This is a genomic window from Zoogloea sp. (assembly GCF_023150065.1).
Classification (GTDB): Bacteria; Pseudomonadota; Gammaproteobacteria; order Burkholderiales; family Rhodocyclaceae; genus Zoogloea.
In genome coordinates this window covers 1-109664 of the sequence record NZ_JAKLLN010000018.1, presented here as the reverse complement: position 1 = coordinate 109664, position 109664 = coordinate 1, and the positions used below count along the sequence as shown (strand labels likewise).

Sequence of the window (109664 nt, the reverse complement as noted above, 5' to 3'; positions counted from 1 at the left end):
GCCGTGACAACCGTGAAGGCCATCGGGTGGAACATCCTCCCTTCCACACCGGCGAGGGCGAAGATCGGCAGATAGACCACCATGATGATGAGCTGGCCGAAGAGCAGCGCACGGCGCGCCTCCTTCGACGCGGCGAAGACCTCGTGGAAGCGTTCGCTGCGGGTGAGTGGGCGGCCAAGCCGTTCCTGGGTGTGGGCGAGCCGGCGCACGCAGTTCTCGACGATCACCACGGCACCGTCGATGATGATGCCGAAGTCGAGTGCCCCCAGACTCATCAGGTTGGCGCTGACCCGGTAGCCGACCATCCCCGAGAAAGTGAACAGCATCGACAGCGGAATCACCATGGCGGTGATCACCGCCGCCCGGATGTTGCCGAGGAACAGGAACAGGATGACGATCACCAGGATCGCCCCTTCGAGCAGGTTCTTCTTCACCGTCCCGATGGCCTTGTCCACCAGCACCGTGCGGTCGTACACCGTCACCGCTTGCACGCCCTGGGGCAGGTTGCGGTTGATCTCCGCCATCTTCTTATCGACCGCCCGCGACACCGTCCGGCTGTTCTCGCCGATCAGCATGAACACCGTGCCGAGCACCACCTCGCGGCCGTTGTCGGTCGCCGCACCGGTGCGCAGTTCGCGGCCGATCCCCACCTCCGCCACATCGCGGATGCGGATCGGCACACCCTGCACGTTGCCGAGGATCACGTTGCGGATGTCGTCCTGGGTGTGCAGCTGACCCGGCGCACGGATCAGGAACTGCTCGCCGCGCTTCTCGATGTAGCCGGCCCCTACGTTGCCGTTGTTGCGGTCGATGGCGGTGACCACGTCATTGAGGGTCAGGCCATAGGACGCGAGCTTCTCGGGGCTGGGTGCAACCTGATACTCCTTGGCAAAACCGCCGATGGAGTTGATCTCGGTCACCCCCGTCACATTGCGCAGTTGCGGCTTGATGATCCAGTCCTGGATCTCCCGCAGGTCGGTCGGTGTGTAGGCGGAACCGTCCGGCTTGCGGGCGCCCTCCTCGGCTTCCACGGTCCACAGATAGATCTCGCCAAGGCCGGTGGAGATCGGCCCCATCGTCGGCGTGATGCCCGCGGGCAGTTTCTCCCTCGCCTCCTGGATGCGCTGGTTCACAAGCTGCCGCGCAAAGTAGATGTCGGTGCCGTCCTTGAAGATCACGGTGACCTGCGACAGGCCATAGCGCGACAGGGAGCGCGTCTGCTCCAGCTGCGGCAGGCCAGCCATCACCGTCTCCACCGGATAGGTGACCCGCTGCTCCACCTCGAGCGGCGAGTAGCCGGCGGCGGCGGTGTTGATCTGGACCTGGACGTTGGTGATGTCCGGTACGGCATCGATGGGCAGGCGCTGGTAGTTGTAGATCCCAAGCAGCGCCATCCCCATCACGGCCAGCATAACCAGCCAGCGTTGCTCGATGGCAAGGCGGATGATGCGTTCAAACATGATCGTTCCCTTCCATCAGTGGGCGTGCTCGGCGCTGCCCTTGCCGAGCTCCGCCTTCAGTACGAAGCTGCCCGACGCTGCGTAGGCCGTGCCGGCCGTGAGCCCGTCGATCACCTCCACCCGCTTGCCGTCGCTGCGGCCGAGCTTCACCGCCTGCGCGGTGAAGCCGTCCTTAATCCGCACGAACACCACCGGCCTGTCTTCCAGGGTCTGCACCGCATCGGCGAGCACGCTCACCGGAACCTCGGTCTCGCCCGACACCACGTCCACATTCACGAACAGGCCCGGGCGCCATGCCATCTTCGGATTGGCCAGCGTCACCCGCGCCTTGGCTGTGCGCGTGTCCTGCCCGAGCAGCGCTCCCACGTAGGAGATGCGGCCCTCGGCACGGGAATCGAACGCCGTCGCGCGGACCACGACCTTCTCGCCCACCCGCACCACGTCGAGATCCTTGGCTGGCACAACGATTTCAGCCCATACGGTGGAGAGGTCCGACAGGGTGAAGATGCTGGCGTCCTCCTTTACGGCTTCACCCAGGGCGATGTGCTTCTCCACCACGATCCCGTCGAAGGGGGCACGGATCTCGTAGCGGTTGAGGCTGCCAGTGCCCGCCGCGCTGGCCCCCAGCGCCACCAGCTTCTGCTGGGCGTTGGCCACGGCAATCTCCGCCTCGCGCAAAGTCTGTTGGGCGGCAAGGTAGTCCTGCTCGGCCGAGATCTTCTCCTGCCACAGCTGCTTCTCACGGGTATGGGTGGAGTTGGCGAGGGCCAGGCGCCGCTGCGCTGCCAGCAGTTCGCTGCGCAGCTCCGACAGCCCTGTGCTCGCGATCACTGCCAGTACCTGCCCGCGCTTCACCGGCTGGCCCAGGTTGGCGGACACGCTTTCCACCACGCCGGCCAGCCGCGGTACCACGTGGGCGGTGCGGTCCTCATTGAAGCGGATCTCGCCCGGCAGCTGGCTGCTGGTCTGGATGCGCGCCGGCGCCGCCCTGTCGATGCCGACACCAGCGGACTGGATCTGCGCATCGGTCAGCACGATCATCTCGTCGTGGGCTTCGCCCTCGGCCTCGCTCTTCCCGGCATGATGTTCGGCGTCACCGTGACCGCCGGCATCTGCATGCCCGTCACCGGCACGGCTGCCGTGATGTTCCTTGTCGTCATGACCATGCGCTTCGGCGTGGGTGGCTTCGCCGGCGGGGCTTGTCGGGCCGGTGCCGAGGATCCAGGCAGCGGTGGCGATCCCCCCGAGGACGATGACCGCGATGGCGGCGACCTGCTTGCGGTTGAGGCGGGAGGGGGTCGAATTGAGCGGATTCTTCATGGTGGGCTCCTACGGACGGTCGGCCATCACGGGCGACGGCGAGGTGATGGCACCCAGCACACGCTCCAGTTCGGCAGCAGTGCGATGGGCATCGGAGAGACTCTTGAGGTACTGGGCGCGGGCCTGGAAGAAGGTGCGCTGGGCATCGAGTACTTCGAGAAAGCTGAACTTTCCGAGCTCGAAGCCCTTGGTCGCCGCGTCATACGCGCTTCGGGATCCGGGCAGGATCTCCTGCTGGAGCGTCCTGACATCCGCCAGAAGGGCTTTCAGGCGCGCCTGGTTCTGGGTGGCGTCAGCGCCCAGGCGCAGCTCGGCGGCGCGCAGTTCGTCCCGTGCCTTGTCGGCACGCCGAAGCGCCTCGAGCACGTTGCCCTGGTTGCGGTCGAAGACAGGGAACGGAATCGAAAGGCCGACCACCGCCTGTGTCCGCCCGAGCTCCTCCACCTGCTTCGCCCCCCCGCTGACCGTCACGTTGGGAACGCGCTTCGCCTTCTCCAGCTCAGCCTGCGCAACCAGGCGATCGACCTCGTGGTGCCAACGACGCAGTGCCGGGGCGGTTTCGAGGCGGCGGGCTAGTACGTCGTCCTCAAGTAGCACTGGAAGCGCGTCGGTGCGCCCTTCCGCCTGCGTGAAGCGCGGCTGCGCGCTGCCCCAGGTGGCGGCCAGTCGTTTGCGGGCCGTGACGAGATCGGCGTGTGCCTGGTTCAGTTCGATCCTTGCCGCAGCTTCGGCGACCCGAGCCTTCGTCTCCTCCACCGGTGAGACCTTGCCGGCTGCCACCCGCCGGGCCGCCGCGAGGCTTGCCCGCTGGGCCAGCGCAACCAGGTCGTCGGTCTGCTGGAGGCGCTCCTGGGCCACCAGCACATCGAAGAACAGCCCGACCACCGCGGCCCTCACCTCAAGGCGCCGGGCAGCCAGATCGGCATCCGCCACGTCACGGCCCCGCTCGGCGGTGGCGACGCGTGCGGCACGCTTGCCACCGAGCTCCAGCATCTGTCCGATCTGGAAGGTGGTCGTACGGGTGGCACGGTTCTGGGTATCTTCTACCGAGGCCGAGATGTCGGGGTTGGGCCGCAGACCGGCCTGGATCAAGGCCCCCTCGACGGCACGCAACTCGTTCGTGGCCGCGGAAAGCTCGGGGTTGGCCGCACGGGCAAGGTCGAGCGCAGCCTCGAGGCTCAAGGGGCCTGCAGGCTCGGCGGGGTTGTTACGGACAGCGGGATTGACCGCCGTGTAGGTTTCAGCTCGCGCCGGCCCGACCAGCAGGGCCAGGGCACAGAACAGCGCAAGCGCAGTGCTTGATTTGGATTGCATCCGATTCTCCAGTGGTGAAAAACACGTGGGGGAATCGGCGGGCCGTCCTCCGGAAAGCCGGATGGACGTGCGGCGAACGCCGCAGAGGATACGAGGTAAGTAGGAATCCGCTCCCGCCGATCAGGCGGAGGCAATCCAGTTGGGACGTTCGGGCAGATCGCCCGGCGGCGAGGCGAGGAAATGCGGCGCCCAGGGCGGGCTCGAATCCGCCACGAGAGGGGGCATCACATCAAAGATGCCAGTCAGGGCTGACGCACAACCGGCATGGCAGAAGGCACAGTCCTCATCGATGCCCGAAGGCGCCTTCGTGGCATCCTTGGCACCAGCGTCGCTTGCGTGCTTGTGCTCGTGGTGACCGAAGTGCTGAACCTTGCCCGATTCGTGCTGGCAATAGGCGGCGGCTGCCGACCAGGTGAACTGGAGTGGCAGGAAGACCAGCAGGAAGATGGCAAGCCAGCGGCGCATGGGCACGGATGGTATCAGAGTTGCGGAAGTCTGCTGTCGACCTTGCTGCGGCGCACCACCCACTATCCGAAAATCGGTATAATTTGCGGCGTCATTGGGGAGTAGCCTCTCTTCGTCCAGAAGAGGCTTGCGTCAACATACTTGCCGGCCACGGCATGGCGCAAGCGGTTCCCATACTTGGCAAGACCATTGACCACCCAAGCTCCCAGGGCCGGAGAGCTTGCGTGGTCAATTGGAAACTCCGGCCAGTATCATGTGATGGAATCCTTCCTCGTCTCCACGGGCATCGTTGCCCTCGCTGAAATCGGCGACAAGACTCAGCTGCTCGCGTTCATCCTCGCGGCCAAATTCCGCAAACCTGTCCCCATCATCATCGGCATTCTGGTCGCCACCCTCGCCAACCACGGTTTCGCCGGGGCGCTGGGTGCCTGGATCACTTCCCTGGTCGCACCCGAGGCGATGCGCTGGGTGCTCGGACTGTCGTTCATCGGCATGGCCATCTGGACACTCATCCCCGACAAGTTCGACGAGGACGAAGCCAAGTTCGCCAGGTTCGGTGTATTCGGAACCACCCTGATCGCCTTCTTTCTGGCCGAGATGGGGGACAAGACCCAGGTGGCCACCGTTGCGCTGGCGGCCCAGTATCATGCCTTCGTCACCGTCGTCGCCGGCACCACGCTGGGGATGATGATCGCCAACGTGCCGGCGGTGCTGCTGGGCAACCGCATCGCCGACAAGATGCCGGTGCGTCTGGTCCATATGATTGCCGCGGCCATCTTTGCCATCCTTGGCGTGGCAACCCTGCTCGGCGCAGGCGAGTCGCTCGGGCTGTAAGCTCCGCGCAGGCCGGGGTCGGCCCCCCTTCAGCCCGCCTCGGGTTCCGGCCCGAGGCGCCCCATGATGGCGTCCGGGATCGCTTGCAGGGGCAGGACGCGGGAGACGGCACCCATCCTGACGGCTTCGCCGGGCATGTCGTAGCCCACGCAGCTGGCCTCGTCCTGAGCAATGGTGCCGGCGCCGGCATCGTGCATATCCTTCAGGCCGCGCACCCCATCACTGCCCATGCCGGTCATGATGATGCCCAGGGCGTCCTTGCCGGCAAAGCGTGCCACCGAACGAAACAACACATCCACCGACGGGCGGCGGCGGCTCACCGGAGGGCCGTCGATGATATCCACCACATACTGGGTTCCGCTGCGCTTGAGCAGCATGTGCGCACCTCCGGGGGCAAGCAACACCCGGCCGGGCACCACCCGGTCACCGTGGCGGGCTTCCCGCACCTCGACCTGGCACAGAGGGGTGAGCAGCCGGGCATAGGCCGCCGTGAAGCCCTCGGGCATGTGCACCACGGCCACCACACCCGGGCTGTCGGCCGGCAGGGCCCGCAGCACCGTCTCCAGAGCACGTGCCCCGCCTGCCGAGGCACCGATCGCCACCACCGGCGGATATCCGGTGCCGGGCGTGCCGACAGCAAGGTGCCGCGGAAGGATGGGCTCTCCTCCTGGCGGAACAACCTGGGCGTGGGATGCAGCACGGACCGCGTGCAGCAGATCATCCGAGAGGTCGGCGGGGGTTTCGCAGGGGACCCCGGTGGGCCGGGTCACAGCACACACGGCACCGGCACTCAGGGCGTCCAGCGCCAACTCGACGCCGGCCTCGGTCGGAGGCGCTGTCACGACGATGGGCGTGGGCCGTTCAGCGAGAATCTGCCTGAGCAGCGCCAAACCATCCAGTCCGGTCAGGCCCAGTTGGAGGACGATCACGTCCGGCCATTGGGCCTGCAGGGCGTCGCCCACCCGCGGCAGATCGGCCGCAACACCGGTAATCTCGATGCCACCGGCAGCCGGCTGCTCCGTCAGCACCTGGTGCAGCAGGGCCGAATCATCAACGATCATGACCTTGATTGAAGACACAGCTTGGCTCCTGATAATCAGGACTGCGCCGAGGGCGCGTCCTTGAAGAATTCGGTCAAATGGCAAAGGGCCAGCGCTTCGTGCACTCTCTCGCTCCCAGGGTTTGAAAGTTCATCGCTGGCCGGCTCTTACGGGCCTGGCCTCGGGGCACTGGCGCTGCCAGTTGCACAGAAAGGCCCGCACCAGGACGGCGATCTCATGCCCATCCACCGGCGTTCCCATCACCACGACTTCCTCGGGGAGACGCTGGCGAACCCCGGCCCTGTCCGCCTCCGACGCCACCAGCACCACCACGAGCATCAGCCGCTCCCGGGCGTGGGTCACCAGGGCCTGAATCATGCTGAAGAAGTCCAGGCCGGCAATGCCGAGGTCGGTAATCAGTACCTCGGGATGTGTTTCGCCGATCCGGATCAATGCCTCGAAGCCATTCCGGGCCGTCGCGACCTGACAGTCGGGCAGAACGTGCTCCAGCACACCCCGCAGGGCTTCGCCGCCTTCGGCCTCCTCACGCAGCACCAGCACTCCGAAGGGCGCCGGCGACGTCAGCGCGGCAAGCCTGTTCTCCTGCATCAGCCGCTCCACGGAATCGAGCAGGATGCGGCGATGTCCACCTGGGGTCTTCCACGCCTGCAGATGCCCCTCCTCCACCCACAGCTGCGTGGTACGCACGCTGATGCCGAGCAGGCGGGACGCCTCTCGGGTCGAACAGATGCGGATGGTGTCGGGTTGCGGGGTCATGGCTCTTCCAGATTTTTGGCGATATTATCATTTTTAACGTTTTAAATAGTTATTGATGTATTTGTTGTTTGAAGCGGTGCGGGAGTTTTTCACACCCAGCACATTTCTCGCCCCAGGAAAACACCGGAAAAGCCTCTTTAAGCACTGACCTTACTGGATATATTCGCCAAGGCAATACGCCTTCCCGCTCAGCGCCACATAGAAAACCAGGAAGAAAATCCAACAGGCCCGAAGGATGACAACGATAAAATCAACAATTTCATCCTCTCCAGATCCTTCCTGACAAAGCATGAAACAACGCCCCTGCTGGTGAACACCGGAAGGGGCGGCTGGGCGGGATGTCCGGGGGCGCGCCCCGGCCTGAAGCGGGCTAAGGCTGGCGTGTGTCGAGAAGGGAGCGGGCGAAACCGGCCAGTTCGTCATCCGCCCTCGCCCAGGCATCACCATCGAAGGTGGTGATGCGGTCGCCGTTGCGGCGCAGGATGCGTTTGCCGTCGGCGCTGAAGCGCGCATCGCGCACCCGGTCGGCTTCCCCCTCCAGGGTGCTCAGGGCCTGCCGGCTCCAGCTCCACACCCGGGCCGTACCGTCTGCGCCGGTGGAAACAATGCGCTCCCCGTCTGGGTGGATGTCCAGGCTGATCACTGGCCCGGCATGGGCTGCAACGCCGCTGCGGTCCTGCCGGGGGGCATCCAGATCGTAGAGACGCAGGTGACCATCCGAGCCACCGCTGGCCAGGCGCCGACCACGCCGGTCAAAGGCCAGCGCGTAGATGGGGCTGTCCAGGTCGTCCGCCTCGAAGACGGCCGCTCCACCCACCACCGGGAGGACCCGCAGATGGCCGCTGTTGAGGCCCAGGGCGATCAACGCCGTGTCGCCACTGAAAACTGCCGTACGCACCACCTCGCCCTTGTGGAGCAGACTACGGCCGGCGCCACTGCCACCGGTTTCAAAGAGCTCGCCGGTCGCCAGGCGGAAGCTGTACCGGCCGTTGGCGCTGAGGATCAGCCCGTTCCCCATGGGTGGCAGAAAATCGGCCGGCTGGAGGCGCCACAGCTTGACCGTGCCATCGGCGCCGGCACTCACCACCCGGGTGCTGTCGGGCGCAAACAGCGCGGCCCGGACTTCCTGGCCATGGCCGCGGAACTCCCGGGCGCGGAAGGCAAAGGGTTCATCCCATACCCGAACCGTGTCGTCCCGGCCGTAGGACAAGATGCGCTTTCCATCCGGGCTGAAGTAGGCCGCCAGCGCCCCCCCGGCGTGTACCCCGGGCAAGGCATGGGGTGCAGCCCCCTGGGGCTGAGCGTCGGGCTGCACATCCCATACGTAGACACCCCCATCGGAGCTGCTTGCCACCAGACGACGGCCGTCCGGCGCATAACGCACCGAGGTGGCGGATACCGGAGGCTGCTCCGCCTGAACCGGCAGCTCGAGGGGATGCCCGATGAGGCGGCCACGGGCTGTCCAGCGGTAGAGCGTGCCGTCAGCCACCGCCACCGCCACTTCAGTGCCATCGGGCGAGAAGCTGGCCCCGAAGACTTCATCGGGGTGGGTCAGGGTGATCACGCTGCCGTCGACCACGTCCCAGATGCGGGCCGTGTTGTCGTTGTTACCGTAGGACAGTACCCACTTGCCACTGTCGTCGAAGCTGGCCGAGCCCACGTTGCCGAAATGCCCGGACAGCCGGCCCAGCGCGCAGGCGCCACCGGCTTTGGTGAGCAGAAGATCCGGCGGCGTGCCGTCCTCCGATTCGCGGATCGCCACCACCCGCTTGCCGTCACGGCTGATATCCGCATCCAGCCACGGCGGGCCACCGGCATGGCCACACTCGGTCAGGAGCTTTCCACTCCGGTCCCAGACCCGCAACAGGCCATCCCGGCTGGCCGAAACCACCCGCGATCCGTCCTCCGACACGGCAATCGCCACCACCGGGCCGGCGTGGATGACGCGTGCCTGCACGGCGAGGCTCTGGCTGTGCAGCAGACGCGCCTCGCCGTCATCACCGGCGCTGACGATCCACGCCCCGTCGCGACTGAAAGCCACCCCGTTGGCGGCCCCCTTGTGGGGGGCCAGTGCCGGGTTGTGCAGGAAGCCGGAGATGGCCAGGCGCAGCGTGTTGCGCACGTTGCGGTCGCTGGAGTCGGCCGCCAGCGCCAGCGCCTCGACCAGCGCCCGACGGGTGTCCACCTCGATGCGGTCGGTCACTTCGGCAGCGATGCGACGGGCGTTGGCCTCCTGCCTGTCCTGCTGCAGCGTATAGAGATTGAGGCCGATGGCGGCCAGCAGCGCGAGGCCCGCCAGGCCACCCAGACACTGGTTGCGGCGGCGGAAACGCTGGTCGGCCCAGGGGCGCACGATCTCGATGAAGGCGTCGTGCTGCAACTCGTAGCTCACCCCACCTGCCCCATCGCGGGTGCGTACGATGCGGTGCTGGCGGAGTACATCGAGCACCCGTTCGGTGCGCTTCTCGGAAGTACCCGCCTGGGCGGCCAGCGCTTCGAGGGGATAGGCGATCTTGACGCCATTGCGTGGCGCCAGAGCCTTAAGGATCTGCGCGGCGTCGATGGACTGGAAGAGCCCGAAATGACGGGTCACATCATGGAGATAGGCCGCGATGATGCCGCGGCGCTCGCCGAGGGCCAGGTAGTCGGCCATGCGCAGGCCGGGCTTGCCGCCAGCCAGGGCCTTGTCCCACAGGCAGCGGCAGATCAGTTGCAGGAAAGGCAGCTCGATCCCGCCGCGGAACAGCCGCGCCGCGGACTTCTCGGGGTCGCCCGGCGCGAGATCATCCAGGAGCCGATCGACCAGCTCGTCGTCACACACGCCCCCAAAACGTCGGGCGGGCGCGGCAATGGCCTCCCGTGCCCGCTCCCGGTCGAGGTGCTCCAGGTGATAGGTGGAGGCAAACAGGGACAGCACATGCCCGCGCAGGCAGGCGTCCACGCTGGCCAGAAACTCCTCCCGGAAGGACAGCACCACCCGCAGGTCGAGGGGCGTGCGCAGCAGGGCGCCAAGGGCGGCCGGCAGATGGCCCAGGTCGCCGGCGTAGCGCTGCAGGTATTCCTCGAACTGGTCGAGGACCAGCACCAGGGTGCTGTCGTCCCGCGCCAGCACCAAGCGGGCCGCATCCACCAGCTGGCCGGCACCGGGCGCCGTGGGGCTGCCGGCAATGGCATGGGCCACCGCATCACAGGGATCCGGGGTGTTCCATTTGTCGAAATACACCACCTGGGCTTCCTCGGCCCGCAGCTCGGGGATCACCAGGGCCCGCAGCAAGGACGTCTTGCCCACTCCCGACGGGGCATAGAGCAGCGTCAGCGGGTGGGAGAAGAGCTTGTTGATGAGCAGCTGGGCATCCCGCTCCCGCCCGAAGAAGCGGTCCCGCTCGGCCTCGGTATAGGGTTTGAGACCGATGTAGGGCTCATGGACGTCGACCGGGAGCAGGGAGTGGGGGGCGTCGGACATGGGGAAACCTACTTGAACTGCCCGAGGGTCTGCACGAAGGCCTCACAGTCGGACTGGAGGCGATCCTCGGCGGCCACCAGCTGGGCCCAGAAACGCTCCTCGATGGGCGAAACCGCCGTACGCACCGCGTAGCGCCGGCGTGGGCGCACCTGCCCCTCGTTGCTGAAGATGTGCCCGACCAGGCGGTAATGCCACACATCCAGGTTGTAACCGAGAAACAGCAGGGCGCTCTTCTGCAGGCGCCGCGAGAAGGCGCTGGGTGGCTTGGTGTGTTCGTTTTCCAGGCGGCCAAGGAAGGTCATGTGGTCACTCTCGGTGATGACCACCGTGTCGATGCCGGAACGGCGGTCGGCCAGTTCGTTGGCGAAGGGGGAACCGACGATCTTGTAGATGATGCGGTCGCCGTGCTCTCCCAGGTCCGAGATCAGCCAGTTGTCGGCCAGCTTGACCTCCACCGAGGGCGTCTGCCCTCCCCTGCGGATCACCAGCAGGCGCCCATCCAGCTCGTCATCCTCGGCCGTGAGGATGTGGGTGACCACCGTGAAGGGCAGCCCGGCCTGCTCCAGCAGACTCTCGAAGACCCAGTCATAGCTGGCCGAGACGATGATCCACGGTGACTGCATGGCCGCCAGGAAGCGGTGGGTCTGGGTCTGGGCCTGAACGACGGCCTGGCTCTGTTCACGCAGCACCGTGGTGAGACGTTTGAGAAAGGCCCCCCGCTCACCGCCGAAGACCAGCAGCAGGTATTCCGCGGCGGTGGCCAGCGGGTAGCGTTCGTCCAGGCGCATGCCGGCCTCCAGGCCGGCGGTCTCGATCAGCGCACTCACCAGCCGGAAGGAGCTCAAGGGACCACTCCCGAAAACACCATCCCCCACCAGCGGCACGAGCCGCCCTTCGTCAAGGGCACCACGAATGGCCAGGAAGAACTCGCGATTGCCGCGCAGGGCGGTGGCCGTCGGCGCCGCGGCAGTGCGGCGCGCCACTTCCCCGCGACTCGAGTTGGTGTTGAAGCCCTTGCTCAGGGGATGGTTCTCGGGCGCCTCGGCCTCGATACGGGCCTGCACATAGCGGCAGATCTCATCGGCGGTGAGAATGCTGTCACCGTCGTCCGCCTCGAAGGTCTCGACCCCATGGACGAACCAGCGCACCAGGCGCGAGAGCGGCACGCCCCGTTCGGCCACGTCGCGGTCGAGCACCGTGCTCCCCGACAGCACGTACTTGCCCTGCCCCTGCCCCAGGTTGGAGACCAGGATGGACGGAATATCCACCTGCCCGACGGCGTCCTCGGTCAGGCTATAGATGCAGTCAAGCAGGATGACCAGCTGGGAGGCACTGCTCTCGTTCAGTGCCCGCTTGGCAATCCACTCCATGGAGATCGCCGTCGCATCCAGGTAGTCGAGTTCGGAATCATTGGGGCACAGGTAGAGATCACCCCGGGCGGACAGCTTGGCGTGCCCGCAGTAGTAGAGCAGCACCGTATCGTTGGGGAGGGCATCCTTGAAGACCTTCTGCAGGCTCTTCATCAGGGCCGTCTTTTCGGGGTTGATCAGGGTCTCGACCTGGAAGTGGGTGTCATCCCGATCAGCCAGCAGTTTGCGCAGGGCGTCCACACTGGTCGATGCGCAGCCGGGAGCCTGAAAGCCCGTGCCGTGGGCGTAGGCATCCACGCCCACCAGCAGGGCCGAGCGGCTGCCCCGCACGCGCTTTTCCAGAGGAGTGATGAGCACCTCGGCCAGCAAGGGGTCATCCGCCTCCCCGTTCCAGGCCCGCAGGTCTATCCACTGGGATTCGGTAAAGCCGAGAGGCACGTCCTCACCGTCGAGGCAGACCTGCAGCAAGGTGCGGCGCTGGGCGGCACGGCTGGCCTCCGAGCGCACGAAGTCCTTGTCCCGGGAGGTCTCGCTCCACAGCACCACCACGCAGCGTGCCCCGTCGATCTGCTCCTCGAGTTCCTTGCGCCAGGTACAGGCGGCGTCCAGATCCTTGTCCCACCAGACTGAGAAGCGCGCCGCCAGCGCCGTGGCGAGGACTTCCGCCTGGGCCCGGTCGGTGTGTCCGTAACTGAGGAAGATGTCGGCCATGGTGTGCGCCTACTGGGCCATTCCCGGCACCGCGCCCCACTGGGTGTAACAGGCGCAGGCCGCACCGACCGGCATGGCCACGGCCATCGGGCAGGGGCCGGCATTGGTCATGCAGAGGGTGGCGAAACGCGGGCGCGGCATCTGCTGCTGCGGAGCCATCGACGGCACGCGCTGCTGGGTCGTACCGCCGCAGAGGCGATCAATCTCCATCTGCGGCACGCCCTCGTTACGCAACTGGATGCGCTCGCGGGTCGTGCAGAAAGCCAGCGTATCCACCGCCGGCAAACAAGCGGCCGCCAATAGCCCTAGCAACACCAAGCGATGCGTCATGGAACTCTTCACCCCGCGACCGGAAGCCTCATTTCCTTTATACGGCGCGACTCTCCGAATGTCCATGCGAGATGGAACGAATCCCCATGCCGGCGGACTTGCCGGCCAGCCAGAGCATCACCCCTTGCGGCTGATCCGCCCAAGGATGGCAGAGGGAATGTCCTGGAGCGGCAGAATGCGGTCCACTGCGCCGAGCTTCACGGCCTCCTTGGGCATACCATAAACCACGCAGGTGGCCTCGTCCTGGGCCACGGTCCAGGCGCCGGCATCGTGCATTTCCTTCATGCCCCGGGCGCCGTCATCCCCCATGCCGGTCATGATGATGCCCACCGCGTTGCGGCCGGCAAAGCGGGCCACCGACCGGAACAGGACGTCCACCGACGGCCGGTGGCGGCTGACCGGCGGCCCGTCGACCACATCCACCACATACTGGGCGCCACTGCGCTTGAGAAGCATGTGGCGCCCTCCCGGTGCGATCAGGACGCGGCCCGGCACCACCCGGTCGCCCTGGCGGGCCTCACGCACCTCCACCTCGCACACAGTGTCGAGACGCTGGGCAAAGGCGCCGGTGAACTTCTCGGGCATGTGCTGGACGACCACAATCCCCGGGCATACCCGCGGCAGGGCACGCAGCACGGCCTCCAGGGCCTGGGTACCGCCCGTCGATGTACCGATCGCGATCACCGTCTCGGTGGTCTGGGCCATCGCCGTTCCGGCGGGAAGGATGGCGTCGGCCGACAACTTGGGCCCCGTCGGCACGGCCATGGTCTGGCTCGCGGCCATCAGGCGTCGCACCTTGGCCCGTGCCGCCACCTTGACTGCGCTGACAAGGTCATCCGAACTGTCTGTCAGAAACTGCTTGAGACCCATCCTGGGCTTGGTGACGACGCAGACCGCACCCGCCGACAAGGCCTGGAGCGCCGTCTCCGACCCCTTTTCGGTCAGGGTCGAGCAGATCACCACCGGCGTGGGGCGCTCGGCCATGATCTTGCGCAGGAAGGTGATTCCGTCCATGCGCGGCATTTCCACGTCGAGCACGATGACGTCCGGCCAGCAGGCCTTCATCTTCTCCAGGGCGAATACGGGATCGACGACCGCGCCGATGACTTCGATGGCGCGATCCTCGCCCAGTGTTGCCGACAGTACCTGGCGGACCACTGCCGAGTCGTCGACGATCATGACCTTGATGGGAGGCATGGCTTTCCTGTTCTTCCGAAATTGTTCAAGTGACTTCAGCCGGGCCTGCCGCATGCCTCATGGTGACGTGGCCGCTCCAGATGTCGAAGAGCAGATGGCGATGACCATGCCCTTCAACATGGGTACCCACACATTGCAGGCAGTGGGCGCGTACCAGTTCGTGGGCTAGCACCACGTTCTTCTTCCCGATCAAAGGGATGCAGCGTCCGCGGGCAAGGTCGGGAAACATGTTGCCACCGCCAAATAGGCGGACCCGATACTCTTCGGGCTGCGTCCGGGCGGATCGAATCTCCCTGAGCATGAGGTCGAAGGCCTCATCCCCGTAGCGCCCGTCCAGCCCGCGGGAGCGTGTGTGGCCGCGGCTGGGCAGCACGAAGTGGCACATGCCTCCGATCAGCCTGTCGGGGTGCCAGAACACCACGGACACGCAGGAACCCAGCACGGTGCGGATACGCGTGCGCCTGTCGCCGAAATACCACTCGCCGGGCTGCAGGAAGATCTCGACGACCCCGTCGGGCATGCGCATGGGTTCAGGCCGCCGGCTTGCGGTAGATCGACGGGCGGACGGTCTTCAGGGCATCGGAGACGCCGTTGAGGTTCTCCGAGTGGCTGACGATGAAATAGCCCCCCGGCCGCAGCAGCGGCAGGATGCGCCGGATCACCTGGCGCTTGGTTTCCAGGTCGAAATAGATCATCACATTGCGCAGGAAGATCACGTCGAACTGGCCGATCTCCGGCAGGGTGGCGTTCAGGTTGATCTGGCGGAAATTGATCCTTCCGCGTAGCTCGGGCTTCATCATGAAGGTGCCGTCCTGGCTGCCGATGCCCTTCAGGCAGTACTTCGCCAGCAGCGGCCGGGGAATTCCGGCCGAGTCGTCCATCGGGTAACGCCCCTCCCGCGCCTGGGCCAGCACGCGGGTGGACAGATCCGAGGCGACGATCTCCCACGGGCGCCCCCCCAGCACTTCGGCCATCACCATGGCGATGGTGTAGGGCTCCTCGCCGCTGGAGCAGGCACCGCTCCATACCCGCACGGTGCTCTGCCCCTTCAGTTCGGGCAGGGCCTGGCTGCGCAGGAAGTCGAAATGCTTGGGCTCGCGGAAGAAGTAGGTCTCGTTGGTGGTCAGCAGATCTACCGCAACCTGGCGCTCCGCCGCATCGGCCTGTACCCGCTGGAGGTAGCTGCCGTAGCCGTCCAGATCCAGCTGGCGCAACCGGCGGGCCAGCCGCCCGGCCACCAGCTGCTTCTTGGCGGCGGACAGGCTGATCCCGGCCAGGGAGTACATCAGCGCACGGAACTGGCCGAATTCCCGATCCGTGAGCTGACCCTGCAGCCCCGTGACGTGACGCTGGACGGTGGTCGTGATCACGGTCTCAGCCCGCCACGCTGCTGCCGAGGCGCGGCAAGGCACCGGCGTCCACCGGGGAACCCTGGCGGGACAATTCATCGAGCACCGACAGTTCATCCGTGGACAGCACCGCCTCCACGTTGAGCAGGATCACGAAACCGCCCCCCACCTTGCCCATGCCGCGGATGAAATCTGCCCGGATGCGCGCGCCGAAGGCCGGCGGCGCCTCGATCTCGCCGGGCGGAATTTCCAGCACCTCGCTCACCGTATCCACCAGAATCCCCACGACCTGGCACTCGTCGCTGCTCCCCATCTCGATGATGACGATGCAGGTACGCCGGGTGATCCCGGTGGGCTGGCCGCCGAAACGCGCCTTCAGATCAATCACCGGCACCACCGCGCCGCGCAGGTTGATGACCCCGCGGATGCTCGGCGGTACCATCGGCACGGTGGTCACCTGACCGTACTCGATGATCTCCTTCACGCTGAGGGTCTCGACTGCGTACATCTCGCCGCCCAGGGTGAAGGTCAGGTACTGGCAGGGCTCTACGGCGAGCCCCGGCGCGTCTTTCCTGGCAAGGGTGGCCATCGCTCAGCCCTCGAACTGGACGTATTCGGCTTCGAAGATCGGCGCCCGGGAGGACGCGCGACGGCTCTCGGCCCGGCTGGCGGTTTCGGCCCGGGCGGGACGCGCCCGGTTGCCGCTGGCCAGCTTGAAGTAGGCCATCGCCTTGCTCAGTTGTTCGGCCTGGGCGCTCATCTCCTCGGCAGTGGCGGCGAGCTCCTCGGAGGCCGAGGCGTTCTGCTGGGTGGTCTGGGAGAGCTGGGCCATCGCGGCGTTGATCTGGCCGACACCGGAGCTCTGCTCGTCCGATGCGGAGGCGATCTCCTGCACCAGATCGGACGTCTTGGTGATGCTCGGGATGATCCCCTCGAACAGCGTTCCGGCCCGTTCGGCCAGGGCCACGCTGCTCCGGGCAGTCTCGGAGATCTCCTGGGCCGCTACCTGGCTGCGCTCGGCCAGCTTGCGCACTTCGGCCGCCACCACCGCAAAGCCCTTGCCGTGCTCACCGGCCCGCGCCGCCTCGATGGCCGCGTTGAGGGCCAGCAGGTTGGTCTGGTAGGCGATGTCGTCGACGATGCCGATCTTGTCGGCGATGCTCTTCATGGCCTCCACGGTCGAGCGCACGGCTTCGCCCCCTTCGATCGCCTCCTTGGCCGCCTTGGCCGCCATGCTGTCGGTGAGGGTGGCATTCTCGCTGTTCTGGGTGACGGACGCCGACATCTGTTCCATCGACGCCGAGGTCTCCTCAACGCTCGCCGCCTGCTCGCTGGAAGACTGGGACAGGCTCTGGGCGGTGGCGCTCACCTCTTCCGATGCGCTGGAGAGTGAATCGGCCGAGCTACGTACTTCGGTGATGATGGACGTGAGCCGCTCGTTCATGGTCTTCAGGCTATAGAGCAGGCTGCTCGTGTCGCCGGCCTTGGTGTTGACGGTCAGCGTCATGTCGCCTTCGGCGATCTTCGACACCACCTCGGCCGCGTAGCCCGGTTCGCCGCCCAGCTGCTGCACCAGGCTGCGGGTGATCAGGATGCCAATGAGCGATACGGCGACCAGCGTGGCCGCGCCGATCCCCATCGCCACCCAACGGGCGCTGACCACGCTCTGGGCCGCCTCCTCGGCGGCCTTGCGGCCCAGCTCGGCGTTGTACTGGCGGTGATCCTCGAAGGCGTCCCACAGGCGGGCCATGACAGCCTGGTTGGCCATGATCAGATCCCTCGCCTCTTCCATCTTGTTCACCCGGGAGAGCACGTAGGCCCGGTCTCGGAGCTGGTCGAAGTCGGCCAGCGCGGCCCGGTCTGCGGCAAGCAGGCTCCGGTCCTTCTCGTCGCTGACGAGGTCTTCGTACTTTTTCAGGGCATCCTCGATCTTGCGGCGGTTGGCGGTGATCTTCTCTTCAAGCCCCGCCATCACGGCCGCGTCGGACGCGGCGATGTGCTGCCACAGCTGGGTACGGGCGGCGGCCATCGGTGAGAAGGCCGCATCCAGCGTGAGGATGCTGGGCACAACATTGATATTGGCGTAGTTGGTCGTGTCATAGACCCGACTCATCTGGGTCAGGCCCACGATGGCGAGGAGGACGATCCCGAAAGCGGCAGACAGGATCAAGGACAGCATCTTTTTGCTGACGGTCATGACGATTCTCCAAAGGAGGGCCGACGGCTCAAGCCGCCGACGGGGTGGAAGACAGGTAACGGGAAACGGGTTGGCGCTCGGTCACCTGCCGAACCAGCCCGGGAACATCAAGGATCAGGGCAACTTCTCCGCTGCCCAGAATGGTGGAACCGCCAATACAGCGGATATGACTGAAAACCTTGCCGAGGGGCTTGATGACGGTCTGGAACTCACCGAAGAGCTGATCCACCACCAGCCCGGCCCGCTCCCCGGCGTACTGCACCACCACCACGTTCTCGCGGCGGGGTGCCTCGCCCGGGATGTCGAACAGGTCGCGCAGGCGCACGAAGGGCAGCACCTCACCGCGCAGGTTGAGGTAGCTCGCGCCCGCCTCCGGCTTGTCCTTGTCGGGCAGCTCGATGCATTCGAGCACCTGCTCCAGCGGCACCACGTACGATGCGCTGCCGGCGCCGATGAGGAAGCCGTCGATGATGGCCAGCGTCAGCGGCAGACGCAGGCGCACGGTGGTGCCCTGCCCTTCCACGCTGTCCAGATCCACCGTGCCACGCAGCGCCTGGATGTTGCGCTTGACCACGTCCATCCCCACGCCGCGCCCGGACAGGTTGCTGACCTGGGCCGCGGTGGAAAAGCCCGGCTCGAAGACAAGCCCGAAGATCTCCTTGTCCGACAGCGTCTGCCCTTCGCTCACCAGGCCACGCTCGATGGCCTTCTGCAGGATGCGCTCTTTGCGCAGCCCGCCGCCGTCGTCGCTCACCTCGATGACGATGCTGCCCGACTCGTGATAGGCGTTGAGGCTGAGCCGGCCCTGGCGCGGCTTGCCCCGCGCGAGACGCACGTCGGCCGGCTCTATGCCGTGATCCAGGGCGTTGCGCACGATGTGGGTGAGTGGATCGCCGATCTTCTCCACCACGGTCTTGTCCAGCTCGGTCTCGCCGCCGCGGATGTCGAGCTGGATGTCCTTGTCCAGCTCGGCGGCCACGTCACGGACAACCCGACGAAAACGGTTGAAGGTGGCACCGATCTGCACCATCCGCAGCGTGAGGGCGGAGTCGCGCACATCCTCGACCAGCCGCGCCAGCACACTGGTGGTTTCCACCAGGTCGGGCACCTTGAGCCGCCGCGCCACCAGTTGGGCACCGGCGCCTGCGATGATCAATTCGCCCACCAGATTGATGAGCTGGTCGAGCTTGGCAGCATCGACACGGATCAGTGTGGCCTCCCCCGCCGTCATCGTCTTGAGCTGATGCTGACGCTCAAGCGCCGCATCCACCATCGGCTTGTCCACCAGTTGCTGGGCCACCAGAACGTCGCCGAGCAGGGACGCGGGCTTGCCTGCGGACTGACTGTCCAGCTCGATGCGTTCCTGGGTCTCCAGGGCCTGGGTGAGTTCGTCCTCGGTAAGGGAGCCGCAGCGCACCAGCATCCGGCCGAGCAAGAGGCTGTCCCCGGACATGTCGGCGAACAGCGCCCGGTAGTCGGCGAGCGGGCCATAAGGCGGAATCAGGCGAACAACGCTGTCCTCACGGACGAAATCGAAGGCGCCATCGATGGTGGCCTTATCGGTTTCGCTGGCAAAGCCCAACTCGTAGCCGATGTAGCAGCTCTCCGGATCGATCACCGACAAGGGGGGAATGTCGTTGAGAATCAGCTCCAGGTTGACGATCTGGCCGAAGGTGCCGAGGTAGTGCAGGATCGACAAGGGGTCCATGCCGTCGCGCAGCAGATTCGGCCCCGAACGCAGGGAGATGTGCCACATGCCGCTGCTGACGCTGTCGGCCCCGCGCACGGGTACCGACGGGCGTGGCGCGATGTCGTTGCCGTCGGGCCAGTCCACATCGCTGAGGTCCAGCTGCGGCGGCAAGGCGGAGGGCGTCTGATATTCCCGGAGCCGCGCAAGAATGGCTTCGCTGCGCCCGGAGAGGGCATCGTCCGGGGCCTGCCTCGCCGCGACCCCGTCAATGAGCCATCCGAGATGGTCACAGACCTCCAGCATCAGGCCGCCGAGGGCCGGGCTCATCGCCAGCCGATGGTCGCGCACCCGATCCAGCACACTCTCGGCCACGTGGGTGAAGGCCACGATATGGTCGAGGGAAAACAATCCTGCCGAGCCCTTGATGGTGTGGGCGGCGCGAAAGATGGCGTTGACCGCTTCGGCATCGTCGGGGGTCTGTTCGAGCGCCAGGAGGGCCTCCTCCATGTGCTGAAGCAGTTCACGGCTTTCGATGATCAGCGTTTGCAGCGCGTCGTCCATTTGGGCGCTCATCGTGACGATCTCCTGCGGCTCAGGCCTGCGCCAGAGGCGCAGTGCTGAAGAAGTCTGTCAGGCGGCAGAAGGTCAGTGCCTCACGGACCCGCGCACTCACGTCAAACAGACGCAGATTGCGATCGGCAGCTGCCGCCTCCACGCGCAGGGAAACCAGCAGCTGGATGCCCGCGGCATCGATGTCGCTGACACCGGACAGATCCAGCTCCACATCGCCGGGGGCGCTCATGGCCACCAGCAAGCGATCGCGCCAGTCCCTGGCGGTGTAGATCGTCATTTCACCGGCAATCACCACGCGGCTCGTGCCGAGATTGCATTGATCGGATGCATTCATGTTTGTCTCCTCGTTGGGGCGCAGACGTGATCAGGGCAGGATCAGCTTGGCTACCGCAGTGAGCATCTGCGGCGGTTGGAAGGGCTTGACCACCCACGCTTTGGCACCTGCGGCCTGGCCTTCCCGTTTCTTGTCGTCGCCGGCCTCGGTGGTCAGCATGATCACCGGGGTGAATTTGTAGGCCGGGATCTGCTTGAGCGCCTTCACGAAGCTGATGCCGTCCATGTTCGGCATGTTCACGTCGCTGATGATCAGGTGGATCTTGCGGCCGTCAAGCTTGGTCAGCGCGTCACGGCCGTCGCATCCTTCGATCACGTCGTAACCGGCCCCCTTCAGGGCAATGCCTACAACCTGGCGCAAGGAGGTGGAGTCATCCACGATCAGGATGGTCTTTCCCATGTCGTTTTCCTCAGAAGAAAGTGATGCCTGCGGAATCCGGAGCATTGCTGCCTCCGTTTCCCCGATGCAGGGAATGTTGTTCGGGGGTGGTGTAGGCCTGACTCATCTCGATCATCCAGGTCGAAGCGTCCAGCGCTTCCGGCTCGAACCCTGCCCGGACCTCACCCAGCGCGGACCCAAGCCGCGATTCGAGGCGCCCCATGTCGTCGGCAACATGGGTCAACACCTGGCTCACCCGATCCTGGAACTGCAGGGAGACCAGCACCTCCGCGATCTCCCCGGCCAGGGCGTGGCCCTCGTCGGTTATCAGGCGTGAAGCATCCACCAGCCCCCCCGCGGCACTGCGCAGGCGCCGAACCACCTCACTGATCCGCTGGCTCGAAGCAGACACCAGAGCCTGATCGTCGCGGGCATAGCGGTGCGACACGTCCAGGGTTTCACTGATCGCACCGGTGACCGACCTCACGGTGTCGCCGATGCGCCGGCCCATTTCACCGGACGCGGTGGACAACTTCCGGACCTCGTCGGCAACCACCGCAAAACCCCGCCCGGCCTCTCCGGCCCGGGCGGCCTCGATGGCTGCATTGAGAGCGAGCAGATTGGTCTGCTTGGCGACATCACCCACCTGCCCCGCCATGTCCTCCAGGGTGGCGGTGATGCTGCCCAGGTCCGCCACATGCGCCAGCAGCACCTCCTTGTGGGACAAGGCTTCGTGCAGGGCGCTGACAATCTCGTCGAGTTCCTTCTCGGTCGCATTGAGGAGACCGGCAAGGTCGTCGCCCGCCGCACCCCGCGACGCATCCAGGGCCGACCCGATACGCTGGGATATCGCGGCAAAGCGTGATGACAGCGCCGTGATGGCGTCTTCGGTCTGTGCGCGGGATACATGGATCTGCCTGCCCCAGACCGGCAGCACCTGTTCGCACAGACCGTCCAGCCCCGGTACATGCAGGCTCGCCAGGCTCGCCGCATGTGCCTGATCCGCCAGTTGCCGGCGCTGCTCGCGGAGCGCCCGCTGATGGCCGCGCTCGAAAGTCAGACCCAGACCCGCAGTCACTCCCCACTGGAGCAGTGCCAGACCAATGACCAGCGGCTGAAAGCCGCCCACGGCGAGCACCAGTGCCGCCGTCGCGCCCCCAAGGACGATCCAGGCCCAAGGCACCCCGCCGCCAGACAGATCATCCATCGGCGCGGCAGCCTGCCATTCCATGCCTTTACTCATCTCGCCCCCTCATGTCTGTCACTGCCCATTTCCTCGTGCCTGCGCCAGTTGCGCAGAAAAACCCTGACCAGCGCGGCCAGCTCAGTGCCATCCACCGGGGTGGCCACAATCACCACTTCATCAGGCAGGTGGCTCCTCAGTCCCAAGCGATCGGCGTCGGAGGCCACCAGCACCACGATCAACATCGCCCCGCCTCGCCCCGCCCCTCTCAAGGCGCGTACCAGCCGAACAAGATCCAGCCCGGTCACCACGAGATCGATGATCAGCACCTCGGGCGCCCGCTCGCCAATGCGGATCAGTCCTTCGAAGCCGTCTTCGGCCGCAGATACCTGGCAATCCGGCAGCAAGGCCGCCAGCGCTGCCTGCAAAGCCCGCCGATCCGGCTCGCTTTCGCGCACAACCAGAACCTGGAAAGGCTCTGCACCCACACCGCTGCTGGCACGCCGCTGCTCACCCAGCAGACGCGCCACCGACTCGACCAGGATCCGACGATGTCCGCCGGGCGTCTTCCAGGCGTTCAGGCGCCCTTCCTCGACCCACAGCTGGGCGGTACGCACACTCACCCCAAGCTGCTGCGCAGCTTCTCGGGTGGAGCAGGTTCGGGATGTCTTGGTCTCAGTCATGGTGCAGGATCAATTTTTAGCGATATTATCATTATTGATGATTTATTTATTATTTTTTATATTTAATGTTTTTATCTCCTCGAGTAAGGGCTTTTCTTACACCCAAAGGACATTTTTTACCTACACAAGGACTACCTTGCTCTTATCAAAATGAACTTAATACATTGTTTTTTATAACTTTATTTCTACAAAAAAATGTATTTTAAAGATCAAAACGAAAGACCGAAGCACAATCCGAGCAGAATCAATCGATGAAAGCGAAAGTTGTTTTTATCGTTTTTATCGTTTTTTTGCTCAGTGGTCGTCGCTTACCTGTTCTCAGGAATGCAGAGCAAAAAAAAGCCCCTGACCGGCTTCCGGTCAGGGGCTTTTTTTGGCGCGGCCGGATTTTCATCCAGCCGGAGCACGGCAGCGCTTACATTTCGACGGTATCCGCCACTTCAGTGAAGGCGGGGATCTGGTCGAAGTTCATGTAGCGGTAGATCTCGGCAGCCTTGGCATTCACCACCTTGATCTGCTCCATGTACTCCTCCTTGGTCACGATCCGGCCAGCCAGGGCGCACATGGCGGCCAGTTCGGCGGAGCCCAGGTAGACACGAGTGTCGATGCCCAGACGGTTCGGGAAGTTACGGGTGGAGGTGGAGATGGCGGTGGAGCCCTTGCGGATCTGGGCCTGGTTGCCCATGCACAGGGAGCAGCCGGGCATTTCCATGCGGGCGCCGGACTTGCCGAGGACGCCGTAGTAGCCTTCTTCGGTCAGGATCAGCGCATCCATCTTCGTCGGCGGGGCAATCCACAGACGGGTCGGGATGTCGGACTTGCCTTCCAGCACCTTGCCGGCAGCACGGAAGTGGCCGATGTTGGTCATGCAGGAGCCGATGAAGACTTCGTCGATCTTGTCGCCGGCGACTTCGGACAGCACCTTCACATCATCCGGGTCGTTCGGGCAGGCCAGGATCGGCTCGGTGACTTCAGCCAGGTCGATCTCGATCACGGCGGCGTACTGGGCGTTGGCGTCACCCTGCAGCAGGGTGCCGTTGGCGATCCAGTCTTCCATGGCCTTGATGCGGCGCTTGAGGGTGCGGGCATCCTCGTAGCCTTCGGCGATCATCCACTTCATCAGGGTGATGTTGGAGCGCATGTACTCGACGATCGGATCCTTGTTCAGGGCGATCGCGCAGGCGGCGGCAGAGCGCTCGGCGGCGGCATCGGAGAGTTCGAAGGCTTGTTCCACCTTCAGATCGGGCAGACCTTCGATTTCGAGGATGCGGCCGGAGAAGACGTTCTTCTTGCCCTTCTTCTCGACGGTCAGCAGGCCGGCCTTGATGGCGTACAGGGGGATGGCATTGACCAGGTCACGCAGGGTGATACCGGGTTGCATCTGGCCCTTGAAGCGCACCAGCACGGATTCCGGCATGTCCAGCGGCATCACGCCGGTGGCAGCGGCAAAAGCCACCAGGCCGGAGCCGGCCGGGAAGGAGATGCCGATCGGGAAGCGGGTGTGGGAGTCGCCGCCGGTGCCGACGGTGTCGGGCAGCAGCAGACGGTTCAGCCAGGAGTGGATCACGCCGTCGCCCGGGCGCAGGGACACGCCGCCACGGGTGGAGATGAAGGACGGCAGCTCGCGGTGCATCTTCACGTCCACCAGCTTCGGGTAGGCGGCAGTGTGGCAGAAGGACTGCATCACCAGGTCGGCGGAGAAGCCGAGGCAGGCCAGATCCTTCAGCTCGTCGCGGGTCATCGGGCCGGTGGTGTCCTGGGAGCCGACGGTGGTCATCTTGGGCTCGCAGTAGGTGCCGGGCAGCACGCCCTTGCCTTCGGGCAGGCCACAGGCGCGGCCGACCATCTTCTGGGCCAGGGAGTAGCCGGTGCCGGCGTCGGCCGGGTTCTGCGGCAGGCGGAACAGGGTGGACGGGGCCAGACCCAGGGCTTCACGGGCCTTGGTGGTCAGGCCACGGCCGATGATCAGGGGGATGCGGCCGCCAGCGCGGACTTCGTCGAGGATGACGAGGGTCTTGAGCTGGGATTCGGCGATCACGGCGCCGTTCTTGAGGGCGGTGACCTTGCCGGAGGCTTCGTCCACCTTCAGTTCGATCTCGTCGCCCATGTCCATCTGGCCGGCATCGATTTCGATCGGCAGGGCACCGGCATCTTCCATGGTGTTGAAGAAGATCGGGGCGATCTTGGAGCCCAGGCACACGCCGCCAAAGCGCTTGTTCGGGACGAAGGGGATGTCTTCGCCGGTGAACCACAGCACGGAGTTGGTGGCGGACTTGCGGGAGGAGCCGGTACCGACCACATCGCCGACGTAGGCGATCAGGTTGCCCTTGGCGGCCAGCGCTTCGAGTTGCTTCAGGGGGCCACGGGTGCCCGCCTCGTCAGGCTCGATGCCCGGACGGGGGTTCTTGAGCATGGCCAGCGCGTGCAGCGGGATGTCGGGGCGGGACCAGGCGTCCGGAGCGGGCGACAGGTCGTCGGTGTTGGTTTCGCCGGTGACCTTGAAGACGGTCAGCTTCTGGGAAGCCGGGACAGCCGGACGGGAAGTGAACCATTCGCCGTCGGCCCAGGACTGCAGCACGGCCTTGGCGTTGGCATTGCCCTTGTCGGCGAGTTCCTTGACGTCATGGAAGAAGTCGAACACCAGCAGGGTCTTCTTGAGGCCTTCGGCCGCAGCGGCACCGGCTTCGCCATCGGCGAGCAGGTCGATCAGGGGCTTGACGTTGTAGCCGCCGAGCATGGTGCCCAGCAGTTCGGTCGCCTTGACCTTGGACACCAGCCCACAGGCCACTTCACCCTTGGCAACCTTGGCCAGGAACTCGGCCTTCACCTTGGCTGCATCATCGACACCGGCGGGGACACGGTAGGTCAGCAGCTCAACCAGGAAGCCTTCTTCGCCGGCCGGCGGGTTCTGGAGCAGTTCGACCAGAGCTTGGGTTTGCTGCTTCGACAGGGGCAGCGGCGGGATACCGAGGGCTGCGCGCTCGGCAACATGCTGGCGGTAGGCTTCAAGCATGGGTAGATCCTTCCTAGACGGTGGTTACATGACAGGTTAGCTGACGTGCGCGACCGGCCGTTCCGGGCCCGGAGCGCCTCTCCCGAATGGACTGGCACCTTGTTCTGATGTGGCAGCGCCAAGTCTTATATATATTATATTTTATTTCTGTGCGGATTGTGCGCCTGCACAATCCATAAATCCCGCAAACCCGACGTCCCCCGCCCCTCAGGACTTGAGGTAGTCGGCCAGCACGCTTTCGACAGCCTTCAGATTGATCGGCTTGATCAGGAGATCGTCGAAGCCGGCCTCGACGAGGCTCTGCTTTTCTTCGGGAAGTGCATGGGCAGTATAGGCGATGACACGCAGGCCATTGAACTTGACGTCCGCCCGCAGCCGGGCGAGCACTTCCTCGCCGGACATGCCGGGCATGCTGATGTCGAGCAGGACGATGTCGAAACGCTCGGCGGACAGTCGGGCCAGGGCGGTCGGGCCGTCCTCGGCCTCTTCCGAGCTCATGCCCAGCCGGGTCACGAAGGCGACGGCCAGGCGACGGTTGATGGCGTTGTCGTCAACGACGAGCACCCGTTTTTTAACTGCAGAGGAGTCGCTCATGGAATGGAAGTCTGATGTTTCAACTAGGTTGCCCATCAACCGGGAGGAAAAGGGTGAAGGTTGAGCCTTCGCCCACGCGGGACTCGACGATCAGATCGCCAGACAGCATGTGAGCGAGTTCCCTGGCAAGGGCCAGACCAAGGCCGGTGCCTCCCTGCTCTCGGGTCACGAATTGGTCCAATTGACGGAATTTCTCGAAAATGTGCTCATGCGCCTCGGCGGGAATCCCCCGCCCGCTGTCTGACACGGCGAAAGCCAGCCGGTTGCCTTCCTGCCGGACATTTACGCCAATCCCACCATTGTCAGTGAACTTGATCGCGTTGTTCAAGAGATTGTTGAGAATCTGGCGCACCCGCTGCACATCCATGTCGATGCTGGCGGGAATCCCCTCCGCCATCGTCAGCTCCAGGGTCAATCCTTTGGCCAGGGCGTGGGCACGATGGGTATTGACGATCTCGGTTGCCAGGCTGGCCACATCCTGGGCCTGCCACTTCAGCTCGATCCGCCCGGCCTCGATCTTGGCCAGGTCGAGCAGGTCGTTGACGATGTCCAGCAGGTGCTGGCCCGAGCTGTGGATCGTGGCGGCAAACTCCTGCTGTTCGGGGTCGGCCAGATCGAGCTGGAGCAGTTCCGAATAGCCGAGGATGCCGTTGAGCGGTGTGCGCAGCTCATGGGACATGTTGGCCAGGAAGTCCGACTTGAGCTTGTTGGCCTCTTCGGCCCGGGCTCTCGCCTCCTCCGAGCGCTTGAACGACAGCTGAACCTCGTCGGCCATGCTGTTGAACGAGCGTGCCAGCTGCCCCATCTCATCATCCGACTTGACCTCCAGCCGGTGGGACAGGTCGCCCTCCTGGAAGCGGCCGAGGCCATGGATCATGTTGGTGATGCGGCGGGTGATGAACTGGGCCATCCAGATGGCCACGACGATCACCAGCACCACCATCAGGATGGTGGACAGGCTCAGGGCCGCAGCGGTCTGGGCCAGGTTGTGTTCAATGGCCTCGAGCAGGCCCGCGCGTTGCCCCTGGAAGGTCTTGTCCCGCTCGGCGATGGTCAGGCCGATGCGTTTTGCGGATTCGGTGGCGGCCCGGTGGAAGTCATCCACGTTGGCGCCGATCGTCACGAAGCCGAAGCCCCGGCGGGACTCACCGTACTGACCGGTGTAATAGGGTATGGCCGCCGCGGTGGTCAGCTTCCAGAGTCCGGAAAAAAAGATCACAAAGGAGCCGGAGCCGCCCTTCTCGGTAAGCTGGTTCCAGCCCGCGCACTGGGGCGAGAAGTTGAGGTAGCGGCAATCGAGGGCCACCGTACCGGCTTTCACCAGCGCGCCGGCGGGCTTTTTCTTGAGGGACTGGTTGTCGAAGGCGGGCGCCGTCTCGAGGAACTCCCGTGATGACTTGCCCGATGCCTGCCATGCCTCGTAAAGGGACTGATCCAGCCACGGGGTCACCGGATCGCCGGTGGCCGGGTCGTAGCCGGGAATGAAGTAGTCACGGGGATGGGAGATGGCCCGGCTGCGGTGATCCCACATGAAGGCGTAATTGCCGACGATGGCGTCGTTGATCGGGGTGTAGCGCGTGTCGGTGGGGCTGATGCGGTCGGTGAACTGGCGGATGTGATCATGATCCAGGGCCAGGGTCACGTAGCCCACCACGGCCCCGCCGCGCACTACCGGCGTGGCCCAGCGGACAATGGCGCGGAAGGGCCTGCCGACCGGGTTTTCCGTGCCCGCATAGGCCGACTCCTCCGGCTTGAACTCTATCCCTGCCTTCTCGGCACTGGCCGGCAGGTAGGGGCCGATCACCCGGCTGCCCACGTACGCCCCGATGACCTCCGAGACGTAGATCTCGCCGGGCTTCAGCTTGCGCAGGGCCGGCCAGTAGCGCTCGGCCTTGAGGAAGGTTTCCGCGGGGCGGCTCACGTCCCGCAGCTCGCGTGAGGTCAGATCACCCTGGGTGACCTTCACCTTCTCACGCCCCTGCAGATCGACAAAACTCATCTCGATAAACAGCGGCCGCTTTTCACCGTGGCCGACATACTCGGGCGGGCGGGCACTGAAGGCCTTGGCGTTGTCGGCCTGGGCCTGCGCGGGGTCGGCGGCCAGCGCCTCGTCCCAGGCCTCCGGTGCGGCGGGCTCCCAGCGCTTCTGGTCTTCCGAGAGCTTCCAGGCGCCGTGGCGGTAGAGCATGCGGGTGCGATGCAGCAGAAAGGCCTTGTAAGCCGCCTCCGCGGGCTCTACCTGGGCGGCCTGGAGCACATCCGAGTCACGATCATAAAGAAAGGAAGCGACCGCCCGGGCCGTATCAGTGGTCAGGCGCTCGATGCCCTCCCGGGCCCGGTCATCAAGAGCCTTGATGGCATCACCGGTCGCCTCGTCACCCACCTCCTTGATGGTCGCAAGCATGGACTCGGCCATCGCACCGGCCTGGCCACTTACGGTTTCGCCGAGCTTCTGGGCCATGCTCCAGGCCAGTATGGCCAGGAGGAGCAAGGGAACCACCTTGATGACCACGAAGATCCCGATCAGCTTGCCGCGAATGCCGCCCATCCAGTGCTTGAGTCCCATGGCTCCGTCCTTGGCCGGTCCGCACCTTCCGGGCATCGGACCGCAAATTGAGTGATTCGACGCGCATCCACAGCCAACAGGCCGGGGACTTGCCCGACACTTATCGGCCAGTCACCCGGATTCTCAAGGGGTATCGGCCTGCAGCTTGCCCGAACCGATCCGGAAGACCGAAAATGGGCGCCCCTCGCCTCGCCTGCCCCACGATGTCCTCCCCCAGCCCCTGCCCCTGCGGCGCTTCCGCCGACTACACCCGCTGCTGCGGCCGCTACCTTGACGAAGGACTGCCGGCCCCCACCGCCGAAGCCCTGATGCGCTCGCGTTACACCGCCTACACGCAGGGTCGTGAGGACTACCTCCAGGCCACCTGGCATCCGGCGCATCGACCGGAATCACTGAACCTTGACGAGGATGCGGCGACAAAGTGGCTGGGCCTTGCCATCAAGGCCTGCTGCAGCGTCGACGCCACCCACGCCACGGTCGAGTTTGTGGCACGCTACAAGATCGGCGGGCGGGCATACCGGCTGCATGAAACCAGTCGTTTCGCCCTGGAGGACGGACACTGGCTCTATACGGATGGCGACATCCACCCGAAGTAAACCCCAAGGAGGAAGAACAAGGATGAAACTCTATTTTTCGCCCGGTGCATGTTCCCTGTCCCCGCATATCGTGCTGCGGGAGGCCGGTTTTGATTTCACGCTCGAGAAGGTTAACCTGCGCAACCGGCAGACCGCATCGGGGGTCGACTACACCACCATCAACCCCAAGGGCTATGTGCCGGCCCTGGACCTCGGCAATGGCGAAGTGCTTACGGAGGGCCCGGCGATCGTCCAGTATCTGGCCGACCAGGCGCCGCAAAGCCATCTGGCTCCGCCCTGTGGAACCCTGGAGCGGGCACGGGTGCAGGAGTGGCTGAACTTCATCGGCACCGAGCTGCACAAGAACTTCAGCCCCCTCTTCAACCCCGCCGCATCTGACGACACGAAGGAAGCCGCCCGGGCCAACCTCACCCGCCGCCTGACGATTGCCGCCCAGGCGCTCGAAAGCCGGCCCTACCTCATCGGTGAGAATTTCTCGGTGGCGGATGCCTACTTGTTTACGGTGCTGTCCTGGGCCGGGCTGGTGGGCGTTGATCTGTCCCCGTGGCCCGCTCTGCGTACCTACCAGGAACGGGTGGGGGCGCGGCCCAGTGTGCAGGCTGCACTGGAAGCGGAAGGCCTGAAGCGCTGAGTGCTGCCGGGGTCAGCCTTCGGCCACAAGCTCGATGGTTTCCCCGGCAAAATCGACCCGCTGGCCCGGGCGCAGCTTGGCCCGCTTGCGGTTCTCGATCTCCCCATCCACCTGCACATCCCCGTCCGCCACACGCTGCTTGGCTTCACCCCCCGATCCGCACAGGCCTACGGCCTTCAGGAGCTGATCGAGCTGGATGAATTCGCCTTCAACGGGGAAACGGATGGTCATGGTGACGGGCTCCGGAATGTTGCAGTAATACTGCGGGAAGGGCGGATTGTGTCAGAGCCGACACCATCCGCCAATCCGGAAAGCGCCTACACCGATCAGGCAGGAATGCGCAGCTTCTGGCCCGGATAGATCTTGTCCGGGTGACCCAGCATGGGCTTGTTGGCCTCGAAGATCTTCATGTAGGAATTGGCGTTGCCGTAGTAGGTCTTGGCAATCGCCGACAGGGTGTCGCCACGCACGACGGTATGGAACTGGGCTTCGGGCTCGGGGTTGGTGACGGTGAGGCCGTCGTTCACATGCTCCACGCCATCCACGTTGCCGCAGCACAGGAGCACCTTCTCGCGGGTTGCCTGATCGGCCACCACGCCCGCCACCGACACCGTGCTGCTGGCGCCGTCAAAGGCCACCGACAGGCCGCTGGTATCGAAACCCTGGGCGGCGATGTAGGCGGTGATGGAGGCCGCGGCCTTCTGGTTCAGCTCCGCGAGCTTGTCCTGGGCACTGACGGCCTGGGCCTGTTCCACATCCTTGCGGCCGAAAAGCTTCTCTCCGGCTTCACGCACAAAACTCAGCAAACCCATGAAGTGCTCCTTGTGTTGGTTGGGGGAGGTACAGCCTAGCCCCTCGCACTGACAATGGCATCAAGATTTTGTGTCTAACTGTCGCGAAACGGAGCCAGCCGGAACTATGTCACTCCCCCAGCGGCATCAGGCCATGGCGACGACGGGCCCGGGCGCAGCCTTCATCGCCGATCCCCAGCGCTGCGAAGGGTGCAAAGTCCCGGCACGGGCCGGGACGATTCTCGTAGATCGAGCACGCCGCCTGCCGGCCGACCTCCCCGGCCAGGGCGATGCAGCGCGGCGGGCCGTCATCGGTGCCGCGCATGCGCACCAGGGTGGCGGTGACGGGTACGGTCAGGGCCACCGGCACGCAGCCCCCGGGCGTGGTTTCCAGGTCTGCGACGTGGAAGTCCACCCGGAAGCTGGCGCAGCAGGCGCCGCAACTCAGGCAGGGGTCAGCCACGGATCAGTTGGCCCCGCAGCACTTCTTGTACTTCTTGCCGCTGCCGCAGGGGCAAGGCTCGTTGCGCCCCGGGCCGCCCGTCGCTGCGGTGGCAGCCCCCACCGCGAGGGGTTCCGGCGCAGGCAGGCCAAGGGCACGCCAGGCCTGGAAGAGATGCTGCACAGCGATCCCCTTCTCCTCAAGGGCGGCCAGCTGGGCCTCAAGCTCGGCGGGGGCCGCCACCTCGTCCTCGGGGCCGAGAATGGTTTCCAGCAAGGCCTCGGCGATGGTGGTGTCACCCACCTTGTCCGGCCACTCGGACGGCCACATTTCAAAGCCCTGCTCGAAGCCGGTCCCCCACTCTTCGCCGATGGCCGGGTCCTCGTCACCGCCCTGGGCGTAGCAGAAGGGCTGCCAGCCTTCGGCCTCGCCGTCTTCGTCACCTTCCGCGTCGCCGATGGTGAGGACCAGCTCGTTGTAATAACGCAGCACCAGCTCGATGGCCTTCTGCAGGGTTGCGCCGGAACCGAAACCCACTTCGCCCTCGTCGGCGGTCCATACGGCGGGCAACCAGTTTTCCACGGGGATGGGCAGCGGCGAGGTGACGATGGCCGCCAGGTAGCCGTCGAGCATCTCCAGGTTCATGCAATCGGCGGGCACATCGTCGGAAACCAGCAGTTCTTCGAGCTGCTCCAGCTCTTCGTCGGAGAGCGGGACGTATTGGGGGGCGTTCATCAGGGGGTTTCCTCAAGGTTCGTTTGGGGGTCGAGCTCCACCACACACCGGTAAAGGGTCTGGCCGGAATCCCGGTATTTGCGTTCGAAAGGGGTGAGGGGCGACGGCGCCTCGAAACTGCCTGTCTCGACGGTGCGCCCCGTCAGCCAGCCCAAAGCCAGGGCAAACTCTTCCACGTAGATGTTCCAGTTGCTGCGGCACTCAAGGCGGCCGCCCAGCTGGGGCACATAGGGAAACACCGGATGCGCATGCCAGCGTCGCCCCAGGTGGCCGATCTTCGGCCACGGGTTGGGGTAGAGGATGTAATGACGGGCCAGGCGGATGCCGGCCTCGGCCATCAGGCGCCAGTAGTCCACCAGGTCGGCGCGCACGAAAACCATGTTGCGCGGCATGAGGGCGTCGGGATAGGGCTTCTTGCGGCTCAGGCGGTCTTCCGACTGATCGACACCGATGACCCAGTGGTCGGGGAACGCCCGGGCCAGCTGGATGGTGCTGTGCCCCACCCCGCAGCCGGCGTCGAGGATGAGGGGCGCATGGCCATCCCATCCGGCCAGGCTGGCCTCGAAGGCGGCCTTGTTGTAGTCGAGACAGGGTTTGCGGAACGTACAGCTGGCGTGCTTGGCCACCTGCGCCTTGAGCTGCTCATGAACGCCCGGCTGGGCGCTCTCGGGTATCTTGGAGTTGGCGTACATCCGGCAATTCTACGCGGCCGCCCGGAGCACCGGTATGCCGTGGGCGCCGAGCACCTGGCTGACCCGCTCCACCTCCCGCTCCGGCCGCACAGCCAGGTAGAGCTGCTCGGCGGCGACAAAATTGCGCCGCAGCAGGTTGAGCCATTGCTTCAGGCGGCCGGGTGCATGGCGCGCTTCCATCTTGAGCAGCACCCGCCGCCAGAATTCGCCGATGAGGGGCTGCAGCTCGGCCCACTCCGCGTCCCGCCGGGGGGGCTCGCCAGTGCCGGCACGGATGCGCCGCGCCAGGAAGGGATCGGCCACCGCGCCGCGGCCGAGCATCACGTCGCTTGCCCCGCTCACTGCGCGGCAGCGTCGCCAGTCATCCTCGTTCCACACCTCTCCGTTGGCCACCACCGGCACCGCCACCACATCGGCAATGCGCCCCACCCACTCCCAGTGGGCCGGAGGGCGATAGCCGTCGGTCTTGGTGCGGGCATGCACCACCAGGCCATCCACCCCGCCCTCGGCCAGGGCACGCCCGCAGTCCAGGGCACGCCCGGTATCGGTGACGCCCAGGCGCATCTTGGCCGTGAAGGGAAGATGCGCGGGCACGGCCTTGCGCACGGCGCAGGCGATGGCGTACAGCAGCTCCGGCTCATCGAGCAGGGCCGCTCCGCCCCGGTGCCGATTGACGGTGGGGGCCGGGCAGCCGAAGTTCAGATCCACGCCAGCAGGGGCCAGGCGCACCAGCTGGGCGGCGTTGTCGGCCATGCAGGCCGGGTCCGAGCCCAGCAGCTGCACCCGCACCCGCGTGCCGCTGGAGGTGGCGCTACCGTTGCGCAATTCGGGGGACAGGCGGGTGAAGGCCCGCAGGGGCAGCACCGTGCCGGAGACCCGCACGAACTCGGTCACTGCATGGTCGTATGCCTCGACGCGGGTCAGCACCTCGCGGAGCACGTCGTCCGCAAGGCCTTCCATCGGAGCGAGGATGAGGCGCGTCATGTGGGGAAAAACCTTTTCCATTCAAGGCCTGGCCGGGCGCGCAATGTAACGCAGTATGGCCCTGCAACAAAGGACTTTGCGCCGCAGCGGGATGCCCGGCGGTAATATCTGCCCCCTGCCCCCCAACCGCCCCGAATTCACCCTGGATCCGCCGGAGACTCCCGCGCCATGCGCCGTCCAACCCGCACTTCAAGCGACGCCCCGAACCGCCGCGACCTGCTGATCCTGGCCCTGCCGGCGCTGGTCCTGATCATTGTCGCCTTCGCCCTGGCTTGGCAGTTCGTGCGCCCGGCGGCCCCGAAAAAGATCGTCATGAGCACCGGCGCAGCGGGCGGGGCCTACCACTACTTCGGGGAACGTTACCGGGAGAAGCTGGCCCAGGACGGGATCGAGGTGGAGCTGCGCCCCTCCTCCGGTGCCGTCGAGAACCTCCGCCGCCTGAAGACCGACGACAGCGTGGACGTGGGCTTCATCCAGGGCGGCATCGCCAACGAACCGGAATCGGAGGATCTCGCCACCCTGGGCAGCATGTACCTGGAGCCCGTGTGGGTCTTTCACCGCGGCAATGCCGACCTGGACCGGGTCGCCCAGCTCCGGGGGCGGCGCATCGCCGTGGGCCTGCCCGGCAGCGGGGCGCAGCTCTTCGCCCTGCAGCTGCTCGCTGCCAACGGCTTCGTCACCAATGACCCCAATCTGCGCGCCATTGGCGGCATGGACGCCGTGGACGCCCTCAAGCGCGGGGAGGTGGACGCCTTCTTCGTGGTGGGCGCGCCCCAGGCGCCGGTGGTCAATGCCCTGCTCCATACCGAGGGCATCAAGCTGCTCAACTTTGCCCAGGCCGACGGTTACGGGCGCCACTTCCCGCATCTGGACAAGGTCACCCTGCCCCGCGGTGCCATCGACATCCGTACCGATCACCCCCCGCGTGACATCCAGCTGGTCTCGGCCACAGCCAATCTGGTGGTGAAGGCCGACATCCACCCCGCCATCGTCACCCTGCTGCTCAAGCACGCCCGGGAGATCCACAGTGCCCCGGGGCTGCTCCAGGCAGCCAACGCCTTTCCGAAACCCCTCGACCATGCCCTGCCCCTGCACCCCTCCGCCCAGCGTTTCTACGAGAGCGGCCCGCCTTTCCTGCAGCGCTACCTGCCCTTCTGGCTGGCCGTGCTGATCGACCGCCTGTTCGTGATGCTGCTGCCCCTGATCGCAGTGGTGATCCCCCTCTCCCGGGTGCTGCCGGCGCTCTACAACTGGCGCATGCGCTCCCGGGTGTATCGCTGGTATGGCGAGCTGAAGTTCCTGGAAGCCGAGATCGACCGCGACCCCACGCCCCCTTCTGCGGCCCAGGTGGCCGGTTTTCTCGCCCGACTCGACCGCATCGAAGAGCACGCCACCCACCGCAAGCTGCCCCTGGCCTTCAGCAACGAGCTCTATACGCTGCGCGAGCACATCGCCCTGGTGCGCGGCCGCCTGCGCACGCTCGCGGAAACTGCCACGGGCAGCTGAGCGTCCAATCGTTACAATCCGGTTTCGGGCCCTGTTCCGATCCGGCCCCCCAACAATCCTGAACCCCCATGAGCCCGCACCTCGATCTCACCGCCCCCTACGCCCCCCTGGTCCGCCGTATCGAGACCGAAGCCACCGTCGAGCGCGGCGAAATCCTGCGCATCGACCACTTTCTCAATCACCGCATCGAGCCCGGTTTCATTTTCGAGCTGGCCCACGAGCTGGCCCGGCGCCTGTCCTTCTTCCAGCCCAACATCATCCTCACGGCCGAGGCCAGCGGCATCGCCCCGGCGCTGATCGTCGCCAAGACCCTCAACGTGCCCCTGGTTTACGCCAAGAAATATTCTCCCCAGGTCGAAGCGCCGTCGATCTCGCGCATCATCCCCTCCCCGACCAAGGGCGGTGAAACCCGTCTGGTGCTGTCCACCCGCTACATCAAACCGGGCCAGCGCATCGTCATCGTCGATGACTTCCTCGCCAACGGCCGCACCGCCACCGCCCTGATCGAGATGGCCCGGGAGGCCGGGGCCGAGGTGATGGGGGCCGGCTTTGTGGTGGAGAAGCGCTTCAAGCAGGGGCGCGACCACATCGAGGCGCTGCAGGTCCCCGTCTCCACGCTGGCCCAGGTGGAACGCCTGGAGCACGACCGGGCCATCCTGACCCAGCCCCGCGAAACCTGAAGCGGGCACCTCACCCGGGAGCGCGCATGCGCCCGATATCGCACGTCAATGCTCAGCCAAGCTCATCTGTGTTATTTACCGCGCTTTACCCCGGAGTCGTGACATGAGTTTGGAGACTCGCAGTGCCCCCCGGCACCCATCACTTTCGGTGGACGACGCTCGTCGCTGCATTCTTGACAGAATTGACCCCATCGACGGTTCGGAACGTATCGCGATCCGATCTGCGCTGGGCCGCGTTCTCGCCGAAGCCGTCGTAGCCCCTATCAATGTCCCGGCCCACGACAACTCAGCCATGGACGGTTACGCCGTGCGTGCCGACGACCTCTCGCCCGACGCCGAGTCATCCCTGCAGGTGGTCGGCACGGCCTTCGCCGGCCGGGGTTTCTCGGGCATCGTCGGCAAGGGGCAGGCGGTGCGCATCATGACCGGCGGCGTCATGCCGATGGGCGCTGACACCATCGTGGTTCAGGAGGTGGTGCGCATCGAGGGTGATCGCGTGATCGCGCCCGGCGGCATCCGCCGCGGCCAGAATGTCCGCCGCGCCGGCGAGGATCTGGCCGAGGGCGCTGTCGCCCTCCCCCGTGGCAAGCTGATGGGCCCGGCCGAGCTGGGTCTGGTTGCCTCGCTCGGGCTTGCCGAGGTCAGCGTGGCCCGGCGCCTGCGGGTCGCCTTCTTTTCCACCGGTGATGAACTCGCCAGCATCGGCCGCCCCCTCGCGCCCGGCGAGGTCTACGACTCCAATCGCTACACCCTGCATGGCGCCCTGACCCGGCTGGGCTGCGAGCTGCTGGACATGGGGGTCATCCCAGACCGGCCCGAGGCGCTGGAAGCCGCCTTCCGCGACGCTGCCGCCGCGTCCGACGTGGTGCTCACCACCGGCGGCGTCTCGGTGGGCGAGGCGGACTTCATCCGCGAGCTGATGGGACGACTCGGCGAGGTGAGCTTCTGGAAGATCGACATCAAACCCGGCCGGCCCATGGCCTTCGGCCGCATTGGCAGCGCATGGATGTTCGGTCTGCCCGGCAATCCGGTGGCGGTGATGGTGACTTACTACCAGTTCGTGATGGACGCGCTGCTCAAGCTCTCCGGTCTCGACCCCCTGCCCCAGCGGCCCCTGGTGCCGGTACCGTGCACCACGCCGATCCGCAAGCTCGCCGGCCGCCGGGAATACCTGCGCGGGCGGATCTTCATTGAGGACGGCACCTGGAAGGTGCGTTCAGCAGCAAGCCAGGGGTCCGGCGTGCTGCGCTCCATGTCGGAGGCCAACTGCTTCATCGTTCTCAACGAAGACCGGGGCGACGTGGCCCCGGGCGATACGGTGGACGTTCAGTTGTTCGACGGGCTGGTCTGAGGCGCTAGATCGTCGACCGGCACACCTGCCCGGCACAGCCGGGGCAGCCTGTCGCCCCGCTTGCCGCAGGGGGTCTTTGCCAGCTCTGCCGGTGAGGGCAGGCCCTCCTCGTCGATGCGGGCCTCCACGGTATGCCACGCTGCCACGCCTTGCCGGTCCAGGCTCAGATTGAGCAGCCAGCCCACCCGGGCCGCGGGCAGCTCGAAACCGTCGAAGACAAAGTTGCCCAGGCTGTAGATGATCGGCCGCCCCTTGTAGATCTCGGCTCCCTGGGTGACATGGGGGTGGCCGCCGACCACCGCGGCGGCTCCCGCGTCGATCATGCGACGGGCCAACTGACGCTGCCGCGCCGATGGTGCGGGTTCCCGCTCCCAGCCCCAGTGCATGAAGGGGATCACCAGATCGGCGCCAGCCCTGCGGGCAGCGCGGATGTCGGACAACACCTGGCTGTCCTCGCTCCAGGCAATGCCCGGGCGGCTGGCGCCGGCCTCGAAGGAGCGGGGCTTGAACTCGTTGTAGCCCAGCACCGCGATACGCAGGCCCTTGCGCTCGATCCACAGGGGTTCATGGGCGGCCGCCAGGTTGTTTCCGCCGCCAAAGTAGCGGATGCCGGCGGTCTCCAGGTGGCGCATGGTCTCGACAAAGCCCTCCTGTCCGTAATCACCGGAGTGGTTGTTGGACAGGGCCATGGCATCGAAGCGCCCCTTCACGGCCGCCAGCACCCGGGGGTGGGCGCGAAAGCTGTAAATCTTGTTGGCCAGCGGTGCGCCGCTGGTGGCAACCGGACATTCGAGATTGCCGATGCGGTAGTCGGCCCGCGCCAGGATGGGGGCAAAGGCCGCCAGCGGATCGCGCCCCGCCGCCAGGGCCCGGCCCGGGCCATCGTCGAGCATGATGTCCCCCGCAAAGAGCAGCTCAAGACTGGCCGCCGACACCAGACCGGCGGTGGCCAGCAGCCCCACGCCCAGCAATACCTTGATCCGCTTCATCGCTGCCCCTCCGGGCGCTGCTCGCACCAAAACTCCAGCTCGCTGTCGCGCACCGGCTCATACACCCGCTGCAGGCCGGTAAAACCGTGCTCGCCGCGGGCACCCGGCCGGGGCACGGGATAACTGGCCTGATGGATGGGCACCGGGCCCTGCTCCCGATCCACATAGGTGTAGATCCGCACGCCGGCGATGTCTGCCGGCCGGGCCTGGAAAACCAGCTTGAAGAGAAAATAGCTGCCCACCGCAACGGCCTCCACGCCATAGGGGCTGTCCACGTGACGGGCACTATGGACCCGCGTCTCGCCACCATAGGTCACATGGCAGTCGATGCGCTGGGATGCCCCCGCCACGGCCGACAGGCTCAGGCCGGCCAGCATGCCGAGCACACGAAGGGGAAGGGATGACACGCTCATCGAATCTCTCCTGCACCGGGCAAGGCCGCGGGGAGCTCATCCAGCTGCGCGGCCTCGATACGCTGGAAGTGGGCGCTGATCTTGCGGGACGATGTCTGCACCTCGGCCACATCCTCCCCCGCCTGGCGGATGTGGGTGGCGAGCTTCTGCATGCGTTCGTCGAAACGGTTGAAATCCTTGGCCAGCTTGCCCAGGGCGTCCTTGATGACATGGATCTGCTTGCGCGTCTCCACGTCCTTGAGCACCGCCCGGGCGGTATTGAGCACCGCCATCAGGGTGGTGGGCGAGACGATCCACACCCGGCGCGTCATGGCATAGGCGACCACTTCGGGGTGGTAGGCGTGGATCTCGGCAAACACCGCCTCGGCGGGGATGAACATCACCGCGCCGTCTGAGGTCACTTCCGGGACGATGTATTTGCCGGCAATCGCATCCACGTGCTTTTTGACGTCGTTACGGAAGGCTGTCTGGGCGGCGCGGCGCTCCAGGTCGCCCACCTCACCCTCGAACATGCGGTGGTAGTTTTCGAGGGGGAACTTGGAATCGACCACCACCATGCCGGTGGGCTCGGGCAGGCGCAGCACACAGTCGGCCCGGGTGCCGTTGGGCAGGGAATACTGAAAATCGAAGGCCTCCGGCGGCAAGGCGTTGCGCACCAGGGCCTCCAGCTGGACCTCCCCAAAGGCACCCCGGGCGCGCTTGTCACCGAGCAGCTCCTGCAGGCTGACCACGTTGGTGGTCAGGTCGCCAATCTTCTTTTGCGCTTCGTCGATGGTGGCGAGCCGTGCCATGACGCTGGTGAAGGTCTCGTTGGTCTTGCGGAAACCTTCGTCGAGGCGCTGATTCACATGACCGGTGATGGCTTCCAGCCGCTCGCCAACGGTGCGGTTCATGGCTTCGATGCTGTGGGTGAGCTGCTCGGAGGCGCCCTTGAGCCCGTTCTGCAGCAGCTCCCGGTCGGCCCGGGCGTGTTCGGAAAGGGTCTTGAGGGTTTCGGCCATCATCTCGCTGCGCAGCTTTTCCTGCCCCGCGGCGATGGCCCCGGACAGCTCTGCCAGGCGCAGGGCGGTGCCCTCCTGGTGCTTGCCGAGCTGCCCGACAAAGGCCAGATGGAGCTGCTGGAGGGCATGCCGGGAGGCCGCCTCGCCGCCTTCAAGACGCTCGCGCAGGCGGTCGGTCTCGCCCGCCACCATGTCCATCACCCGATCGCTGGCCGTCGTGGAGGCGGCCTGCAGCTCACGCACGAAGTGCAGCTGCTGGTGCCCGAACAGGCTCTCGAGGCGGGCGCCCAGTTCATCGGCCAGCGCCTCACGCCCGTGCTCCAGCCGGCGCAGCCTGAAGATAAGGTAAACCAGGCCGGAGAAGACCAGCGCAAGGGCGGCAAACAGCCAGGGGACAAGGGCGGACAGGACAGGAGCGGACTCGGGATTCATCTGCCGGAGTATACCGCCCCTACCTGTAAATTAGTTCAGCGCCCGCAGGCTCACCAGAGGTGGCCGGAGGAGCAGATGGCGGGTGCCCAGCCAGCCGGCCAGGGTCACCACCAGCACGCCGGCCACGGCCCCGACGCCCAGGGGCAACAGGCTGGGCAGATAGGGCAGCTTGAACACGAAGTGGCCCAGGGCCCAGCCGATGCCGGTGGCCCCCACGCCGGCCAGCACGCCGGCCACCAGGCCGAGCATGGCAAACTCGGCCAGCAGGGCCGACCGCAGCTGGGCATTGCGTGCCCCCAGGGTGCGCAGGATGGCGAGCTCCTTCTCGCGCTCGTCGTGGGTCGCCTGCAGCGCCCCGAAGAGCACCACCACTCCTGCCACCACCGCAAAGCCGAAGACGAACTGCACGGCGGCGATGAGCTTTTCCACCATGCCGCGCACCTGCCCGAGCATGGCTGCCACGTCGATGACCGTGAAGTTGGGGAAGGCGGCGACGATGCGGTTGGCAAACTCCAGCTCTGACGGGGGCAGGAAGAAGCTGGTGATGTAGCTCGCCGGGAAGGATTCGAGCATGCCCTTGCCGGCGATGACGAAGAAGTTGACCCGCATGGAGTCCCAGTCGAGCTTGCGCAGGCTGGTGATGCGCGCCTCACTGCGGGTGCCGGCGATCTCGAAGGTCAGCAGGTCACCCATGGCCAGCCCGAGGGTCTGGGCCAGGCCCTGCTCCACCGAGAACTGAGGGGTGGCGTCGGAGGCATGCCAGCGCCCGGCAGAAACGCTGTTGCCGTCGGGCAGGCGGGTGTCGAAGGACAGGTTGAAGTCCCGGTCCACCAGGCGTCGGGCGCGATCCTCGGTGTAATCGTCGGGCCCCACCGGGCGACCATTCACCGCCACCAGGCGGCCGCGGATCATGGGCTGCAAGCTGGGCTCGGGGCGGCCCGCATCCCGGAAGAACTGGCGCACCGGGTCCACCTGGTCCGGCTGGATGTTGATCACGAAGCGGTTGGGCGCGTCGGCAGGTGTGGCCTGCTGCCAGTTGGTCAGCAGATCGCCCCGCACCAGGGTCAGCAGCAACAGCGCCGTCAGCCCCATGCCCAGGGCCAGCACCTGCACCAGGCTGGCCACCGGCCGGCGGCGCAGGGAGGCGATGCCATAACGCCAGCCGCTGCTGGCCACCCCACGCACCCGGCCCAGGGCAGCCAGCACCAGCCCGCCCACGGCCGCATAGAGGGCGAAGGCCAAAGCAAAGCCGCCCACCACCCAGGCCCCCAGCAGCCAATCCCGGGCGATACCCACCAGCAAGCCGGCCAGCAGCAGCGCACCGATGGCCCAGGCCACACCCTCCCGGGCGGCCATGCCGTCCCATTCGCGGCGCAGCACGCGCAGGGTGGGCACCCGACCGAGGCGGATCAGCGGCGGCAGGGCGAAGCCCAGCAACAGGAGCATGGACACCGCCAGCCCGTGCAAAATGGGCCAGAACCCCGGCGGCGGCAAGGGAAAGCCCACCAGATCGCCCAACAGCCCATTGAGCACGAACTGCACCGCAAAACCCAGGGCACACCCCGCCACCCCGGCCGCCAGGCCGAGCAGGGCAAATTCACCGATGAACATGGCCATCAACTGCGCCTGCCCGGCACCCAGGCAGCGCATCACGGCGCATCCGTCCAGATGGCGCTCGACAAAGCGCCGGGTGGCCAGGCCCACCGCCACCGCCGCCAACACCACGGCCAGCATCGCCGCAAAGCGCAGGAAGCGCTCGGTGCGATCGAGGATGGAGCGCACCTCCGGGCGTGCGTTATCAACGGTTTCCAGTGTCTCGCCACGTTTCAGGCGAGCCTTGGCCCAGGTCTCGAAGGCCGCCACGTCCCGCGTCTCACCGGCCAGGTGCAGACGATGGAAAGCCCGGCTGCCGGGCTGGATCAGCGCGGTGGCCGGCAGATCCGCAGCGTTGATGATCAGGCGCGGCAACAGACTGAAGAAGTTGGCGCCCCGGTCGGATTCGAAAGACAGCACCGCGGCCATGCGCAGGCGCGAAGCGCCCAGCCCGACCATGTCGCCGGGGCGTGCCCCCAGGGCACTGGCCAGGCGCTCGTCCAGCCACAGCTCGCCGGGCGCCGGAATGCCTGCGGCCGGGGCATCGGGCTGATTCAGGCCGGGAGCGATGCGGATGCTGCCGCGCAGGGGATGGCCATCCTCCACCACCTTGACGCCGGCCAGCTGGGCGCCCTCGGCAGTACTGGCCATGCTGGTGAAGGTGCTCGACTCCACCGCCTTCAGGCCGAGCCGGGTGGCCTCGGCCCGATAGGCAGGGTCGAGGGCATGGTCGGACACCAGCACCAGGTCACCACCGAGCAGCTGGTTGGCTTCTCGCCCCAGGGCCTGGGCCACCCGGTCGGTGAAGAAGCCGACGCTGGTCAGGCTGGCGACGGCAATGATCAGGGCGACCACCAGCAGGCTGAGCTCGCCGGCGCGCAGGTCGCGGCGCAGCATGCGGAAAGATTGGGAAAGTGCGGGCAGGAATTGGTTCATGGGGTCTCAGGCAGCGCTGCCGCAAAAAGATTCCGGCCCTGGCCGGAATCTCCCGTCACCCGATCAGGCCGTGGCTGCCAGCCAGCGCTGCACCAGACGCACCCAGTAGGCCACGCCGAAGGGAATGGCCGCGTCGTTGAAATCGTAGTGGGGATTGTGCAGGGTGCAGCCCCCCTCCCCCGGCCCGTTGCCCAGCCAGATGTAGCAACCGGGCTTCTCCTGCAGGAAGTAGGCAAAATCCTCCGCGCCCATGCTCGGTTTGGGATCGACGCTCACCTTGCCTTCGCCGCAGATCTCGGCGGCCACCCGGGCGCAGAACTCGGCCTCGGGCACGGTATTGATGGTCGGGGGGTAGCCGCGCCGGTACTCGAAGTTCACATTGGCACCGAAGGCAGCGCCCACCCCGGCACAGACGCGCTGCATGGTGTCCTCGACCATGGACTCGACCTCGGGCCGGAAGGCCCGCACGGTGCCGCAGATGCGGGCAATGTCGGGGATCACGTTGTAGGCGTCTCCGGCATGGAACTGGGTGACGGACAGCACCGCGGCGTCCTGGGGGTCGCGGTTGCGGCTGACCACCGACTGCAGGGCCTGCACCAGGGCCGCACCGGCAAGCACCGGGTCGATGCCCTGGTGCGGCATGGCGGCGTGGGCGCCGTGGCCCTTTATCTCGATGTCGAAGCGGTCGGCGCAGGCCATCACCGGGCCGCGATGCACGGCGATCTCGCCCAGGGGCAGGCCGGGCCAGTTGTGCAGGCCGAACACCGCCTCCATGGGAAAACGCTCGAAGAGCCCGTCGGCAATCATCGCCGGGGCCCCGCCCTCCCCCTCCTCCGCCGGCTGAAACAGGAAGACCACGGTGCCGTCGAAGTCCGGGTTCCTGGCCAGATGCGCCGCCGCCCCCAGGAGCATGGCCGTGTGGCCGTCGTGACCGCAGGCGTGCATCCGGCCGGGGTGCCGGGAGTGGTGGTTGAAGTCGTTCTTCTCCTGGATCGGCAGGGCATCCATGTCGGCGCGCAGGCCGATGCTGCGGCCACTGCTGCCGGCCCGCAGAACACCGACCACTCCGGTCTTGCCCACTCCTGTGTGGGTTTCAATGCCCAGGGCACGCAGACGCTCGGCCACAATGGCGGCGGTGCGGTGCTCTTCAAAGGCCAGCTCCGGATGGGCGTGAATGTCCCGGCGGATAGCGGTGATTTCGGCGTGATCGGCCCGCAGTTTTTCAAGAAGGTGCATGATGCGTCCCGATAGGCGGCCCCGGCGGCCGTGACGGGAAGATGATAGCAGCGGGCCATGCGCTCGCTCCACCGCAAGAAGCAGGCTCACCGAATGAAACTTTTCTACGCTGATCACTTTGTCCTGCCCCTCCCCGAGGGGCATCGTTTCCCGATGGAGAAATACGCCCGTCTGCGGGAACGCCTCCTCGGGTCTGGCCAGTTCGAGACCGACGACTTCCACGTGCCCGATGCAGCCAGTGACACCGAATTGCTCCGTGCCCACGATGCCGGCTACGTGCAACGGGTTGTCCGCGGCACCCTGGACAAGAACGATATCCGGCGCATCGGCTTCCCCTGGTCGGAAGCCATGGTGGAGCGCTCCCGCCGCTCCGCCGGCGCCACCCTGGCGGCCTGCCGGGCGGCCCTGGACGGCGGTTGCGCCGCCAACCTCGCCGGCGGCACCCACCACGCCTTCCGCGACCGGGGCGAGGGCTTCTGCGTGTTCAACGACGCCGCCATCGCCGCCCTGGCCATGCGCGCCGAAGGCCGTGTCGAACGGGTCGCCATCATCGACTGCGACGTGCACCAGGGCAACGGTACGGCGGCCATCCTGGCCAGCCGGCCGGAGTGCTTCACCTTCAGCATCCACGGGGCGCGCAACTACCCTTTCGACAAGGAGAGCAGCGACCTGGACGTGGAGCTGCCCGACGGCACCGGCGACGACACCTACCTCACCGCCCTGCAGGCCGCCCTCGGTACGGTATTTGCCCGGGGCAAGCCGGATCTGGTGATCTACCTGGCCGGCGCCGACCCCTACGAGGACGACCGCCTGGGCCGCCTCAAGCTCACCAAGGCCGGCCTGGCCGAGCGGGACCAGCTGGTCTTCGACAAGGTCCGCCAGCGCGGCCTGCCCATCGCCATCGCCATGGCCGGCGGCTACGCCCGCAACATCGATGACACGGTGGAAATCCACACCAACACGGTGAGCGCCGCCGCGCGCCACTTCCGTGCACGTAAAGTTCCGTCGCTATAATCGACGCACACCCCCAAGAGGACTCCCCGATGCGTTTCGAAGGCTCCGACAACTACGTCACCACCCCTGACCTGATGCTGGCCGTCAATGCCGCCATCCGCCTGCAGCGCCCCCTCCTCATCAAGGGCGAGCCCGGCACCGGCAAGACCATGCTGGCCGAGGAGGTGGCTGCCGCCCTGGGCATGCCCCTGCTGCAGTGGCACATCAAGTCCACCACCAAGGCCCAGCAGGGGCTGTACGAATACGACGCCGTGTCGCGTCTGCGCGACTCCCAGCTCGGCGACGACAAGGTCAAGGACATCTCCAACTACATCGTCAAGGGCACCCTGTGGCAGGCCTTCGACGCCGACGTGCCCACCGTGGTGCTGATCGACGAGATCGACAAGGCCGACATCGAGTTTCCCAACGACCTGCTGCGCGAGCTCGACCGCATGGAGTTCCATGTGTACGAGACCCGCGAGACCGTGAAGGCCCGCCACCGCCCCATCGTCTTCATCACCTCCAACAACGAAAAGGAGCTGCCCGACGCCTTTCTGCGTCGCTGCTTCTTCCACTACATCAAGTTTCCCGACCGGGACACCATGCAGCGCATCGTCGATGTGCACTTTCCGGGCATCAAGCAGGCCCTGCTCAAGGAAGCGCTGGAGGTGTTCTTCGGCCTGCGCGAGATCCCCGGCCTCAAGAAGAAGCCCTCCACCTCCGAACTGATCGACTGGCTCAAGCTGCTGGTGGCCGAGGAGATCCCCGTGGAAGCCCTGCGCTCGCCCGACCAGAAGGCCAGCATCCCGCCCCTGCACGGCGCGCTGCTGAAGAACGAGCAGGACATGCACCTCTTCGAGCGCCTGGTGTTCATGGCCCAGCGCAACCGCTGAGATGCCCGTGCCGACACCCGCGGGCGAGTGAGTTCGCCCCTATATCCATCCTCCCGGACAGGGTCATGCTGATCGACTTTTTTCTGCACCTCAAAGCGCGCAAGCTGCCGGTATCCACCAAGGAATTCCTGACCCTGCTGGAAGCCATCCAGGCCGGCCTGGCGGGGCACTGCATGGAGGACTTCTACTTCCTCGCCCGCAGCAGCCTGGTCAAGGACGAATCCCACTTCGACCGCTTCGACCAGGCCTTCGGCGAGTACTTCAAGGGTATCGAGGCCATCCCCGGGCTGGAGGTGGACCTGCCCGATGAATGGCTGAAAGCCATGATGCAGAAGCACCTGAGCCCCGAAGAGAAGGCAAAGCTGGAAAAGCTCGGCTGGGACAAGCTGATGGAGGAGTTCAGGAACCGCCTCAAGGAGCAGAAGGGCCGCCACCAGGGCGGCAGCAAGTGGGTCGGCACCGGCGGCACTTCGCCCTTCGGCAACAACGGCTACAACCCCGAAGGCATCCGCGTCGGCGGCGAATCGGCGGGCAACCGTACGGCCGTCAAGGTGTGGGACCAGCGGGAATACCGCAACCTGGATGACAACGTCGAGCTGGGCACCCGCAACATCAAGGTGGCCCTGCGCCGCCTGCGCCGCTTTGCCCGGCTGGGGGCACCGGACGAGCTGGACCTGGACGGCACCATCGCCGCCACCGCCCGCAATGCCGGCTACCTGGACCTACTGATGCGGCCGGAGCGCCACAACGCGGTGAAAGTGCTGATCTTCTTCGACGTGGGCGGCTCCATGGACGACCACGTCAAAGTGTGCGAAGAGCTGTTCTCGGCCTGCCGCACCGAGTTCAAGCACCTGGAGTACTTCTACTTCCACAACTGCGTGTATGACCACGTCTGGCGTGACAGCTTCCGCCGCCACTCGGAGCGCACCCCGACCCTCGACGTCATCCACAAGTACGGGCCCGAGTACAAACTGATCTTTGTCGGGGATGCCACCATGAGCCCCTACGAGATCCTGCAGCCCAACGGCTCCATCGAATACAGCAACACCGAAGCCGGCGCCGTGTGGCTGCGGCGGCTGGCCGACGCCTACCCTGCCACCGCCTGGCTCAACCCGGAAGCCGAGCGCACCTGGGATTACCGGCAGTCCATCGGGATCATCCGGCAGATCCTGGGGGAAAAGATGTTCCCCCTGACCCTCGACGGCCTGACCCGGGCCATCACCCAGCTTTCACGCAAACACTGAGATCAGGGCACCCGGTAGTTTTCCTGGGTCATGATGTCCACACCGCACTGGAGGTTCTCGATCCAGTCGAGGAAGCGATTGACCATCACCTTGCCCTCGAAACGGCAGCCGTGCTGGGGCACGATCATCTCCACATCCAGCTGACGGACCATGTTCACCCAGAAGCGGCAGATCTTGTTGGAGATCATGTAACGGCGGTGAAAGCCCGCCATGGTGATCACGTGATCGTCGAAGTCGGTGACCGGCTTGGCGGCCTGGTCGTGGTCGACCAGGGATGCGCCCATGTCACCCGAGAACAGGATCTTCGACACCGGGTCGTAGAACTGGAAATTGCCCTCGGAGTGCATGAAGTGCGCCGGCAGGGCCTTGATCTTGCTATCGCCCAGGGCGATGTTCATGCCTTCGTCAGGAATCCCGAGGATGCGGGAGGTGTAGTCCTTGCCCGTCGTGAAGTGGGGGATGAAGCGCGTCCACAGGCGGGAAATCATCACCTTGCAGTGGGTGGACACCATCCACTTGTTGAGGGAAGCGATGATGTCCGGATCGGCGTGGGTGGCAAAGATGAAATCCAGCCCACGGGAAGGGAAGAAACGCTGCATGGACATCAGCAGACCGTTGTAGGTCATGTTGCCGCCCGGATCGATCAGCGCCCCGTGATCACCATCGACAATCAGGAACTGATTGCACTGCACGGCATGGTCAGCCTCCTCATCCACCAGATCGTAGAAGGCCAGACAGGCATGCTTGCCATTGTTGAAGAGTTCGACAGCCATGGAGATCGTTACAGGGAGTGAAATCGGACCGCTACTTTATCCGACTCGCAAGATGTGGAAAACATCACACCGAGAGTCCTTGATCGTGGTCAACGTATTGCCTCGTCACACCGGGAGCTTTGGGGTATCTTGGGCCCGGTTCATGCATTCGATGGAGTCATTCTTGAGAACACCGGTATTACTGTTGTCCATCGCCACCAGCCTCGCCCTGCTCTCGTCCGGCGCCACCTGGGCGATCGGCGAGGCCACGCAAACCCGCGCAGGCCTGGGCGCCACACCGGGGTCGGCGACGCCCTTCGGCGGTGCCCGTGCTCCGGGCCAGGTGGGCGTCCGCCCCGAAGGCCTGCCCCGCCCTTCCTCATCCCTGTGTGCGTCCCAGGCGCAAGGTCGTGGCAGCATGGCCAGCACCCGGAGAGACCCTTCGGGACGGATCCAGGTGTTTGGCGACCCTGCTGCCGGCCCCCGCCCCAGTGGCAGCATCTATACCTGCGCCGGGGGCAGCAGCAAGATCCGCGCCAATGCCGGAGCCGGCAAGGCCAGATCGGCCTACAACGGGCGCACCAACACCCTCAATGCGGCAACCGACGGATACGTGAACCGCTCGGCCACCAGCTCGATGATGCCGCGCAAGACCCCCTCCATGTATGACCCTGCCACCGGGGCTCTCCGGCCGCCGCGCAGGGCCAGCGCCTACGACGTCTATCAGCGGTAAACGAAAGGCGGGGGCAGCCCGACCGGCCTGCCCCCGCCCCCGTTCACACCCCCGGCGCCCTGCGGCGCCGGAGTCTGCTCATCACTTGCCGTTCATGGCCAGCATCAGCTGGTTGATGCGCTTCACGAAGCTCGCCGGATCATCCAGCGTGCCGCCCTCGGCCAGCAGGGCCTGATCGAAGAGCACCGCCGCCCAGTCGTCGAACTGCGCATCCTCATACTTCAGACGCAGCACCACCGGGTGGCTGGGGTTGATCTCGAGGATGGGCTTGGAGATCGGCATGTTCTGACCGGCCGCCTTCATCAGGCGGGCCAGATTCATGCCCATGTCGTGCTCGTCGGCCACCAGGCAGGCCGGCGAATCGGTGAGGCGGTGGGTGACGCGGACTTCCTTCACCTTGCCTTCCAGGCTGGCCTTCATCTTGTCGAGCATGTCCTTCAGCTCGCCGGTTTCCTTCTCGACGGCGGCCTTCTCGGCTTCGTCTTCGAGGGAGCCCAGATCGAGACCACCCTTGGCCACGGAGGCCAGCTGCTTGCCTTCGAACTCGGTCAGGTTGCCCACCACCCACTCATCCACGCGGTTGGAGAGCAGCAGCACCTCGATGCCCTTCTTGCGGAAGATTTCCAGGTGCGGGCTGTTCTTTGCGGCGTTGAAGCTGTCGGCGGTGACGTAATAGATCTTGTCCTGGCCTTCCTTCATGCGGCCGATATAGTCGGCCAGCGACACAACTTCCTCGGCGGTATCCGCCTGGGTGGACGCAAAGCGCAGCAGGCCGGCGATCTTTTCCTTGTTGGCGTGATCCTCGCCGACGCCTTCCTTCAGCACCTGGCCGAACTCCTTCCAGAAGGTGACGTACTTGTCCTTCTGGTTCTCGGCCAGGTCTTCGAGCAGGCCCAGGACCTTCTTGGTGCAACCGGCACGCAGGGTGTCGATGTCCTTGGACTCCTGCAGGATCTCCCGGGACACGTTGAGCGGCAGGTCGTTGGAATCCACCACCCCGCGCACGAAGCGCAGGTACATGGGCATCAGCTTCTCGGCGTCGTCCATGATGAACACGCGGCGCACGTAGAGCTTGACCCCGTGGCGAGCCTGGCGGTCCCACATGTCGAAGGGGGCATGGCCCGGCACGTAGAGCAGCTGGGTGTATTCGTGACGGCCCTCCACCTTGCTGTGGGTCCAGGCCAGGGGCGGCTCGTAGTCATGGCCGACGTGCTTGTAGAACTCGGTGTATTCCTCGTCGCTCACCTCGGACTTGGCACGGGCCCACAGGGCGTTGGCCTTGTTGACGGTTTCGTCCTCGTCGGTGACCACCTGCTCCTTCTTCTCCTCGTCCCACTGCTCCTTCTTCATCACGATGGGCTGAAGGATGTGGTCAGAGTATTTCTGGATGATGGAGCGCAGCTTCCAGCTGGACAGCAGATCGTCCTGGTCTTCACGCAGATGCAGGGTGATCTCGGTGCCCCGGCCGGCCTTGTCGATGGGCTGTACGGTGTATTCACCGGCGCTGTCGCCGGTCATCGAGCATTCCCACTGCACGGCGTCGGTGCTGGCCAGGCCGGCCCGGCGGGTGCGCACCGTCACCTTGTCGGCAACGATGAAGGCGGAGTAGAAGCCGACCCCGAACTGGCCAATCAGGTGGGCGTCCTTCTTCTGGTCGCCGGTCAGCTTGCCAAAGAACTCCTTGGTACCCGACTTGGCGATGGTGCCCAGGTTGGTCACCACCTCGTCGCGGCTCATGCCGATGCCGTTGTCGGCGATGGTGAGGGTGCGGGCAGTCTTGTCGAGGGCCACGCGAATCTTCAGCTCGGCGTCGTTTTCGAACAGCCCGCCGTTCTCGAGGGCTTCGAAACGCAGCTTGTCACAGGCATCGGAGGCATTCGACACGAGCTCGCGGAGGAAGATCTCCCGGTTCGAGTACAGCGAATGGATCATCAGGTGCAGCAGTTGCTTCACCTCGGCCTGGAAGTTCAGGGTTTGCGCGGACGACATTTGCTCGACAGTCATAAAGCTTGCTCCATGGGGACCGTTAACACCGCCCATATGGGTCCGCCCTTCCGACTTTCAAGCCCCTCGCTTCCAACTTATGGAACGACTTCCCCTGTCTTCCTCAATTCTTCCCACCTCCAGAACGGGTGCCCCCGAGGCCGCCCAGGTTCCGCACAACAGTTCATCCCTGCGCCGCTTCCGCTTTGCCGTGTGGCTGGCCTTCGCGCTGCTCGCCTCGCTGATCGTCGGCGTGGCCCTGTCTCTCATCCGCTTTGACCGGGAACAAGCCCTGCAGCGGGCGGAATCCGAACTCCTGAGCCTTACCCGCGTGCTTGAAGAGCACGTGGCACGCAGCTTCGGCGAGACCGAATCCGCCATATCCGAAATCGCCGGCCAGATTGCCCAGCGTGGCAGTCTGGACGCATTTGGCGAGCGGGAGCTGCAGATCCTGCTGCGCCAGCGCACCAACACCCTGCCCGAAGCTGACTTTCTGTTTGTGGAGCGGGAGGACGGCAGCCTGGCCGCAGATTCGAGCAGGCCAGCAGAGGGCGCCCCACCCGCCGAAAATGGAACCGGCCGCAAACACGCGATGCCTCCCCAGTTGCGTGACGGCGTGGAGATCGGCAGCCCGACACGCAGCCCTGCCTCCGGCCAATGGGTGACGCCCCTCAGCCGGCAAATCTTCGACCCCCTCGGAAAATATCTGGGCACCGCGGGCGCTGCCATGAGCCACGGCTATTTTGAAGGGGTGTACCGGGAGCTGGGCCTTTCCCCCCAGGACACCATCCTGATCCTGCATGCCAGCCGCGCCATCACCCTGATCCGCTACCCCCAGGCCGACGGGCAGATCGGCACCAGCGTCGCCGACTCCCCGGCCATCGGCGCCGACCTGCAGCAACGCAGCATGATCGTCACGGCCTCCACCGCCGCAGACCCGATCGAGCGCATCACCGCCTACCGCCGCCTGGCCGACCTTCCGCTGATCGTTGCCACCAGTCGGCCGGTGGATAGCGCCCTGATCGATTACTACGAACACCGCGACCGCATCCTCGCTGCCGCCGGCGTCATGCTGGCCCTGCTCGGCGCCCTGGCCATTCTGCTGCACCGGGACACCGTTCGCCGGGATGGGGAGCGCGCCGCCCTGGCCGAGCTCAACGCCACCCTCGAACAACGGGTGCTGCAACGCACCGAGGAGCTCGAGCACTCCAATCGGGAGCTGCTGAGTTTCAGCTATTCAGTCTCCCATGACCTGCGGGCCCCCCTGCGGGCCATCAACGGCTTCTCCCACGCCCTGGCCGAAGACTACGGCGACCGTCTCGACGAAACCGGGCAGAGCTATCTGATCCGCCTGCGCCGGGCCAGCCTGCGCATGGGTGAGCTGATCGACGAGTTGCAGAAGCTGGCCAGCGTGTCCCGCCATACCTTGCGCATCGAACACACCGACGTGAGCGCCATCGCCCATGAGCTCCTCGACGAGCTGGCCGCCACCAGCCCCGGGCGGGTCGTGCAGAGCCACGTGGATACCGACCTGAGCGCCGATGCCGACCCCGTACTGATCCGCAACGCCCTGCAGAACCTGCTGGCCAATGCCTGGAAGTTCACCCGCGACAGCCAGCCGGCCCTGATCCATGTGGGCGGACGCCCCCATGGCGACGAAAAACTCTTTTATGTGACCGACAACGGCATCGGCTTTGACATGGCCCACGCCGCCAAGCTCTTCCAGCCCTTCCAGCAGCTGCACCGGCGGGATGGCTTTGAAGGCTCGGGGATCGGGCTGGCCAGCGTACGCCGGGTGATCGAGCGCCATGGCGGCGCGGTGTGGGCCGAGTCGTCACCGGGCACCGGTACGACCATGTACTTCACGCTCCCGCGCAGCCCGGCGATGGTCCGCCGGCCCCGGGAAAAGCTCAACACCTGAGGGGCCTGACCCTCACACGTAGCGGATCTCGACCACCTCGATCTCGCGCAGGCCGGCCGGGCTGGCAAAACGGATCACATCGCCCTCCCGCGCCTTGAGCAGCGCCCGCGACAGGGGCGCGATCCAGCTGATGCGCCCCTCCGAGGCATTCGCCTCATCCACGCCGACGATCTGGTAGGTCTGCTCCTCCGTCCCGTCGATATCACAGACGGTCACCGTCGCGCCGAAGAACACCTGCTCGGTGTTCTCCTGCTCGGAGGGCGTCACCACCGTCGCACTCTCCAGGCGCTTGATCAGGAAGCGGATGCGCCGGTCGATCTCGCGCAGGCGCTTCTTGCCGTAGATGTAATCGCCGTTCTCCGAGCGGTCGCCGTTGGAGGCGGCCCAGCGCACGGTTTCCACCAGCTGCGGGCGCTCGTCCCGGACCAGGTTGTCGAGCTCCAGGCGCAACACCTCATAGCCCCGGCGGGTCATGTAGTTGCGGGTACCGGGCGGCAGGCTCGGCACCCCTGGCAGAGACTCTTCGTCGTCCTGGTCGTTTTCCTTCACGAAGGCCTTATTCACCCTTGCGAACTCCGGAGATGCTGTTTGGGGGAGACGAATGTTAGGGGCCACCCGCCGGGCTGGCAAGTTGCCGCGGCAGGTGGCCCGCTGGGTGGGTCGAAGTCTCAGTGATAGACGGCCGGCTGGGTCATCAAGGTGTCGTAGTCGGCAATCCAGTTCTCGAAGTCATCCATCTCGGTCGCCGAGGCGCTGATCTCGCGCAACTCCTGGCGAAAGCGGCGGGCCGCCTCGTCACGAAACAGCGTCCCGACCCCTCGCCGCTTGTCGATCACCTCCACCGCGTCGACATTCGGGTAATCCACCACGTAAAGCACCGGATTGTTGAGCATGATGTTCATGGCCGTTCTCCTGATTGCTGGGTTTTGCCGCGTGGGTACTGTCGCTACTGCAGATGGGAACACGAGCGACGGCTTCAAGTTCCCCGGTGGCGTTGTATTTCGACGGCCCCGCGCCTAAGATTCACGGGATCCCGCTCCCAGCCTGCACCCCATCCGGCATGAATGACTGCACAGAACCCGACGCCGACGTAACCAGCCTGTCTTCGCGGCTGGCAGTCCTGTCCACCGAGCATCGGGACCTCGACGCCGTCATCGCCCAGATATCCCAGGCCCCGCCCCCCGACAGCGAGCTGCTGTTGCGGCGCCTCAAGAAACGCAAGCTCCTGCTCAAGGACAGAATCGCCATGATCCAGCGCATGCTCGATCCGGACGTTCCTGCCTGAGCCCTCCCTTCACCCGCCGCCTCCCGACAACGCATGCCCATTCACCGTAACGCCGGGGCCGACACGCTCGCCCTGCACGCCGGCCAGACCCCCGATCCGGTACACCGCTCCCGCGCCACCCCGATCCACTTCACCACCAGCTACGTCTTCGAAGACAGCGAGCAGGCCGCTGCCCTGTTCAACCAGGAGCGAGCCGGGCACGTCTATTCACGCATCTCCAACCCCACCAACGCCGTCCTCGAAGAGCGCATTGCCGCCCTCGACGGGGGTGTAGGCGCCATCGCCTGCGCCAGCGGTCAGGCCGCACTCATGCTGGCCATCACCACACTGATGGGCCAGGGCGGTCATATCGTCGCCTCGCGTTCGCTCTACGGTGGCTCCCACAACCTGCTGGGCTACACCCTGCCGCGCTTCGGCATCCACACCACCTTCGTACCTGCCGGCGACCACCAGGCCTGGCGCGACGCCATCCGCCCCGAAACCCGCCTGCTGTTCGGTGAGTCCATCGGCAACCCCGGCCTCGAGGTGCTCGACATCCCGGCCATCTCGGCCATCGCCCACGACGCCCGCGTGCCGCTGCTGGTGGATGCCACCCTGGTCACCCCGTCGCTGCAGTGCCCGATCGATCTGGGGGCCGATCTGGTCATGCACTCCGCCACCAAATACCTGGGCGGCCACGGTGTCGCCATCGGCGGCCTGCTGGTGGATGGGGGCAGCTTCGACTGGGAGGGCTCCGGCGGCAACTTTCCGACCCTTACCGAGCCCTACGACGGCTTCCACGGCATGGACTTCACCGAAGAGTCGTCCATCGCCGCCTTCCTGCTGCGGGCCCGCCGCGAGGGCCTGCGGGATTTCGGCGCCTGCCTGTCGCCGATGAACGCCTTCCAGATCCTGCAGGGCATGGAAACCCTGGGCCTGCGCATGGAGCGTCACGTGGCCAATGCCCGCCAGCTGGTGGCCCATCTGGTCAAGCACCCGCTGGTCGAGTCGGTATCCTGGCCCGAACTCGACAGCCACCCCGACCACCCATTGGCCGCCCGCCTGCTGCCCAAGGGCTGCGGCGGCGTGTTCAGCTTCAGCCTCAAGGGCGGACGCAAGGGCGGTACGGCCTTCATCGAGGGCCTGCGCCTGTTCTCCCACCTGGCCAACGTCGGCGATGCCAAATCCCTGGCCATCCACCCGGCCAGCACCACCCATTTCCGCATGTCCCCCGAGGCCCTGCTGGCAGCCGGCATCACCGAAGGCACGATCCGCCTGTCCACCGGGCTGGAGACCGCCGCCGACCTGATCGAAGACCTGGACCGCGGCCTCTACGCCGCCCAGAAAGCCACCGCCTGAACCCGCCGCCGATGAAACCCAGCCTCTCCCCCTACCACTACACCGGCGGCCGCAAGACCGAAGCGGGCCGCCCCACGATCCTCTTCATCCACGGCGCCGGGCACGATCACAGCGTGTGGACGCTGCAGAGCCGCCACTTCGCCTCCCATGGCTGGAACGTGATCGCCCCCGACCTCCCCGGCCACGGCCGCTCCGCCGGCCCGCAGCTGGGCAGCATCGAAGCGCTGGCGGACTGGATCATCGATTTCGCCTCCGGACTGAACCTGGGCCCGGTGGCCCTGGCCGGCCACAGCATGGGCTCGCTGATTGCCCTCGAGGCCGCCGCCCGTGCCCCTCAGATGGTCAGTTACCTGATGCTCATCGGCTCGGTCGCTCCGATGCCCGTGGCCGCCCCCCTGCTCGATGCGACCCTCTCGAACCGGGACAAGGCACATGCCATGATCAACCAGTGGTCCTATGCCCCGCGTGCCCAGCTCGGTGCCAGCAGCATCCCGGGCATGAACCTCACGGCCCTGAATGAACGCCTGATGCAGCGCCAGGCTGCCGGCGTACTGCACCAGGACATGGCGGCCTGCAACGCCTACACCGGCGGGTTCGACGCCGCAGCACGGGTGAGCTGCCCCAGCCTGCTGCTCAGCGCGGCCCTCGACCGGATGACCCCACCCAAGGCCACCACGCCGCTGGCGGCCGCGTTCCCGGCCACCACAAACCTCCGCAAGGTCGTCATTCCCGGTGCCGGCCACGCCATGATGTCCGAGGCCCCCGGCGCCGTACTGGACGCCCTGTGGAACTTTGTCGGCGCTTTCCCCTCTTCCGCTCAGGAGCCGTGATGATCTGATCCTGCCCTGCCGGCCATCCCCATCCAAAAAACGATAACGGAGACAAACCATGGCTCAGCACCCTACCCCCGCAGAAGAACAAGCCGGCGCCGGACTGCCCTTTCCCACCATCCGGAGCGTCGGCTTCGGCGCCCCCTTTCAATGGATCGCCCGCGGCTTTTCCGACCTGAAGGCCTGCCCGGTCGCCAGTCTGTTCTATGGCTTCTGCTTTACCGCCATGGGCCTGCTGGTCACCTTCGTGTTCGAACACGCCTACCAGTACACCTCCGCGGTCACCACCGGCTTCCTGCTCCTGGCGCCGTTCTTTGCCATGGGTCTGTATGAGCTGTCCCGCCGGAGGGAACTGGGCCAGGCCTGTGCGCTGGCCCCCACCCTCACGGTGTGGCGCCGCAACGCCGGCAACATCGCGGTCTTTGCCGCCGTCCTGACCGTCATCTTCCTGATCTGGGCGCGGGCCTCGCTGGTCGTCTTCGCCATCTTCTACACCCGCGAGATGCCCAATCTCAGCGGTTTCCTGAGCCAGGTCCTTAGCATGGAGAACCTGGAGTTCCTGCTGGTGTATTGCGGAGTCGGGTTTGTGTTTGCGCTGCTGGTCTTTGCGGTCAGCGTGGTGTCCATCCCCCTGATGCTCGACCGCAACCAGGACGCGGTCACCTCGATGCTCGCCAGCATCCGCGCCCTCGCCGAAAACCCCATGCCGCTGCTGGTGTGGGCTGCCCTGATCGTCGGCCTCACCCTGCTCGGCTTCATGAGCTTCCATCTCGGCCTGGCGGTGCTCATGCCGGTGGTCGGGCATGCCACCTGGCACGCCTACCGGGATCTCGTCGAGCCCCTCAAGCGCTAAGCACGGCTGCGGGCCAGCGCAATCACCGCAGTCAGCACGACGGCACCACCCACGACCTGGATGAGCGTCACCGACTCATCCAGGAAGACGGCGGCGAGCACAAAGGTCACCACCGGCTCCAGCGTCGACAGGGTTGCCGCATCGGAAGCCCCCAGGCGCTTCATTCCTGCAAAAAAGCCCACCATGGCCAGCACCGTGGACACCAGGGCGATGGCCAGCACGCTGCCCCACCCGGCAGCCGACGCTGGAAAACGCGGTGACTCCAGCGCCACCCCCAGGCCGAACACCACGGCCGCCGAGAGCATCACCACCGTCGCCGCCCCAAGGGGCTCCTCCTCCTGCAGCACCCGGCTGCCCACCAGGATATACACCGAATAGATCAGCGCTGCCGCCACGCCGAGGGCGATGCCCAGAGGGCTCCCTCCCAGGCCCGAACCGATGGTGAGGCCGGTGCCCAGCAGCGCCGCCAGCACGGCGGCCGCCCGCAGACGGGTCATGCGCTCCCCCAGGAACATCACCCCGATCACCGTGACGAGGAAGGGATAGAGATACAGCAACAAGGCCACCAGGCCGGCGGAAGCGTGGTTGAGGGCAAGAAAGAAACACAGGGACTGGCCCACATAGCCGACGCCCCCCATCAGCACCAACACCATCCGGTTACGCCCACGGGGCCAGGGGCGCCGGGTTGCCGTCATCACCACGGCCATCACCGCACCGGCAATCAGAAAGCGCAGGAAGAGCAGCGCCGACACCTCGATGCCATCCGCAAAGGCGAAGCGGGCAAAAATCGCCATGGCCCCAAAGGATGCCGCCGACAGCGTCACCAGGCCCGCCCCCCAAATGCGTGAATCCGCCATCACCATCCCCTGCGCTCAAGCCCTGCGCCAAAAAGGGGTCGATGCTGCCGTCCGGATCGCCAGGGGTCAACGCAAACCCGCCCGGGCCGCCCGCGAACACTTGCATCCCGGGCCGGATTGGCCAGAATGTCGGGGCAATGCCCCAAGCACCCCTTGCATCCCGAATGAGGCTTCCATGACTTTCCGCCTAACCCGCCCCCTGGCGCTGCTCGCCCTCGGCTTCGCCCTCCCCCATGCCTACGCTGCCGACACCCCCGCAGCGCCGGCGCTTCCCACCGCCGACATTTCCGTCGAAAGCAGCCGCAGCGCCCCCAACGACCTGTTCCGCGCCCAGGTCTATGCCGAGGCCACCGACGCCAATCCGGGCGATGTGGCCCGCAAGGTCAATGCCATCGTGACCCAGGCCATCAGCACCGCCAAGGGTGTCCCGGCCGTCAAGGTCCGCTCGGCAGGCAACTCGACCTACCCGGTCTACGGCAAGACCGGTCGCAGCATCGAAGCCTGGCGCATGCGCTCATCCCTGGCCCTGGAGAGCAGCGACGCCGCGGCCCTGTCCGAGCTCCTCGGCAAGCTGCAGCAGAGCATGGCGGTGGCCGGACTGAGCGCCGCCCCCTCGCCCGAGACCTGGAAGAAGATCGAGGATGAGGCCATCGCCGATGCCCTCGGCGCCTTCGAAGGGCGCGCCCGGCTGGTGGCCGGCAGCCTTAAGAAGAAGTGGAAGATCAAGCACCTGAGCATCAACACCGGGGGCATGCAGCCCAAGTACCCGGTGGCCTATGCCCGCGCCGCCATGATGGCCGACGCCGCCCCGGCACCTGCCCCCATCGAGGCCGGCGACAGCCCGGTGACAGTCAATGTCAGCGGTCAAATCGAGCTGATTGAATGATTGCCCTGATCCAGCGAGTCCTTGAAGCCCGGGTGACGGTGGCCGGGCAGACCGTGGGGGAGATCGGGCCGGGCCTGCTGGCCCTGGTCGCCGTCGAGAAAGGCGACCAGCCGGCCAACGCCACCCGCATGGTGGAGCGCCTGCTGGGCTACCGGGTGTTCTCCGACGACGAGGGGAAGATGAACCGCTCCCTTACCGATACGGGAGGCGGGCTCCTGCTGGTTTCCCAATTCACCCTGGCGGCCGACACCGCCAAGGGCACCCGGCCCAGCTTCACGCCGGCCGCCGCGCCTGCCGACGCAGAGCGCCTCTTCAATGAACTCGTCACCCTCGCCCGCCAACGCCACCCGGTGGTGGCCACCGGCGAGTTCGGTGCAGAGATGACGGTTTCCCTGGTGAATCATGGCCCGGTCACCCTTCGGCTTACGGCCTGAACGCTGGGCGGCCCTGCTGCTGACTGCGGTACTGGTCGGCTGCAGCCAGACACCGCCACGGCAGGCCGGAACCCCCGTTCCCCGCACGGCACCGCCGGCAGGCGGCTGGTTTGCCCTGCCGAGCCACGACCACGCCCAGGAGGTCGTGCTGTATGCTCTGGGCCTGCTCGACACGGGCTACCGCTTCGGCGGGAAGAACCCGGAAGCCGGACTCGATTGCAGTGGCATGGTGAGCTACATCGTCGAACAGGTCAGCGGGCGCAAGCTGCCCTACAACGCCGCCGGCATCGCCGAGCGCACCCGCCCCGTCGCCACCCAGGCGCTGCGTCCCGGCGACCTGGTGTTCTTCAACACCCTGGGCCGGGCCTATTCGCACATGGGCATCTACATGGGCGACGGCAAGTTCATCCACGCCCCCAGCAGCAAGGGCAAGGTGCGGGTGGACCGCCTGGACAGTCGCTATTTTTCCGAGCGCTTCGAGGGCGCCCGCACCCTGTTGCCGGAGGTTTGAACCCCTCCGGCAACGGGGATCAGGCCTCTTCCTTCAGCCAGCGGGCTGCATCCAGCGCGTAGTAGGTCAGGATGCCGTCAGCCCCGGCGCGCTTGAATGCCACCAGTGACTCGAGCACGCAGGCCTGCTCGTTCAGCCAGCCGTTGGCCGCAGCGGCCTTCAGCATCGCGTACTCGCCGCTCACCTGATACACATAGGTGGGCACCTGCAGCTCGCTCTTCACCCTGCGCACGATGTCCAGGTAAGGCATGCCGGGCTTGACCATGAACATGTCGGCCCCTTCCGAGATATCCAGGGCCACCTCGCGGATCGCCTCGTTGGAGTTGGCCGGGTCCATCTGGTAGGTGTACTTGTTGCTCTTGCCCAGGTTGCCGGCGGAGCCCACCGCGTCCCGGAACGGCCCGTAGAAGCTCGACGCATACTTGGCCGAGTAGGCGAGGATGCGGGTATGGATCTGCCGCGCCTGGTCGAGCTCGGCACGGATGCGCGCCACCCGGCCATCCATCATGTCGGAGGGCGCTACCACATCGGCACCGGCCTGGGCGTGGCACAGGGCCTGCCGGGCCAGCACCTCGAGGGTCTCGTCGTTGAGCACGTAGCCCGTCTCGTCGATGAGCCCGTCCTGCCCGTGGCTGGTGTAAGGGTCGAGAGCTACGTCGGTGATCACCCCCAGCTCCGGGAAGCGCGCCTTGAGGGCCTGCACCACGCGGGGCACCAGGCCATCGGGGTTGTAGGCCTCTTCGGCCCCCAGGGACTTCTTGTCCCCCTCCACCACCGGAAACAGGGCCAGCGCCGGCACGCCCAGGGCGACGGCCTCTTCGGCCACCTGCAGCAGGCGGTCCAGGGACATCCGACTCACCCCGGGCATCGACGGCACGGGCTGGACGATCTGCTCGCCCTCCAGCACGAACACCGGGTAGATCAGGTCATCCGTCGACAGGCGATGCTCGCGCATCAGACGACGGGAAAAATCATCGCGGCGCATGCGACGCATGCGGCTTGCAGGAAAGGCAGACTGGACTGGACTCATGAGGATCTCGCGTACTTACATCTGGAAACGAAATGGGGCAGGAACTTTCTTCCCGCATATATGCACAAAGCAGCAGATGGTGCTGAACCGTCTCCCGCTATACCTCCCTGAGCGGGGCCTTGAGCAAGCAAGGCGTTTTTGACCCCCGGCTCCCCTTGCCGGGGGTTTTTCTTTTCAGGCGTCCGGCTCCACGCCAGCGACACAGTACAACTCAAGACCGGATTCTATGCCCAAGCGCCCCTCCGGAACTTGATCCCTGAAAACACAAAACCACTCCGGAGAGTGGTTCTGAGGAATATTGCGGCCTCACCGCCGGGACTTTCAGCCCTCAGTGCGGGATACGCTGCGCGCTCTCCGTCGACTTCTGCCCGCCATCCATTGGCGTACGTACGAGCAGATGCACAGCACAGGTATCCATGACACCTGCCCAATACTCCAGCCACCACGCAAACGGGCCCATGATTGCCTTCCTCTCTGTCTCAAAAGCGGGTTGCAGGTCGGCGGGAGGGGGCTCCTCGTGCCGCCGGCAACTCTTCGGAATGATTTCGTGGAGACAGCTTGCACCCAGGCAGCGGCAGCAGACGAGAAGTAATGCGCAGGCTCCGTCAAACTTTCGTCACGCGGTCGACCAACCGTGATAAAGCACCGCAGCTGGAGTCGCCTGCTATCGGCGGCCTCCTGGCTCAGTCTGGGCTCAGGCGAGGCAGCGGCTCAACTGCCCCTTCGGAACGCTCTGGATCCTGCGCAGCAGCGCATGGGACACATCACGCACCTTGTAGCGGCCGCGCAACTCGTCCTCGAGCCTGAGCACCAGGCTGGCCGCCATCTCGGCGTCGGCCAGTGCCCGGTGATAGCGCCCCGCCACCGGCAGCCCGGCAAAATCGACCAGCACGCCGAGCTTGTGGCTGGGCGCCTGCGGAAAGACACGCCGCGCCACCAGCATCGAACAGGCAAACTCCTGGCTCCGGCGACGGCCGATCCGGGCCAGCTCCGCGTCCCAGAAGCGGCTATCGAAAGCCGCGTTGTGGGCAAGCAGCGGATAGTTGCCCACGAAGTCGGCAACCTGCCCCATCACCACGTCGGCGGCAGGTGCGCTACGCAGCATGGCGTTGGAAATGCCCGTGAGCGCCTCGATGTGTGGGGGAACGCGGACTCCGGCATTCATCAGACTCTGATAGCGATCCACCACCTTGCCGTCCTGCAGGATGACGGCCGCGATCTCGGTGGCCCTGTCGCCCTGGGCAGGCGACAGCCCGGTGGTTTCAAAGTCGATGACGGCGACGGGCTCCATGGCGTGTTCCTTCCCCACAACATCAGATGATCGACGGCCCCACGGCCACCTGGGCGGGCCGTACGCTGAACAAGCCGCGATGCCCGCTGCCGCGGTATGCGGCGGCTTTTGCTCAAGGCATTGGCCGTTCGGCCAACACAAAGCAAAAGGCCAACTCCGAAGAGTTGGCCTTTTGCTTGTTTCTTTGGTCGGGGCGGCGGGATTCGAACTCGCGACCCCTTGCACCCCATGCAAGTGCGCTACCAGGCTGCGCTACGCCCCGACAAGCTGCGCATTATAGACATCGTTTCTAGGTTTGCCAAGCTTATTTTGAATTTTTAGCTCGAGGTCGGAATCAGGAAGTCATCGGAGATCCGGCAACCCAGGTCAAAGATGCGATCGCGGAAGTCTTCCAGGTACTTTCTGAAGCCGCCTTCGAAGATGCGTTCGATGCGGCCGAAGCGCAGGTGCGACTCCAGTTCGCCGGCCAGACGCTCGGTCTCGGCCGACCGGGCGTTGGAGACGCGGGTCAGGTTGGAATGGACTTCCTTCATGCTGCGCGCCAGGGACCGGGGCATGTCGGCGCGCAGGACCAGCAGCTCGGCCACGCGTAGCGGGGTGATCTGGTCGCGGTAGACCTTGCGATACACCTCGAAGGCCGACACGGACTGCAGCAGCGCACTCCACTGATAGTAGTCGGTGGCGTGGGCCTGCTCCTCGTCGGCGCCCGGCAACAGGTTGAGATACTTCACCTCGAGGATGCGCGCCGTGTTGTCGGCCCGCTCCAGGAAAGTCCCCAGGCGGATGAAGCGCAGGGCTTCGTCCTGCAGCATGGTGCCAATGGTGACCCCCCGCGACAGGTGGGAGCGGTACTTGACCCACTCGAAGAATGCACCGGGGCCGGACTCGAGGAGCTTGGCCACGGTGAAGTCACGCATCTTCAGCCAGGTTTCGTTGGAGGTCTCCCACAGCTCCGAGGTCAGGGTGCCACGCACGGCGTGGGCGTTTTCGCGGGTGGCGCGCAGGCAGCGGTAGATGCTGCCCGGGTTGTCCCGGTCGAAGATCATGAATTCGAGGACAGCCTCGGTGGAATAGGCAGGGTGCTTGGCCAGATAGGCGTCCTGCAACTCCATGATCTTGAGCATCCCGGACCACATCGCCTCCACTTCCTCGCCATTCTGCGGCAGGAGGGAGAGACGATAGGTGACATCAAGAATGCGTGCCGTGTTCTCGGCCCGCTCCATGTAGCGGGCCATCCAGAAAAGGTGATCAGCAGTGCGGCTCAGCATGTTTTCAGGCCTCCAGTACCCAGGTGTCCTTGGTGCCCCCGCCCTGCGAGGAATTCACCACCAGCGATCCTTCGCGCAGGGCGACGCGGGTCAGGCCGCCCGGCACCATCTGCACTTCGGTCCCGGAAAGAACAAACGGGCGCAGATCCAGGTGACGCGGTGCGATGCCGCTTTCGACGAAGGTCGGACAATTCGAAAGGGCCAGCGTGGGCTGGGCGATGTATTTCTCGGGGTTGGCGATCAGGTACTTGCGGAAGGTCTCGATCTGCTCCTTGGTCGAAGCCGGCCCAACCAGCATGCCGTAGCCACCTGCACCATGCACTTCCTTGACCACCAGCTCGGGCAGATGGGCCAGGGTGTAGGCCAGGTCTTCCGGCTTACGGCACATGTAGGTGGGCACGTTGTTGAGGATGGGTTCCTCACCCAGGTAGAAGCGGATCATCTCCGGCACATAGGGGTAGATGGACTTGTCGTCCGCCACACCCGTACCGATGGCGTTCGAGACCGTGACACGGCCCGCCCGGTAGGCGTCCAGCAGCCCCGGCACGCCGAGCATGGAGTCCTTGCGGAAGTACTTCGGATCGAGGAAGTCGTCATCCACCCGGCGATAGATCACATCCACGCGGCGCGGCCCCTGGGTCGTGCGCATGAAGACCTGGTCTTCGCTGACGAAGAGATCCTGCCCTTCAACAAGCTCGACCCCCATCTGCTGGGCCAGGAAGGCATGCTCGAAATAGGCGGAGTTGTAAGCACCGGGGGTCAGCACGACCACGGTCGGGTCCGTCACGCCCACCGGCGCGAGGCTGCGCAGGGTGTGCAACAGCATGTCCGGGTAGTGCTCGACGGGCGCGACCCGGTGACGGGCGAACAGCTCGGGGAAGAGGCGCATCATCATGCGACGGTCTTCAAGCATGTAGGAGACCCCCGAGGGCACCCGCAGGTTGTCCTCCAGCACGTAGAACTCCCCTGCCCCGGCCCGCACCACGTCCACACCGGCGATGGCCGCGTAGATGTCGCAGGGCACATTGACGCCCTGCATTTCCGGGCGGTACTGGGCGTTGTTGAGCACCTGCTCGGCGGGGATGTGCCCGGCCTTGAGGATTTCCTGGTCATGGTAGATGTCGTGGATGAAGCTGTTCAGCGCCTTCACACGCTGACGCAAGCCGGCTTCCAGACTCTTCCACTCCTGGGCAGGAATGATGCGCGGGATGATGTCGAAGGGGATCAGACGCTCGGTGCCCGATTCCTCGCCGTACACTGCAAAGGTGATGCCGTAGCGATGGAACAGGGAATCTGCCTCTGCCCGCTTGCGGGCGATGCGGTCTGCCGGAGTCTCGCTCAGCCACGCGGCATAGCCCGCGTAATGCGCACGGACACTCCCATCGTCCGCAGTCATTTCATTGAAGAATTTTGTGATGGCCATTAGCGCTCGCCTGTTATGTTGTGAAGCGGAGATACCACTTTTGGCTTAGCTAAAAGCATGCCAATCAAAAAACCCTTATAAACAAACGACTTTTCGGCATGCCGGAGCGATGTCGCACCAACACAGTGCGAGCGCACCGAACTGGGGAAGCCCCCATGCCGCAACTCGGTGCGCCCCTGCTCCGGTACTTCCCCGAATCCCCTCCCCCGGCAAATCGAGAAAGTCGCCACCGAAATCCCGCGAGCACATCGGAATACGACACAAACCCGTGACGAATCTATTTCTTTAGATATAGACAAGGCCGATACAATCGCGCCCGGTCGCATGTGCGGCCCACAGGATTTCATCATGTCAAAGTCCCTCGCCAAGCCCCTGCTTCTCGCTGCCCTGGTCACCACCGCCCTGCCGGTGTCTGCCGACGACAGCCTGTACGCCCTCAAGCAGATGAGCCTCGACGAACTTGCCGACCTGCGCGTCAGCACGGCCACCCATCGCAGCGAGCGGCTCGAGGATACGGCGGCGGCGATCCACGTCCTGACCACCGAGGACATCCGGCGTTCCGGCGCCACCTCCCTGCCGGAACTGCTGCGTACCGTGCCCGGCCTCAATGTCGCGCGTATCAGCGCCACCGAGTGGGCCGTCAGCGCCCGGGGCTTCAACAACCAGTTTGCCAACAAGCTGCTTGTCATGGTCGATGGACGCAGTGTTTACACACCCTTCTTTTCAGGGGTGTTGTGGGACGAGCTGAACATCGTCATGCAGGACATCGAACGGGTCGAGATCGTCCGCGGGCCGGGGGGTTCCACCTGGGGCGCCAACGCGGTCAACGGTGTCATCAACATCATCACCCGCCATGCCGAGGACACCCAGGGCACCTTGCTGAGCGTCACTGCCGGCGATCTCCAGTCGGAGACGGTCCTGCGCAACGGCTTCAAGGCCGGCGAAAGCGGCCACGCCCGGGTGTGGGCCAAGCTGCATCAGAATGATCGCCTCGCCGGCACGCCGGATGACAGCAGGGACATCCACTGGCGCGGTGGACGGGCCGGCTTTCGCGGCGACTGGGAGATGGGTGGCGGCAGCCTGATGGTCGAGGGGGAGAGCTTTCGCGAGCTGAAGCGCCAGGAGCGCGCCTACTCCGGCGCCCACCTCCTCGGGCAATGGTCGCGGACCAACGGGGAGGCCCGGGACGAGCTGCGGGCCTATTTCAACCGCTTCACCCTCGATCACTGGATGGTGCTCAACAACGGCGCCCGGGCCGAGCTGGACACCTTCGACCTGGGCTATCGCCATCACTTCTCCCCCATTGGCGGGCACAACCTCATTGCCGGTGTGGGCTACCGCAACGTGGCCAGCGACGCCCAGATGACGCCACCGGCCGGTGTCAGCCGCAGCAGCCGCACCGACCAGCTGTTCAGCGCCTTCGCCGAAGACACCCTGGCCCTGGCGGAGCGTCTCCAGCTGACGGTCGGGGTCAAGGTGGAGCGCAACGAATTCACCGGCGTCGAATGGCAACCTTCCGCACGCATGCGCTGGACCCCGACCAAGGGCAGCACCCTGTGGGCGTCGGTGGCCCGCGCCGTGCGCACCCCCTCCATCATCGAGGACAGCGCACGCCTGACCTCGTACATCGAACCCCGCGCCTTCACCAACGGCCTGCCCCTGTTCGTCAACTCCGCCGGCAACCCCAATCTCAACGCCGAACGACTGATCGCCTACGAGCTGGGCTATCGGGCCCAGGTCAGCCCCCGGCTGAGCTTTGACGCCAGCGTCTTCCTCAACGACTACGACCGCCTGCTGACCGTCGACATGATCGGTTCCCCACGTCTGGTGCCCAGCCTGCCCAGCCCCTACCTCACCTGGAACGCCCTCGCCGGCAACGCCCTGAAAGGCAAGGCCCGCGGCTTCGAGCTGTCGATGGACTACCGCCCCGCCGATACCTGGCGCGTTCAGGCCAGCTACACCCACCTCGACATCAACATGGCCGCCCTGCCGGGCAACGCCGAGATCAACCCCCTGCGGGCGGCCGGCGAATCACCGACCCACCAGGCCATGCTGATCTCCCGCCACGATCTGCGCCACGACGTGGAGCTCGACCTGCAGGCCCGCTATGTCAGCGCCCTGCGCACCTACAGCATCCCGGACTATCTGACCGCAGACCTGCGCCTGGGCTGGCGCGCCACCAGCCGTCTCGACCTGGCCCTCAACGGGCGCAACCTCATTGGCCCGGCCCGCAAGGAGTTCGGCACCAACCTGGTCAATGCCAGTGACGCCTACCTGATCCCAAGGGAATACTACGTCACCGCCAACCTGCGCTTCTGACCCCCGCCTTGCTGCACACCGGCTTGCCGCCTCTTCTCGCCCGTCTGCGCCCCCGCGTCGCGGGCGCGTTGCTGCTGCTCGCCCTCGCGCTGCCGCTGCAGGCCGGGGACGCGAGCCCGACAGCCTTTGCCGAGAACGAGGTCAAGGCGGCTTTTGTCTATAATTTTGCCCATTTCGTGCGCTGGCCAGAAGGGCACAACCTTCGCCCCGGCGAGCCTTTCCGCTACTGCGTGCTCGACGATACCCTGGCCCCGCTTCTGGCCAAGGCCGTTAGTGGCGAGACCCTGGATGGACACCCCCTCGTCGTACAGCGCCAGCCCGAGTCACGCAATTTCCAGGAATGTCATTTGATCTATTTCGGCGACCAATCCGCCATCGGCCCCGCGTCCCAGACGGAACTGCTCCGGCGCCTCAGCGGCCCGATCCTCACCGTCAGTGACCAGCCCGGCTTTGCCGCCCGCGGGGGCATGATCACCCTGACCCACAAGCGCGGGCGCATCCACCCGGTCATCAACACCGACGCCATCGAGCGGACGGAGCTCCGGGTCAGCGCCAAGCTGCTCAACCTCGCCACCCTGACCCGCGACGGCAAGGGAAGCGCCCCATGAAGCGCCTCGGCGAATACCCGATCAAGCGCCAGGTGGTGCTGATCGCCCTGATCACCACCACCCTGGGCCTGGTCGTCGCCCTGATGCTGTTGGTTTACAGCGAACTGCAGACCGCCGCACGAGCCATGCAGGACAACGCCAACGTGCTGACCCGCCTGGTGGGCGTCAATAGCACGGCCGCCGTCAGCTTCCAGGATCCGGACGCCGCCCAGGAGATCATCAACGCCCTGGGCAGCGCGCCGGACGTCATCGCCGCCACCCTGCGCACCCCCGAGGGGAAGGTCTTTGCCGAGTACCACAGCGGATTCGCTGCTCACGCTGAAATACTGGCCACCGTCGAGGATCACCACAGCGACGAAACCCACCCCGACGCCCCTTTTGGCTCGCCGCGCCATCCCCTCAGCCTGCTCCTGGGCGCCCCCTTCCTGGAGATCGCCAATCCGGTGATCGTCGGCGGGCGTCAGGTGGGCACCATCGAGGCCTACTTCGACCTCACGCCCCTGCGCGACCTGGTGCACAAGCGCGTGCTCACCGCCTCCGGCGTCCTGCTGGCCGCCTCGCTGCTGGCCTGGTTGCTGGCATCACGCCTGCAGCGCCTGATTGCCAGCCCCATCGAAAACCTCGCCCGGCAGATGCAGCGGGTCTCGGAGACCCGCGACTACGCCCTGCGCGTCAGCCCCGAAAGCCGCAACGAAATCGGTACGCTGATGGACGGCTTCAACACCATGCTCGACCAGATCGAAGCCCGTGACGCACAACTGCGCGTCGCCAAGGAGGCCGCCGAGCACGCCAATCAGGCCAAGTCCCTGTTCCTGGCCACCATGAGCCACGAGATCCGCACTCCGATGAACGGCATCATCGGCATGGCCGAGCTCCTCGCCTACACCCGCCTGGACACCGAACAGGAGCGCTTCGTGGGGCATATCCGCAGCTCGGCCGACAGCCTGCTGCGGGTGATCAACGACATCCTCGACTTCTCCAAGCTCGAAGCCGGCCGCATGACCATCGAGCCCCTGCCCTGCTCGCCCCGGGCCATCGTCGAGGACATCACCGGCTTCTTCCTGCACAAGACCTTCGAGAAGAAGCTCAGCCTGCACAGCCATATCGACGACGATCTGCCCGCCCTGGTAAAGGCCGACCCCGATCGCCTGCGCCAGATCCTCATCAACCTGGTGGGTAACGCCATCAAATTCACCGTCGATGGCGACGTGCATCTCCGCCTCACGCACCAGCCCGTCACCGGCGGCGAGGGCCAGTCCGTCCGGCTCCATTTCAGTGTCGAGGATTCGGGCATCGGCATCGAGCCGGAGATCCTGCCCCAGCTGTTCACCCCCTTCACCCAGGCCGACAACTCCCATGCGCGCCGATACGGCGGCACCGGGCTGGGCCTGGCCATCAGCCATGAGCTCGTCCAGCTCATGGGGGGTGAGATCGGTGCCACCAGCAAGCCGGGTGAGGGCTCCACCTTCTGGTTCAGCGTGGTCGTCCCCGTGCTGGCCATCACACCCGCCAGCACCCCGGCCCCCGAGCCCGCTGCCTCCGGCATGGGCGCTCCCAGCCTGACGGGCCTGCACGTACTGGTCGCCGAAGACAACACCATCAACCAGCTGCTGGCAACCATGCAGCTCGAAGAGCTCCGGTGCACCTCCACAACCGTCTCCAACGGGCGGGAAGCCCTGCAGGCGCTTGGCCGGCAGCACTTCGACGTGATCCTCATGGATTGCCAGATGCCGCTGATGGACGGCTACGAAGCCACGCGACGCATCCGCGCCAGCGAAAAGGCGGGGCAGCACATCCCGATCATCGCCGTCACCGCCAACGCCATGGAGGACGAACGGGACGCCGCCCTCGCCTGCGGCATGGACGATTTTCTGACCAAACCCTACAGCCACCTCGCGCTGCAGGAAATCCTGCTGCGCCTGGCCCGCCCGTCGCCCGCCAACGCCACCTGACCCATTTCAGGGCAAGCAGAAAAAAACCTTGTGGGGCATCGACTTGCCCACGCCCCCCACAACTTGTCCACAGGCTTTCCCACCATCCCTGTGGGCAAACCCCGGGCCTGTGCAAGAATGCACGCCCCCGTCCCATGGCATCCTCATGAGCCCACCGGCAAGCAATCAACCCCTCCCGACCGCCCCGCCGCCCCTAGTCTATGCGCCGCCCGCGGGCATGCCACACATCCTCTTTGCCGATGAGGCCCTGCTGGTGATCGACAAACCCGCCGGCCTGCTGTCGGTACCCGGGCGTGGCCCCGGCCATGCCGACAGCCTGGCCGGCCGGATACAGGCCGAATACCCGGACGCCCGCATCGTCCACCGCCTCGACATGGCGACCTCGGGTCTGCTCGTGATGGCACGGGGGCCTGAAATGGAACGCCGGCTCAGCATTGCCTTCCAGCAACGGCAGGTCGACAAACGTTATGTGGCCGTAGTGGCCGGACGACCGCAGCCGGAGCAGGGAGAGATCAGCCTGCCCCTGATCACCGACTGGCCAAACCGGCCCAGGCAGAAAGTGGACCTGGAAAGCGGAAAACCATCCCTGACAGCTTATTGGGTTGTGGACCACGACGGCGCAACCCACACCAGCCGGGTTGAACTCCAGCCCCACACGGGGCGCTCACACCAGCTGCGGGTCCATATGATGTCCATCGGACATCCCATCCTGGGCGACGATCTTTATGCCGACCCGGCCAGCCGGGCCGTCGCTCCGCGCCTGCTGCTCCATGCGACGCTGCTGGGCCTGACCCACCCCGGCAAGGGCTGCCGGATGGAATTCACCAGCCCGGCCCCGTTCTGAACGGCCTGGCCGACACAGAGCAACAGAAAACCCCTCAGCCCTGGCGGAAAGCGATCACGTGGTCCGCCTCCAGGCGCACCCCGATCTTTTCGCCCAGGGCATGGTTGTGATGGGACGGGACCAGCGACAGCACCTCCGCACCACTGCCCAGCCTCAGGGTGTACATGATGTCGGCGCCGCGGAAGGCCTTGTGCAGCACCTCGGCCCGGGCCGGGCTGGCGTCGTCGTGCACCACGTCGTCCGGGCGCAGCAACACCTCCACCGAACAGCCCTTGGCGCAGGCCCGGCAACCCCGGCTGCACTCCACCGGCACACCCGAGTTGAGCATGCCGAGCTCGATCTGCACATGGCGCTCATCCAGCACCTCGCCCGGCAAGAAGACCCCCTTGCCGACAAAGTCCGCCACAAAGCGGTTGCCCGGCCGGTGATACAGGTTGTAAGGCGTGTCCCATTGCTGGATGCGCCCCTCCGACATCACGCCGATCTCGTCCGCCATCGCAAAGGCCTCGTGCTGGTCATGGGTCACCAGCACCGCCGTCATGCCTTCCTTCTTGAGGATCTCCCGCACCTCCACCGACAGGCGCTCACGCAGATCCACGTCCAGATTGGAGAAGGGTTCGTCCAGCAAGACCAGCTCCGGTCTCGGCGCCAGCGCCCGGGCCAGGGCCACGCGCTGCTGCTGCCCCCCAGACAGCTCATGGGGGTATTTCCGGCCCAGTCCGCCCAGGCCCACCGTGGCCAGCAGCTCGTCGACCCGCGCAGCGCGCCCAGCCGCCGACATGGCGCCCAGGCCAAAGCCCACGTTGCGCTCCACGCTGAGATGGGGAAACAGGGCGTAGTCCTGGAAGACCATGCCCACCTGCCGCTTCTCGGGGGGAACCCGGTGCCCCGGAGCGCTCACCACCGCGCCATTGATCCGGATCTCGCCGCCGACGACATCCTCGAAGCCGGCGATGCAGCGCAGCAGGGTGGTCTTGCCACAACCGGACGGCCCCAGCAGGCAGGCGATGCTGCCCTGCTCGAGCTGGAAGTTAACCCCATTCACGATGGTCTGGCGGCCATAACGCTGGACAACCGCCCTGAGTTCTAGTTTGGACATGGGATCGATTATAATTCGCAATAAGCCGAAAAATCTCATGACCGAACAACACTTTCGCCACCGCTCCGGACGCTTATCCCCGCTTGTCGTCTTCGCCTTTGCCGTGGCGCTGCTGGCCGGCCTCCCCGTCGCCAGTGTCGGTTTCAACCTGTTCCTCGGTGGCACCAGCGCCACCTGGTCCCACCTCGCTTCCACCGTCCTGTCCGAATACGTCCTCAACTCCCTGGCCCTGTGTGCGGGCGTGGGGCTGGGGGTCGCCATCGTCGGCATCGCCACCGCCTGGCTCACCGCCATGCACGACTTTCCTGGACGCCGGATCTTCGAATGGGCGCTGGTGCTGCCCCTGGCGGTCCCGGCCTACGTGATGGCCTATGTGTATACCGACTTCCTGCAGTTCGTCGGTCCGCTGCAGACCGCCCTGCGGGATTTCTTCGAGTGGCGGCGCGGTGACTACTACTTCCCCGACATCCGCACCCTGCCCGGGGCCATGCTGATGTTCGTGTTCGTGCTTTATCCCTACGTCTATCTTCTCGCCCGCACCGCCTTCCTGGAGCGGGCCGGGGGCGTGCTGGAAGCGTCCCGCACCCTCGGCATCGGCCCCTGGCGGGCTTTTTTCACCGTCTCCCTGCCCCTCGCCCGCCCGGCCATTGCCGCCGGCGTCGCCCTGGCGCTGATGGAAACCCTGGCGGATTACGGCACCGTCGCCTACTTCGCCGTCAACACCTTCACCACCGGCATCTACCGCGCCTGGTTCTCCCTCGGAGACCGGGTCGCCTCAGCCCAGCTGGCGGCCATGCTGCTCGGTTTCGTGCTGCTGCTGGTGGCCATGGAGCGCATCACCCGCGGCCGCGCCCGTTACCACAATACCTCCAACCGGCATCGCCCCCCTCCCGGGCGCCTCAAGGGCGGCGCCGGTCTGCTGGCCATGCTGACCTGCCTGCTGCCCCTGTGTCTCGGTTTCCTGCTGCCCGCAGCCCTGCTCCTGCGCATGGCCCTCGGCGAGGGCGACAGCCAGTTCGGTGAGCGCTTCCTGATGCTGGCCCGCAACAGCTTCACCCTGGCGGGCCTCACCGCCCTCATCGCCGTGGCCCTGGCCGTGCTGCTGGCCTACAGTGCCCGCCTCTCCAAGACCCTTCTGAGCAAAGGCCTCAACCGCCTGGTCGGCCTGGGTTACGCGGTGCCCGGCACGGTGATCGCCGTGGGCGTGCTGATCCCCGTCACCCGGCTCGACAACTGGCTGTCCGGCCAGTGGCAGGCCTGGTTCGGCAGCAACCCCGGGCTGCTCCTCACCGGCGGCATCGCGGCGCTGATCTATGCCTACCTCGTGCGCTTCCTCGCCGTGGCCCTGCAGACAGTGGAAGCCAGCCTCTCCAAGATCACCCCCAGCATGGACGATGCAGCCCGCAGCATGGGCCTGGGCCAGGGCGAGACCCTGCGCCGCGTGCATGTGCCCATCCTGCGGGGCAGCCTGTTCACCGCCAGCCTGCTGGTCTTCGTGGACGTGATGAAGGAGCTGCCCGCCACCCTGGTGATGCGCCCCTTCAACTTCGACACCCTGGCCACCCAGGCCTATGTGCTGGCGTCCGACGAACGCCTCACCGAAGCCTCCACCGCCGCCCTGGCCATCGTCGCCGTCGGGTTGCTGCCTCTCATCGCCCTGTCCCGACAGATCTCCCGCACCCGCAGATAAACAGGCTTGTCCGAGGGGCTACAGCGACAGCCCGCGGATGTAGCGATACTCCTGGGTCTCGCCCGAGTAGCCCCAGGCATCGGCGGGCAGATCGTGGATGGCGACATAGCTTGCCGGGTGCAAGTCCGCCAGGCGCGCCGCCAGCGCGCCGAAGGCTTCACGGATGAAGGCCGCCTTCTGTGCCTTGGTGTTGGTCCCCTCAGTGACACGGATCTCCAGCACGGCCCCGGACTGCCCCGGCGCCAGAGCCTGGCCGCCCACGAACCAGTGGTCCAGCGGCACCCGGTTGATGCTGACCACGGTCAATGATTCCTTCTTGCCGAGCAACTCCACGGTCAAGCGGGTCAGTGTGGCAGCCACTTCAGCCACCGGCAGTGCGTCGGCTGCGGCATAGGACAGGTTCAGGTAAGGCATGCGCATCTCCTCGAAAAATGAAATCAGGCAAGGCGTTCCCGGCGACGGGAAAGCTCCAGCAGAACGGCACTGCACAGCAGGGCCACCGATGCTGTCAGCACCGGCATAGCAAAGCCCCCGCCCGGCCCCCGCAGCGCCACCAGCAAGGGCCCGAACACCTGGCCGACGCCGTAGCAGGCGGTGATCAGGCCGATGCGGCGCGCCGTCGCCCGCGGGTCCGGCACCCGGGCCAGCCACTGGGACAGGCCCGCTATCCCCATGAAGGTCGCGCCCAGCAACGCCGCACCCGCCATCGCTGCGGCCACCCCATCCACCAGCACCGGCAGGGCCACCCCCACCGCCTGGACCAGGGTGGCGCAGATCAGGGCCGGATAGACCCCCCAGCGGAACGACAGGCGCACCCAGAACAGGGTTGCCGGCAAGGCCGCCAGGCCCACCACCAGCCAACCATCCAGCGCCGCGCTGGCAGTGCCGGCCTGACCGCGCAACATCAGCGGCAGGAAGGTGGCATTGACGATGTAGCCGAAGCCCGCCAGGCCATAGGCAGCGGCCAGCCAACCCATCGGCGGCCCGCTGGCACCCGCCCCGTCAGCCCTATCCACAGGCAACTCCGGGCGACCGAGGGGTGCCAGCACTGCGGCCACCACCATTGCCCCCAGGGCCGCCACCACACCCAGCCAGCGCCAGCCCTCGAGGGCGCTTCCGACCACGGTCATGTGCCGGGCCAGCAGCGCCGACACCACGATGCCGCTGCCCACACCCATGTAATGCAGCCCGCTCCAGCCAGCGGCCTGGCAAGCCGCCAGACTGCGCAGCACGATGCCCGTGGCGTACACGTACACCGCCGCGCTCGCCACTCCCGACAGAAAGCGCAGCCCGCACCACAGGGGGAAGCCCAACTCCAGCCCCATCGCCAGAGTAGTCACCACGCTGACCGCCAACCCCGCCAGCAGGCGGCGCGCGGCATTCGCCCGGCGACTGAAGGCAGCCCACAGGGCACCGGCCAGGTAGCCCAGGTAGTTCGATGCCGCCAGCAGGCCGCCGCTGGCTACGTCCAGCAGCCCTTCGTCCCGCATCTGGGGCAGCAGCGCCGTAAAGGCGAAGCGGCCAATGCCCATGGCCAGCAGCAGCGCCAGAAAGCCGGCTACCGCAATCGACAGCGGCCCGGGGAATCGCAGCAAACCGGCGAGTGATCGGGAGAGATGGCGCATGACGCTGCCCCTGTTGATGGATGGATGCAGCCTAACAAGGGCAGATCAGCAAGAAAAATGATTTAATGCAATGGTTTCAATCTCAAAAAGAGATGACCATGGATCTCTCCGATCTGCGCATGTTCCGCACCATCGTCGAAGAAGGCAGCGTCACCCGCGCTGCCGAACGTCTCCACACCGTACAGTCGAATGTCACCACCCGCCTGCGCCTGCTCGAGGAAGACCTGGGCACGGCGCTGTTCGACCGAATCAACCGGCGCCTGGTGATCACCCCCGCCGGCAACCTGCTGGCCGGCTACGCCGAGCGGCTGCTGAGCCTTGCCGACGAAGCCCGCGACGCGGTGCGCCGGGCCGACCTGCCAGAGGGCCTGCTGCGCCTCGGCTCCATGGAGACCACCGCTGCGGCCCGCCTGCCCGGGGTCATCGCCGCTTTCCGGCGGGCCCACCCGCGGGTGGAGCTGCGTCTGCAAACGGCCCCCACGGCCAGCCTGGTGCAGGACGTACTGGCCCATCAACTGGATGCTGCGCTGGTGTCCGGGCCGGTTATCCATCCGGAACTGGAAAGCCGGCCGGTGGTGGTGGAGGAAGTGGTGCTGATCAGCGCCGCCGACTGGGCGCCGATAGAGAGCGCGGCGGACCTGGCCCAGCGCGGGCCGGTGGAGCTGTTCACTTTCCGCGAGGGCTGCAGCTACCGGCAACGCATCTTTGACTGGCTGCGACGGGATGGCGTGCCGATTGCCCGCAGCAGCGAGTTCGGCACCTTCGAGGCCATTCTCGGCTGTGTCGCAGCCGGCATGGGCATCAGCCTGGTGCCAAGGTCCGTCATCGGCGCCCATCTGGACGACGACCCCAGCCGGGCCACCCTGCGCGTGCACCCGGTGCCACCCGATCTGGCCTTCTCCACCACGGTGATGATCTGGCACCGGGCCCGCAGCCATCAGCCTGCCCGGCAGGCCTTTGCCGACTGCCTGGCCGAACGGCTCGGCCCCCTTCAAGCGGAGATAACCCGGTGATGCAGATCTTCGACAAGCCCTACTCCCTCGCCTGCGACCGCAACAAGGACGCCATCCTTGACGCGCTGCGCAGCCACTTTGCCGACTGCCGCCAGGTGCTGGAGATCGGCTCCGGCACCGGTCAGCATGCGGTCCACTTCGCGGCCGCCCTGCCCCACCTGGTCTGGCAGACCAGCGATCGGGCCGACTACCTGCCCGGCATCCGCCAGTGGCTGGCCGAAGCCGGCCTGCCCAACACGCCACCGCCCCTTGTCCTCGACGTGGGCGGCCCGTGGCCCTCGGCGCGCTTCGACGCGGTGTTCAGCGCCAACACCCTGCACATCATGGGCTGGGATGAAGTGCAGACCCTGTTCGCAAAGCTCCCCGACATCCTGACTGCCGATGCACGCCTGAGCATCTACGGGCCCTTCCACTACGGTGGGCAGCCCACCAGTGCCAGCAACGCCGAGTTCGACGCGGCCCTGAAGGCCGACGACCCACGGCGCGGCATCCGGGACTTCGAGGCCGTGGATGCCCTCGCCCAGGAACAGGGCTTCCGCCTCGTCGAAGACCGCGCCATGCCCGCCAACAATCGCTGCCTGAACTGGCAGCGCCAGGCCTGAAAAGCAGCGTGGCGGCGATGCCGGAATCAACCGGCATCGCCGCCACGCGGGCAGCCAGAGGCAGCTTGAAGCTCAGGCGCGGTTGAGCCCGAGCAGCCCCATCGGACCATTCGAGGTGTTCAGCACCACGGAGCCGATACCACCCCCCTGTTGCTGCTGCACCCCGTAGATGCTCAGGTTGCCCGTATCGAAGGAAAACACGTCGCCGGACAGCTTGACCAACAGCTTGCCGGCGTTCGGGAACCAGGCGTAGGCCATGTCGTTCTGGCTGCCGGAGCTGGCCGGCGAGCCGAGCTCGGACGGCCACCAGGTGGACGACTGGGCAAAGCCCCAGTTGTTGCCCTGGGGGGCCATCGCTGGCTGCGGCTCGCGGTGCTGGGAAAGGTCGCTCAGCAGTGCACCGACACGCCACTTCAGGTTCTCGTTGAACATGTCACCGATCATCATCATGCCGCCGCTCATCCATTGCCCCATGCCACCGAACTCCGGGTGATTGAACTGGGCCTGGCTGAAACCGCCGGACTGGAGCGCAGCGTATGCCGAACGACCGGCATCGGCACTGAAGCCGTGGCGGGCAGCGATTTCTTCGATGGTACTCATGGGAATCTCCTGATGAAATGAAGGCGAAGACGCTGTGGGCGGGTCAGCAAAGGGGGGCAAGACGGGTGCCGATCAATACGGCGGAACCATCGTCGGTGGACAGGGCCTCGGGGCGATGGCGCGGCATCTCGATACCCGCCATGGGGTCGGCGACAGCCTCGATGACGATCCTGGGCGGCTCGGCACGAACTGCCCCGAAAATGGTGGCGAAGGATACATCGGCCGCATCCCGGCCGGTGCCGAAGCGCATCAGCCCCATGGGGATGGCCGTGGAAGAGGGATCGAACAGATACCAGCGATCCCCCAGAAAGACTTCGACGTAGGCGTGGAAATCACTCGGGCCCAGGGCCGGATCGGCGCCATAGTCGATCCCCGCCACAAAACGCGCCGGAATGTTGAGGGCCCGGCACAGGGCAATCATCAGGTGGGCGAAGTCACGGCACACACCCACCCGCTCGTGCAGCGTGTCGAGGGCCGAGGTGCTGGCATTGGTGGTGTTGGACTTGAACTCCACGTGCTTGGCGACCCATGCGCAAATGCGGCGGACGCGATCATAGCCCGGCGGCAGTGCAGCGAACTCGCGGCTGGCCACCTCGTAGAGGCGGTCCGACTGGCAGTAGCGGCTGGGATAAAGGTAGGTCAGCACATCGGACGGCAGACGGGACACCGGCACCTCGAGGATGCTCTCGGGCGCTGCCACGTGGTGCTGCAGTTCAACGGTGGCACTGTAACGCAGCCGCAGGGGGCCGGCCTCGGCCTTCAGGCGCATGTAGCGGTTGCCCGTGGCGGCATCGGTATGCACCTGGGGCAGCAGGAACTGCCCGAGCTCCATCATCTCGGTGACCACGCGCTGGTGACGGGTGTGGGCGGCGTGGATGTTGAAGATGAAGTCACAGCCCGGTGCTGCAACTGCGTAATTGAGTTCGACCGAGAACTTCAGTCTGACCATGGGCGTCCTTGATAACACTGCCTTGACGCGAAATTGCGGGTCATTCGGCGGAAAAGATGACCGTCGCAGCCCGGGCGCGGGTATCCCCTCGCGCGCGCCGTCTCCGACAAGGTCTCCATCCTACGCTGCGGCAGCGCAGCATGCCCGGCTTTCTGCGCAGCCGGGAGCGCCATTGACTGCTCAGGATCGATACAGATTGACCTCGTCACGGGTCGCCAGCGCCACGGCCCGGGCCTTGGTGGCAAAGTCCTCGCCGGAGCCGGCGTACAGGATGGCGCGGGACGAGGAGATCATCAGCCCGGCACCGGATGCCGTGCGGCCGGCCTTCACGGTCGCCTCCACATCGCCGCCCTGGGCGCCGATACCGGGCACCAGCAGGGGCAGATCACCGACGATGGCCCGTACCTGGGCCAGCTCTTCGGGGAAGGTGGCGCCGACCACCAGTGCATTCTGGCCGTGCACGTTCCACTTTCCGGCCACCAGCTCGGCCACATGCTGATACAGCTTGCGCCCCCCTTCCACGGTGAGGTTCTGCAGGTCTGAGCCGCCGGGGTTGGAAGTGCGGCACAGCACGATCAGCCCCCGGTCGGAAAACTCGAGGTAGGGCTCAACAGAGTCGAACCCCATGTAGGGATTCACCGTCAGCGCATCTGCCGCATAACGCTCGAAGGCCTCCCGGGCGTATTGCTGGGCCGTGGCGCCGATATCCCCACGCTTGGAATCCAGCACCACCGGCACCGCCGGATGGTTCTGATGGATATAGGCGATCAGGTCCTGCAGCTGGTCTTCGGCACGCGCCGAGGCGAAGTAGGCAATCTGGGGCTTGAAGGCACAGGCCAGGTCGGCGGTGGCATCGACGATACCCTTGCAGAAGGCCAGCACCGCATCGGGACGCCCCTTCAGATGGGCCGGAAAGCGCGAAGGGTCCGGATCGAGCCCGACGCACAGCAGGGAATCATGGCGCTGCCAGGCGGCAGCCAGCTTGGAACGGAAATCCATGGGAGTGCGGGCGCCAACAGCCCGGGCGTGTGAAATCTGGGCCAGGAGTTTACCAGCCCGGCCACCAAATCCGAATCGGCCGCCCGCGCCGGCAGGGCAATCGGCCGGCCACCCGCCCGAAGATCATGTTGCGCTACAGCATGCTCCATCCCCTGTCACGGATTGCACCACACCTTCCGTTACGTCACAGCAAACTGCTCAGTTACTGAACACCCGGGGGCAGATCACCCGGACACTGCCCTCGATGTCATGGAAAAAATTTATCCATTAATAAACAGTAGCTTGAAAATAATCCGTGAATATTTTCCGCCTTCCTGACACAGGCTGGCACAAGGCTCGCTGAAGGGAGTTCGCTCCGTAACGGCGTGTTTCGTGGGAAATGCGACCAAGGGAGGAACGAAGTAGCGGCGCTGGATAGCCCGCGCTTCGGTGGTGATATCAACGACAAAATTCCGGAGACAATCGTTATGAAGAAGACCCTTCTGGCCCAATCCGTTGCCCTCGCCTGCCTGGCTGCCGCGGCTGGTGGCGCCCAAGCCGTGAGCTTTACCAAAGACGACGTAACCCTTGACATCAACGGTACGATCAACGGCTTCTACGTCAATCGCGAGTCCAAGACCTCGATTGCCGGCGGCCCCGAGACCAAGACCCAGAACAGTGCCCTGACCAACGGCCTGCTGCCGGGCTGGATCAACTTCGTGATGACCACCAAGGTCGCCGACCAGGACATCAAGGCCCACTTCAGCTTCGCCCCCGGCATCAACGATTCCTCCAGCGTCATTGGCCTGCCCACCGATCCCGGCGCCGGCGCCACCGGTGGCAAGAACAGCCCGTTCAGCCAGGTGGATGTGCGTAACGTCTACTTCCAGTTCGGCAACAACGACTGGGGCACCCTGAAGTTCGGTCGCGACATCGGCCTCTTCGGTCAGAACATCATCCTGTCCGACATGACCCTGCTGGGCGTCGGCGGCACCTCCAACGCCGGCATCCCGTTCAACACCACCTTCGGCATGATCGGCCACGGCTACATGTACACCGGCTTCCAGGCCCAGATCACCTACACCACCCCGAACTTCAACGGTCTGCAGGCTTCCGGCGGCATCTTCCAGCCCAGCTCCTTCGCCGGCGACCAGACCAAGACCCCGGGCTTCCAGGCCAAGGTCGATTACGACTGGAAGGGCGCAGCCCCCGGCAAGGTGTGGGGCGGCCTGATCACCCAGAGCACCAGCTGCTCCAAGGGCGCCAACTGCAACGGCGTTGGCGCCAACCCGGACAAGAGCTTCACCGCCAGCGGCTACGAAATCGGTGCCAAGGCCGGCATGGGCGACTTCGGCGCCGTTGCCTACGCCTTCACCGGCAAGGGCCTGGGCCTGTCCACCGTGGGCGCCCAGTTCTACGGCGGCAGCGACGGCCTCGGCAACAAGACTGACTCCAAGGGCTACTTCCTGCAAGGCACCTACCAGCTCAACAAGACCAAGTTCGGCATCAACTTCGGTCAGAACAAGGACACCGACGGTGTTCTGGGCGCCGGCAACGAGCGCAAGAACAAGGCCTATACCCTGGGCGTCTATCACAGCCTGAACAAGTTCGTGACCCTGGTCGGCGAACTGAACCAAGAGAAGATCACCAGCACCGTGGACGACAGCGAGACCAAGAACCGCACCCTGTCCGCCGGCGCCATCCTGTTCTTCTAAGGTCATACGTCGCCCTCCGGGGCGACACCCTTCCCTGTAGTGTTTCTCCCTCCTTCTGGCGCCCTTCGGGGCGCCGTTTTTTTTGAAGGGTCGGGACTCCATACACATCCACTGGCCCACGGCACGCATCCATGGGAACATTTCCGGCCCCAATCCACCTCACGCCTCAGCCCTCCATGCCCCGTCTGGCTCGTTGCCTCGCCGCCACCCTTGCGGTGCTCGCCCTGCTGCCTGCCGCAGCCCCCGCCCGCGCCGAGGGGATCCGCCACCTGCGCATCGGCCCGGCGCTCTACGCAGACGCCCGGGAAGCCCTGGTGGATGCCATCGAAGCGGAGGGCCTGGTGCCTTCACCCCCCAGCCAGTTTGGCGACATGCTGGCCCGCACGGCGCCGGCCCTCGGCGAGACGACCCCGGTCTATCAGCAGGCCGAGGTCATGCATTTCTGCAGCGCCCGCATCGCCTGGCAGCTGGCCCGGGAGAACCCGGTCAACATCGCCCAGTGCCCCCTGTCCATGGCCATCTATACCCGGCCCGGCCAGAACGCCGCCGTGCACCTGGCCTGGCGCGAGGCCCATGGCGACTCCCAGGGTGCCCGTGCGGCCAATGCCCTGCTGGAAAGGATCGCCCGCCAGGTGGCCGACAACGCCGGGCGAGCGGCCATTGCGCGATGAAGCCCCTCGCCCACCGCCCCGGTGGCGCGGTATAGTCCGCACCGCTTCAGAATCCCAGCCGCAAACACCCCAGCATGACCCAGAAAACCTATAACGCCGACTCCATCACCGTCCTCAAGGGCCTCGAGCCGGTCAAGCAGCGTCCCGGCATGTACACCCGGACGGAGAACCCCCTCCACGTCATCCAGGAAGTCATCGACAACGCCGCCGACGAGGCCATGGCCGGCTTCTGTCGCAGGATCGGCGTGACCCTGCACCTGGACGGCTCGGTCAGCGTGGCCGACGACGGCCGCGGCATCCCGGTGGAGATCCATCCGGTGGAAGGCGTATCCACCGTCGAGGTGGTGTTCACCCGCCTGCACGCCGGCGGCAAGTTCAACAAGACCGACGACGACTCGGCCTATCGCTTCTCGGGCGGCCTGCACGGGGTCGGCGTGTCCGTCACCAACGCCCTGTCCCACCGCCTCGAAGTCGAGGTGGTCCGCGATGGCGGCCGGCATCGCCTGGTGTTTGCGGCCGGCGACGTGATCGAGCCCCTCGCCCGCATCGGCGATGCGCTCAAAAAGGCCAGCGGCACCACCGTGCGCGCCTGGCCCGACGCCAAGTACTTCGACGCGGCCGAACTGCCCCGGGGCGAACTGGAGCGCCTGCTGCGCTCGAAGGCCGTGCTGATGCCCGGGCTCGAGGTCAGCCTCAGCATCGAAGGCGGCGACACCCGCACCTGGCTGTTCGAGCAAGGCATGCGCGGCTACCTGTCCGAAGCCCTCACCGACGAGCCCCTGATCCCGCTGTTCAGCGGCGAGAAATACGCCCCCAAGGGCGACGAGACCTTCGCCTCCGGTGAAGGCGCCTCCTGGGCTGTAGCCTGGACCGCCGAAGGCGCCCCGGTGCGCGAGTCCTACGTCAACCTCATCCCCACTCCGGCCGGCGGCACCCACGAGGCCGGCCTGCGGGACGGAGTCTTCAACGCCATCAAGGCCTTCATCGACCACCACGCGCTGCTGCCCAAGGGCGTCAAGCTCACCGCCGACGACGCCTTCGGCCGCGCCTCCTTCCTGCTTTCCGCCCGGGTTCTCGACCCCAGCTTCCAGGGCCAGACCAAGGAGCGCCTGAACAGCCGCGACGCGGTGCAGCTGGTATCGCGGATGATCCGCGATCCCTTCGAGCTGTGGCTAAACGAACACGTGGATTACGGCAAGAAGCTCGCCGAGCTGGCCATCAAGGCCGCCCAGGCCCGCGCCCGCGCCGCGCAGAAAGTCGAAAAGCGCAAATCCTCCGGCGTGGCCGTGCTGCCCGGCAAGCTCTCCGACTGCGAATCCGAGGACATCGAGCGCAACGAACTCTTCCTGGTCGAGGGCGACTCCGCCGGCGGCAGCGCCAAGATGGCCCGGGACAAGGACACCCAGGCCATCCTGCCCCTGCGCGGCAAGGTACAGAACGCCTGGGAAGTGGATAAGGACCGGCTCTTCGCCAACGCCGAGATCCACGACATCGCCGTGGCCCTGGGGGTCGAGCCCCACGCCCCGGATTCCGAGCCCGATCTCTCCGAGCTGCGCTACGGCAAGCTCATCATCATGTCGGATGCGGACGTGGACGGCTCCCACATCCAGACCCTGCTGCTGACCCTGTTCTTCCGGCACTTCCCCAAGCTCATCGAGCGCGGCCACATCTACGTGGCCCAGCCGCCCCTGTACCGCCTCGACGTGCCCGCCCAAGGCAAGAAGCGCCCGCCGCGCCGGCTCTACGCCCTGGATGACCAGGAGCTCTCGACCCTGCGCGACCGCCTCGCCCACGAAGGCGTCAAGCCCGAGCACATCGAGGTCGGCCGATTCAAGGGCCTGGGCGAAATGAACCCCGACCAGCTGCGCGAAACCACCATGGACCCGGCCACCCGCCGGGTGCTGCCGGTGCATGTGCGCAGCGACGCCTTCGAGGAAACCCGGCGCATGTTCACCATGCTCATGGGCAAGGGCGAAGCCTCCGGGCGCCGTGCCTGGATGGAAGAAAAAGGCGACTCCGTCGAAGCCGACGTGTGAGCCCGCCCATGCAGGAACATAACCCCCTGGCCATTCCCCGGCCGCCGATCCGCGCCACCATCCTCACCGGCTTTCTGGGTGCCGGCAAGACGACCCTACTCAACCGCTTCCTGGCCTTGCGCACGGGGCTCCGGGTAGCCGTGCTCGAGAACGAGTTCGGCAGCGTGGGCATCGACGGCGGCCTGGTGGCCGAATCGTCGGCTGTCGAGGTGGTCGAGCTCACCGACGGCTGCATCTGCTGCAGCGTGCGGGGCGAGCTGTCCGACGCCCTCGCACGCCTGGCCGAGCGCCGCGAGCGGGGCGAGCTGGACTTCGATCACCTGGTCATCGAAACCACCGGCCTGGCCGACCCGGCGCCGGTGGCGCAGGCCATCTTCATCGACGAGGGCGTCGCCGGCCGCTACACCCTGGACGGTATCGTCACCGTGGTCGATGCCGTCCATGCCACCAGCCAGCTGGCCGCCAACAAGGTAGCCGCCGCCCAGATCGGTTTTGCCGACCGTATCCTGATCAGCAAGGGCGAGCAGGTAGACGCGGACGGACTGGCGGCCCTCGAAGAGCGCCTGACCCGCATCAATCTGCGGGCTCCCATCAGCCCTGTCCCCGATGACGCCCCGGCCCTCAAGGCCCTGTTCGCCCTCGACGCCTTCCGCCTCGACGACGTGCTGGAGCAGATCCCCGCCTTTCTCGATGCCGCGGTACCCAGCGGCCTGCGCCGCGGCGGTGGCAATCACCGCAGCTTTGTCCGCCACGACGACGAGATCCAGTCCCTGGCCCTGATCCACGACGGCCCGGTGGACTCCCGCCTGATGGCGAGCTTCATCGAAGAGCTGCTGGTACGCCAGGGCCCGGCCCTGCTCCGCTACAAGGGCGTGCTGGCCATACGCGACGAGGCACGCCGGGTGGTGCTGCAGGGCGTCCATCGTCTGAGCGGTTCTGATTACGGCCGCCCCTGGGCCCCGGGCGAGGCCCGCAACTGCACCCTGATCCTCATCGGGCGCAATCTGGACGAAGAAGGCATCCGCAACGCATTCCGGCTGGCCTGCCGCTAAAACGCGGGCCCGCTCGGGCCCGTCCGGATCGGCAGCACATCGGCCGCCTGAAAGATCGCCAAAAATATGCCATTTGCATTATTATCGATACCCGCTGACGCGGGATCGACGGGCATCTCATCGCTCCTTGCGCCGGTCTCGACGCTGTTTTCAGCAATCCTGTTCCCTGCCCGGCAGCCTTCCAGGCCTTCCCTATGAAAAAAGCCCTTCTTCTTCTGCTCCAGCTCGGCGTGGTGGCGAGCATCACCACCGGATGTGCCGTCAATCGGGCCACGGCCCACGTTGAACCGGGCACCCGGCTCTCCGAGATCAAGACCGTGCATGTCAAGAAATTCGCCAGTGACAATGCCGACACCGATCGTCTCATCGCCGACAAGCTCCGCAGCAAGGGCGTCAACGCCACCACCGGCGCCGACACTCCCGCCAACAAGGTCGATGCCGTCGTCACCTATGTCGAGAAATGGATGTGGGACATCACCATGTACATGCTTGAACTCACCGTGGTGATCCGCGACCCGAAGGACGACTACCCCCTCGCCACGGGCAATTCCTACCACACCTCCCTGACCCGCAAGTCCCCCAAGGAAATGGTCGATGAGGTGATCGACAACATCTACAAGGAGCAAGGCCAATGAACTCATCCCTGAGCGCACGTCCCCGCATGACCCGGACCTCCCTCATCGCTCTGGTCGCAACCCTGTGGCTGGTCGGCTGTGCATCCCCGGCGAGCCGCGAAGCCATGGTTCCGACTGACGTCAACTCGGCCAGGCCCCATCCCCACAGCGTCAGCGTGCTTGCCTCCGGAGGCGCCGACACGGGCGCGCTGGACAGCAGCAACATCGCCGATGAAGACCTCAAGGCAGCCATCGAGGAAGCCGTCACCCGGAACAAGGTGTTCACGAGCGTCGTTCAGGGCAAGAACGGTGATTACGAGCTGTCAGTGCGCGTGACCCGGCTCACCAAGCCGCTGTTCGGCATGACGTTCACCGTCGAGATGGAAGCCGCCTGGTCGCTGACCCGGGTGGCCGACCGGTCGGTGGTGCTGCGCAAATCCATCAACGCATCGGGCAGCGCCGGCGCCGGCGACTCCCTGGTCGGCGTCAAGCGGCTTCGCCTCGCGGTCGAGGCGGCCGCCCGCGCCAACATCGCCGAGGGCCTGAAGGCCATCTCCGCCCTCACCCTCTGAGCGCTCGCCCCTGCCGGGGCGAATCCATCGCGCTTACCCTGCCCAGGTCCCCGGACGGCACTGCCTGAGCCCGCCGGGGACTTTTCACGTCAGGCACATCCGGCAATTCCCCCGGCCTGTGGTATTTTTGCCGCCTTCGCCGCGCCCGACAGGCGCGCGCCACCCCGCCAACCCCGCCGGCCTGCAGCACGCAGCACAGAATGAACGACAGCATCGACCCCAACGACACCGGCGCAGACGGCATGCCGCCCGCGCCGCCCGCCTTGCCGCTGCTGGGCAGCGGCGACACCCTGCCCCTCGACCTCTACGCCGAACGCGCCTACCTGGCCTACGCCATGAGCGTGGTCAAGGCCCGCGCCCTGCCCCAGGTGGAGGACGGCCTCAAGCCGGTGCAGCGCCGCATCCTGTTTGCCATGAACGAGATGCGCCTGTCACCGGGCTCCAAGCACGTCAAGTCAGCCCGGGTGGTGGGCGACGTGATCGGTAAATACCACCCCCACGGCGACAGCAGCGTCTACGACGCCATGGTGCGGGTGGCCCAGGATTTCTCCCTGCGTTACCCCCTGGTGGATGGCCAGGGCAACTTCGGCTCCCGTGACGGCGACTCGGCGGCAGCCATGCGCTATACCGAATGCCGCCTCACCCCCATCGCCGAGCTGCTGCTCTCCGAGATCGACCGGGGCACGGTGGATTTTCGCCCCAATTACGACGGCGCCTTCGAAGAGCCCCAGCTGCTGCCCGCCCGCCTGCCCTTCGTGCTGCTCAACGGCGCCTCGGGCATCGCCGTGGGCATGGCCACCGAGATCCCCTCCCACAACCTGCGCGAGGTGGCCAGCGCTGCCATCCACGCCATCGAGAACCCGGAGGCCACGGTTGCCGACCTGCTGGGCCACATCGCCGGCCCCGATTTCCCCGGTGGTGGCCAGCTCATCTCCCCGGCGGCCGACATCCGCCAGGCCTACGAGACCGGCCGTGGCAGCCTCAAGCTGCGGGCGCGCTGGATCATCGAAGACCTGGCCCGGGGCCAGTGGCAGCTGGTGGTCAACGAGCTGCCGCCGGGCGTCTCGGCCCAGAAGGTGCTCTTCGAGATCGAGACCCTCACCAACCCCCAGCCCAAGGCCGGCAAGAAATCCATCGACGCCGACCAGGCCCAGCTCAAGGCTGTGATGCTCGCCGCCCTCGACCGGGTGCGCGACGAATCGGGTAAGGACGCACCGGTGCGCTTGGTCTTCGAGCCCAAGAGCCGCAACCAGGACGTCACCGAGTTTGCCAACCTGCTGCTGGCCCACACCAGCCTGGAAACCTCCTCGTCCATCAACCTGGTGATGATCGGCCTGGACGGCCGCCCTGGGCAGAAGAACCTGGCCGACATCCTCCACGAATGGGGCCGCTTCCGCGTCGTCACCGTGCGCCGGCGCACCACCCACCGCCTGGGCCAGGTGGATGACCGCATCCACATCCTCGAAGGCCGGCACATCGTCTTCCTCAACATCGACGAGGTGATCCGCATCATCCGCGAGTCGGACGAGCCCAAGCCGGCCCTGATTGCCCGCTTCGACCTCTCCGACCGCCAGGCCGAGGACATCCTGGAGATCCGCCTGCGTCAGCTGGCCCGCCTGGAAGGCATCAAGATCGAGCGCGAGCTGGCCGAGCTGCGCGGCGAGAAGACCGAGCTGGAAGCCCTGCTCGCCAACGACGGCAAGCTGCGCCGCCTGGTCATCAAGGAGATCCGCGCCGACGCCGACAAGTACGGCGACGCCCGCCGCACCCTGGTGGAAGAAGCCGCCCGCGCCGGCGTTACCCAGACCGTGGTGGACGAGCCCGTCACCGTGATCGTCTCCGAAAAGGGCTGGGTGCGCTGCCGCAGCGGCCATGGCGTGGACCTGGCCAACGTGGCCTTCAAAGATGGCGACCGCCTGGGCTCTGCCTTCGAGTGCCGCAGCGTGGACAACCTGATCGTGCTCAGTGACGGCGGCCGCGCCCTCACCGTGGCCGTATCGGCCCTGCCCGACGGCCGCGGCAACGGCGCCCCGCTGGCGTCCTTCGTCGAGCTGCCCAGCGGCAGCAAGGTGGCCCATGTGCTGGCCGGCCCGGCCGACAGGCGCGTACTGCTGGCCACCGCCGACGGTTACGGCTTCCTGTGTCGCCTGGGGGACATGAGCGCCACCAAGCGGGCGGGCAAGCAGTTCGTCACCCTGGATGACGGCAACCGCCTGCTGGCGCCGGTGCTCTTCGACGGCGACGACGAGGGTGCCCACCTGGCGGCCCTGTCCACCCGCGGACGCCTGCTGGTGTTCACCCTCGACCAGATGAAGGAGCTCTCGGGAGGCGGCAAGGGCGTGATCATCATGGGCCTGGATGAGGGCGAGCAGCTGGGCGCGGTGTGCGTCGCCCGCAGCGGCCTGACCCTGCTTGCCGCCACCCGGGGCGGCAAGCCCGTGGAGCTGGCGGTCAGCGCCCGGGACTGGGAAGCCTGGCTGGGCAAGCGCGCCCGCAAGGGCAAGCCGGCACCGGGCCGCTCGGAGGCCAGCGGCCTGCGGGGTGACTGATGGGCAATGGCGGCTGGCCCCCTGCGGGGCCGGTCCGCTCAGAGGGGCAGCCTGAGCGCCTCGAGCAGGCGTTGGCGATTGATGGGCTTGATGAGCACCTCGTCAAAGCCCGCCGCAAGCATCTCGACCCGCTGCTCGGGCAAGGCGTGGGCGGTGTAGGCGACGATGTACAGCCCGGCCAGCGCCGGATCGCCGCGCAGACGCTGGCACACCTCCGTACCACTGATGCCCGGCATGCTGATGTCGAGGAGGATCGCGTCCATGGACTGCCCCCGCAGGGCCACCAGGGCCGCCTCGCCGGAATCCGCCTCGATCACCTCGCAGCCCAGCTGCCGCAGCAGCACGCTGGGCAGCGTACGGTTGACCTTCTGGTCATCCACGATGAGCACCTTCATCGACTTCATCCTCCCTAGGTCGCCGCAGTGCCCGGCTCAAGAGGCAGGCTGACGACAAACTCGCTCCCCTCCCCCGGACGTGAGCTCAGCACCACCTCGCCCCCCATCAGTGCCACCAGCTCCTTGACCAGGGCCAGACCCAGGCCGGTGCCCTGATGGCGTCGGGTCAGGAAGCCATCCACCTGGCGGAAGCGCTCGAAGACGTGAGGCTGCATCTCGGCGTCGATGCCACAGCCCGTGTCGGCCACGACAATGCGCAGTTTTCCGCCATCCTGCCCTACGCCGACATTCACTGCACCGCTATCGGTGAACTTGATCGCGTTGTTGACCAGGTTGTTGAGGATCTGCGCCAGCCGGGTGGCGTCGCAGATGATCTGCTCCGGCAGGGCCGGGTCGATCACCAGCCCGAGGGTCAAGCCCTTTTCGTCGGCCGGCGGACGATGGGTACACACGATGCGCTCGATCATCGGGCGCAGGGCCTCGGATCGTCGCTCCAGTTCCATCTTTCCCGATTCGATCTTGGCCAGATCGAGGATGGAATTGACCAGTTCGAGCAGGTGGTTGCTGCTGTCCAGGATGATGCCGGCAAACTCCCTGTTGGTCTCGTCGGTGTTCTCCTTGAGAAACTCGGCGTAGCCCATGATGCCGTTGAGCGGCGTACGCAGCTCGTGGGACATCGAGGCGAGGAACTCCGACTTCATCCGGTTGGCCGCCTCGGCCTTGATCTGGCTTTCACGAAGCGCGGCTGAAATGCGGATCTGACGATCCAGCAGGTGAATGGCCATCCCCCCGAACAGCAGCACCACCAGGGTCATCCCGCCGGCGTAGGCCATGTAGCCGACCCGCCGCTCGCGATACTCGGCCAGCGCCGCGTCCTCGCTGACACCGACGGCAACCACCAGGGGATAGTCCCTCATGGCCCGATAGCCATAAAAGCGGCGCAGGCCATCGGCGTGGCTGCTCGAGCGATAGCTGCCCATCTCGGCCCGGGCCAGGTTCTCCATCAGCGGGCTGCGGCTGAGGTCCTGCCCCACCTCCTTGTTGTCACCCGAACGCCGTGCCCGCACGATGCCATCCCGGCCCACCAGGCTGACCACGCCGTCCTTGCCCAGATCGACACCGCTGTAGAAATCGGAGAAATAGAAGGGGTCCACCGAGATCACCACCACGCCGCCGAAGCTGCCATCCGGCTTGTTGATGCGCCGGGTCATCTGGATCGACCACTTGCCCGAAGCACGGCCCAGCACCGGCTTGCTGATGAACAACTCGTTGGTATCACGCGCCTTGTGGACCCGGAAGTGCTCCCGGTCGGACAGGTCCATTGTCTTGTGATTGGCCAGGTTGCTCAGGATGTAGGTGCCATGCTCGTCGATCACCCCGAGCTGGTTGAAGATGCTGTTGATGATCATGCCCTCGCGGACATACTCTGCAATATTCACCCGGTCGCCCAGCTTCTCGTACTGGAACTTCAGAAACAGCACCGCCTGATCGACGCTCTTGATGGTACGGACGGTGTGCTCCTCGAACGCCCGGGCCAGATTCAGGTTGGCAGTGTTGATGGCCTGGATGACGAGTTCTTCTTCCGCCCGGGTCTTGTAGAGGATGGCGCCCCAGACGAGCACGATGAGCGCTACGACCACCGCGACGATGGGCAGAAGGAGGCGCAGGCGATCCTGCACACCGGAGGAATGACTGACTGTTGGCATGGACTGGCAGCAAATGGACGCGTCGGCCCCTGGACGGTGCGTGTTCGATTGCGCTTCTTAACGTCAGCAGCCCTCCCCGACTTGAACCCGAAGCGCGAAATCCTGCTGTCCAGTCCGCCGCCGGGGCCGGCGAACGCCGAAATCAGGCGCAGGCCCTCGAGAGTAGTGACGTTTTATAACTTTAGTGATAGAAAGGCCCGCCATTACAAAGATCCGGGTGTTTCACCGCCCGAGACCTGCAGTCAGCCCGGACCCCCATGAAATTAGCCGTCACAGACCGGACCCTGCCCCGTTACCACCTGGTGGGGACGCTGCTCGTCGTCCTTGCCCTGGCCTTGACGCTCGGCGCGAGCTTCCTGTGGATCGCCCTCGCAGAACACCAGGAAGCCCTGCTGCGCCTTGAGCGAAGTTTCGAGAGCAAGAAGGAAGAGCGCCTGCGCACCGAGATGGCCTCCGCCATCGGCTACCTGGACTTCGTGCATTCGCGCACCGAGGCCGTGCTGCGCGACGCCCTGCAGGAAAAGGTCTCGATGGCCATGCAGACCGCCCAGGGCATCTACGCCCGGGAGCACGGGCGCCGGCCCGAGGCCGAGGTCAAGCGCCTGATCATCGAGGCCCTGCGCCCCCAGCGCTTCTTCGAGGGACGGGGCTATTTCTTCATCGACGACAGCCAGGGGCGCTGCATCCTCCTGCCCATCGCTCCGGCCCGGGAAGGCAGCTCCCTGTGGGACAACCGGGATGACACCGGACACTACATCATGCGCGGGCTGCTGGACGCCGCACGCAGCAGCAGCGAGGGTGGCTTTTCGCGCTACCGCTGGTACGCGCCGGACGACCCGACCCGGATGTCCGACAAGCTCGCCCATGTGCGCCTGTTCAAACCCTACGGCTGGATCATCGGCACCGGTGACTACCTCTACAAATGGGAGGAGGCACGCCTGAAGGAAGGCCTGGACCGCCTGCGCGCCTGGCACTTCGGCGACACCGGCCACTTCACGGTGATGGGCAGTGACGGCCGCCTGCTGCTCCTGCCCCCCGACGACGGGCACACGGATGGCCGGCACGCCAATGGTCTGCACTTTGGCAGCACCGGGACGCCGGCCGAACAAGCCCTCCGGCGCCAGCTGCTCGAACTCGGCCAGAACGGCGGCGGGCACCTCACTTATCCCTGGCAACGCAGCGCCGGCGAAGCGCCCAGTACCCGCTCCGCCTATGTCCAGGCCTACGCTCCCTGGAAGATCGTGGTCATCGCCAGCACCTTCGAGCAGGAGATGCAGTCCGCCCTGGCAGCCGAACGGGCCGCCGCCGGCACCTCCCTGTCGGCCCGCCTCCCCTATCTGCTGGCGGTGGTGGCGGTGACGGTCGGCGTGGCGCTGGCCGCATCCCTGCTCTTCTCGCGCTGGATGAGCCGGCTCTTCGGCACCTACCACCAGGCACTCGACACCCACACCCGCACCCTCGAGCAGCAGGCCGGCGAGCTGCGCCTGGCCGGGCACGTGTTCGAGAGCAGCCGCGAAGGCATCATCGTCACCGATCCGGAGACGCGCATCCTCGCGGTAAACCCTGCCTTCTCCGACATCACCGGCTACTCCCCCGCCGACGTGCTGGGCCAGACCCCGGCCTTCCTCAGCTCGGGCAATCACGACGCTGCGTTCTACAACGCCATGTGGAAGTCGATCCGCGAGCACGGAGGCTGGACCGGCGAGATCTGGAACCGCCGCAAGGACGGTCGCCTCTACCCGGAGCAGATCAGCATCGGCACCGTATGCGGCCCGAGCGGCGAGGTGCGCCACTACGTCGGCACCTTCCTCGACATCACCGACCGCAAGGAAGCCGAGAACCGCATCCGTCACCTGGCCGAGTTCGACGTGCTCACCCAGCTGCCCAACCGGGTGCTGCTGGGAGACCGCCTGGCCCAGGCCATCGCCGCCGCGCGGCGCAACGGCGACCAGTTGGCGGTGCTGTTCATCGACCTGGACCGCTTCAAGAACATCAACGACTCCCTCGGCCATGCCATGGGCGACCGCGTGCTGCAGGAAGTGGCCAGCCGCCTGCACCGGCTGATCCGCCAGTCCGACACGGTCAGCCGCCTCGGTGGCGACGAGTTCGTGGTGGTGGTCACCGGCCTGGAGCAGCCCGGCTTTGCCGTGAGCACGGCCCAGAAGATCCTCAACGCCCTGGGCCAGCCCTACCTCATCGGCGAGCACGAGCTGCAGATCACGCCCAGCATCGGCATCGCCCTCTACCCCGACAACGGCATCGACACCGACAGCCTGCTGAAGAATGCCGACGCCGCCATGTATCACGCCAAGAACTCGGGACGGAACAACTTCCAGTTCTTCACCCCCGAGTTCAACCACTGGGTCACCGAGCGCCTGCGCATCGAGAACGGCCTGCGCCATGCCCTGGAACGACAGGAGCTGCTGATCCACTACCAGCCCCAGGTGGACCTGGCCAGCACCCGCATCATCGGCTGTGAAGCCCTGCTGCGCTGGCAGCCGGAGCCCGGCACCCTGGTGCCTCCCGACCGCTTCATCCCGATTGCCGAAGAGACCGGCATGATCCACGCCATCGGGCGCTGGGTGCTCGACGAAGCCTGTCGCCAGCTCAGGCAATGGGACGCGGAAGGCGCCCCGCCGATACGCATGGCGGTCAACGTGGCCGTGCCGCAACTGCGCCGGCAGGATTTCGTGGGCCAGGTGAAGGACGCCCTGACACGCAACAACCTGGCCCCCGGGCGCCTGGAGATCGAAGTCACCGAAAGCGTCTTCCTGGATCTGGACAGTCAGATCAGCCAGACCCTGCGCAGCCTCACCGATCTGGGCGTGAAGCTGTCCCTGGACGACTTCGGCACCGGCTACTCGAGCCTGTCCTACCTGCGCAACTTCCGCTTCGACGTGCTCAAGATCGACCGCTCCTTCGTCTCGGAGCTGCACCGCAACCGGGACGACGTGACCCTCATCCGCGCCATCGTCAGCATCGCCCGGGACATGTCCCTGATCACCGTGGCCGAAGGCATCGAGACCGCCGAGCAGCAGCGCATGCTCACCGACCTGGGCTGCAGCGTCGGCCAGGGCTATCACTTCTCACGCCCGGTGCCGCCCGCCGAACTGGTCAGGCTGCTGAAACAGCCCACCGACCTGCCCGCCCCCCAGGCGCCGTCCTGAGCGCTGGCGTACCATCGGCGAGTCTCTCTCACCGGGCATTCCACCATGATCAAGGCCATCATCACCGGCCACAGCAGCGGCCTCGGTGCCGCGCTCGCGCAAACCCTGCTGGCCCGGGGCATCCCCGTACTGGGGCTGTCCCGCCGCGCCAATACCGACCTGAGCGCATCCCGTCTGACCCAGCACGCCATCGACCTGTCCGCAGCGGGTGCCCTGGAAAGCTGGCTCGCCGGCCCTTGCCTGGCCGATTTCGTGAAGGACGCGGACACCGCCCTGCTCATCAACAATGCCGGCCAGCTGCAACCCGTGGCCCCCTGCGGCGTGCAGGCCCTGGCCTGCATCGCCACCGCCATCCAGCTCAACCTCACCGCCCCGCTGCTGCTCGCCAACGCCTTCGTGGCCCGCACCGCGGGCTGCCGCGAGCGGCGCATCGTGCACATTTCCAGCGGCGCCGCCCGCAACCCCTACGCTGGCTGGAGCGTGTATGGCGCCACCAAGGCCGGGCTCGACCAGCACGCCCGGGCGGTCGCCCAGGAACGGATCCCCGGGCTGCGTATCGCCAGCCTCGCCCCCGGCGTGGTGGACACTCCCATGCAGGGCGAAGTGCGCGCCAGCGACCCTGCCGATTTTCCGCAGCATGCGCGCTTTGCCGCCCTCAAGCAGGATGGGCAGCTCACTCCACCGGCCGAAGCCGCCCGCAGGCTCGTCGAGCACCTGCTCGGCGAACGCTTCGGGGAATGGGTGGACGGCGACCTGCGCAGCCTGCCGGCGGCCTAGCCGCCGGAGGCGCCCGCCATCAGGCCTTGGCGATGCGGTAACAGGGGTTGTAGGTCTTGCCCGGCAGCTTCATGCGGCCCTGGGCCACGAAGGACGCCATCAGCTCGTCCATGGGGCCCATGATCTCGGGCTCGCCCTGGATCTCGAAGGGGCCGTGCAGCTCGATCTCGCGGATGCCCTCGGCCTTGACGTTGCCCGCCACCACGCCCGAAAACGCCCGACGCAGGTTGGCGGCCAGCAGGTGGGTGGGCTGCTTGCGGTGCAGGGTCAGGTCGCGCATGCGCGCGTGGGTCGGGCGGAAGGGTTGCTGGAACTCTTGCTCGATCTTGAGCAGCCAGTTGAAGTAGTAGGCATCACGCATCTCCTTGCGGAAATCGCGCACCTGCCCGATGCCGGCGTTGATCTCCTTCGCCACGGCCTCCGGGTCGTCGATGATGATCTTGTAGCGCTTCCGGGCAGCCTCGCCGAGGGTCTGGCCGATGAAGCGGTCGATGCGCAGAAAGTACTGCTCGGCACTCTTCGGCCCCGTGAACACCAGCGGAAACGGCAAGGCCGCGTTGTCGGGGTGCAGCAGGATGCCCAGGATGTAGAGGATCTCCTCGGCCGTGCCGACGCCCCCCGGAAACACCACGATGCCGTGGCCGGTGCGCACGAACGCCTCCAGGCGCTTCTCCACGTCGGGCAGGATCACCAGCTCGTTCACCACCGGGTTCGGTGCCTCGGCGGCGATGATGCCCGGCTCGGTGAAGCCCAGGTAGCGGCCGTTGGTGATGCGCTGGGTGGCATGGGCCAGGGCGGCACCCTTCATGGGGCCCTTCATGGCGCCCGGGCCGCAGCCGGTGCATACATTGAGGCCGCGCAGCCCCAGCTGGTAGCCCACCAGCTTGGTGTATTCGTATTCCTCCTGGCCGATGGAATGGCCGCCCCAGCACACCACCACATTGGGCTGGGTGATGGGCTGCAGCACATTGGCGTTGCGCAAAATGTGGAAGACCGCGTTGGTGATGCCTTCCGAGCTGTCGCAATCGAAGCGGGCGCTGCCACCGATCTCGGTGCTGGCATACACCACGTCCCGGAGCACCGCCATCAGGTGCTCCTGGATGCCGCGGATCATCTCGCCATCGACAAAGGCCGTGGCCGGTGCGCCGGTGATGTCGAGCTTGATGCCCCGGGCACGCTGCTGGATGCGGATGTCGAAGCGGTGGTAGCGCTCCAGCAGCTCCTTGCCGTCGTCGAGCTCGTTGCCACAGTTGAGCACCGCCAGGGAGCAGTTGCGGTAAAGGGTATGCAGACCGCCGCCGCCCTCGTCGGACAGCTTGGCCGCCTCGGCCCGGGACAGGACTTCCAGACGCCCGGTGGGGGATACCTGTGCATCGATGATTTTGTAGTCCATGGCTGCAACTCTCTCTTGTCTGGTCCGCAAAGGGCAGGCCGGACGGCCGTTGGAGCCATCCCCGACCTTGCTGCATTGCCAGCGCCGGGCAATGCGCTACCAGCATAACGCCAGCAGTGCAGGTTTGGCGAGAAAATGTTGCAGTGCACCACAACAAGATCACGCCCCCTCCATCGACCGGACAGACCCGGCGTTAGGGTGATACGCAATTGTCCCCGTCCCGCCGGGAACGGCATAATCCGCCCCGACTCCCTACCGTGCCGGCCCCTTCGCGCCGCCTCACAGCCCACCGCCATGACCCCATCGACAGCCACTACCCCCGAGATCGTCGCCACGGTCATCTTCGCCCTCGCGGTGATCCACACCTTCTCCACCAAGTTCTTCGCCAACCTGGCCCATAGCCAGCCCCGTCATGCAGGCCTGTGGCACCTGCTGGCCGAGGTGGAGGTGGTTTTCGGCTTCTGGGCCTTCGTGCTGACGACGGCGCTGGTGCTGATGTCGGGCCAGCAGGCGGCGGTGAACTATCTCGAGGGGCGCAATTTCACCGAACCCATGTTCGTGTTCGTGGTGATGGTGATCGCCGCCAGCCGCCCCATCCTCAGCACCGTCATCGGCGCCGTGCGGCTGATGGCCACCATGATCCCGATCTCCCGCGAGGTGGCCACCTTCTTCCTGTGCATGTCGGTGGTGCCGCTGCTGGGTTCCTTCATCACCGAGCCCGCTGCCATGACCCTGGCGGCCCTGATGCTGCGGGACGGCTACTTCCGCCAGAATCTCAGCCACCGCCTCAAATACGCCACCCTGGGGATGCTCTTCGTCAATGTCTCCATCGGCGGCACCCTGACCCACTTTGCTGCCCCCCCGGTGCTGATGGTGGCCGCCAAATGGCAGTGGGACACCCTCTACATGGTCTCCCACTTCGGCTGGAAGGCCGCGTCGGCCGTGTTCTTCAACGCCGCCGTACTGACCTGGTTCTTCCGCCACGAGCTGGCCGAGAAGGGCAAGCCCGAGGGCGACGGCAGCCCGCGGATGCCCTTCACGGTGGCCGGCATCCACCTGTTCTTCCTCGTCTGCGTCGTGCTGTTCGCCCATCACCCGGTGGTGTTCATGGGCCTGTTCCTGTTCTTCCTGGGCTACACCGAAGCCTACAAGCAGCACCAGGATCGCCTCATCCTGCGTGAAGGGCTGCTGGTGGCCTTCTTCCTGGCCGGCCTGGTTGTCCTCGGCGGCCTGCAGCAGTGGTGGCTGCAGTCCTCCCTGGTGGGCGTGGAGCCCAAGCTGCTGTACTTCCTCGCCACGGCCCTGACGGCCATCACCGACAACGCCGCGCTGACCTACCTTGGGTCCCTGGTCGAGGGTGTGTCGACCGAGTTCAAGTACGCCCTGGTGGCCGGCGCGGTCACCGGCGGTGGCCTCACCATCATCGCCAACGCCCCCAACCCGGCCGGCGCCGCCATCCTCAAGTCGAGCTTCGACGACGAGTCCATCAGCCCTCTGGGGCTCTTCCTCGCCGCCCTGCCCCCCACCTGCGTCGCCATCTTCGCCTTCCAGGCGCTGTAGCCCCCGGAGCGGTCCAGCTCGTGTCCTCGCCTCTGGCACGCGCGCATGTTCAACGCACCGCCTGCGCACCAGCGGCCTGGGCCAGAGCGTCCCAGGTGCGCTGGAGGCTCGCCATCAGCAGCGGCGAGGCACGCTCGGGGTGGGTGGCGTAAATGGCCACCACGGTGGCACGATCGAAGTCCACATACAGGCTCGTACCATAGGCGCCGAGGATCGCCGTCCGGTGTCCGCCCCCTCCGGGATGGACAAAGCGGTATTGCCAGGCGCTGTCCTCTCCGAGGCCCCGCCAGGCTGAGGGCAGTCCCTGGACTGACGGGCTGGAGCCGGCAAGGGTCTCGACGAACCACGCGGGAACCAGCGCACGCCTCCCCGGCCGTGCCCGGACATCCAGCAGGCCCTGCCCCAGGGCCGCGAAATCCCGCAGGCTGAGGGCCAGCCCGTCGGCCAGGGGCGTGCCCTGCCCGTCACTGGCCCAGAAGGCCGTGTCCTGGGCCCGGATGCCGGACTGGAGCTCGCACAGCAGCTGGGCGGCCGGTTTCTTGGCTGCCTTCTCCGCCACCCACAGCAGCAGCTCGCCCTCGGGCCCGGAGGGCTGATCCACGCCATGCTCCGCGCTGCGCGGCCACGGGCTGCGGGCCGCCAGCCAGGCCCGGACACCCAGCCTGCCACCGGGCGTCCATCCAGCCTCCTGACGCCATCGATCCTGTTCCCCGGGGGTCCATTCGAGCCCGGTCCGGCCATGCACCAGCCGCGTCAGGGAGAGCTTGCCCAGGCCCCTGTTGCCACCCAGCTCCGGAATCACCCGATCCACCCCCTTGCTGCGGTCCACCAGGCCCTCGGCCGATGCCTTGACCACCATCATCGCCAGAATGGGGTGGGTGGCCTCCAGCAGCAGGCGCGGGCCAGCCGGATCGAAGCCGGTGCGCCGGTAGTCCAGCACCACCCGGCCCCGCCGCAAGACCAGCACACCGTCGGCGTCGATGCGGTTGTCCAGCATGTGGCGCAGGCTGCGCGCCGCCCCGTCGGCCGGATCCACAAGCTGCGTCCGGTCTACATCGATCTGTCGCGAGGGCGTGCTCCTGCGTTCGGTACGTGCAGGGGGGTCGATCCGGTCACCCGGCATGAAGCGGGCCGGGTGGGCCAGCCCGAAACGCAGGTTGCCCGGACGCAGCCAGTCGTCCGGCCCGACAATGGCCTGCCCTTCCGGCGGCGAGGGCAGACTGCGCTGGGTCCGGCAGGTGGTCTCCGCCGCCAGCAGCGGCAGGGCGACACACAGGACACAGCCAAGAGCGGGGCGAATCAGGCTGGAGGCAGGTTCAATCATGACGGTGATAGCGAGAGGGCTGGGCAAAGAACTCGGTTGCGGTCCGGGTCAGCTCGTTGAGGCTGCCGGCGCTGCGGGCCATCCCACGCAGCACGGTGGCGTCGCCCTGGCGGCTCTCCACCAGTCTGCGCAGGGCTTCGATCTGCTTGTCGCAGCCCAGATCCCGGGCATCGTCCATCAGACTGTCCAGGAGCCCGGCGAGGGTTTCGGCAATGGGCCGCTTGCAGCGCGCCAGAGGGTCGGCCAGCTCTGCATCAAAACCGAAGCGGCAGGCCTGGAACTTGTTGTAGCGCGCCACCAGCGCCTGCATGGGCGGGTCGATGGGTGGGCGCTCGCGTAGCAGCCAGCGGGCCAGGCTCTGGGCAAAGGCGGCCAGCTCGGCGGCCCGGTCGACAGTGAGCGGGGTGTCGCAAACGCGGACCTCGACGGTGCCGTACTCGGGTTTGGGCCGCACGTCCCAGTACAGGTCCTTGATGCTCTCGGCCACCCCGCAGGCCTGCAGCACCGCCATGTGATCCAGGAAGGCCGCCCAGTCCCGCACGTCCGGCGCCTGCCCCGACAGGGGAAAGGCCGACACGGCATTGAGCCGCGCCGAATCGAAGGCCGTATCCGTCCCGTCCACGAACGGGGACGAAGCCGACAGCACCACGAAATGCGGCACATACATGTTGAGGGCGTGGGTCAGCCAGATGGCTTCGTCCCCCGAGGTCACGCCGATGTGGATGTGCTGCCCGAACACCGTGAACTGCTTGCTGAGATAGCCGTAGCGCTCGTTGAGGAAGGCAAAGCGCTCCCCCGGGCAGATGCGGCGCTCCGGCCAACGATGGAAGGCGTGGGTGCCGCCGCCACAGATGGCCACATTGTTGCGCCGGCAGTGTTCGACCAGCAGCCCGCGCAGCCCCTCGAGGTCGGAGGCGATTGCGCTCACGTCCTGCCGCGGCTGGGTATTCACCTCGATCATGCTCTCGGTGATCTCGAGCTTCACGTCGCCGCAGCGGCCGTCATGGTGCAGGCTGGCGAGCAGATCGGTGGCCGCCCGGGTCAGGTCAAAGTCCCGGGGGGAGACGAGTTGCAGCTCCAGTTCCACCCCCAGGGTGAGGGGCCGGCTGGTCGTAAATGGCAGGTTGGCAAAGGGATTCATGGCGGAGGCTCACGGGTGGGAAGGGCCGCCTCGCCGGCCAGAACGAAGGCCCGGCGGCACAGCTGCGGCCCGATGAATTCCATCACCGCCGCCGCCAGCAGGGGCAGCAGCAGGGCCTGGGCGCTGACCTCGGGATAGAAGGCCGCCAGCTCGGCGGCCATGAAGACGGCCGTGGCCGACAGGGGCTGAACACCCAGCCCCAGCAAGCGGCGGCGCCCCGCCGGGAGGTCATGTCGACCCGTGGCCATGACGCCGGCAAATTTGGCGAGGCCCCGCACCAGGATCAGGCCCAGGGCCTGCAGCAGCATCAGCCCGGTGGCGTCTCCCAGGGGCAGCATCGCACCGGTCACCACAAACAGCACGATGGCGAGGATCCAGTGCCCCTGGGGCAGGCTGGTATAGGCCAGCACCCGGTTCCGGTCCAGCTGCCCCACGGCCACGCCCATCAGGAAGAGGCTCAGAAAGACCGGCACGGCCGCCATGCGTGCCAACCCGATGGCCAGCAGGGCGGCCGCCACCAGCACAAAAACCTGGCCAGCACCGCTCTTCTCCAGGCGAGCGGCAAGCCCCAGGGCCAGGCGCGCGCACAGCAGGGCGATCAGGGCACCGCCCCCCAGCACCCACAGGGGATGGATGAAGGCGTTGAGCCCGTCTCCCGCCTCCTCAGCGTGAATCAGCCCCAGCACCAGGGCAAACACCACGAAGGCCAGGGCACTGCTTATGGCAGTGAGCAGCAGAGTACGCTGGGTCACCTGCCCCTGGGCACGGCACTCCTCGGCGGTAAGCAGCACCACCGCTGGCGCCGAAGTCATGGTGATGGCCGCGGTGGCCGCGCTCCAGGCCGGGCTCAGCCCGACCACTCCCAGCGAAAACAGGAACACGCCCGCAAAGGCCAGCCCCGACTCGGCCACCGCCGTACGCAGCAGGGCCGGATTGGCCCGCAACCAGCCCAGGTCGAGATTACGCCCGGTTTCCAGCAGCAGCAGCCCCAGGGCCGCGTCGGCCACCGGCCTGGCCAGGGCCAGGGTCTCCCGGTCCAGCCAGTTGAGCCCGCCGGGCCCCGCAAGGGCGCCGGCCAGCACATAGCCAACGATGCGCGACAGGCCCAGGGCCCTGTGCAGCCCCTCCCCCGCCAGCAGGCCCGCCACCAGCAGCAGGGCCATGAGGGCCAGCGGATCGGCTTGCTCGGGCATCGGTGGCAAGAAGGAGAGCCTGTCCTGCAGGGTCTCCCAAGCACTACGCAGGCCGCTCATGCGCCTGCTACCTCATTGTGCACACGGCCCACACCGCCAGGCCTGCGCAAGGCAGGCCGGCAAAATGGTGTGAGCGAGGGTGCGGTGACGGGAGTGGACATCGACAATCCAGGTAACTATATTTATATCAATATAATTTAGGCCAATACATAAGGCAACCCGGAATATCCTGCCCTTCTTCCCGTACAGGACCTCCCATGAGCAGAACCAAGCCCCTCCGCATCGGCCTGTCGGCCCGCCTGTTCCACCCCCGGGACGGCGCCGTCGGCATCGAATCCAAGACCCTGCAAGTGCTGGAACAGTCCATCGCCCAGTGGGTCATGTCCCGGGACGTGATGGTGCTGATGGTGCCTTCCATCCTCAAGGACGGCCCCATCCACCGCAGCAACATCCGCCTGCGGGACTACGCCGGCTTTCTGGACGGACTGGTGCTCCAGGGCGGCGCCGACGTGAGCCCCGAAGCCTACGGGGAGGCCCCCCTGAAGGATGAGTGGTCAGGCGACCGGGTGCGGGATGCCTACGAGATGGAGCTGCTCCACGAGTTTGTGGAAGCCGGCAAGCCGGTGCTGGGGATCTGCCGCGGCATGCAGCTCATCAACGTGGCCTTTGGCGGATCGCTCTACCAGGACATTCCCAGCCAGTTCGCCGACGCAGCCCGCCACCAGGCCGATGCCTACGATCGCCACAACCACGGCGTGCGCTTTGCCGAGCGCGGGCGTTTCAGCCACTGGTTCGGCTCGGCAGATGGCGGGCAGGTAGTGTCCATCCACCACCAGTGCGTGCGCAGCCTGGGGCGGGACATGGTGGCCGAAGCCGAATCCAGCGATGACGGGATGATCGAGGCGATCCGCCACACGGGCCATCCCTTCGTGGTCGGTGTTCAATGGCACCCCGAGTTCCACACACCGGGGCGAGACGATCTGCTGGACTGCACACCGCTGCTGGAGGCCTTCCTGAGCGCCGCCCGGCAGTGCCGTTGAGGCAGCAGGGCGGGATGGATGAGGCAGGCCGGCCCCCCCCAATGAAAACGGCCGGTGAATCGCTCCACCGGCCGTCGTGTATCAGGACGTCAGATCAGGCTCAGTCGCCGCCGCGCATGTACTGCACCTGGAACATGGAGGGCGGGTTGAGCTTGCCGTCCACCTGGCCCTTGAACTGGCCGGTGGTGCAGTGCTTGCTCTGCACATCCACCATGGAGAACGCATCGTCGATGCCGATGCCGGAGCCCTTGTTGATGGGCAGATGGGCATCCGGATGGGACTTGCCGACCATGAAGACCTTCCACAGCTCGCCCTTGCGGTCGTAGATCTCGTTGGCACCGTTGAGGTTGCCGAGCTGGGCGTCCATGTAGAACACGCGCTTGCTGATCGGGTGGTTGGCGTTCACCGGCGCAGCCTCCAGCACGTACACCTTGCGCAGCTGCCAGGTGCCTTCGTGGAAGCAGCCGCCCTGCCCGCCGAAGTTCACGTACTTGTAGCCGTCGGACTCGGCGGGCATGTCGCCGGCCAGCTTCAGCTCGTTGTGGTTCCACATGGGCAGGATCACGTTCTTCGTGCCTTTGTAGGTCCACTTCATGTCGGAGATGCGGCCGTTGTAGCCCTCGAAGTCTTCGATCATCAGATCGGAGCCGAGGAAGGCGTCGGTGGTCTGGCCGGTGGCCAGGCGGCGCACCCGGCGCTGGAAGCCCAGGTACAGGTAGGCGTCGTCGAGTTTCTGGTCGTCCTCGTAGCGCTGGATCAGGAGCTGGGTGTTCTTCAGATCCTGGGGCTCCAGCACCTTCATGTAGATGGCGCGGAACAGCTCGGACGGGTTGGGCGTCACCTCGGGCACGGGGGCATCCTTGACCCGGTGCTTGAAGTTCAGGAAGTGCATGTTGAGCTTGAGGGTCTTCTCCACCTGCCCGGTCTGCATGTTGCGGTACTTCCAGTAGAAGGGATAGATGGCGGCGTTGTCGCCCCAGTTCACCCCGTACTTGTAGTTCCAGGCCAGCTTCTCGCCGGCGCGGGGGTCCTTGGCATCGGGTTCTTCCGGGAAGGGGCGGCCAGCCACGTAGCCCTCGATATCGCCGTTCTTGGCCCCCAGCTTGGCCTTGCCCAGGTTCTTGCGGGTCGCCTCGATATAGGCCTTGGACAGCTCGAACTGGGTGGTCGGCCCCACCTTGATCTCCAGCAGGCCGTCCTTCAGCAGCTTGTACACACCGGCCGGAACCGCGTCCTTGAACTGGTCCACGTTGCCCTTGTTGATCACCGTACCGGCGTTGAGGCCGGCGGCCTTGGGAAAGCCGCCCTTGTAGGGGTTGAAGGTGTTCTCCACGTCGGCCTCGGTGGCGGCATGGACGGCGCCGGCAGCAAACAGGGCCAGGGTGGTGGCGATGATGGTCTTCTTCATTATGAATGTCTCCTCGATCAGAACTTGTAGCGCATGGTCAGGAAGATCTCGTCTTCCCGGATGGCGGAGCCGATGGGGCCGGCGCGGAAGCGGCCCAGGGGCTCCATGCCGGAGAGGCCGCGGGAATAGGCCGCCATGGGATCACCCGGATAGGTGCCGGAGGTGTAGGGGGCGAAGGGGTTGCAGGAGCGGCAGTCGTCAAAGCTGTTGCCGCCGTTGGAGCCGCCCTTGAAGTTGGCGCCGAAGGTGAACTTGAGCTTGTCGGTGGTGCTCCACTCCAGGGCCGGGGCGATGGCGTGGGTGCGGGAGCGGAAGTCCCGGGCGATGATCAGCTGCGGGCTGATGCGGTCGCCGGCCAGGAAGCCCTTCATCAGCAGGGTGCCGATCACGTTGTCCTTGAAGTCGGGGATGCCCCGCTCGCCGACACCGCCGTTTTCGCGCTCGTGGTCGAAGATGTGCTGCCAGAACAGCTGGGCCGAGAACAGCGTGGTGCGGTGGGGGTTGATCCAGGGCACGAAGGTCGGCCGGTCCACCCCGATCACGCTGCGCCACACCCGGTTCTTCGAATACAGCTGCTCACGGTTGGTGTTGGCAAACTCCTCACCCCAGGTCATCGCCCCCTCGAAGCGGAAGGCCGCGCCCAGGGTCTCGGACTGGAAGTCCATGGAGCCGCCCAGCAGGTTGACCCGCGGGAACTCCATGTCGAAGGAGATCAGGTAGGGCCAGGCGTTCTGGTACTGCCCGGTGAAGGAGTTGGTGGCGCGCTTGCCCCCGTGCAGGGACGGCAGCTGGGAGCGGTAATGCAAGGCGTTCAGCGAGAAGTTCAGGCCGCCCATGGTCACGCCTTCGAACTTGGTACCGATCTGGGTGTTGGCCAGGCTCCACTTGGGCAGGTTCACATTGGCCAGACCGATCTGCCCCGGACCAAAGTTGGTGGCCAGGTAGGTGTCGGGGCCGACGTTGGCAAAGTTCGACACGGTGCCGCCGTAGTCCCACAGGGTGCGCATGCCGCGGAAGAAGCAGCCCGCGTCCAGGGCCACGTTGGCGGTGCCGCACTGGCCCAGGTTGTTGGCGCGGAACTGATCGATGTTCCAGATCACCTGCAGGTTGCGGTCCTGCATGGTCTCCGACGCGCCCATGCGCCACTCGGCCTGGGCGATCCACATGGGGATGCGGATGTCCTGGAGCTCGTCGTAGATGTTGTTGCGGGAGTAATCGACGGGGTTGATCACGTCCAGCACCCGGAACAGATCGGTACGGCCCCACACCACCTGCTGCTTGCCCAGTTTGAGGAAGAGCTCCTGGCCGCCACCGATGTCGAAGCTGTTCTTCACGTAGGCTTCACGGAGGAAGTCGAGACGGCTGTTGAACTCGGGAAACTCCAGGTCGCTGGTGCTCTTGTCGCCGTAGCCACCAAAGTCGGTACAGCCGCGCTTGTCCACATTGCAGGGGCGCACCGGGGTGGCGAAGGCCACGCCGCCGTTCACCTTGTGCCAGCGGTCACCCAGCACCCGCAGGCCGTCGTTGGGATTGTTGGGGTAGGCATCCAGGAACTTGTTGTTCGCAGCCCCCGGATAGCCCAGGCCCGACACCGCGGTGTAACCGATCGGGCCGGCCGGCGAGGTGGTGCCCCAGGGCACATCGGTCAGGCTGCCGCCGAGGGTGCTCTGGGCGCCAATCGAACCGCCGGCGTCTTCGCCATACTGGCCCTTGTTCATCCGATACACGCCGTCCCAGCTGCCCCGCAGGACGCTGTGGAAGACCCAGCCGCCCGAAAGCTTCTTGTCGGCCTCGACCTGCATGGTGTTGCGGAACTTGGACAGGCCGACGACCTTGCCGGTGTCGTCCCGGCCACGGAAGGCCGTGTGGTTCTCGTAGAAGGTGTCAACCTGCCACGGCTCGCTGGAGCTGCCCATGTCGGGCAGGTTTTCCTGGGCGAAGGCCGGCAGGGCGGCAGCCACCGCCAGGGCGGTGAGGCTGAGAGCCGGTGTCTTCCGGCTTGATCTGTTCTTCATGGTGTCTCCTCCTTGGTTGTGTCGATTGCGGCCGTCCCCCGGCCGCCCTCCCTTGAATCGCTGGGTTGCTTCCTCCTTGATCAGGTTTCCAGCACGCCGTCCTCGTCGTAATGGGCGGCCGTGACGAACTTGGGTTTGAAGACCACGCACCAGGACGGCACGATCAGCACCGCGGCGATGGCATTGACGATGAGCATGAAAGACAGGAGCACCGCTGCATCCGACTGGAAGCGCAGGTCGGACATGAAGATCCACATCACCACGCCGGCAATCAGCGTGACGGCGGTGAAGGACACGGCGTAGCCCGTGGTGGCCACGGCGCGGATCACCGCCTGCTTGATGTCCTGGAGCACCGCGAACTCCTCGCGGATGCGGTCCATGAAATACACCGCGTAGTCGATGCCCACGCCCACACCCACGGCGATCACCGGCACGGTGTTCACGTTGATGCCGATGCCCGCCGCGCCCATGTAGGCATAGGTCATCAGGGTGGCAAAGAGCATGGGCAGGACCATCAGCCAGCCCGCGTGGACCGAGCTGTAATAGACCATCACCAGCAGGAAGGCGATGATCATCACGGTGGGGATGATGATCATGTGGTCGGTGTGCAGGGCCTGGTTGCCCGCCGCCGTCACCCCCACGATGCCGCCGCCCAGCTCGATGTGGATGCCCTTGACCTCGGCCTCCAGCTTCTTCTTGCCCTCCTCGGCCAGGGCCACCACCCGGTTGATGGTGTCGGCCTGGTGGTCCTTGTAATAGAAGACCATGTTCGCCTCGTTCTCGTCGGCGTTCACGAACTCCTTCAGGGCACCGGGAATCGGGCTGGCGGCCATGTAGGCGAACATCAGCCCGCCCACTTCATCGGCGGTGTCGGGCACCTGCATCCAGCGCGGGTCATCGTTGTGGGTGAGCTTGTTGACCACCCGCAGCACCCCCGGAATCGCCTTGGCGCCGCCCAGGGTCGGGTCGGACAGCATGTGGGCCTGGAAGCGCTCGATGGCCGCCATCACCTCGGGGCGCTTGATGCCGCCCTTTTCGTCGGTACGCATCAGCACGTGCAGCTCTTCCGAACCGGGGAAGCGCGTGTTGATGGCCTTGGTGGACACGTTGTAGTCGTGGTGGGTGTGGAGCAGCGGCGAGCCCGGCTCGGATTCACCCAGCTGCACCTTGCCCACGAAATACAGGCCACCGATGGCGCCGATCAGGGTCAGCAGCAGGATGCTGCGGGCGCCACCGTCGGTACCGCCGGTACGGGCCATGGCCGCGCCCAGAAAGTTGCGCACCCCTTCATTGGCATTTACGGTGTTCTTCGGCGCCGGCAGCACGGTGAGGGCCAGGGGCACCATGAAGTGCACTGTGAAGATCACCGAGAAACCCCAGAAGCCCGCCGCCACACCCAGCTTGTGGTTGAAGGGCGCGGCCCCCAGCACCAGCACGGCAATGCCCACCGCGTCGATGATGATGGCCAGTGAGCCCGGCCGGAACAGGGCATCCAGCGCGTTGCGCGCCGCCTTCTGTCCGTTCTTGACGATGGCCAGCTCCTCGTAATACCGCACCACCAGCTGCACCCCGTGGGACGTGGCGCGGGCGGCGATGAGGAAGGGGATGGGCAGGGACAGGGGCTCCAGGTTGATGCCCATCACCGCCATGAAGCCGAGACCCCAGATGGTGGACAGGGCGATGCCCAGCAGCGGCAGCGCAATGCCGTAAAAGCGCCGGAAATACACGATCAGCAGCACCGTGATCAGGGCCAGCGTCCAGGCCAGGATCTCGACGATCTGGTTGAGGTAGGTGTACACCCAGCCGGTGAGCACCGGATTGCCGGTGACATGGATGCTGTGGCCCGGCACCGAGAGCTTCTCGCGCACTTTCTGCAGGGCTTCGAAGGTCTTCGGGTAGTCGATGTCGGCCTCGTTGAGCTGGGCCTTGATCAGCGCCGCCTTCATGTCGGGGGACACCAGCAGGCCATAGATCGTCGGGTTGGCGATCACGTCCTTCTTGAGCTGCTCCAGCTCGGCCACTGTGCGGGTGGTCTTGCCGGGGTCGTAGTAGGACTCGGAGGCAAAGCCGCCCTGCTCGTCCAGAAAGATCTTGCGGGCCGTGCGGTGGGTCAGGCTGGAGACCAGGTTGTGATTGACCCCGGGCAGGTCATCCACGCCCTGGGTGGCCTGGTGGATCAGGGCCAGGGTCTCATCGTTGAAGATGGTGCCCTTCTCCACCTCCACCGCCATCACGATCATGTTGGCGCCGCCGAAGTTCTCCTTCAGGCGGTTGTAGGTCTGGATGTAGGGGTGGTTCTGGGGCAGCAGGTCGGCGAAGTCGGAATAGATCCGCAGCTTCGGCAGGGCCGCGCCAAACAGCGCGGTGATGACCAGGATGAGGCCGAGGACGATCTTCGGGTTGGCGAAGATCCATTCTTCCGCCCGGTGCAGGGCGTGGGTGATGCGGTGACGGGTTTGGCTGACCATGATGCGTCTCACTGGGCCGCAGCGGCGGTGGTTGCGGTGGAAGCCTGGGCGGCCTGGGTGCCGATCACGCGGAGCAGGCCCCCCGGGCCGCCGGCGACGATGGCGTGCTGATCGGGCAGGGACACCGCCGCGGCCAGGAAGACCGGCACGGCGTCCGGGTAGGCCACGCTGCGCCAGGCCTCGCCCTCCAGGCGGGCCACGCCGCCCCCGGCGCCCACGCCGTGGGGCACGCCCTCATGCACGAACAGCCGGTACAGGGGAATGCGGCCGATATTGGTCTGGCGGGCCCAGCTGCGACCGCCGTCCCGGGTATGCAGGATCTGCCCGGCAATGCCGCTGGCCCAGCCCTCGGTGGGGCTGGTGAACAGGGTCGCGTAGGGGTAGAACTCGTCGGGCATGGGCGGCAGGCGCGTCCAGGTGGCGCCGCCGTCGGTGGTGGTCGCCACCAGGCCGAACTCGCCCGCGGTGAAGCCGACCTTGTCATCCACCATCTGGATGCTGGTGAGCTGGGCGTCCTCGCCCATGTCGGTCACCGTCCAGCTGGCGCCCGCATCGGCGCTCACCGCCAGGGTTGCGCCGGTGCCGGCCACCCACCAGCGCCCCTTGCCGTCACAGCTGATGGCCAGGGGCGTGCGGGGCTTGTCGAGGGGCACCGACTTCCAGCCCGTGCCGGCGGTGTCCCCACTCCACACCTTGCGATAGAAATCCACCGCCACGAAGCGCCCGTCCGGGCAGGTGGCGATACCGATCAGGGAGCTGCCCCCCAGCATCTCCCGCTTCCAGCTGCGGCCGTTGTCGGTGGACACCAGCACGGCACCGCTCTGGGTGCCGGCCACCACCACCTTGCCGTTGCTGGCCAGGGCCTGGGTCATGTCATAGCGCTGCACGGGCCGGGCGGCCTCGATGGCCACCGCCGACAGGTCGGCCTGGGCGGTGCAGCCGGCAAGGCCGATGAGCCCCGCGCCGATGAAGGCCACGCCCGGGGCGCGGCTCAGGTATGTCTTGTTCACTGGGTCTCCTCCAGTTTTTGTGTTTTTCCGGCGCAAAGCCACCCCTGCTCCATGGCCGTGGCCTGGAGTTCTTGTCAGGGCGACTTCATTCACCCGCCGCGGGCTGCCGGCCTGCGGCGTGTAAGGCGCCTAGCGGCCCAGATCCTTGGCGCTGACGCCGGCGATGCCCCAGTTTTCCTTGGGCACGTCGTGAATCCACACGCGGATGTTCTGGACCGGGGCCCCCACGGCCTCCTGCAGGGCCTGGGTCACTTTTTCGATCACCGCCCGCTTCTGCTCCTCGGTGCGGCCTTCAATCATGTAGATCTGTGCGAAAGGCATGTCTCTCTCCCTCTGGCTTTACTTGAATCGCACCGACACCGAGCCCATGCCCTGGACGCGCAGGCTGACGTTGTCGCCCGGCGCCACGGCCACCGCCTCGGTGATGCCCCCGGACAGGATCAGCGCACCGGCCGGGATCTCCTCACCCCGGGCGCCCAGGTGGTTGGCCAGCATGGCAATGGCCGCCGCCGGGTGCCCCAGCACTGCTGCGCCGGCACCGAAGGCCACCGGCTCACCGTTCTTCTCCATCACGATCCCCACCGTGCGGAGATCCACTTCGCTCACCGGCAGCGGCTGGCCACCAATCACGAAGCGGGCCGACGAGGTGTTGTCGGCGATCACGCTCTTCAGGTCGAACTTGAAATCCCGGTAGCGGCTGTCGATGATCTCCATGCCGGGAATGACGAAATCGGTGGCGGCCAGCACGGCGCCGATATGGCAGCCGGGGCCCTTGAGGGCGCGCTTCATCACGAAGGCGATCTCCGGCTCGATCTTGGGATGGATCAGTTCCGAAACCTTCACCTCGCCACCGTCCGGCACCGAGCCGTAATCGGTAATGAAGCCGAAGCACGGGGTCTCGACCCCCATCTGCTTCATCTTGGCGTAGGAGGTCAGGCCGGCCTTGAGGCCGACGATGCGGGTACCGCGGGCCTGCTTGCGGCGGCGGATCTCGTCCTGGATGGCGTAGGCGTCCTCCCAGTCCATGTCCGGATATTCATCGGTGAGCTTCAGCGTGTCCCGGACTTCCAGCTCGCAGGTTTCCAGGTGCTCCGCCAGGCGGGCGATGGTGTTGTGGTCGAGTTTCATGCCGTCAGCCCCCGTGCCCGCGCCATGGTGATGGCCGTATCCTCGATCATGTCCTCCTGCCCGCCCACCATGCCGCG

Annotated in this window: 96 protein-coding genes, 1 tRNA gene, 1 pseudogene and 1 riboswitch; of the genes and pseudogenes, 36 read left to right on the top strand and 62 right to left on the bottom strand. The window is 66.1% G+C overall.

Going from position 1 to position 109664, the window contains the following annotated elements:
• From L6Q67_RS18065 to czcI, 4 genes are all read right to left on the bottom strand, one after another.
• Positions 1–1460 (bottom strand): CusA/CzcA family heavy metal efflux RND transporter (locus L6Q67_RS18065; protein ID WP_296572722.1); only part of this gene is annotated, 1460 nt, incomplete at its 3' end.
• A gap of 15 nt (positions 1461–1475) precedes the next feature.
• Positions 1476–2780 (bottom strand): efflux RND transporter periplasmic adaptor subunit, encoded by a 1305-nt coding sequence (locus tag L6Q67_RS18060; RefSeq protein ID WP_296572720.1) that lies wholly within the window; start codon positions 2778–2780, stop codon positions 1476–1478.
• Positions 2781–2789: 9 nt separating this feature from the next.
• Positions 2790–4094: a TolC family protein gene (locus L6Q67_RS18055; RefSeq protein WP_296572717.1), complete on the bottom strand. Its 1305-nt coding sequence runs from the start codon at positions 4092–4094 to the stop codon at positions 2790–2792.
• 120 nt (positions 4095–4214) lie between these two features.
• Positions 4215–4559 (bottom strand): cation efflux protein, CzcI family, encoded by a 345-nt coding sequence (gene czcI / locus L6Q67_RS18050; protein WP_296572714.1) that lies wholly within the window; start codon positions 4557–4559, stop codon positions 4215–4217.
• Between the two features lie 80 nt (positions 4560–4639).
• A riboswitch (yybP-ykoY riboswitch) is annotated at positions 4640–4800 on the top strand.
• 17 nt (positions 4801–4817) lie between these two features.
• Here czcI and L6Q67_RS18045 point away from each other — a divergent pair.
• Positions 4818–5393 (top strand): TMEM165/GDT1 family protein, encoded by a 576-nt coding sequence (locus L6Q67_RS18045; protein ID WP_296572710.1) that lies wholly within the window; start codon positions 4818–4820, stop codon positions 5391–5393.
• 29 nt (positions 5394–5422) lie between these two features.
• On the opposite strand, the gene cheB is transcribed toward L6Q67_RS18045, so the two are convergent.
• The 18 genes from cheB to L6Q67_RS17955 form a co-directional block, all read right to left on the bottom strand.
• Positions 5423–6472, bottom strand: coding sequence for a chemotaxis-specific protein-glutamate methyltransferase CheB (gene cheB / locus L6Q67_RS18040; RefSeq protein WP_296572709.1), 1050 nt, complete (start codon positions 6470–6472; stop codon positions 5423–5425).
• 111 nt (positions 6473–6583) lie between these two features.
• On the bottom strand, positions 6584–7210 hold the full coding sequence (locus tag L6Q67_RS18035; protein WP_296572707.1) for a helix-turn-helix domain-containing protein: 627 nt from the start codon (positions 7208–7210) through the stop codon (positions 6584–6586).
• A gap of 370 nt (positions 7211–7580) precedes the next feature.
• Positions 7581–10673: a hypothetical protein gene (locus L6Q67_RS18030; protein ID WP_296572700.1), complete on the bottom strand. Its 3093-nt coding sequence runs from the start codon at positions 10671–10673 to the stop codon at positions 7581–7583.
• Between the two features lie 8 nt (positions 10674–10681).
• Positions 10682–12754 carry a TIR domain-containing protein gene (locus L6Q67_RS18025; protein WP_296572696.1) on the bottom strand — a complete coding sequence of 691 codons (2073 nt, stop codon included), beginning with the start codon at positions 12752–12754 and terminating at the stop codon, positions 10682–10684.
• Between the two features lie 9 nt (positions 12755–12763).
• A complete protein-coding gene (locus L6Q67_RS18020) occupies positions 12764–13084 on the bottom strand; it encodes a hypothetical protein (protein WP_296572693.1) in 321 nt (106 codons plus the stop codon).
• 117 nt (positions 13085–13201) lie between these two features.
• A complete protein-coding gene (locus L6Q67_RS18015) occupies positions 13202–14281 on the bottom strand; it encodes a chemotaxis response regulator protein-glutamate methylesterase (RefSeq protein WP_296572692.1) in 1080 nt (359 codons plus the stop codon).
• A 25-nt stretch (positions 14282–14306) separates the two neighbouring features.
• Positions 14307–14807, bottom strand: coding sequence for a chemotaxis protein CheD (locus L6Q67_RS18010; protein ID WP_296572688.1), 501 nt, complete (start codon positions 14805–14807; stop codon positions 14307–14309).
• Between the two features lie 4 nt (positions 14808–14811).
• Positions 14812–15651, bottom strand: a complete 840-nt coding sequence (locus L6Q67_RS18005; protein ID WP_296572685.1) for a protein-glutamate O-methyltransferase CheR — start codon at positions 15649–15651, stop codon at positions 14812–14814.
• A gap of 4 nt (positions 15652–15655) precedes the next feature.
• Positions 15656–16219 carry a chemotaxis protein CheW gene (locus tag L6Q67_RS18000; protein WP_296572682.1) on the bottom strand — a complete coding sequence of 188 codons (564 nt, stop codon included), beginning with the start codon at positions 16217–16219 and terminating at the stop codon, positions 15656–15658.
• A 3-nt stretch (positions 16220–16222) separates the two neighbouring features.
• A complete protein-coding gene (locus L6Q67_RS17995) occupies positions 16223–17827 on the bottom strand; it encodes a methyl-accepting chemotaxis protein (protein WP_296572680.1) in 1605 nt (534 codons plus the stop codon).
• Positions 17828–17855: 28 nt separating this feature from the next.
• Positions 17856–20090, bottom strand: a complete 2235-nt coding sequence (locus tag L6Q67_RS17990) for a chemotaxis protein CheA (RefSeq protein ID WP_296572677.1) — start codon at positions 20088–20090, stop codon at positions 17856–17858.
• Positions 20091–20109: 19 nt separating this feature from the next.
• Entirely contained in the window at positions 20110–20424 is a 315-nt protein-coding gene (locus L6Q67_RS17985) for a lipid asymmetry maintenance protein MlaB (RefSeq protein WP_296572674.1), read from the bottom strand.
• 30 nt (positions 20425–20454) lie between these two features.
• Complete coding sequence (locus tag L6Q67_RS17980; protein WP_296572672.1) at positions 20455–20823, bottom strand: response regulator; 369 nt, start codon at positions 20821–20823, stop codon at positions 20455–20457.
• A gap of 10 nt (positions 20824–20833) precedes the next feature.
• Positions 20834–22045: a methyl-accepting chemotaxis protein gene (locus tag L6Q67_RS17975; protein ID WP_296572669.1), complete on the bottom strand. Its 1212-nt coding sequence runs from the start codon at positions 22043–22045 to the stop codon at positions 20834–20836.
• Entirely contained in the window at positions 22042–22668 is a 627-nt protein-coding gene (locus tag L6Q67_RS17970) for an excisionase family DNA-binding protein (RefSeq protein WP_296572666.1), read from the bottom strand. Before L6Q67_RS17970 ends, L6Q67_RS17975 begins: the two co-directional genes overlap by 4 nt.
• Before the next feature lie 415 nt (positions 22669–23083).
• The gene (gene acnB / locus L6Q67_RS17965; protein WP_296572663.1) at positions 23084–25681 is read right to left on the bottom strand and encodes a bifunctional aconitate hydratase 2/2-methylisocitrate dehydratase; all 2598 of its coding nucleotides are present in this window, start codon (positions 25679–25681) and stop codon (positions 23084–23086) included.
• Positions 25682–25888: 207 nt separating this feature from the next.
• Entirely contained in the window at positions 25889–26275 is a 387-nt protein-coding gene (locus L6Q67_RS17960) for a response regulator (protein ID WP_296572659.1), read from the bottom strand.
• Positions 26276–26294: 19 nt separating this feature from the next.
• Entirely contained in the window at positions 26295–28841 is a 2547-nt protein-coding gene (locus L6Q67_RS17955) for a HAMP domain-containing sensor histidine kinase (protein WP_296572656.1), read from the bottom strand.
• A 173-nt stretch (positions 28842–29014) separates the two neighbouring features.
• Between L6Q67_RS17955 and L6Q67_RS17950 the strand changes: the two genes are divergently transcribed.
• Both L6Q67_RS17950 and gstA read left to right on the top strand, forming a co-directional pair.
• A complete protein-coding gene (locus tag L6Q67_RS17950) occupies positions 29015–29437 on the top strand; it encodes a YchJ family metal-binding protein (RefSeq protein ID WP_296572653.1) in 423 nt (140 codons plus the stop codon).
• A gap of 22 nt (positions 29438–29459) precedes the next feature.
• Positions 29460–30068 carry a glutathione transferase GstA gene (gene gstA / locus L6Q67_RS17945; RefSeq protein WP_296572650.1) on the top strand — a complete coding sequence of 203 codons (609 nt, stop codon included), beginning with the start codon at positions 29460–29462 and terminating at the stop codon, positions 30066–30068.
• Between the two features lie 12 nt (positions 30069–30080).
• On the opposite strand, the gene L6Q67_RS17940 is transcribed toward gstA, so the two are convergent.
• The 6 genes from L6Q67_RS17940 to L6Q67_RS17915 form a co-directional block, all read right to left on the bottom strand.
• A complete protein-coding gene (locus tag L6Q67_RS17940; protein WP_296572647.1) occupies positions 30081–30299 on the bottom strand; it encodes an RNA-binding S4 domain-containing protein in 219 nt (72 codons plus the stop codon).
• Between the two features lie 95 nt (positions 30300–30394).
• Positions 30395–30880, bottom strand: coding sequence for a peptidoglycan-binding protein LysM (gene lysM / locus L6Q67_RS17935; RefSeq protein ID WP_296572643.1), 486 nt, complete (start codon positions 30878–30880; stop codon positions 30395–30397).
• A 109-nt stretch (positions 30881–30989) separates the two neighbouring features.
• Positions 30990–31322: a YkgJ family cysteine cluster protein gene (locus tag L6Q67_RS17930; protein ID WP_296572640.1), complete on the bottom strand. Its 333-nt coding sequence runs from the start codon at positions 31320–31322 to the stop codon at positions 30990–30992.
• Between the two features lie 3 nt (positions 31323–31325).
• Complete coding sequence (locus L6Q67_RS17925; RefSeq protein WP_296572638.1) at positions 31326–32036, bottom strand: UPF0149 family protein; 711 nt, start codon at positions 32034–32036, stop codon at positions 31326–31328.
• Entirely contained in the window at positions 32036–32728 is a 693-nt protein-coding gene (locus L6Q67_RS17920; protein ID WP_296572635.1) for a methyltransferase domain-containing protein, read from the bottom strand. The genes L6Q67_RS17925 and L6Q67_RS17920 overlap by 1 nt, the downstream gene beginning before the upstream one ends.
• Positions 32729–32737: 9 nt before the next feature.
• The gene (locus L6Q67_RS17915; RefSeq protein ID WP_296572632.1) at positions 32738–33712 is read right to left on the bottom strand and encodes a tRNA-dihydrouridine synthase; all 975 of its coding nucleotides are present in this window, start codon (positions 33710–33712) and stop codon (positions 32738–32740) included.
• Between the two features lie 168 nt (positions 33713–33880).
• Here L6Q67_RS17915 and L6Q67_RS17910 point away from each other — a divergent pair, with 168 nt between their 5' ends.
• From L6Q67_RS17910 to glp, 3 genes are all read left to right on the top strand, one after another.
• The gene (locus L6Q67_RS17910) at positions 33881–35218 is read left to right on the top strand and encodes a TAXI family TRAP transporter solute-binding subunit (RefSeq protein WP_296572629.1); all 1338 of its coding nucleotides are present in this window, start codon (positions 33881–33883) and stop codon (positions 35216–35218) included.
• Positions 35219–35286: 68 nt separating this feature from the next.
• A complete protein-coding gene (xpt, locus tag L6Q67_RS17905; RefSeq protein ID WP_296572626.1) occupies positions 35287–35898 on the top strand; it encodes a xanthine phosphoribosyltransferase in 612 nt (203 codons plus the stop codon).
• A 103-nt stretch (positions 35899–36001) separates the two neighbouring features.
• The gene (gene glp, locus L6Q67_RS17900; RefSeq protein ID WP_296572623.1) at positions 36002–37249 is read left to right on the top strand and encodes a gephyrin-like molybdotransferase Glp; all 1248 of its coding nucleotides are present in this window, start codon (positions 36002–36004) and stop codon (positions 37247–37249) included.
• On the opposite strand, the gene L6Q67_RS17895 is transcribed toward glp, so the two are convergent.
• The 5 genes from L6Q67_RS17895 to L6Q67_RS17875 all read right to left on the bottom strand — a co-directional run bounded on the left by L6Q67_RS17895 (position 37225) and on the right by L6Q67_RS17875 (position 43849).
• Positions 37225–38238: a CapA family protein gene (locus L6Q67_RS17895; RefSeq protein WP_296572620.1), complete on the bottom strand. Its 1014-nt coding sequence runs from the start codon at positions 38236–38238 to the stop codon at positions 37225–37227. The genes glp and L6Q67_RS17895 overlap by 25 nt on opposite strands.
• A complete protein-coding gene (locus L6Q67_RS17890; RefSeq protein ID WP_296572618.1) occupies positions 38235–38651 on the bottom strand; it encodes a hypothetical protein in 417 nt (138 codons plus the stop codon). Before L6Q67_RS17890 ends, L6Q67_RS17895 begins: the two co-directional genes overlap by 4 nt.
• Positions 38648–40084, bottom strand: coding sequence for a DNA recombination protein RmuC (gene rmuC, locus L6Q67_RS17885; protein WP_296572615.1), 1437 nt, complete (start codon positions 40082–40084; stop codon positions 38648–38650). Before rmuC ends, L6Q67_RS17890 begins: the two co-directional genes overlap by 4 nt.
• Positions 40085–40114: 30 nt before the next feature.
• Positions 40115–42613 carry an FtsX-like permease family protein gene (locus tag L6Q67_RS17880; protein WP_296572612.1) on the bottom strand — a complete coding sequence of 833 codons (2499 nt, stop codon included), beginning with the start codon at positions 42611–42613 and terminating at the stop codon, positions 40115–40117.
• Positions 42614–42676: 63 nt separating this feature from the next.
• The gene (locus L6Q67_RS17875) at positions 42677–43849 is read right to left on the bottom strand and encodes a M20 aminoacylase family protein (RefSeq protein WP_296572609.1); all 1173 of its coding nucleotides are present in this window, start codon (positions 43847–43849) and stop codon (positions 42677–42679) included.
• 93 nt (positions 43850–43942) lie between these two features.
• Here L6Q67_RS17875 and L6Q67_RS17870 point away from each other — a divergent pair, with 93 nt between their 5' ends.
• The 3 genes from L6Q67_RS17870 to L6Q67_RS17860 all read left to right on the top strand — a co-directional run bounded on the left by L6Q67_RS17870 (position 43943) and on the right by L6Q67_RS17860 (position 46979).
• A complete protein-coding gene (locus tag L6Q67_RS17870; RefSeq protein ID WP_296572606.1) occupies positions 43943–44863 on the top strand; it encodes a histone deacetylase in 921 nt (306 codons plus the stop codon).
• 29 nt (positions 44864–44892) lie between these two features.
• A complete protein-coding gene (locus L6Q67_RS17865; protein WP_296572603.1) occupies positions 44893–45735 on the top strand; it encodes a MoxR family ATPase in 843 nt (280 codons plus the stop codon).
• Between the two features lie 65 nt (positions 45736–45800).
• Positions 45801–46979, top strand: coding sequence for a VWA domain-containing protein (locus L6Q67_RS17860; RefSeq protein ID WP_296572600.1), 1179 nt, complete (start codon positions 45801–45803; stop codon positions 46977–46979).
• Between the two features lie 2 nt (positions 46980–46981).
• Here the strand turns inward: L6Q67_RS17860 and L6Q67_RS17855 are convergent, their stop codons facing one another.
• Positions 46982–47752, bottom strand: a complete 771-nt coding sequence (locus L6Q67_RS17855) for an MBL fold metallo-hydrolase (RefSeq protein ID WP_296572596.1) — start codon at positions 47750–47752, stop codon at positions 46982–46984.
• 184 nt (positions 47753–47936) lie between these two features.
• On the opposite strand from L6Q67_RS17855, the gene L6Q67_RS17850 reads away from it, so the two are divergent.
• On the top strand, positions 47937–48464 hold the full coding sequence (locus tag L6Q67_RS17850) for a hypothetical protein (protein ID WP_296572593.1): 528 nt from the start codon (positions 47937–47939) through the stop codon (positions 48462–48464).
• Positions 48465–48545: 81 nt separating this feature from the next.
• Here L6Q67_RS17850 and htpG read toward each other — a convergent pair whose 3' ends face one another.
• Positions 48546–50468 carry a molecular chaperone HtpG gene (gene htpG / locus L6Q67_RS17845; protein WP_296572591.1) on the bottom strand — a complete coding sequence of 641 codons (1923 nt, stop codon included), beginning with the start codon at positions 50466–50468 and terminating at the stop codon, positions 48546–48548.
• 79 nt (positions 50469–50547) lie between these two features.
• Here htpG and L6Q67_RS17840 point away from each other — a divergent pair, with 79 nt between their 5' ends.
• Positions 50548–52368 (top strand): ATP-binding protein, encoded by a 1821-nt coding sequence (locus L6Q67_RS17840; RefSeq protein WP_296572588.1) that lies wholly within the window; start codon positions 50548–50550, stop codon positions 52366–52368.
• 12 nt (positions 52369–52380) lie between these two features.
• On the opposite strand, the gene greB is transcribed toward L6Q67_RS17840, so the two are convergent.
• Both greB and L6Q67_RS17830 read right to left on the bottom strand, forming a co-directional pair.
• On the bottom strand, positions 52381–52932 hold the full coding sequence (greB, locus tag L6Q67_RS17835; protein ID WP_296572583.1) for a transcription elongation factor GreB: 552 nt from the start codon (positions 52930–52932) through the stop codon (positions 52381–52383).
• 104 nt (positions 52933–53036) lie between these two features.
• Positions 53037–53270, bottom strand: a complete 234-nt coding sequence (locus tag L6Q67_RS17830) for a DUF3567 family protein (protein WP_296572580.1) — start codon at positions 53268–53270, stop codon at positions 53037–53039.
• A gap of 158 nt (positions 53271–53428) precedes the next feature.
• Here L6Q67_RS17830 and L6Q67_RS17825 point away from each other — a divergent pair, with 158 nt between their 5' ends.
• Genes L6Q67_RS17825 through L6Q67_RS17810 form a run of 4 tightly spaced genes read left to right on the top strand, consistent with a single transcriptional unit; the run spans position 53429 to position 56674 of the window.
• On the top strand, positions 53429–53653 hold the full coding sequence (locus L6Q67_RS17825) for a DUF465 domain-containing protein (protein ID WP_296572577.1): 225 nt from the start codon (positions 53429–53431) through the stop codon (positions 53651–53653).
• A gap of 33 nt (positions 53654–53686) precedes the next feature.
• Complete coding sequence (locus L6Q67_RS17820) at positions 53687–54991, top strand: O-acetylhomoserine aminocarboxypropyltransferase (protein ID WP_296572567.1); 1305 nt, start codon at positions 53687–53689, stop codon at positions 54989–54991.
• 11 nt (positions 54992–55002) lie between these two features.
• Entirely contained in the window at positions 55003–55821 is an 819-nt protein-coding gene (locus L6Q67_RS17815; RefSeq protein WP_296572563.1) for an alpha/beta hydrolase, read from the top strand.
• Between the two features lie 58 nt (positions 55822–55879).
• Complete coding sequence (locus tag L6Q67_RS17810) at positions 55880–56674, top strand: DUF2189 domain-containing protein (RefSeq protein ID WP_296572559.1); 795 nt, start codon at positions 55880–55882, stop codon at positions 56672–56674.
• On the opposite strand, the gene L6Q67_RS17805 is transcribed toward L6Q67_RS17810, so the two are convergent.
• On the bottom strand, positions 56671–57531 hold the full coding sequence (locus tag L6Q67_RS17805; protein WP_296572557.1) for a DMT family transporter: 861 nt from the start codon (positions 57529–57531) through the stop codon (positions 56671–56673). The two genes, L6Q67_RS17810 and L6Q67_RS17805, sit on opposite strands and share 4 nt — an antisense overlap.
• Before the next feature lie 175 nt (positions 57532–57706).
• Between L6Q67_RS17805 and L6Q67_RS17800 the strand changes: the two genes are divergently transcribed.
• From L6Q67_RS17800 to L6Q67_RS17790, 3 genes are read left to right on the top strand one after another with little or no spacing between them, the layout of a single operon-like run.
• Positions 57707–58417, top strand: coding sequence for an SIMPL domain-containing protein (locus tag L6Q67_RS17800; RefSeq protein ID WP_296572554.1), 711 nt, complete (start codon positions 57707–57709; stop codon positions 58415–58417).
• Positions 58414–58851 (top strand): D-aminoacyl-tRNA deacylase, encoded by a 438-nt coding sequence (dtd, locus tag L6Q67_RS17795; protein ID WP_296572552.1) that lies wholly within the window; start codon positions 58414–58416, stop codon positions 58849–58851. Before L6Q67_RS17800 ends, dtd begins: the two co-directional genes overlap by 4 nt.
• Complete coding sequence (locus L6Q67_RS17790; RefSeq protein WP_296572550.1) at positions 58820–59362, top strand: NlpC/P60 family protein; 543 nt, start codon at positions 58820–58822, stop codon at positions 59360–59362. Before dtd ends, L6Q67_RS17790 begins: the two co-directional genes overlap by 32 nt.
• Positions 59363–59381: 19 nt before the next feature.
• On the opposite strand, the gene hemB is transcribed toward L6Q67_RS17790, so the two are convergent.
• From hemB to L6Q67_RS17765, 5 genes are all read right to left on the bottom strand, one after another.
• Complete coding sequence (gene hemB, locus L6Q67_RS17785; protein WP_296572547.1) at positions 59382–60392, bottom strand: porphobilinogen synthase; 1011 nt, start codon at positions 60390–60392, stop codon at positions 59382–59384.
• Positions 60393–61086: 694 nt separating this feature from the next.
• Positions 61087–61683 (bottom strand): PolC-type DNA polymerase III, encoded by a 597-nt coding sequence (locus tag L6Q67_RS17780; protein WP_296572545.1) that lies wholly within the window; start codon positions 61681–61683, stop codon positions 61087–61089.
• Positions 61684–61868: 185 nt separating this feature from the next.
• Positions 61869–61945: transfer RNA gene (locus tag L6Q67_RS17775), tRNA-Pro, on the bottom strand.
• A 55-nt stretch (positions 61946–62000) separates the two neighbouring features.
• Positions 62001–62951: an alpha-E domain-containing protein gene (locus tag L6Q67_RS17770; protein WP_296572542.1), complete on the bottom strand. Its 951-nt coding sequence runs from the start codon at positions 62949–62951 to the stop codon at positions 62001–62003.
• 4 nt (positions 62952–62955) lie between these two features.
• Complete coding sequence (locus L6Q67_RS17765) at positions 62956–64374, bottom strand: circularly permuted type 2 ATP-grasp protein (protein ID WP_296572539.1); 1419 nt, start codon at positions 64372–64374, stop codon at positions 62956–62958.
• A gap of 348 nt (positions 64375–64722) precedes the next feature.
• On the opposite strand from L6Q67_RS17765, the gene L6Q67_RS17760 reads away from it, so the two are divergent.
• The 4 genes from L6Q67_RS17760 (at position 64723) to L6Q67_RS17745 (ending at position 70097) form a co-directional block, all read left to right on the top strand.
• The gene (locus L6Q67_RS17760) at positions 64723–66693 is read left to right on the top strand and encodes a TonB-dependent receptor (RefSeq protein ID WP_296572536.1); all 1971 of its coding nucleotides are present in this window, start codon (positions 64723–64725) and stop codon (positions 66691–66693) included.
• A gap of 23 nt (positions 66694–66716) precedes the next feature.
• Positions 66717–67301 carry a YfiR family protein gene (locus L6Q67_RS17755; RefSeq protein ID WP_296572533.1) on the top strand — a complete coding sequence of 195 codons (585 nt, stop codon included), beginning with the start codon at positions 66717–66719 and terminating at the stop codon, positions 67299–67301.
• Positions 67298–69253 (top strand): ATP-binding protein, encoded by a 1956-nt coding sequence (locus tag L6Q67_RS17750; protein WP_296572531.1) that lies wholly within the window; start codon positions 67298–67300, stop codon positions 69251–69253. Before L6Q67_RS17755 ends, L6Q67_RS17750 begins: the two co-directional genes overlap by 4 nt.
• Before the next feature lie 217 nt (positions 69254–69470).
• Positions 69471–70097 (top strand): pseudouridine synthase, encoded by a 627-nt coding sequence (locus L6Q67_RS17745; protein ID WP_296572528.1) that lies wholly within the window; start codon positions 69471–69473, stop codon positions 70095–70097.
• Positions 70098–70131: 34 nt separating this feature from the next.
• On the opposite strand, the gene L6Q67_RS17740 is transcribed toward L6Q67_RS17745, so the two are convergent.
• Positions 70132–71196, bottom strand: coding sequence for an ABC transporter ATP-binding protein (locus L6Q67_RS17740; protein ID WP_296572525.1), 1065 nt, complete (start codon positions 71194–71196; stop codon positions 70132–70134).
• Positions 71197–71233: 37 nt separating this feature from the next.
• Between L6Q67_RS17740 and L6Q67_RS17735 the strand changes: the two genes are divergently transcribed.
• Complete coding sequence (locus tag L6Q67_RS17735; RefSeq protein ID WP_296572522.1) at positions 71234–72886, top strand: iron ABC transporter permease; 1653 nt, start codon at positions 71234–71236, stop codon at positions 72884–72886.
• Between the two features lie 18 nt (positions 72887–72904).
• On the opposite strand, the gene L6Q67_RS17730 is transcribed toward L6Q67_RS17735, so the two are convergent.
• Together L6Q67_RS17730 and L6Q67_RS17725 are read right to left on the bottom strand one after the other, a co-directional pair.
• The gene (locus L6Q67_RS17730) at positions 72905–73300 is read right to left on the bottom strand and encodes a 4-oxalocrotonate tautomerase family protein (protein WP_296572519.1); all 396 of its coding nucleotides are present in this window, start codon (positions 73298–73300) and stop codon (positions 72905–72907) included.
• Positions 73301–73323: 23 nt separating this feature from the next.
• Complete coding sequence (locus L6Q67_RS17725; RefSeq protein ID WP_296572516.1) at positions 73324–74511, bottom strand: YbfB/YjiJ family MFS transporter; 1188 nt, start codon at positions 74509–74511, stop codon at positions 73324–73326.
• Between the two features lie 98 nt (positions 74512–74609).
• On the opposite strand from L6Q67_RS17725, the gene L6Q67_RS17720 reads away from it, so the two are divergent.
• A complete protein-coding gene (locus L6Q67_RS17720; protein WP_296572512.1) occupies positions 74610–75524 on the top strand; it encodes a LysR family transcriptional regulator in 915 nt (304 codons plus the stop codon).
• The gene (locus tag L6Q67_RS17715) at positions 75524–76126 is read left to right on the top strand and encodes a DUF938 domain-containing protein (RefSeq protein ID WP_296572506.1); all 603 of its coding nucleotides are present in this window, start codon (positions 75524–75526) and stop codon (positions 76124–76126) included. The genes L6Q67_RS17720 and L6Q67_RS17715 overlap by 1 nt, the downstream gene beginning before the upstream one ends.
• A 72-nt stretch (positions 76127–76198) precedes the next feature.
• On the opposite strand, the gene L6Q67_RS17710 is transcribed toward L6Q67_RS17715, so the two are convergent.
• The 3 genes from L6Q67_RS17710 to pyrF form a co-directional block, all read right to left on the bottom strand.
• On the bottom strand, positions 76199–76726 hold the full coding sequence (locus tag L6Q67_RS17710) for a hypothetical protein (protein ID WP_296572504.1): 528 nt from the start codon (positions 76724–76726) through the stop codon (positions 76199–76201).
• A gap of 43 nt (positions 76727–76769) precedes the next feature.
• Positions 76770–77675, bottom strand: coding sequence for a transglutaminase family protein (locus tag L6Q67_RS17705; RefSeq protein WP_296572501.1), 906 nt, complete (start codon positions 77673–77675; stop codon positions 76770–76772).
• Positions 77676–77855: 180 nt separating this feature from the next.
• Positions 77856–78674 (bottom strand): orotidine-5'-phosphate decarboxylase, encoded by an 819-nt coding sequence (gene pyrF / locus L6Q67_RS17700; RefSeq protein WP_296572498.1) that lies wholly within the window; start codon positions 78672–78674, stop codon positions 77856–77858.
• Between the two features lie 467 nt (positions 78675–79141).
• On the opposite strand from pyrF, the gene L6Q67_RS17695 reads away from it, so the two are divergent.
• The 7 genes from L6Q67_RS17695 (at position 79142) to parC (ending at position 87862) form a co-directional block, all read left to right on the top strand.
• Positions 79142–80368 carry a porin gene (locus tag L6Q67_RS17695; protein ID WP_296572494.1) on the top strand — a complete coding sequence of 409 codons (1227 nt, stop codon included), beginning with the start codon at positions 79142–79144 and terminating at the stop codon, positions 80366–80368.
• A 176-nt stretch (positions 80369–80544) separates the two neighbouring features.
• Positions 80545–81039 carry a DUF302 domain-containing protein gene (locus L6Q67_RS17690; RefSeq protein WP_296572491.1) on the top strand — a complete coding sequence of 165 codons (495 nt, stop codon included), beginning with the start codon at positions 80545–80547 and terminating at the stop codon, positions 81037–81039.
• 74 nt (positions 81040–81113) lie between these two features.
• Positions 81114–83075 carry a DNA topoisomerase IV subunit B gene (parE, locus tag L6Q67_RS17685; protein WP_296572488.1) on the top strand — a complete coding sequence of 654 codons (1962 nt, stop codon included), beginning with the start codon at positions 81114–81116 and terminating at the stop codon, positions 83073–83075.
• 8 nt (positions 83076–83083) lie between these two features.
• A complete protein-coding gene (locus tag L6Q67_RS17680) occupies positions 83084–84127 on the top strand; it encodes a GTP-binding protein (RefSeq protein ID WP_296572485.1) in 1044 nt (347 codons plus the stop codon).
• Between the two features lie 194 nt (positions 84128–84321).
• The gene (locus L6Q67_RS17675) at positions 84322–84762 is read left to right on the top strand and encodes a hypothetical protein (RefSeq protein ID WP_296572482.1); all 441 of its coding nucleotides are present in this window, start codon (positions 84322–84324) and stop codon (positions 84760–84762) included.
• A complete protein-coding gene (locus tag L6Q67_RS17670) occupies positions 84759–85313 on the top strand; it encodes a hypothetical protein (protein ID WP_296572479.1) in 555 nt (184 codons plus the stop codon). Before L6Q67_RS17675 ends, L6Q67_RS17670 begins: the two co-directional genes overlap by 4 nt.
• A 242-nt stretch (positions 85314–85555) precedes the next feature.
• Positions 85556–87862 (top strand): DNA topoisomerase IV subunit A, encoded by a 2307-nt coding sequence (gene parC, locus L6Q67_RS17665; protein WP_296572731.1) that lies wholly within the window; start codon positions 85556–85558, stop codon positions 87860–87862.
• Positions 87863–87900: 38 nt separating this feature from the next.
• Here the strand turns inward: parC and L6Q67_RS17660 are convergent, their stop codons facing one another.
• Complete coding sequence (locus L6Q67_RS17660) at positions 87901–88257, bottom strand: response regulator (protein WP_296572476.1); 357 nt, start codon at positions 88255–88257, stop codon at positions 87901–87903.
• A gap of 14 nt (positions 88258–88271) precedes the next feature.
• Positions 88272–89963 (bottom strand): hybrid sensor histidine kinase/response regulator, encoded by a 1692-nt coding sequence (locus tag L6Q67_RS17655; RefSeq protein ID WP_296572473.1) that lies wholly within the window; start codon positions 89961–89963, stop codon positions 88272–88274.
• 257 nt (positions 89964–90220) lie between these two features.
• On the opposite strand from L6Q67_RS17655, the gene L6Q67_RS17650 reads away from it, so the two are divergent.
• Entirely contained in the window at positions 90221–93130 is a 2910-nt protein-coding gene (locus tag L6Q67_RS17650) for an EAL domain-containing protein (protein ID WP_296572470.1), read from the top strand.
• 45 nt (positions 93131–93175) lie between these two features.
• Positions 93176–93907, top strand: coding sequence for an SDR family oxidoreductase (locus L6Q67_RS17645; protein ID WP_296572468.1), 732 nt, complete (start codon positions 93176–93178; stop codon positions 93905–93907).
• A gap of 19 nt (positions 93908–93926) precedes the next feature.
• On the opposite strand, the gene ppnN is transcribed toward L6Q67_RS17645, so the two are convergent.
• Positions 93927–95300 (bottom strand): nucleotide 5'-monophosphate nucleosidase PpnN, encoded by a 1374-nt coding sequence (ppnN, locus tag L6Q67_RS17640; protein WP_296572465.1) that lies wholly within the window; start codon positions 95298–95300, stop codon positions 93927–93929.
• A 294-nt stretch (positions 95301–95594) separates the two neighbouring features.
• Between ppnN and L6Q67_RS17635 the strand changes: the two genes are divergently transcribed.
• On the top strand, positions 95595–96860 hold the full coding sequence (locus L6Q67_RS17635) for a putative Na+/H+ antiporter (protein ID WP_296572463.1): 1266 nt from the start codon (positions 95595–95597) through the stop codon (positions 96858–96860).
• 49 nt (positions 96861–96909) lie between these two features.
• Here L6Q67_RS17635 and L6Q67_RS17630 read toward each other — a convergent pair whose 3' ends face one another.
• From L6Q67_RS17630 to L6Q67_RS17620, 3 genes are read right to left on the bottom strand one after another with little or no spacing between them, the layout of a single operon-like run.
• Positions 96910–98184, bottom strand: a complete 1275-nt coding sequence (locus L6Q67_RS17630; RefSeq protein WP_296572460.1) for a hypothetical protein — start codon at positions 98182–98184, stop codon at positions 96910–96912.
• Positions 98177–99325, bottom strand: a complete 1149-nt coding sequence (locus tag L6Q67_RS17625; RefSeq protein WP_296572457.1) for a YbdK family carboxylate-amine ligase — start codon at positions 99323–99325, stop codon at positions 98177–98179. The genes L6Q67_RS17630 and L6Q67_RS17625 overlap by 8 nt, the downstream gene beginning before the upstream one ends.
• Positions 99322–100578: a cation:proton antiporter gene (locus L6Q67_RS17620; protein ID WP_296572454.1), complete on the bottom strand. Its 1257-nt coding sequence runs from the start codon at positions 100576–100578 to the stop codon at positions 99322–99324. The genes L6Q67_RS17625 and L6Q67_RS17620 overlap by 4 nt, the downstream gene beginning before the upstream one ends.
• Before the next feature lie 197 nt (positions 100579–100775).
• On the opposite strand from L6Q67_RS17620, the gene L6Q67_RS17615 reads away from it, so the two are divergent.
• Positions 100776–101558, top strand: a complete 783-nt coding sequence (locus L6Q67_RS17615; protein ID WP_296572450.1) for a gamma-glutamyl-gamma-aminobutyrate hydrolase family protein — start codon at positions 100776–100778, stop codon at positions 101556–101558.
• Between the two features lie 100 nt (positions 101559–101658).
• Here the strand turns inward: L6Q67_RS17615 and L6Q67_RS17610 are convergent, their stop codons facing one another.
• From L6Q67_RS17610 to L6Q67_RS17580, 7 genes and pseudogenes are all read right to left on the bottom strand, one after another.
• Complete coding sequence (locus L6Q67_RS17610) at positions 101659–102966, bottom strand: DUF1329 domain-containing protein (protein ID WP_296572448.1); 1308 nt, start codon at positions 102964–102966, stop codon at positions 101659–101661.
• Between the two features lie 17 nt (positions 102967–102983).
• Positions 102984–104981, bottom strand: coding sequence for a DUF1302 family protein (locus L6Q67_RS17605; protein ID WP_296572444.1), 1998 nt, complete (start codon positions 104979–104981; stop codon positions 102984–102986).
• A gap of 80 nt (positions 104982–105061) precedes the next feature.
• On the bottom strand, positions 105062–107449 hold the full coding sequence (locus L6Q67_RS17600; RefSeq protein ID WP_296572434.1) for an MMPL family transporter: 2388 nt from the start codon (positions 107447–107449) through the stop codon (positions 105062–105064).
• Positions 107450–107457: 8 nt separating this feature from the next.
• A complete protein-coding gene (locus L6Q67_RS17595) occupies positions 107458–108459 on the bottom strand; it encodes a YCF48-related protein (RefSeq protein WP_296572431.1) in 1002 nt (333 codons plus the stop codon).
• 129 nt (positions 108460–108588) lie between these two features.
• Positions 108589–108783, bottom strand: a pseudogene (locus tag L6Q67_RS17590) (2-hydroxymuconate tautomerase); the annotation flags it as partial.
• Between the two features lie 15 nt (positions 108784–108798).
• Positions 108799–109587: a 2-oxo-3-hexenedioate decarboxylase gene (gene dmpH, locus L6Q67_RS17585; RefSeq protein ID WP_296572728.1), complete on the bottom strand. Its 789-nt coding sequence runs from the start codon at positions 109585–109587 to the stop codon at positions 108799–108801.
• A partial coding sequence (locus L6Q67_RS17580) for a hypothetical protein (RefSeq protein WP_296572725.1) occupies positions 109584–109664 on the bottom strand: 81 nt, incomplete at its 5' end. The genes L6Q67_RS17580 and dmpH, both read right to left, overlap by 4 nt.

Coding starts and splice junctions, on each gene's coding strand:
- L6Q67_RS17680 (WP_296572485.1), top strand. CDS start 83,084: ATGCAGGAACATAACCCCCTGGCCATTCCCCGGCCGCCGATCCGCGCC.
- L6Q67_RS17975 (WP_296572669.1), bottom strand. CDS start 22,045: ATGAGTAAAGGCATGGAATGGCAGGCTGCCGCGCCGATGGATGATCTG.
- dtd (WP_296572552.1), top strand. CDS start 58,414: ATGATTGCCCTGATCCAGCGAGTCCTTGAAGCCCGGGTGACGGTGGCC.
- L6Q67_RS17920 (WP_296572635.1), bottom strand. CDS start 32,728: ATGTACGCCAACTCCAAGATACCCGAGAGCGCCCAGCCGGGCGTTCAT.
- L6Q67_RS17810 (WP_296572559.1), top strand. CDS start 55,880: ATGGCTCAGCACCCTACCCCCGCAGAAGAACAAGCCGGCGCCGGACTG.
- L6Q67_RS17875 (WP_296572609.1), bottom strand. CDS start 43,849: ATGCACCTTCTTGAAAAACTGCGGGCCGATCACGCCGAAATCACCGCT.
- L6Q67_RS17695 (WP_296572494.1), top strand. CDS start 79,142: ATGAAGAAGACCCTTCTGGCCCAATCCGTTGCCCTCGCCTGCCTGGCT.
- L6Q67_RS17800 (WP_296572554.1), top strand. CDS start 57,707: ATGACTTTCCGCCTAACCCGCCCCCTGGCGCTGCTCGCCCTCGGCTTC.
- L6Q67_RS18015 (WP_296572692.1), bottom strand. CDS start 14,281: ATGCCTCCCATCAAGGTCATGATCGTCGACGACTCGGCAGTGGTCCGC.
- L6Q67_RS18025 (WP_296572696.1), bottom strand. CDS start 12,754: ATGGCCGACATCTTCCTCAGTTACGGACACACCGACCGGGCCCAGGCG.
- L6Q67_RS17960 (WP_296572659.1), bottom strand. CDS start 26,275: ATGAGCGACTCCTCTGCAGTTAAAAAACGGGTGCTCGTCGTTGACGAC.
- L6Q67_RS17615 (WP_296572450.1), top strand. CDS start 100,776: ATGAGCAGAACCAAGCCCCTCCGCATCGGCCTGTCGGCCCGCCTGTTC.
- htpG (WP_296572591.1), bottom strand. CDS start 50,468: ATGACTGTCGAGCAAATGTCGTCCGCGCAAACCCTGAACTTCCAGGCC.
- L6Q67_RS17740 (WP_296572525.1), bottom strand. CDS start 71,196: ATGTCCAAACTAGAACTCAGGGCGGTTGTCCAGCGTTATGGCCGCCAG.
- gstA (WP_296572650.1), top strand. CDS start 29,460: ATGAAACTCTATTTTTCGCCCGGTGCATGTTCCCTGTCCCCGCATATC.
- L6Q67_RS17725 (WP_296572516.1), bottom strand. CDS start 74,511: ATGCGCCATCTCTCCCGATCACTCGCCGGTTTGCTGCGATTCCCCGGG.
- L6Q67_RS17955 (WP_296572656.1), bottom strand. CDS start 28,841: ATGGGACTCAAGCACTGGATGGGCGGCATTCGCGGCAAGCTGATCGGG.
- L6Q67_RS17910 (WP_296572629.1), top strand. CDS start 33,881: ATGCGCCGTCCAACCCGCACTTCAAGCGACGCCCCGAACCGCCGCGAC.
- L6Q67_RS17860 (WP_296572600.1), top strand. CDS start 45,801: ATGCTGATCGACTTTTTTCTGCACCTCAAAGCGCGCAAGCTGCCGGTA.
- L6Q67_RS17710 (WP_296572504.1), bottom strand. CDS start 76,726: ATGAGTACCATCGAAGAAATCGCTGCCCGCCACGGCTTCAGTGCCGAT.
- parE (WP_296572488.1), top strand. CDS start 81,114: ATGACCCAGAAAACCTATAACGCCGACTCCATCACCGTCCTCAAGGGC.
- L6Q67_RS17805 (WP_296572557.1), bottom strand. CDS start 57,531: ATGGCGGATTCACGCATTTGGGGGGCGGGCCTGGTGACGCTGTCGGCG.
- L6Q67_RS17735 (WP_296572522.1), top strand. CDS start 71,234: ATGACCGAACAACACTTTCGCCACCGCTCCGGACGCTTATCCCCGCTT.
- L6Q67_RS18000 (WP_296572682.1), bottom strand. CDS start 16,219: ATGGCCACCCTTGCCAGGAAAGACGCGCCGGGGCTCGCCGTAGAGCCC.
- L6Q67_RS18020 (WP_296572693.1), bottom strand. CDS start 13,084: ATGACGCATCGCTTGGTGTTGCTAGGGCTATTGGCGGCCGCTTGTTTG.
- L6Q67_RS17670 (WP_296572479.1), top strand. CDS start 84,759: ATGAACTCATCCCTGAGCGCACGTCCCCGCATGACCCGGACCTCCCTC.
- L6Q67_RS17605 (WP_296572444.1), bottom strand. CDS start 104,981: ATGAAGAACAGATCAAGCCGGAAGACACCGGCTCTCAGCCTCACCGCC.
- L6Q67_RS17890 (WP_296572618.1), bottom strand. CDS start 38,651: ATGAGCGTGTCATCCCTTCCCCTTCGTGTGCTCGGCATGCTGGCCGGC.
- L6Q67_RS17915 (WP_296572632.1), bottom strand. CDS start 33,712: ATGACGCGCCTCATCCTCGCTCCGATGGAAGGCCTTGCGGACGACGTG.
- czcI (WP_296572714.1), bottom strand. CDS start 4,559: ATGCGCCGCTGGCTTGCCATCTTCCTGCTGGTCTTCCTGCCACTCCAG.
- L6Q67_RS17925 (WP_296572638.1), bottom strand. CDS start 32,036: ATGAACGCCCCCCAATACGTCCCGCTCTCCGACGAAGAGCTGGAGCAG.
- L6Q67_RS17780 (WP_296572545.1), bottom strand. CDS start 61,683: ATGGAGCCCGTCGCCGTCATCGACTTTGAAACCACCGGGCTGTCGCCT.
- L6Q67_RS17880 (WP_296572612.1), bottom strand. CDS start 42,613: ATGAACCAATTCCTGCCCGCACTTTCCCAATCTTTCCGCATGCTGCGC.
- L6Q67_RS17865 (WP_296572603.1), top strand. CDS start 44,893: ATGCGTTTCGAAGGCTCCGACAACTACGTCACCACCCCTGACCTGATG.
- L6Q67_RS17760 (WP_296572536.1), top strand. CDS start 64,723: ATGTCAAAGTCCCTCGCCAAGCCCCTGCTTCTCGCTGCCCTGGTCACC.
- acnB (WP_296572663.1), bottom strand. CDS start 25,681: ATGCTTGAAGCCTACCGCCAGCATGTTGCCGAGCGCGCAGCCCTCGGT.
- L6Q67_RS17750 (WP_296572531.1), top strand. CDS start 67,298: ATGAAGCGCCTCGGCGAATACCCGATCAAGCGCCAGGTGGTGCTGATC.
- L6Q67_RS17720 (WP_296572512.1), top strand. CDS start 74,610: ATGGATCTCTCCGATCTGCGCATGTTCCGCACCATCGTCGAAGAAGGC.
- lysM (WP_296572643.1), bottom strand. CDS start 30,880: ATGGGTTTGCTGAGTTTTGTGCGTGAAGCCGGAGAGAAGCTTTTCGGC.
- L6Q67_RS17745 (WP_296572528.1), top strand. CDS start 69,471: ATGCCACACATCCTCTTTGCCGATGAGGCCCTGCTGGTGATCGACAAA.
- L6Q67_RS17610 (WP_296572448.1), bottom strand. CDS start 102,966: ATGAAGAAGACCATCATCGCCACCACCCTGGCCCTGTTTGCTGCCGGC.
- L6Q67_RS17870 (WP_296572606.1), top strand. CDS start 43,943: ATGAAACTTTTCTACGCTGATCACTTTGTCCTGCCCCTCCCCGAGGGG.
- L6Q67_RS17675 (WP_296572482.1), top strand. CDS start 84,322: ATGAAAAAAGCCCTTCTTCTTCTGCTCCAGCTCGGCGTGGTGGCGAGC.
- L6Q67_RS17995 (WP_296572680.1), bottom strand. CDS start 17,827: ATGACCGTCAGCAAAAAGATGCTGTCCTTGATCCTGTCTGCCGCTTTC.
- L6Q67_RS17630 (WP_296572460.1), bottom strand. CDS start 98,184: ATGATTGAACCTGCCTCCAGCCTGATTCGCCCCGCTCTTGGCTGTGTC.
- rmuC (WP_296572615.1), bottom strand. CDS start 40,084: ATGAATCCCGAGTCCGCTCCTGTCCTGTCCGCCCTTGTCCCCTGGCTG.
- L6Q67_RS17770 (WP_296572542.1), bottom strand. CDS start 62,951: ATGCTGAGCCGCACTGCTGATCACCTTTTCTGGATGGCCCGCTACATG.
- glp (WP_296572623.1), top strand. CDS start 36,002: ATGAGTTTGGAGACTCGCAGTGCCCCCCGGCACCCATCACTTTCGGTG.
- L6Q67_RS17895 (WP_296572620.1), bottom strand. CDS start 38,238: ATGAAGCGGATCAAGGTATTGCTGGGCGTGGGGCTGCTGGCCACCGCC.
- L6Q67_RS17980 (WP_296572672.1), bottom strand. CDS start 20,823: ATGGGAAAGACCATCCTGATCGTGGATGACTCCACCTCCTTGCGCCAG.
- L6Q67_RS17620 (WP_296572454.1), bottom strand. CDS start 100,578: ATGAGCGGCCTGCGTAGTGCTTGGGAGACCCTGCAGGACAGGCTCTCC.
- L6Q67_RS17790 (WP_296572550.1), top strand. CDS start 58,820: ATGGCCCGGTCACCCTTCGGCTTACGGCCTGAACGCTGGGCGGCCCTG.
- L6Q67_RS17625 (WP_296572457.1), bottom strand. CDS start 99,325: ATGAATCCCTTTGCCAACCTGCCATTTACGACCAGCCGGCCCCTCACC.
- L6Q67_RS17825 (WP_296572577.1), top strand. CDS start 53,429: ATGAATGACTGCACAGAACCCGACGCCGACGTAACCAGCCTGTCTTCG.
- L6Q67_RS17940 (WP_296572647.1), bottom strand. CDS start 30,299: ATGACCATCCGTTTCCCCGTTGAAGGCGAATTCATCCAGCTCGATCAG.
- L6Q67_RS18010 (WP_296572688.1), bottom strand. CDS start 14,807: ATGCGCATGCCCGACGGGGTCGTCGAGATCTTCCTGCAGCCCGGCGAG.
- L6Q67_RS18035 (WP_296572707.1), bottom strand. CDS start 7,210: ATGACCCCGCAACCCGACACCATCCGCATCTGTTCGACCCGAGAGGCG.
- L6Q67_RS17645 (WP_296572468.1), top strand. CDS start 93,176: ATGATCAAGGCCATCATCACCGGCCACAGCAGCGGCCTCGGTGCCGCG.
- L6Q67_RS17650 (WP_296572470.1), top strand. CDS start 90,221: ATGAAATTAGCCGTCACAGACCGGACCCTGCCCCGTTACCACCTGGTG.
- L6Q67_RS17840 (WP_296572588.1), top strand. CDS start 50,548: ATGGAACGACTTCCCCTGTCTTCCTCAATTCTTCCCACCTCCAGAACG.
- L6Q67_RS17715 (WP_296572506.1), top strand. CDS start 75,524: ATGCAGATCTTCGACAAGCCCTACTCCCTCGCCTGCGACCGCAACAAG.
- parC (WP_296572731.1), top strand. CDS start 85,556: ATGCCGCCCGCGCCGCCCGCCTTGCCGCTGCTGGGCAGCGGCGACACC.
- L6Q67_RS17990 (WP_296572677.1), bottom strand. CDS start 20,090: ATGAGCGCCCAAATGGACGACGCGCTGCAAACGCTGATCATCGAAAGC.
- hemB (WP_296572547.1), bottom strand. CDS start 60,392: ATGAGTCCAGTCCAGTCTGCCTTTCCTGCAAGCCGCATGCGTCGCATG.
- L6Q67_RS17660 (WP_296572476.1), bottom strand. CDS start 88,257: ATGAAGGTGCTCATCGTGGATGACCAGAAGGTCAACCGTACGCTGCCC.
- L6Q67_RS17730 (WP_296572519.1), bottom strand. CDS start 73,300: ATGCCTTACCTGAACCTGTCCTATGCCGCAGCCGACGCACTGCCGGTG.
- dmpH (WP_296572728.1), bottom strand. CDS start 109,587: ATGAAACTCGACCACAACACCATCGCCCGCCTGGCGGAGCACCTGGAA.
- L6Q67_RS17705 (WP_296572501.1), bottom strand. CDS start 77,675: ATGGTCAGACTGAAGTTCTCGGTCGAACTCAATTACGCAGTTGCAGCA.
- L6Q67_RS17985 (WP_296572674.1), bottom strand. CDS start 20,424: ATGAATGCATCCGATCAATGCAATCTCGGCACGAGCCGCGTGGTGATT.
- L6Q67_RS18055 (WP_296572717.1), bottom strand. CDS start 4,094: ATGCAATCCAAATCAAGCACTGCGCTTGCGCTGTTCTGTGCCCTGGCC.
- ppnN (WP_296572465.1), bottom strand. CDS start 95,300: ATGGACTACAAAATCATCGATGCACAGGTATCCCCCACCGGGCGTCTG.
- L6Q67_RS18045 (WP_296572710.1), top strand. CDS start 4,818: ATGGAATCCTTCCTCGTCTCCACGGGCATCGTTGCCCTCGCTGAAATC.
- L6Q67_RS18030 (WP_296572700.1), bottom strand. CDS start 10,673: ATGTCCGACGCCCCCCACTCCCTGCTCCCGGTCGACGTCCATGAGCCC.
- L6Q67_RS17855 (WP_296572596.1), bottom strand. CDS start 47,752: ATGGCTGTCGAACTCTTCAACAATGGCAAGCATGCCTGTCTGGCCTTC.
- L6Q67_RS18060 (WP_296572720.1), bottom strand. CDS start 2,780: ATGAAGAATCCGCTCAATTCGACCCCCTCCCGCCTCAACCGCAAGCAG.
- xpt (WP_296572626.1), top strand. CDS start 35,287: ATGAGCCCGCACCTCGATCTCACCGCCCCCTACGCCCCCCTGGTCCGC.
- L6Q67_RS17765 (WP_296572539.1), bottom strand. CDS start 64,374: ATGGCCATCACAAAATTCTTCAATGAAATGACTGCGGACGATGGGAGT.
- L6Q67_RS17950 (WP_296572653.1), top strand. CDS start 29,015: ATGGGCGCCCCTCGCCTCGCCTGCCCCACGATGTCCTCCCCCAGCCCC.
- L6Q67_RS17820 (WP_296572567.1), top strand. CDS start 53,687: ATGCCCATTCACCGTAACGCCGGGGCCGACACGCTCGCCCTGCACGCC.
- L6Q67_RS17600 (WP_296572434.1), bottom strand. CDS start 107,449: ATGGTCAGCCAAACCCGTCACCGCATCACCCACGCCCTGCACCGGGCG.
- L6Q67_RS17655 (WP_296572473.1), bottom strand. CDS start 89,963: ATGCCAACAGTCAGTCATTCCTCCGGTGTGCAGGATCGCCTGCGCCTC.
- L6Q67_RS17830 (WP_296572580.1), bottom strand. CDS start 53,270: ATGAACATCATGCTCAACAATCCGGTGCTTTACGTGGTGGATTACCCG.
- pyrF (WP_296572498.1), bottom strand. CDS start 78,674: ATGGATTTCCGTTCCAAGCTGGCTGCCGCCTGGCAGCGCCATGATTCC.
- L6Q67_RS17635 (WP_296572463.1), top strand. CDS start 95,595: ATGACCCCATCGACAGCCACTACCCCCGAGATCGTCGCCACGGTCATC.
- L6Q67_RS17815 (WP_296572563.1), top strand. CDS start 55,003: ATGAAACCCAGCCTCTCCCCCTACCACTACACCGGCGGCCGCAAGACC.
- L6Q67_RS17690 (WP_296572491.1), top strand. CDS start 80,545: ATGCCCCGTCTGGCTCGTTGCCTCGCCGCCACCCTTGCGGTGCTCGCC.
- L6Q67_RS17970 (WP_296572666.1), bottom strand. CDS start 22,668: ATGACTGAGACCAAGACATCCCGAACCTGCTCCACCCGAGAAGCTGCG.